Origin of the sequence: Streptomyces sp. NBRC 109706, assembly GCF_000974485.1 — a bacterium.
GTDB lineage: Bacteria > Actinomycetota > Actinomycetes > Streptomycetales > Streptomycetaceae > Streptomyces.
The window spans coordinates 1-111,189 of sequence record NZ_BBOM01000007.1 but is presented as its reverse complement, the minus strand read 5'-3'; the positions used below and the strand labels follow the sequence as shown (position 1 = coordinate 111,189).

109 protein-coding genes and 1 rRNA gene are annotated in these 111,189 nt (G+C 71.9%); 70 read left to right on the top strand and 40 right to left on the bottom strand.

Annotated elements, in window-relative coordinates; all coding sequences use genetic code 11:
* Positions 1-92: 92 nt before the first annotated feature.
* The 5 genes from AOM46_RS14705 to AOM46_RS14685 all read left to right on the top strand — a co-directional run bounded on the left by AOM46_RS14705 (position 93) and on the right by AOM46_RS14685 (position 3,687).
* The gene (locus AOM46_RS14705; protein ID WP_078856914.1) at positions 93-431 is read left to right on the top strand and encodes a multidrug efflux SMR transporter; all 339 of its coding nucleotides are present in this window, start codon (positions 93-95) and stop codon (positions 429-431) included.
* A complete protein-coding gene (locus AOM46_RS14700) occupies positions 431-1,006 on the top strand; it encodes a TetR/AcrR family transcriptional regulator (protein WP_062211184.1) in 576 nt (191 codons plus the stop codon). Before AOM46_RS14705 ends, AOM46_RS14700 begins: the two co-directional genes overlap by 1 nt.
* Positions 1,007-1,016: 10 nt before the next feature.
* Positions 1,017-2,006, top strand: coding sequence for a 2,3,4,5-tetrahydropyridine-2,6-dicarboxylate N-succinyltransferase (dapD, locus tag AOM46_RS14695; RefSeq protein WP_062211181.1), 990 nt, complete (start codon positions 1,017-1,019; stop codon positions 2,004-2,006).
* 92 nt (positions 2,007-2,098) lie between these two features.
* On the top strand, positions 2,099-3,199 hold the full coding sequence (locus AOM46_RS14690; protein ID WP_062211178.1) for a MerR family transcriptional regulator: 1,101 nt from the start codon (positions 2,099-2,101) through the stop codon (positions 3,197-3,199).
* Between the two features lie 83 nt (positions 3,200-3,282).
* A complete protein-coding gene (locus tag AOM46_RS14685; RefSeq protein WP_062211175.1) occupies positions 3,283-3,687 on the top strand; it encodes a pyridoxamine 5'-phosphate oxidase family protein in 405 nt (134 codons plus the stop codon).
* 10 nt (positions 3,688-3,697) lie between these two features.
* Here the strand turns inward: AOM46_RS14685 and dapA are convergent, their stop codons facing one another.
* On the bottom strand, positions 3,698-4,594 hold the full coding sequence (gene dapA, locus AOM46_RS14680) for a 4-hydroxy-tetrahydrodipicolinate synthase (protein WP_078856831.1): 897 nt from the start codon (positions 4,592-4,594) through the stop codon (positions 3,698-3,700).
* 81 nt (positions 4,595-4,675) lie between these two features.
* A complete protein-coding gene (locus tag AOM46_RS14675; protein WP_062211172.1) occupies positions 4,676-6,547 on the bottom strand; it encodes an endonuclease/exonuclease/phosphatase family protein in 1,872 nt (623 codons plus the stop codon).
* A gap of 314 nt (positions 6,548-6,861) precedes the next feature.
* On the opposite strand from AOM46_RS14675, the gene AOM46_RS14670 reads away from it, so the two are divergent.
* Positions 6,862-8,445, top strand: coding sequence for a hypothetical protein (locus AOM46_RS14670; RefSeq protein WP_062211169.1), 1,584 nt, complete (start codon positions 6,862-6,864; stop codon positions 8,443-8,445).
* Between the two features lie 85 nt (positions 8,446-8,530).
* Here AOM46_RS14670 and AOM46_RS14665 read toward each other — a convergent pair whose 3' ends face one another.
* Positions 8,531-9,151: a TetR/AcrR family transcriptional regulator gene (locus tag AOM46_RS14665; protein ID WP_062211166.1), complete on the bottom strand. Its 621-nt coding sequence runs from the start codon at positions 9,149-9,151 to the stop codon at positions 8,531-8,533.
* A gap of 81 nt (positions 9,152-9,232) precedes the next feature.
* On the opposite strand from AOM46_RS14665, the gene AOM46_RS34040 reads away from it, so the two are divergent.
* The 4 genes from AOM46_RS34040 (at position 9,233) to AOM46_RS14650 (ending at position 11,889) form a co-directional block, all read left to right on the top strand.
* Positions 9,233-9,427, top strand: a complete 195-nt coding sequence (locus AOM46_RS34040; RefSeq protein WP_158920436.1) for a hypothetical protein — start codon at positions 9,233-9,235, stop codon at positions 9,425-9,427.
* A gap of 246 nt (positions 9,428-9,673) precedes the next feature.
* On the top strand, positions 9,674-10,318 hold the full coding sequence (locus AOM46_RS14660) for an SRPBCC domain-containing protein (protein ID WP_062211164.1): 645 nt from the start codon (positions 9,674-9,676) through the stop codon (positions 10,316-10,318).
* A 147-nt stretch (positions 10,319-10,465) separates the two neighbouring features.
* Positions 10,466-11,383: an aminoglycoside phosphotransferase family protein gene (locus AOM46_RS14655; RefSeq protein WP_234313785.1), complete on the top strand. Its 918-nt coding sequence runs from the start codon at positions 10,466-10,468 to the stop codon at positions 11,381-11,383.
* 170 nt (positions 11,384-11,553) lie between these two features.
* Complete coding sequence (locus AOM46_RS14650; RefSeq protein ID WP_062211158.1) at positions 11,554-11,889, top strand: hypothetical protein; 336 nt, start codon at positions 11,554-11,556, stop codon at positions 11,887-11,889.
* 103 nt (positions 11,890-11,992) lie between these two features.
* On the opposite strand, the gene AOM46_RS14645 is transcribed toward AOM46_RS14650, so the two are convergent.
* Positions 11,993-12,187, bottom strand: coding sequence for a DUF397 domain-containing protein (locus AOM46_RS14645; protein ID WP_062211155.1), 195 nt, complete (start codon positions 12,185-12,187; stop codon positions 11,993-11,995).
* Positions 12,184-13,011: a helix-turn-helix transcriptional regulator gene (locus tag AOM46_RS14640; protein ID WP_062211152.1), complete on the bottom strand. Its 828-nt coding sequence runs from the start codon at positions 13,009-13,011 to the stop codon at positions 12,184-12,186. The genes AOM46_RS14645 and AOM46_RS14640 overlap by 4 nt, the downstream gene beginning before the upstream one ends.
* A 419-nt stretch (positions 13,012-13,430) precedes the next feature.
* Between AOM46_RS14640 and AOM46_RS34035 the strand changes: the two genes are divergently transcribed.
* From AOM46_RS34035 to AOM46_RS14590, 11 genes are all read left to right on the top strand, one after another.
* Positions 13,431-13,607: a hypothetical protein gene (locus AOM46_RS34035; protein WP_158920434.1), complete on the top strand. Its 177-nt coding sequence runs from the start codon at positions 13,431-13,433 to the stop codon at positions 13,605-13,607.
* A 698-nt stretch (positions 13,608-14,305) separates the two neighbouring features.
* Complete coding sequence (locus AOM46_RS14635; RefSeq protein ID WP_062211149.1) at positions 14,306-15,517, top strand: hypothetical protein; 1,212 nt, start codon at positions 14,306-14,308, stop codon at positions 15,515-15,517.
* Between the two features lie 258 nt (positions 15,518-15,775).
* On the top strand, positions 15,776-16,576 hold the full coding sequence (locus AOM46_RS14630) for a GntR family transcriptional regulator (RefSeq protein ID WP_078856830.1): 801 nt from the start codon (positions 15,776-15,778) through the stop codon (positions 16,574-16,576).
* Entirely contained in the window at positions 16,573-17,490 is a 918-nt protein-coding gene (locus tag AOM46_RS14625) for a dihydrodipicolinate synthase family protein (protein WP_062211146.1), read from the top strand. The genes AOM46_RS14630 and AOM46_RS14625 overlap by 4 nt, the downstream gene beginning before the upstream one ends.
* Positions 17,487-19,268: an L-arabinonate dehydratase gene (araD, locus tag AOM46_RS14620; RefSeq protein WP_062211143.1), complete on the top strand. Its 1,782-nt coding sequence runs from the start codon at positions 17,487-17,489 to the stop codon at positions 19,266-19,268. Before AOM46_RS14625 ends, araD begins: the two co-directional genes overlap by 4 nt.
* A 110-nt stretch (positions 19,269-19,378) precedes the next feature.
* A complete protein-coding gene (locus AOM46_RS14615) occupies positions 19,379-20,305 on the top strand; it encodes a carbohydrate ABC transporter permease (protein WP_062211140.1) in 927 nt (308 codons plus the stop codon).
* Complete coding sequence (locus AOM46_RS14610; protein ID WP_062211138.1) at positions 20,302-21,195, top strand: carbohydrate ABC transporter permease; 894 nt, start codon at positions 20,302-20,304, stop codon at positions 21,193-21,195. The genes AOM46_RS14615 and AOM46_RS14610 overlap by 4 nt, the downstream gene beginning before the upstream one ends.
* Positions 21,192-22,349: a Gfo/Idh/MocA family protein gene (locus AOM46_RS14605; RefSeq protein ID WP_062211135.1), complete on the top strand. Its 1,158-nt coding sequence runs from the start codon at positions 21,192-21,194 to the stop codon at positions 22,347-22,349. Before AOM46_RS14610 ends, AOM46_RS14605 begins: the two co-directional genes overlap by 4 nt.
* 64 nt (positions 22,350-22,413) lie before the next feature.
* Complete coding sequence (locus AOM46_RS14600; RefSeq protein ID WP_062211132.1) at positions 22,414-23,739, top strand: sugar ABC transporter substrate-binding protein; 1,326 nt, start codon at positions 22,414-22,416, stop codon at positions 23,737-23,739.
* 162 nt (positions 23,740-23,901) lie between these two features.
* Positions 23,902-25,350: a polysaccharide lyase family 1 protein gene (locus AOM46_RS14595; RefSeq protein ID WP_078856829.1), complete on the top strand. Its 1,449-nt coding sequence runs from the start codon at positions 23,902-23,904 to the stop codon at positions 25,348-25,350.
* 3 nt (positions 25,351-25,353) lie between these two features.
* Entirely contained in the window at positions 25,354-26,490 is a 1,137-nt protein-coding gene (locus AOM46_RS14590; protein WP_062211129.1) for a serine hydrolase domain-containing protein, read from the top strand.
* Positions 26,491-26,564: 74 nt separating this feature from the next.
* Here AOM46_RS14590 and AOM46_RS14585 read toward each other — a convergent pair whose 3' ends face one another.
* The 3 genes from AOM46_RS14585 to AOM46_RS14575 form a co-directional block, all read right to left on the bottom strand.
* Positions 26,565-27,920, bottom strand: a complete 1,356-nt coding sequence (locus AOM46_RS14585; protein ID WP_062211126.1) for an NtaA/DmoA family FMN-dependent monooxygenase — start codon at positions 27,918-27,920, stop codon at positions 26,565-26,567.
* Between the two features lie 39 nt (positions 27,921-27,959).
* Positions 27,960-29,198, bottom strand: coding sequence for an LLM class flavin-dependent oxidoreductase (locus AOM46_RS14580; RefSeq protein WP_234313784.1), 1,239 nt, complete (start codon positions 29,196-29,198; stop codon positions 27,960-27,962).
* Between the two features lie 479 nt (positions 29,199-29,677).
* Positions 29,678-30,526: an NAD(P)-dependent oxidoreductase gene (locus tag AOM46_RS14575; RefSeq protein WP_062211121.1), complete on the bottom strand. Its 849-nt coding sequence runs from the start codon at positions 30,524-30,526 to the stop codon at positions 29,678-29,680.
* A gap of 173 nt (positions 30,527-30,699) precedes the next feature.
* Here AOM46_RS14575 and AOM46_RS14570 point away from each other — a divergent pair, with 173 nt between their 5' ends.
* From AOM46_RS14570 to AOM46_RS34590, 5 genes are all read left to right on the top strand, one after another.
* Positions 30,700-31,629 (top strand): 5-dehydro-4-deoxyglucarate dehydratase, encoded by a 930-nt coding sequence (locus AOM46_RS14570; RefSeq protein WP_062211118.1) that lies wholly within the window; start codon positions 30,700-30,702, stop codon positions 31,627-31,629.
* Entirely contained in the window at positions 31,629-32,852 is a 1,224-nt protein-coding gene (locus AOM46_RS14565; protein WP_062211116.1) for a hypothetical protein, read from the top strand. Before AOM46_RS14570 ends, AOM46_RS14565 begins: the two co-directional genes overlap by 1 nt.
* Before the next feature lie 163 nt (positions 32,853-33,015).
* Positions 33,016-34,425, top strand: a complete 1,410-nt coding sequence (locus AOM46_RS14560; RefSeq protein ID WP_062211109.1) for an NCS2 family permease — start codon at positions 33,016-33,018, stop codon at positions 34,423-34,425.
* An 88-nt stretch (positions 34,426-34,513) separates the two neighbouring features.
* Positions 34,514-34,990: an NUDIX hydrolase gene (locus AOM46_RS14555; protein ID WP_199823975.1), complete on the top strand. Its 477-nt coding sequence runs from the start codon at positions 34,514-34,516 to the stop codon at positions 34,988-34,990.
* Positions 34,991-35,097: 107 nt separating this feature from the next.
* Positions 35,098-37,083, top strand: coding sequence for a serine/threonine-protein kinase (locus AOM46_RS34590; protein ID WP_062211103.1), 1,986 nt, complete (start codon positions 35,098-35,100; stop codon positions 37,081-37,083).
* Positions 37,084-37,113: 30 nt separating this feature from the next.
* Here the strand turns inward: AOM46_RS34590 and AOM46_RS14545 are convergent, their stop codons facing one another.
* The gene (locus AOM46_RS14545) at positions 37,114-37,884 is read right to left on the bottom strand and encodes an IclR family transcriptional regulator (RefSeq protein ID WP_062211101.1); all 771 of its coding nucleotides are present in this window, start codon (positions 37,882-37,884) and stop codon (positions 37,114-37,116) included.
* Positions 37,885-38,022: 138 nt separating this feature from the next.
* Here AOM46_RS14545 and AOM46_RS14540 point away from each other — a divergent pair, with 138 nt between their 5' ends.
* Together AOM46_RS14540 and AOM46_RS14535 are read left to right on the top strand one after the other, a co-directional pair.
* Positions 38,023-39,552, top strand: coding sequence for an aldehyde dehydrogenase (NADP(+)) (locus AOM46_RS14540; RefSeq protein WP_062211098.1), 1,530 nt, complete (start codon positions 38,023-38,025; stop codon positions 39,550-39,552).
* 218 nt (positions 39,553-39,770) lie between these two features.
* Positions 39,771-41,732, top strand: a complete 1,962-nt coding sequence (locus AOM46_RS14535) for a PhoX family phosphatase (protein ID WP_078856828.1) — start codon at positions 39,771-39,773, stop codon at positions 41,730-41,732.
* Positions 41,733-41,839: 107 nt separating this feature from the next.
* Here AOM46_RS14535 and AOM46_RS14530 read toward each other — a convergent pair whose 3' ends face one another.
* Genes AOM46_RS14530 through AOM46_RS14520 form a run of 3 tightly spaced genes read right to left on the bottom strand, consistent with a single transcriptional unit; the run spans position 41,840 to position 44,437 of the window.
* A complete protein-coding gene (locus tag AOM46_RS14530; RefSeq protein WP_062211096.1) occupies positions 41,840-42,832 on the bottom strand; it encodes a zinc-binding dehydrogenase in 993 nt (330 codons plus the stop codon).
* 36 nt (positions 42,833-42,868) lie between these two features.
* On the bottom strand, positions 42,869-43,216 hold the full coding sequence (locus AOM46_RS14525; RefSeq protein ID WP_107080077.1) for a MerR family transcriptional regulator: 348 nt from the start codon (positions 43,214-43,216) through the stop codon (positions 42,869-42,871).
* Positions 43,217-43,222: 6 nt separating this feature from the next.
* A complete protein-coding gene (locus tag AOM46_RS14520) occupies positions 43,223-44,437 on the bottom strand; it encodes a hypothetical protein (RefSeq protein ID WP_078856827.1) in 1,215 nt (404 codons plus the stop codon).
* Positions 44,438-44,751: 314 nt separating this feature from the next.
* Between AOM46_RS14520 and AOM46_RS14515 the strand changes: the two genes are divergently transcribed.
* The gene (locus AOM46_RS14515) at positions 44,752-46,107 is read left to right on the top strand and encodes a serine/threonine-protein kinase (RefSeq protein WP_062211093.1); all 1,356 of its coding nucleotides are present in this window, start codon (positions 44,752-44,754) and stop codon (positions 46,105-46,107) included.
* Positions 46,108-46,281: 174 nt separating this feature from the next.
* Here the strand turns inward: AOM46_RS14515 and AOM46_RS14510 are convergent, their stop codons facing one another.
* The 5 genes from AOM46_RS14510 to AOM46_RS14490 all read right to left on the bottom strand — a co-directional run bounded on the left by AOM46_RS14510 (position 46,282) and on the right by AOM46_RS14490 (position 50,989).
* Positions 46,282-46,698, bottom strand: a complete 417-nt coding sequence (locus AOM46_RS14510; RefSeq protein ID WP_062211090.1) for a PPOX class F420-dependent oxidoreductase — start codon at positions 46,696-46,698, stop codon at positions 46,282-46,284.
* A gap of 99 nt (positions 46,699-46,797) precedes the next feature.
* Positions 46,798-47,829 carry a LacI family DNA-binding transcriptional regulator gene (locus tag AOM46_RS14505; RefSeq protein ID WP_062211088.1) on the bottom strand — a complete coding sequence of 344 codons (1,032 nt, stop codon included), beginning with the start codon at positions 47,827-47,829 and terminating at the stop codon, positions 46,798-46,800.
* Between the two features lie 51 nt (positions 47,830-47,880).
* The gene (locus tag AOM46_RS14500) at positions 47,881-48,768 is read right to left on the bottom strand and encodes a carbohydrate ABC transporter permease (RefSeq protein WP_062211085.1); all 888 of its coding nucleotides are present in this window, start codon (positions 48,766-48,768) and stop codon (positions 47,881-47,883) included.
* Positions 48,765-49,712 carry a carbohydrate ABC transporter permease gene (locus AOM46_RS14495; RefSeq protein WP_062211083.1) on the bottom strand — a complete coding sequence of 316 codons (948 nt, stop codon included), beginning with the start codon at positions 49,710-49,712 and terminating at the stop codon, positions 48,765-48,767. Before AOM46_RS14495 ends, AOM46_RS14500 begins: the two co-directional genes overlap by 4 nt.
* Positions 49,709-50,989: an ABC transporter substrate-binding protein gene (locus AOM46_RS14490; RefSeq protein WP_062211080.1), complete on the bottom strand. Its 1,281-nt coding sequence runs from the start codon at positions 50,987-50,989 to the stop codon at positions 49,709-49,711. Before AOM46_RS14490 ends, AOM46_RS14495 begins: the two co-directional genes overlap by 4 nt.
* Positions 50,990-51,130: 141 nt before the next feature.
* Between AOM46_RS14490 and AOM46_RS14485 the strand changes: the two genes are divergently transcribed.
* Both AOM46_RS14485 and AOM46_RS14480 read left to right on the top strand, forming a co-directional pair.
* Positions 51,131-53,152 (top strand): beta-galactosidase, encoded by a 2,022-nt coding sequence (locus AOM46_RS14485; protein ID WP_062211076.1) that lies wholly within the window; start codon positions 51,131-51,133, stop codon positions 53,150-53,152.
* A 108-nt stretch (positions 53,153-53,260) separates the two neighbouring features.
* Entirely contained in the window at positions 53,261-54,394 is a 1,134-nt protein-coding gene (locus tag AOM46_RS14480) for an arabinogalactan endo-beta-1,4-galactanase (protein ID WP_370592709.1), read from the top strand.
* Between the two features lie 56 nt (positions 54,395-54,450).
* Here AOM46_RS14480 and AOM46_RS14475 read toward each other — a convergent pair whose 3' ends face one another.
* Both AOM46_RS14475 and AOM46_RS14470 read right to left on the bottom strand, forming a co-directional pair.
* The gene (locus tag AOM46_RS14475) at positions 54,451-55,485 is read right to left on the bottom strand and encodes a DUF6745 domain-containing protein (protein ID WP_062212560.1); all 1,035 of its coding nucleotides are present in this window, start codon (positions 55,483-55,485) and stop codon (positions 54,451-54,453) included.
* A 211-nt stretch (positions 55,486-55,696) separates the two neighbouring features.
* On the bottom strand, positions 55,697-56,023 hold the full coding sequence (locus AOM46_RS14470; protein ID WP_062211072.1) for a hypothetical protein: 327 nt from the start codon (positions 56,021-56,023) through the stop codon (positions 55,697-55,699).
* Positions 56,024-56,193: 170 nt separating this feature from the next.
* On the opposite strand from AOM46_RS14470, the gene AOM46_RS14465 reads away from it, so the two are divergent.
* The 9 genes from AOM46_RS14465 to AOM46_RS14425 all read left to right on the top strand — a co-directional run bounded on the left by AOM46_RS14465 (position 56,194) and on the right by AOM46_RS14425 (position 64,218).
* Positions 56,194-57,165, top strand: a complete 972-nt coding sequence (locus AOM46_RS14465; protein WP_062211069.1) for an STM4015 family protein — start codon at positions 56,194-56,196, stop codon at positions 57,163-57,165.
* A complete protein-coding gene (locus AOM46_RS14460; protein ID WP_062211067.1) occupies positions 57,158-58,267 on the top strand; it encodes an STM4014 family protein in 1,110 nt (369 codons plus the stop codon). The genes AOM46_RS14465 and AOM46_RS14460 overlap by 8 nt, the downstream gene beginning before the upstream one ends.
* Before the next feature lie 53 nt (positions 58,268-58,320).
* Positions 58,321-59,127: an STM4013/SEN3800 family hydrolase gene (locus AOM46_RS14455; protein ID WP_062212557.1), complete on the top strand. Its 807-nt coding sequence runs from the start codon at positions 58,321-58,323 to the stop codon at positions 59,125-59,127.
* Positions 59,124-60,494 (top strand): STM4012 family radical SAM protein, encoded by a 1,371-nt coding sequence (locus tag AOM46_RS14450; protein WP_062211064.1) that lies wholly within the window; start codon positions 59,124-59,126, stop codon positions 60,492-60,494. The genes AOM46_RS14455 and AOM46_RS14450 overlap by 4 nt, the downstream gene beginning before the upstream one ends.
* Before the next feature lie 4 nt (positions 60,495-60,498).
* Positions 60,499-61,398 (top strand): STM4011 family radical SAM protein, encoded by a 900-nt coding sequence (locus AOM46_RS14445; RefSeq protein WP_062211061.1) that lies wholly within the window; start codon positions 60,499-60,501, stop codon positions 61,396-61,398.
* 5 nt (positions 61,399-61,403) lie between these two features.
* The gene (locus tag AOM46_RS36070; RefSeq protein WP_062211058.1) at positions 61,404-62,114 is read left to right on the top strand and encodes a RibD family protein; all 711 of its coding nucleotides are present in this window, start codon (positions 61,404-61,406) and stop codon (positions 62,112-62,114) included.
* 2 nt (positions 62,115-62,116) lie between these two features.
* Positions 62,117-62,587, top strand: coding sequence for a deaminase (locus AOM46_RS36065; protein WP_370592707.1), 471 nt, complete (start codon positions 62,117-62,119; stop codon positions 62,585-62,587).
* Positions 62,588-62,597: 10 nt separating this feature from the next.
* Entirely contained in the window at positions 62,598-63,506 is a 909-nt protein-coding gene (locus AOM46_RS14430) for a DUF6153 family protein (protein ID WP_158920432.1), read from the top strand.
* A gap of 73 nt (positions 63,507-63,579) precedes the next feature.
* Positions 63,580-64,218, top strand: a complete 639-nt coding sequence (locus AOM46_RS14425) for a DUF305 domain-containing protein (RefSeq protein WP_062211049.1) — start codon at positions 63,580-63,582, stop codon at positions 64,216-64,218.
* An 80-nt stretch (positions 64,219-64,298) separates the two neighbouring features.
* Here AOM46_RS14425 and thpD read toward each other — a convergent pair whose 3' ends face one another.
* From thpD to AOM46_RS14395, 6 genes are all read right to left on the bottom strand, one after another.
* A complete protein-coding gene (thpD, locus tag AOM46_RS14420; RefSeq protein ID WP_062211046.1) occupies positions 64,299-65,198 on the bottom strand; it encodes an ectoine hydroxylase in 900 nt (299 codons plus the stop codon).
* A gap of 19 nt (positions 65,199-65,217) precedes the next feature.
* Positions 65,218-65,613, bottom strand: a complete 396-nt coding sequence (locus AOM46_RS14415) for an ectoine synthase (RefSeq protein WP_062212554.1) — start codon at positions 65,611-65,613, stop codon at positions 65,218-65,220.
* Between the two features lie 110 nt (positions 65,614-65,723).
* Complete coding sequence (gene ectB / locus AOM46_RS14410) at positions 65,724-66,992, bottom strand: diaminobutyrate--2-oxoglutarate transaminase (protein WP_062211043.1); 1,269 nt, start codon at positions 66,990-66,992, stop codon at positions 65,724-65,726.
* 37 nt (positions 66,993-67,029) lie between these two features.
* Positions 67,030-67,626 carry a diaminobutyrate acetyltransferase gene (gene ectA, locus AOM46_RS14405; RefSeq protein ID WP_078856824.1) on the bottom strand — a complete coding sequence of 199 codons (597 nt, stop codon included), beginning with the start codon at positions 67,624-67,626 and terminating at the stop codon, positions 67,030-67,032.
* Positions 67,627-68,045: 419 nt separating this feature from the next.
* Positions 68,046-68,684 carry a hypothetical protein gene (locus tag AOM46_RS14400; RefSeq protein WP_062211038.1) on the bottom strand — a complete coding sequence of 213 codons (639 nt, stop codon included), beginning with the start codon at positions 68,682-68,684 and terminating at the stop codon, positions 68,046-68,048.
* A gap of 79 nt (positions 68,685-68,763) precedes the next feature.
* Complete coding sequence (locus AOM46_RS14395) at positions 68,764-69,342, bottom strand: SigE family RNA polymerase sigma factor (protein ID WP_078856823.1); 579 nt, start codon at positions 69,340-69,342, stop codon at positions 68,764-68,766.
* A gap of 165 nt (positions 69,343-69,507) precedes the next feature.
* On the opposite strand from AOM46_RS14395, the gene AOM46_RS14390 reads away from it, so the two are divergent.
* Together AOM46_RS14390 and AOM46_RS14385 are read left to right on the top strand one after the other, a co-directional pair.
* Positions 69,508-70,617 carry an amidohydrolase family protein gene (locus AOM46_RS14390; protein ID WP_062211035.1) on the top strand — a complete coding sequence of 370 codons (1,110 nt, stop codon included), beginning with the start codon at positions 69,508-69,510 and terminating at the stop codon, positions 70,615-70,617.
* Between the two features lie 194 nt (positions 70,618-70,811).
* Positions 70,812-71,747 (top strand): SCO1860 family LAETG-anchored protein, encoded by a 936-nt coding sequence (locus AOM46_RS14385; protein ID WP_062211032.1) that lies wholly within the window; start codon positions 70,812-70,814, stop codon positions 71,745-71,747.
* A 112-nt stretch (positions 71,748-71,859) separates the two neighbouring features.
* Here AOM46_RS14385 and AOM46_RS14380 read toward each other — a convergent pair whose 3' ends face one another.
* Together AOM46_RS14380 and AOM46_RS14375 are read right to left on the bottom strand one after the other, a co-directional pair.
* The gene (locus tag AOM46_RS14380; RefSeq protein WP_062211029.1) at positions 71,860-72,054 is read right to left on the bottom strand and encodes a hypothetical protein; all 195 of its coding nucleotides are present in this window, start codon (positions 72,052-72,054) and stop codon (positions 71,860-71,862) included.
* Positions 72,055-72,081: 27 nt separating this feature from the next.
* On the bottom strand, positions 72,082-73,440 hold the full coding sequence (locus AOM46_RS14375) for an inorganic phosphate transporter (RefSeq protein ID WP_062211026.1): 1,359 nt from the start codon (positions 73,438-73,440) through the stop codon (positions 72,082-72,084).
* 69 nt (positions 73,441-73,509) lie between these two features.
* On the opposite strand from AOM46_RS14375, the gene AOM46_RS14370 reads away from it, so the two are divergent.
* The 6 genes from AOM46_RS14370 (at position 73,510) to AOM46_RS14345 (ending at position 80,093) form a co-directional block, all read left to right on the top strand.
* Positions 73,510-74,247: a class II aldolase/adducin family protein gene (locus tag AOM46_RS14370; RefSeq protein WP_062211023.1), complete on the top strand. Its 738-nt coding sequence runs from the start codon at positions 73,510-73,512 to the stop codon at positions 74,245-74,247.
* A 62-nt stretch (positions 74,248-74,309) separates the two neighbouring features.
* Positions 74,310-75,446, top strand: a complete 1,137-nt coding sequence (locus tag AOM46_RS14365) for an alpha/beta hydrolase (RefSeq protein ID WP_062212551.1) — start codon at positions 74,310-74,312, stop codon at positions 75,444-75,446.
* Between the two features lie 100 nt (positions 75,447-75,546).
* Positions 75,547-76,947 carry a hypothetical protein gene (locus tag AOM46_RS14360; protein WP_078856822.1) on the top strand — a complete coding sequence of 467 codons (1,401 nt, stop codon included), beginning with the start codon at positions 75,547-75,549 and terminating at the stop codon, positions 76,945-76,947.
* A gap of 148 nt (positions 76,948-77,095) precedes the next feature.
* Positions 77,096-78,694 carry an ABC-F family ATP-binding cassette domain-containing protein gene (locus AOM46_RS14355; protein ID WP_062211017.1) on the top strand — a complete coding sequence of 533 codons (1,599 nt, stop codon included), beginning with the start codon at positions 77,096-77,098 and terminating at the stop codon, positions 78,692-78,694.
* 312 nt (positions 78,695-79,006) lie between these two features.
* Entirely contained in the window at positions 79,007-79,228 is a 222-nt protein-coding gene (locus AOM46_RS14350) for a helix-turn-helix domain-containing protein (RefSeq protein ID WP_062211015.1), read from the top strand.
* An 88-nt stretch (positions 79,229-79,316) separates the two neighbouring features.
* Positions 79,317-80,093, top strand: a complete 777-nt coding sequence (locus AOM46_RS14345) for an enoyl-CoA hydratase/isomerase family protein (RefSeq protein WP_062211012.1) — start codon at positions 79,317-79,319, stop codon at positions 80,091-80,093.
* A 17-nt stretch (positions 80,094-80,110) separates the two neighbouring features.
* Here the strand turns inward: AOM46_RS14345 and AOM46_RS14340 are convergent, their stop codons facing one another.
* Positions 80,111-80,878: a hypothetical protein gene (locus AOM46_RS14340; RefSeq protein WP_062211009.1), complete on the bottom strand. Its 768-nt coding sequence runs from the start codon at positions 80,876-80,878 to the stop codon at positions 80,111-80,113.
* Between the two features lie 197 nt (positions 80,879-81,075).
* On the opposite strand from AOM46_RS14340, the gene AOM46_RS14335 reads away from it, so the two are divergent.
* The 5 genes from AOM46_RS14335 (at position 81,076) to amaP (ending at position 83,609) form a co-directional block, all read left to right on the top strand.
* Positions 81,076-81,552, top strand: coding sequence for an Asp23/Gls24 family envelope stress response protein (locus tag AOM46_RS14335; protein ID WP_062211006.1), 477 nt, complete (start codon positions 81,076-81,078; stop codon positions 81,550-81,552).
* A 47-nt stretch (positions 81,553-81,599) separates the two neighbouring features.
* On the top strand, positions 81,600-81,794 hold the full coding sequence (locus AOM46_RS14330; protein WP_062211003.1) for a hypothetical protein: 195 nt from the start codon (positions 81,600-81,602) through the stop codon (positions 81,792-81,794).
* Between the two features lie 35 nt (positions 81,795-81,829).
* The gene (locus AOM46_RS14325; RefSeq protein WP_370592706.1) at positions 81,830-82,183 is read left to right on the top strand and encodes a hypothetical protein; all 354 of its coding nucleotides are present in this window, start codon (positions 81,830-81,832) and stop codon (positions 82,181-82,183) included.
* A gap of 212 nt (positions 82,184-82,395) precedes the next feature.
* Positions 82,396-82,989 carry a DUF6286 domain-containing protein gene (locus tag AOM46_RS14320; RefSeq protein ID WP_234313820.1) on the top strand — a complete coding sequence of 198 codons (594 nt, stop codon included), beginning with the start codon at positions 82,396-82,398 and terminating at the stop codon, positions 82,987-82,989.
* Positions 82,990-83,012: 23 nt separating this feature from the next.
* Positions 83,013-83,609 (top strand): alkaline shock response membrane anchor protein AmaP, encoded by a 597-nt coding sequence (gene amaP, locus AOM46_RS14315; protein WP_062210998.1) that lies wholly within the window; start codon positions 83,013-83,015, stop codon positions 83,607-83,609.
* 24 nt (positions 83,610-83,633) lie between these two features.
* On the opposite strand, the gene AOM46_RS14310 is transcribed toward amaP, so the two are convergent.
* A complete protein-coding gene (locus AOM46_RS14310) occupies positions 83,634-84,488 on the bottom strand; it encodes an SURF1 family protein (RefSeq protein WP_370592705.1) in 855 nt (284 codons plus the stop codon).
* Between the two features lie 19 nt (positions 84,489-84,507).
* On the bottom strand, positions 84,508-85,524 hold the full coding sequence (locus AOM46_RS14305) for a DEDDh family exonuclease (protein ID WP_078856820.1): 1,017 nt from the start codon (positions 85,522-85,524) through the stop codon (positions 84,508-84,510).
* A 155-nt stretch (positions 85,525-85,679) separates the two neighbouring features.
* Here AOM46_RS14305 and moaA point away from each other — a divergent pair, with 155 nt between their 5' ends.
* The gene (moaA, locus tag AOM46_RS14300) at positions 85,680-86,666 is read left to right on the top strand and encodes a GTP 3',8-cyclase MoaA (protein ID WP_062210990.1); all 987 of its coding nucleotides are present in this window, start codon (positions 85,680-85,682) and stop codon (positions 86,664-86,666) included.
* Between the two features lie 578 nt (positions 86,667-87,244).
* Here moaA and AOM46_RS14295 read toward each other — a convergent pair.
* From AOM46_RS14295 to AOM46_RS14275, 5 genes are all read right to left on the bottom strand, one after another.
* Positions 87,245-87,475 (bottom strand): hypothetical protein, encoded by a 231-nt coding sequence (locus AOM46_RS14295; protein ID WP_062210987.1) that lies wholly within the window; start codon positions 87,473-87,475, stop codon positions 87,245-87,247.
* Between the two features lie 253 nt (positions 87,476-87,728).
* Positions 87,729-88,064 carry a DUF3099 domain-containing protein gene (locus tag AOM46_RS14290; protein ID WP_062210984.1) on the bottom strand — a complete coding sequence of 112 codons (336 nt, stop codon included), beginning with the start codon at positions 88,062-88,064 and terminating at the stop codon, positions 87,729-87,731.
* Between the two features lie 49 nt (positions 88,065-88,113).
* A complete protein-coding gene (gene tyrS, locus AOM46_RS14285; protein WP_062210981.1) occupies positions 88,114-89,526 on the bottom strand; it encodes a tyrosine--tRNA ligase in 1,413 nt (470 codons plus the stop codon).
* 52 nt (positions 89,527-89,578) lie between these two features.
* Positions 89,579-90,979: a metallopeptidase TldD-related protein gene (locus AOM46_RS14280; protein ID WP_062210978.1), complete on the bottom strand. Its 1,401-nt coding sequence runs from the start codon at positions 90,977-90,979 to the stop codon at positions 89,579-89,581.
* On the bottom strand, positions 90,976-92,499 hold the full coding sequence (locus AOM46_RS14275) for a TldD/PmbA family protein (RefSeq protein WP_062210975.1): 1,524 nt from the start codon (positions 92,497-92,499) through the stop codon (positions 90,976-90,978). Before AOM46_RS14275 ends, AOM46_RS14280 begins: the two co-directional genes overlap by 4 nt.
* A gap of 317 nt (positions 92,500-92,816) precedes the next feature.
* Here AOM46_RS14275 and fabG point away from each other — a divergent pair, with 317 nt between their 5' ends.
* Together fabG and fabI are read left to right on the top strand one after the other, a co-directional pair.
* Positions 92,817-93,536: a 3-oxoacyl-[acyl-carrier-protein] reductase gene (gene fabG, locus AOM46_RS14270; protein WP_062210972.1), complete on the top strand. Its 720-nt coding sequence runs from the start codon at positions 92,817-92,819 to the stop codon at positions 93,534-93,536.
* 2 nt (positions 93,537-93,538) lie between these two features.
* Positions 93,539-94,318, top strand: a complete 780-nt coding sequence (fabI, locus tag AOM46_RS14265) for an enoyl-ACP reductase FabI (protein WP_062210968.1) — start codon at positions 93,539-93,541, stop codon at positions 94,316-94,318.
* Between the two features lie 711 nt (positions 94,319-95,029).
* Here the strand turns inward: fabI and AOM46_RS14260 are convergent.
* The gene (locus tag AOM46_RS14260) at positions 95,030-95,695 is read right to left on the bottom strand and encodes a FadR/GntR family transcriptional regulator (protein ID WP_062210965.1); all 666 of its coding nucleotides are present in this window, start codon (positions 95,693-95,695) and stop codon (positions 95,030-95,032) included.
* 75 nt (positions 95,696-95,770) lie between these two features.
* Between AOM46_RS14260 and AOM46_RS14255 the strand changes: the two genes are divergently transcribed.
* The 4 genes from AOM46_RS14255 to AOM46_RS14245 all read left to right on the top strand — a co-directional run bounded on the left by AOM46_RS14255 (position 95,771) and on the right by AOM46_RS14245 (position 98,150).
* On the top strand, positions 95,771-97,054 hold the full coding sequence (locus tag AOM46_RS14255; protein ID WP_062212548.1) for an MFS transporter: 1,284 nt from the start codon (positions 95,771-95,773) through the stop codon (positions 97,052-97,054).
* Positions 97,055-97,070: 16 nt separating this feature from the next.
* Complete coding sequence (locus AOM46_RS35845; protein ID WP_267887803.1) at positions 97,071-97,187, top strand: SGM_5486 family transporter-associated protein; 117 nt, start codon at positions 97,071-97,073, stop codon at positions 97,185-97,187.
* A 175-nt stretch (positions 97,188-97,362) separates the two neighbouring features.
* A complete protein-coding gene (locus AOM46_RS14250) occupies positions 97,363-97,545 on the top strand; it encodes a hypothetical protein (RefSeq protein WP_062210962.1) in 183 nt (60 codons plus the stop codon).
* Between the two features lie 86 nt (positions 97,546-97,631).
* On the top strand, positions 97,632-98,150 hold the full coding sequence (locus tag AOM46_RS14245; protein WP_062210959.1) for a histidine phosphatase family protein: 519 nt from the start codon (positions 97,632-97,634) through the stop codon (positions 98,148-98,150).
* 22 nt (positions 98,151-98,172) lie between these two features.
* Here the strand turns inward: AOM46_RS14245 and serB are convergent, their stop codons facing one another.
* Complete coding sequence (serB, locus tag AOM46_RS14240; RefSeq protein WP_062210956.1) at positions 98,173-99,381, bottom strand: phosphoserine phosphatase SerB; 1,209 nt, start codon at positions 99,379-99,381, stop codon at positions 98,173-98,175.
* Between the two features lie 272 nt (positions 99,382-99,653).
* Between serB and AOM46_RS14235 the strand changes: the two genes are divergently transcribed.
* The 5 genes from AOM46_RS14235 to AOM46_RS14215 all read left to right on the top strand — a co-directional run bounded on the left by AOM46_RS14235 (position 99,654) and on the right by AOM46_RS14215 (position 104,886).
* Complete coding sequence (locus AOM46_RS14235) at positions 99,654-102,128, top strand: FHA domain-containing protein (RefSeq protein WP_078856819.1); 2,475 nt, start codon at positions 99,654-99,656, stop codon at positions 102,126-102,128.
* Between the two features lie 173 nt (positions 102,129-102,301).
* Positions 102,302-103,450 carry a GAF domain-containing sensor histidine kinase gene (locus tag AOM46_RS14230; protein ID WP_062210951.1) on the top strand — a complete coding sequence of 383 codons (1,149 nt, stop codon included), beginning with the start codon at positions 102,302-102,304 and terminating at the stop codon, positions 103,448-103,450.
* Positions 103,443-104,075, top strand: coding sequence for a response regulator transcription factor (locus tag AOM46_RS14225; protein ID WP_062210948.1), 633 nt, complete (start codon positions 103,443-103,445; stop codon positions 104,073-104,075). Before AOM46_RS14230 ends, AOM46_RS14225 begins: the two co-directional genes overlap by 8 nt.
* A 175-nt stretch (positions 104,076-104,250) precedes the next feature.
* A complete protein-coding gene (locus tag AOM46_RS14220; RefSeq protein WP_062210946.1) occupies positions 104,251-104,490 on the top strand; it encodes a chaplin in 240 nt (79 codons plus the stop codon).
* A gap of 156 nt (positions 104,491-104,646) precedes the next feature.
* Positions 104,647-104,886, top strand: a complete 240-nt coding sequence (locus AOM46_RS14215; protein ID WP_062210943.1) for a chaplin — start codon at positions 104,647-104,649, stop codon at positions 104,884-104,886.
* 58 nt (positions 104,887-104,944) lie between these two features.
* Here AOM46_RS14215 and AOM46_RS14210 read toward each other — a convergent pair whose 3' ends face one another.
* A complete protein-coding gene (locus AOM46_RS14210; RefSeq protein WP_062210940.1) occupies positions 104,945-105,736 on the bottom strand; it encodes a hypothetical protein in 792 nt (263 codons plus the stop codon).
* 132 nt (positions 105,737-105,868) lie between these two features.
* Here AOM46_RS14210 and AOM46_RS14205 point away from each other — a divergent pair, with 132 nt between their 5' ends.
* The 3 genes from AOM46_RS14205 (at position 105,869) to AOM46_RS14195 (ending at position 108,214) form a co-directional block, all read left to right on the top strand.
* Positions 105,869-106,660, top strand: coding sequence for an ABC transporter ATP-binding protein (locus AOM46_RS14205; RefSeq protein WP_062210937.1), 792 nt, complete (start codon positions 105,869-105,871; stop codon positions 106,658-106,660).
* A gap of 91 nt (positions 106,661-106,751) precedes the next feature.
* Positions 106,752-107,174 carry an NfeD family protein gene (locus AOM46_RS14200; protein WP_062210934.1) on the top strand — a complete coding sequence of 141 codons (423 nt, stop codon included), beginning with the start codon at positions 106,752-106,754 and terminating at the stop codon, positions 107,172-107,174.
* 68 nt (positions 107,175-107,242) lie between these two features.
* Positions 107,243-108,214, top strand: coding sequence for an SPFH domain-containing protein (locus tag AOM46_RS14195; protein WP_062210931.1), 972 nt, complete (start codon positions 107,243-107,245; stop codon positions 108,212-108,214).
* A gap of 70 nt (positions 108,215-108,284) precedes the next feature.
* On the opposite strand, the gene AOM46_RS14190 is transcribed toward AOM46_RS14195, so the two are convergent.
* Both AOM46_RS14190 and AOM46_RS14185 read right to left on the bottom strand, forming a co-directional pair.
* Positions 108,285-108,812 (bottom strand): HNH endonuclease, encoded by a 528-nt coding sequence (locus tag AOM46_RS14190; RefSeq protein ID WP_062212545.1) that lies wholly within the window; start codon positions 108,810-108,812, stop codon positions 108,285-108,287.
* Between the two features lie 164 nt (positions 108,813-108,976).
* The gene (locus AOM46_RS14185; RefSeq protein ID WP_062210928.1) at positions 108,977-109,516 is read right to left on the bottom strand and encodes a YbhB/YbcL family Raf kinase inhibitor-like protein; all 540 of its coding nucleotides are present in this window, start codon (positions 109,514-109,516) and stop codon (positions 108,977-108,979) included.
* An 84-nt stretch (positions 109,517-109,600) separates the two neighbouring features.
* On the opposite strand from AOM46_RS14185, the gene AOM46_RS14180 reads away from it, so the two are divergent.
* Together AOM46_RS14180 and AOM46_RS14175 are read left to right on the top strand one after the other, a co-directional pair.
* Positions 109,601-110,272 carry a DNA-3-methyladenine glycosylase gene (locus tag AOM46_RS14180; RefSeq protein WP_062210925.1) on the top strand — a complete coding sequence of 224 codons (672 nt, stop codon included), beginning with the start codon at positions 109,601-109,603 and terminating at the stop codon, positions 110,270-110,272.
* 340 nt (positions 110,273-110,612) lie between these two features.
* Positions 110,613-111,189: ribosomal RNA gene (locus tag AOM46_RS14175) — 16S ribosomal RNA — on the top strand; the annotation flags it as partial.

Below are 111,189 nucleotides of genomic sequence, written 5' to 3'. Positions count from 1 at the left end.
GTCGGGCGGGAAGGCCCGACGCCTCCCCGTGAGCCGTGGCGCGGCTCACCCGGCCGGCGGAGCACCGGCGTTGTGGACGCGTGTCCACAGCGATAAGTACTCTCGTCCGCATGGCCTATCTGACGCTGTCCGCCGCCATCCTGCTGGAGATCACCGCGACCACCCTGATGAAACACAGCGACGGTTTCAGCAGGCTCTGGCCCACCGTCGGCTCGTTGACCGGCTACGCGCTGGCCTTCGTCCTGCTCGCGCAGACCCTCAAGACGATGGACATGGGGATGGCCTACACCCTCTGGGCCGGCGTCGGCACCGCCCTGATCGCCGCCATCGGGATGCTCTTCCTCAACGAGCCCGCGACGACCGCCAAGTTCCTGGGTGTCGGCCTGGTGATCGCCGGCGTCGTGGTGCTCAACCTCGGCGGGGCGCACTGATGACCCCGCGCCGACACGATCCCGACCGCAGGGAGCGGATCCTGGCCGCCGCCGTCCGGGTGGTGGAGAGCAGGGGCGTCGACGGGCTCACGCACCGCGCGGTCGCCGCCGAGGCCGATGTGCCGCTCGGCTCCACCACGTACCACTTCGACAGTGGGGACGCGCTGCTGGTGGCCGCGCTCGAACGACTCAACGACGGCTGGCTGCGCTCCTTCGGCGACTGGCTCGCCGTGGCCGACGAGGCGCCGTCGCTCACCGAGCATCTGGTGCGGTTCGTCGACATCTCGCTCGGGCCGCACCGCGCGTCGACCGAATCCGTCTACGCGGTGTACTTCGCCGGCCTCAACCGCCCGGTGGTGCGGCCGACCGCCGCGCGCTGCCTGGACGAGATGGTGCGGCTGCTCCGCCCCCTGGTGGCGGACGAGGGCACCGCGCGGGCGGTGGTGTCGCTGTTGGACGGTCTGACCATCCAACTGCTGCTCACCGGCCGTCCGCACCGCCCCGAGGAGACCAGGCGGTGGCTCGGCCGACTGCTCCCCGAGACCGGTTCGCGGCCGACGCCTCCCACCGGTTAGCGTCGAGCCCATGACCGACGAGACCACCCGCACCACCACCGGCGCCGTCGCCGCCGGCCTCGCCACCCTGGCCGCCGACGGCACCGTGCTCGACAGCTGGTTCCCCGCCCCCGAGTTGACCGAGGAGGCGGGGCCCGCCGGCACCGAACGCCTCACCGCCGAGCGCGCCGCCGTGCTCCTCGGCCCCGACGCCCCCGACGCGCTGGGCCCCGACCCGCGCCGGGGCGTGGAGGTGATCGCGGTCCGCACGGTCATCTCCTCCATCGACGACAAGCCGTTGGACGCCCATGACGTCTATCTGCGGCTGCATCTGCTCAGCCACCGGCTGGTCAGGCCGCACGGCCTCAGCCTGGAGGGGATCTTCGCGCTGCTGGCCAATGTCGCCTGGACCAGCATCGGCCCGGTGCCCGTCGACGGGGTGGAGCGGGCCAGGCTCGCCGCCCGGGCCGCCGGGCTGTCGTTCTCGGTGAGCAGCGTCGACAAGTTCCCCCGGATGTCGGACTATGTGGTGCCCTCCGGCGTCCGGATCGGCGACGCCGACCGGGTCCGGCTGGGCGCGCACCTCGCCGCCGGCACCACGGTGATGCACGAGGGCTTCTGCAACTTCAACGCCGGCACCCTGGGCACCTCCATGGTCGAGGGCCGGATCAGCGCGGGCGTGGTGATCGGCGACGGCTCCGACGTCGGCGGCGGCGCGTCCATCATGGGCACGCTCTCCGGCGGCGGGACGCAGGTCATCTCGGTCGGCGAACGCTGCCTGCTGGGCGCCCAGTCGGGCCTGGGCATCCCGCTGGGCAACGACTGCGTGGTGGAGGCCGGCCTCTATCTCACCGCCGGCACCCGGGTCACCCTGCCGGACGGCTCGGTGGTCAAGGCGCTGGAGCTGGCCGGCGCCGACAACCTGCTCTTCCGGCGCCACTCCAGCACCGGAACGGTGCAGGCGCTGGTCCGCTCGGGCAGCTGGGGCGGCCTCAACTCGGTGCTGCACAGCCACAACTGAGCCGGCCGGCCCGCCGCTCGCCCACCCCGGTCGGGCGAGCGGCGGGCCCGCCGGTTGACTCTCGACCTGGTCGAGGTCCCAGGGTGAGGCATGTGGAGAGCGAACGACTCGGCATCGGTGAGCTGGCCAGGGCCAGCGGGCTGGCCGCCGGAACCCTGCGGTACTACGACGGGGCCGGCGTGCTGGTGCCCGCCTGGGTGGACCCGGGCACCGGATACCGCTGGTACGACCCCGAACAGGTGGACGAGGCCCGGCTGTTGGCCCGGCTCCGGCTGGCCGGCATGCCGCTGGCCGATATCCGGCTGGCCCTCGCCGGCTGGTCGGGGACGGACCCGGGCCTGGCGCCCCGGCTGCTGGGCGCGCATCTGCGCCGCCTCGAACGGGATGTGGCCACCGCGCGTCGACAACTCTCCGAGGTTCAGACACTGATCTCGCACCGGGAGAATCCCATGACCACACCATCCGACGCCCCCGTCACCCTGACCCTGACCGGCGGCGAACTCGCCCAGGCCCTGGACGCGGTCCGCTTCGCCGTCGGCTCCGACCCGGAACTCCCTTCGCTCCACGGTGTGTTGCTGGACCACGAGGGGGACGAACTGCGGCTGGTCGCGACCGACCGCTACCGGCTGGCCGTCGCCACCGTCCCCGCCGCCGAGGGGGCGGAGGAGCGCCGGGTCCGGGCGCTGGTGCCCACGCCCCTGGTGGACGCCATGCGCGCGCTGCTCACGGAGGACGAGTCGGCCACCCTCACGCTCAGCAGCGACGAGGTGTCGCTGAACGTGGGCGGGCGGCTGGCCTCGGGTGCCGCCCTGGAGCACGAGTATCCGGACTACCGCCGGCTGATCAGGCTGCCCGCCGGGCGCCGATGCCATGTGCACGCACCCTCGCTCGCCGCCGCGATCGCCTCGGGCCCGGTGCGGGACGAGCCGGGGGGCCAGGACGGCGCCCGCACCGCTGTCACCGTGCTCGCCGTCACCGACGAGGGCGTGGTCCGCGTCGCGGACGAGACCGCCGGTGAACGCGAACGGGTCGCCGTCAACCGGGAGTTCCTGACCCAGGCGCTGGCCGCCGCCGGGCGCGAGCAGGTGGTGCTTGAGGTGTCGGGGGCCACCGCGCCGCTGGCCGTCCGCCTCCCGAGGAGCGAGGCGCGCCTCTCGCTGCTGATGCCGGTCCGGCTGTCCGATCCCGTCTGACCTGCGGCGTAGGTCCCGAGCCCCAGGGGATCCCGACCGACCGACGGAGGCGAAGGCGCCCCGGAGTGCGGTGGGATGGTGTCATGACCGCACCCCGCTTCCCGAGCGAGCCCGCCGTCCTGGACCGACTGGCCGGGGACCGTAACGTCTGGCTGTGCACCACCCGTCCCGACGGCTCGCCCCATGTCACCCCGGTGTGGTTCGTGCTGATCGGCGGGAGCTGGTGGATCGGCGTGGACGCCGCCTCCGTCAAGGCGCGGAACCTCGCGCACGCGCCCACGGTCTCGTTGGCGTTGGAGGACGGCGCCCGCCCCGTGGTCGCGGAGGGGGAGGCCCGGCTGCACCGCGCCCCCTTCGCGACCGAGGTCGTCGACGCCTTCGCGGCCAAGTACGCCTGGGACGTCACCGTGCCGTACCGGCCGGGCAGCGACCGGCTGCTGATCGAAGTGCCGGTGCGGCGCTGGCTGTTCGTCGGCTCGGCCGACTGACCGCCGCCGGTTAACGCTCGGCCACGGCCAGACGCAGCGCCGTCGTCAGCCGGGCGGTCAGCTCCTCGTCGGCCGGCAGCAACGGTGGGCGCACCGGGCCGCCGGGCAGTCCGGCGGCGGCGAAGAGCGCCTTGACGCTCACCGTGCCCGGTGCGTGCCCGGTGAGCGCGGACACCAGGGGCAGCAGCGCGCGGTGACGTCGTGCGGCCGTCTCCAGCTCGCCGGCCGCGAAGGCGTCGAGCACCGCCCGCACCTGCGGGCCCACCACATTGGCCGCCGTGCTGACCACCCCGCTGGCGCCGATGGCCAACAGCGGCAGGTTCAGCTCGTCGCTGCCCGAGTAGTAGGCCAGCTCGGTATCGGCCAGCACCGTCCCGGCCTTCAGCAGGTCGAACGAACAGTCCTTGACCGCGACGATCCGGGGGTGCTCGGCGAGCCGGCGCAACGAGTCGGCCGTCAACGCGGTGCCCTCGCCGGTACGGGTCGGGATGTCGTAGAGCATCACCGGCAGCTCGGTCGCGTCGGCGACGGTCAGCAGATGCCGGACGATCGCCTCCTGGGTGGGCCTGGAGTAGTAGGGCGTCACCACCAACAGGCCGTCGGCGCCGGCGGCCCGGGCGGCCCGCGCCAGTTCCACCGAGTGCCGGGTGTCGGCCGTGCCGACGCCGGTGACCACCTTCGCCCGGCCGCCGACCGCGCCGGCCACCGCCCTGGTCAGGGCCGCCTTCTCGGCGTCGCTCGTGGTCGGCGACTCGCCCGTGGTGCCGTTGACCACCAGGGCGTCGCAGCCGCCCCGGCCCACCAGATGGGCGGCCAGCCGCTCGGCGCCTGCCGGGTCGAGGGTGCCGTCCTCGGTGAAGGGCGTGATCATGGCGGCCGCGCAGCGGCCAAAGGGTCCCAGTCGCATGGCACGGAGTCTGGGCCCCTTTGGCCCTTCAGGTCCACTTAGAAGTACTGCGCCCGATCGTTCAGCAGCGCTACGCGGCCGTCAGGGGCGGAACCGCAGCACCTGTGGGTCGTGGTCGCTGGCCTGGTCGGCGAACTCGGCGTTGATATGCACGATGTCCAGCTCGGGGCGGCGGATCGCGGGGGAGACCAGCGTCTGGTCGAGCACCTGTGAGTTGCCCTCGTAGACATAGGTATAGCGCTCGCGGGGCGGCAGCGTGCCCAGTGCGTTCACCAACAGCCCGTCGGCGGTCAGCTCGCGCGCGGTCGTGGAGAACTCGAAGTCGTTGAGATCGCCCAACACCACGACCTTCGCGGGCCGTTGGGTATCGGCCTCGCCGATTTCCCGAACGAACTCCCGCACCGCGCTCGCCTGGGCGTGCCGCTGGACCTCCGAACTCCGGTTCGGCGGCTGGAAGCGGCCGTGCAGCGGCTGGTCGCCGCCCTTGGAGGCGAAGTGGTTCGCGATCACCAGCACCGTCTCGCCCCGGAACCTGAACTCGCCGGCCAGCGGCTTGCGGCTGTCCGTCCAGGCCTCGTCCGCCGGCGCGATCCGACCGGGCGAATGGCTCAGCGTGGCCACTCCACCCCTGGTCACCACCTCCGTCGCGGTGGTCGCGTCGCCGCCGGGCCGGTCCACGAAGGACACCCGCTCCGGGTTGAACAGCAGCACCGTGCGGATGTTGCCGCCCGGCTGCCCGCCGTCCTCGCCGTCCGTCGGGTCGACGCCCCGCCAGGCATAGCTCGGGCCGCCGGCGGCAACGATCGCTTCCGTGAACAGCCGCAGTGTCTCCGTCGCGGTCACCGTGCCGTCGTCGGTCGGTCCGCTGTCGTCCTGGATCTCCTCGACGGCCAGGATGTCGGGCGACGCCAGGTTGGTCACCACGGCCTCAGCCAACCGCTCGAACTTCTCCTCGGCATCGCCCGGGTTGAGGTTCTCCACGTTGTAGGCGGCGATCGCCAACTCACCGCGCCGCTGCGGTCTGGTGCGCTCCGGCGTCAGACCGCCGTCGACCACGGTGCCCAACTCCCGGGCCGCCAGGGTGTACCCGCCGAACTCGTCATAGTCCAGCGGGCCGACCGTCGCACCCGCGAGCCGGTCCCCGACGTTCGCTTCGGGGAACGGCCGTTCGGCGAACGGGATCAGCGACTCCACCTTGAGCCGCCCCGGATTCGACGCCGCGTACGAGGCGTAACGGGTCCCGCCGCGCGCCGTGGGACGGTCGCCGGGGCGGAGCGTCACCCACAGCTCGCCGTACTCCGTGCTCGGGCCGACCACCGGCGCGTCCGTGATATGCACCACCATGCCCTCCCACGCCTCATAGGCGTCCAGCGCATAGCGATCAGGGCGCAGTCGGTGACCCTCGATGCTGCCATCCGCCGCAGGATCGCCCTCGGGGGCATAGCGTCCGGGGATCGCGGCGGCGTCCAACTCCACCGGCGGCGGAAGCGCGTTCCCCGACGAGAGCACCGTCACCTCGGGCCCGGTGAGCTGGGTCACCGACTGGCCGCCCCGCTCCTCGCCGCCCGGGTAGTACTCGCCGACGGTGCCGGAGACCAGCACCTCGTCGCCCACCGAAACCGTGGGCGCGTCGCCCGTGTAGACGAAGATGCCCTCGCTGGTGGCCGGATCCCCGTCCGCGTTCGGTTCCTGCACCCAGAAGCCACGCGAACCGAAGGCGCGCACCGCCGTCACCACCCCGGGGACGTCCTCGACCGACTGCCCCAGCAGCGGTGAGACCCGGGTGTCGCCCTGGATATGGTGCACCCGCACCGGCTCCCGCCCGGCCGCCGAGGTCGGCTGCGCCAGCAGCGGCACACAGAGCCCGCCGGCCACCAGACCCACCAACACGGCCGCGCCACGCGGTCGTTGGGGCCTTGAGCGGCTGCCGGCGGTTGGTTCAGTCGATCTCACGGGGCCCTCCGGGTGGGGGAGACAACAGTGGGGGAGGCCACGCTACGCGGGTAAAGCCGTGCCCGGCAGGTGCGTTGCCACTCGTCAACCAGTTGTTAACCGGAGGCTGAGCGCACCGCTTCCGTGTTGACATCCACCGGTCGCCGCCACCCGGAGCGGCGTCGGGTCCCCGCCCGGACACGCGACGTCCAGGTGAAGCGTGACGGAACCGCCAGGGAGGCGGGACGCTCGGTGGACAATCCCGTCTACGCTGGGGCTCGCCCGACCACCCCAACCGCCGGCGGGGTCAACCCCTGCCCGAGGAGTTCGCCTTCATGTCGCTCGCCCCCGGGGACGACCGTCCCGCCATGCCGCCCGTACGGCTGCCGTCCGAGGCCGAGTTGGCCAGGGAGGCGCTTGCCGCTCCGCTGCTCTCCCGAGCCGTATGGCTGGCCAGGTGGGTCGGCGAGGGCACTCCGGTGGGCGCCGGAGGCGAGTTGCTTGCCCCGGCGCTCAGCGAGGCCGTTCATGAACTGGGCCTCACCGGTACGCCCGATGGCGAGGCGGAGGTGGTCGAGGCATGGAACTTCGCCGTGGACACCGGCCTGGTCTCCATCACCGAGACCGGCGACCTCCCGGCGGGCGGAACCGGCCAGGCCAGGTCCCTGGTCGAGCACGAGGACCATCCGGCCGTCGGCGTCGCCACGGCGGACGAGGAGCTGGCCCGGCTCGTCGACGGCGCCCCCGAGGACATCCTCGACCTGTGGGCCGACGGTCTGGACGCGGTGCTCTCCGATGTCGCCACCCCTTCGTTCGAGGAGCTGCTGGGCGAAGTCGAGGGGCTGGAGGGCCTGTTCGGCGAGGACGGCCAACTCGCCCCGGACGCCATCGATCTGGACGCCCTCGACTGGGATCCGGAGGCCGAGGCCGGGCTGCTGGACAGCGTGTTGGGCAACCTCTACGTCTTCGGCGTCACCGACCAGGACGGCCAGGCCGCCTCCCTGCTGCCGCTGCCCATGATCGCCGCCGCCACGCTCCTCCCGGAGGAGATGGAGGAGTTGACCGACGAGGCGTTCGAGGATGTGTCGGCCCTGGTGGTGCGGCTGGACGAGCAGTTCCGCGTGCTGGCGGACACCGGACTGCTGGAGTACCACCCGATGGACGATTCGGTGGTCGGCGGTGACGAGGAGAACGACGAGGACGACGAGTCCGCCGAGGGGCTGCAGGACATCGGCGACGAGGATCTGGACGATCCGAGCCGCTACGGCCAGGTGCGGCTGACCCCGCTCGGCTTCTACGGCGTGCGCCGGCGGATGCGGGAGGTGGGGCTCGATGTGCCGCTGGTCGGGGAGTTGGCCGACGCGCCGGCCGGCGCACTCCTGGACGCCCTCACCGAACGTCCGCCGTCGGCGGTGACGGAGGAGGCCGAACTGTGGCTCGCCGGTCGTGAACCGGTCGCCGCCGCCGAGGAGTTGCTGGCCGCGGCGCGTGGCGCCGACCCGGCGGGCCCCGGCCGGCGGCTGGGCTGCCAGCTGACCCTCGCGCTGCTGGACGCGAGCGCCGAGCCGGCCCTGCGCGCGGTGCTGGACGACGCCGAACTCGGCGGCCTGGCCCGCGTCTGGCTGGCCGAGCGCGGCGCCGCCGATGTGCCGCCGCCGTCGGAGGAGCTGGTCTTCTGGCTGACCATCGACACCCTGGCGGCCCAGCTGGGCACCGGGGCCGAGGAGGATGACCTTCCCGAGCTGCGCGAGCTGGTGACCGGCCTGGTGGATCAGCACAGCGAGTTCTTCGACCGGGCCTGGCGCACCGACCACCCGGCCACGGCCGATGTCCTGGAGGCCGTCGGCCGGATGCACCCGGACCGCCAGCTCGCCAAGCAGGCGCGCAAGGCTGCGTTCAAGGCCCGGTCCCGAGGCTGAGCCGGCCCCGGGGCTGAGCCGGTCCCGGGGCTGATCCGTTGGCGGGGCTGAGCCTGCACGAGGGCGCCTCGGGGTGCGCCGCCCTTCAGGGCGCGTGGTCGGTGCTCCCCGCGAGCGCCGCCCCGACCAGGGTCTCCGCCGCGTCGAGGGTCGCCCGGGCGGCATCGTCGGCGTCCGCGAGCGCGGTGGCGACGATGGCGCCCTCGTGCAGGCTCAGCAACTGCACGGCCAGGGTGTCGGCAGGCGAGGGCCGCACGCCGGCCTCGATCAGCCGATCACGGAAGAACGCCCGTAGCCATTTCTTCTCATCGCTGATCACCTTCCGCCCAGGATGATCAGGATCCGGAAGTTCGGCGAAGGCGTTCACAAAGCTGCACCCTCGATCCGATTCGGCCAGCCAGGTGGGCAGCACCGCGAACGGGACCAGCATCCGGCGGACGGCGTCCTCTCCCTCTGCCGCCAGCCCGGCCTCGATGAGATCACGCCAGCGGCGGTCCCTGGTCTCCAGGTAGGCGGTCAGCAGGTTGTCCTTGGAGCCGAACCTGTTGTACAGCGTGCGCTTGGTGACCCCCGATTCGGCCGCGATGGTGTCCACCCCCACGGCGTGGATGCCCCGCCGGTAGAACAGCTCCGACGCGACATCGAGAATGCGCCGGGCACCCGGCGTGAGGCTTGTGACGTCCATACCCGACGAGTCACTGGGCATGGTGCGTATCCCCCCTTGCGTTTACAGATCTGTCTACTACGATTTCAAGTAGCTTTACAGATCAGTATATGAGGAGCTGAGATGAGGCGGACGTCCCTGCCTTTGGGCGCCTTTGTGCGCGAGTTCTTCCGTGGTGTGCACACCGGTCACGCCATCCGACACGGTGTCCTCGGCGGCGCAGGCGGCCGGCCGCCAAGCGCCCGGAAGATGCCGCCGGCCGCCGGCGTCGCCGACGGTGGACGGGGCGAGACCGCCGGCGGGGCCCTCGACGCCTGACCGGGCACCACTTTGCCGGGGCGACCCCGACCGAGGTGGGCGGGGGAAGCGCCGCCGCGCCGACCGCCCGGTGCTGGCCCGGCCCACCGGGGATCACTACCGTGGCCGCCGTGCACGCACGCGAGGTACCGGGCCCAGCCGCCCGCCGACGGACCCCGGAGCCCCCCGCCACCGGCCGCCGAAGCGCCGTCCCCCCGGGCTCCGGGCCCGCCCCCGAGCGCCCCGTGCGAGGAAGGGCGCCGCACGATGGCCGCTCTCGTTGACGCCGTCCTCGCCGTTCGGCGTGAGGCCCGGCACCGTACCGATCCCGCCGGCGACGCCGTCACCATCGCGCTCCGCCGCTCCCTGGACGCCACCCAGGAGAACGTCTGGCACGCCTGTGTCACCCCCGAACGCCTCGTCCACTGGCTGGGCCCGGTGACCGGGGACATCCGCGAGGACGGCGCCTTCCAACTGGAGGGCGGTGCCCGGGGCAAGGTCCTGCGCTGTGCCCGACCGGGGCTGCTCCAGGTCAGCTGGGTCGACGACGAACAGCTGCGGGCGCTCGACGCCGACGACAGCTCCGAGGTCACCCTGCGGCTGAGCGCCGCCGGCTATGGCGCCACCCTCCTGGAGCTGGAGCACACCATCCACGCGCCCGCCGGCTGGGACCGCTATGGCCCCGGGGTCGCCGGTATCCGCTGGGACCTCGGCCTGCTGGGCCTCGCCCGCCATCTGGCCGGGCGTGAACTCGCCGATATCGCCGCCTTTCCGAGCAGCCCCGAGGGCCGCACCTTTGTCACCGACACCAGTCAGCGCTGGCGCGCCGTCCACGCGGCCTCCGGCGCCCCCGCCGTGCGGGCGCGCGAGGCGGCGGCCAGATCCGCCGCGTTCTTCCTGCCGGAGGCATAGCTCCCCGACGCCGTGCCGGGCGTCACCGCTCTAGGCTGCCGCCATGGCCCTCCTCGTCAACGCCGCCGTGTCCGGTCGCCGATGAGCGACACGCCAATTCCCGGTCCCACCCCGGGCGTTACCGAGCCGGCGCCGGAGGCCGGCCCCGTGCCCGAGCGCTTCCCGGCGGACGAGGACCTGGTGCGTCGGCTGGTGGCGACGCAGTTCCCCCAGTGGGACGGGCTGCCGATCCGGCGGGTGGCGAACGAGGGGTGGGACAACCGGACGTTCCACCTCGGCGACGCCCTGTCGGTCCGCCTGCCGAGCGCGGCGCCCTATGCCCTGGCGGTGGAGAAGGAGCACCGCTGGCTGCCGGTGTTCGCGTCGAGCCTGCCACTGCCCGTCCCCGTGCCGCTGGCGAAGGGCGTGCCCGGGGAGGGCTATCCCCATGTCTGGTCCGTCTACCGGTGGTTGGACGGCGAGCCGGCGAGCGCGGCGGGGATCGCCGATCCCCTCTCGTTCGCCGTGGATCTCGCGGCGTTTCTGGCCGTGCTGCGCGGCCTCGACGCCTCGGACGGGCCGCCCCCGGGACAGCACAACTGGTTCAGGGGCGGGCCGTTGCGCACCTATGACGGCGAGACCCGCCGCGCCCTGGCCGCGCTGGACGGCCACGCGGACACCGAACCCCTGCGTGGCGTCTGGGAGACGGCGCTGCGGGCCGAATGGGACGGGCGGCCGGTCTGGTTCCACGGGGATGTGGCCATGGGCAACCTCCTGGTGCGGAACGGGGCGCTCGCCGGAGTGATCGACTTCGGAACGTGCGGTGTCGGCGATCCGGCCTGCGATCTGCCCATCGCCTGGACGCTGTTTTCCGGCCAGAGCCGCGCGGCCTTCCGCGAGCGTCTCGCCGTCGACGCGGGAACCTGGGCGCGGGGGCGGGGCTGGGCCCTGTGGAAGTCCCTTGTCGCCTGGGCCGGTTCGCTGCCGACCGGCGGGGGAGACGATCCCGCGCGGGGGCCGGAGGCACGGGGGCGGGAGGCGCGGCGGATCGTCGACGAGATCGTCGCCGACCACTACCGCCCCTGACACCTGCCGGGAGGGACCTCTCCGCATCTCTGTCGCGAAGCCCCCGACTCTTTTTCCAACCACTCTCGCTTTTCTCCCAACTTTTCTCCGCTGTGGGCTTCCCCAGACTACCCCAAAACTGTTACTCTCAGTTACGAGAGGTGACTCAAGGGAGCTCGGTGGGGGGAAAGATGGTCGAGTTGGGATCCATGGCGGTGGCCGCCATGGTGTGGATCTTCCGCAGTGTCGGTGGTCGGTCCGAGGCCGCGCCGGATCAGGCGTTGGAGGCGGCCCTGGGGCGTCTGCGGGCCACGGTCCAGGCGCAGTTGGGGTCGGATCCGGCGCTGGTCCGTCTGGAGACGGAGGCGGTCGAGGGGGCCCCGGCGCCCAGCGAGCAGACGCGGCGGCGGGTGGTGGGAGCCCTGGAGGCGGCGGGCAGCCGAGATGCCGCCTTCGCCGCGAAGTTACGACGCGCCGTGCTGGAGGTCCAGCAGACGGCGGCGAGCCAACGGCGCCTGACGGTATAGCAGTTGGTTGACACCGAGAGCGCACGGTCGAGCGCCGAGGCCGCCGACGCTGGCGCAACTCGGCCTGTGCGTGGGCGGCTCGGGGCCTGTCGGGAGTCGTGGGTCAGCGTTTGGTCAGATCGACGAAGGCGGACCAGCTTGCGGTGGGGAAGGCGAGTGTGGGGCCGTGGGGGTTCTTGCTGTCGCGCACGGGGACCTCTTCCGGTACGCCATCCGCGACCTCCAGGCATTCACCACCGTTGGGGCCGCTGTAGCTGCTGCGGCGCCAGGCATGTGTCAGGGGATGACTGTTGGTCATGAAGCATATTCCTTGAGTGTGGAGCCCAGCAGGCTCACCGAGTCGTCGGGCGAGAGCGCAACCGCCTTGAGCAGATCGTATGCCCAGTTGCTCGCCTTCACATCGTCTGGCTCGGCCAACAAATGGCCACGTGGGAAGGCGTCCACGTGGACCACGTCGCCACTGTCCTGGAAGCCGAGAATGACGAACGGTCCACCCGAGCCAGCGTGCACCGTAACCTCGCGAGGGATGATCTGGATGACATGAGCGGGATTCTCGGCGAAGGTGAGCAACCTTTCCAACTGGCCCCGCATGATGCTGGGTCCGCCCACCTCGCGATGGATCACCCCCTCTTCGAGGATCACCCACACCTCGGGCGCATTGGCCCGTTCCAGGATGCGCTGGCGGTCCATCCGAGCGTCCACCAGGTCGTCCAGTATCCGGGGGCGGCCCGCCCGTAGTACGGCTCGCGCGTAGTCCTCGGTCTGAAGGAGTCCGGGGACCAAGTAGGGGTGGGACAGCCGAACGGAGTTGGCGCGCATTTCCAACTCGACGTAGGGCCGGAACCACGCGGGGAACGCGTACTTGATGACCAGGGGCCACAGGCGTGTGAACCGACCATGGGCGTCGAAGAGGCGATCGCAGGTCTCCGCGAACCGGAACGAGGGAACCCGCTTGGCGGTCTCGATCTTCTGAACGAGTGTGTGGTGGCAGGGGACTTCGGCAGCCAAGTCCATCTGGGTCACCTGGTGGCGCTCGCGCTCCAGGCGGACTTCCATGCCGAAGTGCGCCAGGGTCGAGGCGTTGGGGTCGGTCGGATCATCGCCGTCATGTTCGGCTGGCATATGCGTTTCCTTAAGACGAATCAACTTGTCTAACGACAGCGCCAGTTGTCTGCCTGAATGGTATGGCAACGGCCACCCCCGTTCGGCAAGGTATTGGAAAGTGGGCGAACCAGCCCGGGGTGAGACGAACGTGCGAATCCTCGGGTCGGGTATCCCGATGCGGGAAACAAGCCTCATGGGCCCGAAAACCAAGGAGACAGGCGTGTGATCACCTACCTACGTCGCGACCAGATTGATCTGGAGTATGGCCAGGACGAACCCCTTCGGCGTGTTTCCGGAGCGGAAGAGCCTGTTCGCCGGCACGGGATCGGCGTGACCGGAGAGCAGCCTGAGAGGCCGGCCCAGACCCCCGATACGCTGCCAGTTCACGAGGAAGCGGGCCGACAGGGCGCTTCCCGCTGCCGCGAGGGGGACTCCTCGTGCTGATCTATCTCCACGACACCGATCTGGACTACGCCTACGACGAGACTGATCCCGAGGGGCTGGTCGCCGAGTTCCAGGAGATTGCTGATAGTCGCGGCATCAAGGTTGTCAGTACCGGTCTGAGTATGAGCTTTGTGGAAGTCCTCAGTCGAATCCACTTGAAGGTGGAGTGAGTCGACCGCCGTGACCGGGAGACCCCCTGCCAACGTTCCTTCGGTGGGGGGTCTCCCGTTGCGAGTGAATAGCCCCGGCCCGCGCCCTTCGCGGATTTCGATTCGGCGCCGGCGCGTTGCGAATGTGTCGCATGGCTGGTTCAACTGTGTTGCCCCCGGGGTCGGTGCGGGGCGTCAGTGGTTCCCGAGAGGCGGTCCGTTGCCGCCCCACCCCCCCGCCGACACCGGCCAGACGTCCGCCCGCCCGGCCGGCGACGGTGGGCCGGTTCCGGGTCGCGCGCCCCGAACACTCCGCCCGCTTGCCGTTGTTATTGACGTGCCCCGGGGGTAGCGGCATACTCGCCGCCAGTCAGCAAGCGCTTACCCCCAGTCGAGCCCACGGCTTCGTCGGCATGGCGCCCGCGATGCCCCGACTCCCCGGTGTGGCCCGCGAGTTCGAATCCCCGACCTCGTGTGCCGTGTTTCTGAACCGGCGAGTCACCGCACCACCGCCGGCAACACCAGCACCACCGTCGAATCACCGAGATGCAGGTCCCTGGACGAGGACGGTCTCAGCATGAATCGATTCACGCAACGCCCTGGCGCTGGCCGGTCCCCTGGCGTCCGCCGGCCCCGGGCGTTACTCGGCGCTCCCGGTCGGTGTGGGCCCGGCCCGGTGGCGAGGCGTTTGCTCCCCAACCCCCCACGAGGAGTCAACGATGGGAACCAGAGCCGCTTCTATTGGTAACCGACGCAAACTCACCCTGTTCGCATCCGCCCTGCTCGCGCTGGTGACCGGCGCCGCGACGCTGACCGGTTCGGCGCATGCCACCCCTGCCGCCCCCGCCGCCCCCGCCGTCAGCCCCGCCCCCGCCGCCGACCCCGGCACGTTGGCCTGTGGCGACGGCAGTTACCAGGCCGAGGCCGTACGGAACGGCAACACCTGGACCGCGCCCGGCTATTCGGGAACGGACATGCTGTCCGCGATGCGGGCGGCCGTCAACAGCCTCGATCCGGGTCGCACCAGCAAACAGGCGGTGGTGGTGCGCGGTTCGGGTTCGGTTCCGGGCAACCAGTCGCTCGACCTGCCCAGTCATACGGTGCTGGATGTGTGCGGCAGCATCGATGTGACCGGGTCCGTCGGCGCCAACCACGCGCCGGTGCGGATCAGGAACGCCAGCTCCGTCGAGGTGCGCCATCTCCAGGTCACCGGCGCCCCGTACTTCGGTGTCTTTGTCCGGAACGGCACGGATATCGCCCTGGGGCAGATCGATATGCGTCTCTCCGGCGGGCTCGGCATCCGGATCGACAACCACGACAACCGTAATGTCCGCACCCGCAATGTTCGCATCGACAATGTCTTCGTCTCCGGCAGCGGCAGCCATGCCGTGGAGACCTACGGGGTGGACGGGCTGACCATCGGCACGGTCACCGCCAGGAACACCGGCGAGTCCGGTCTGCTGCTCAACGACACCATCAATGCCACCGTCGACCTGGTGGACGGCGAGGGCACCGGCGCCGGAACCGGCTACGCCGCGTTCCGGATGGCCAACCGCAACGGACGAATCGGCGACAGCTACCCGGTCAACATCCGGGTCGGCGAGGTCCTCGCCAGGGGCGGTGGACGTGGGATCTTCTGCGTCTCGGAGAGCGGCGGAGCGGAGATCGGTCGGATCACCATCGCCAACACCGGCAGCAACGCCATCCTGATCGAGAACTGCTACAACGTGAACCTCGCGACCAACGGGGGGACGGTCCAGGGGCCGGGCGACATCCGCATCGCGGCCCGGACGGAGTTCGCCAACACCCGTGACATCACGCTTCAGAACCTCACGATCACCAACTCGGCCCTCAACGAGAACCCCTGTGGCAGCAACATCACCTATCGGAACCTGACGTTCAACAACTCGCCGCGCAACACCTGCAGTTGATCCGGACGGGTCGGTAGGGCCGCGTCGGCGGCCCACCGTCCTGCCCCGTCGAGCGGGCGCCTCGCCGAGGCGCCCGCTCCGACGTGTGCCCGGGCGGGGTGCCTCCGCAAACGGCGGCGTCGGCGGCGAGTTTTGTCAGAAGTGTTGACGCCGGCCGGGCACGGTCCTAACTTCATCGGGCCGCACGTCGTACGCCATATGTCATATACGAGATGCCATATGCGAGCACTGAGACCCGAGAACCGAGGGCCATCCCGCATGAACGCACCCCTGTCCGGCGCCGCCCCGGTGCCCATCCCCTCCCGGACGCAGTTCGTCCTGGAGCACCTGACGCACGCCATCCTCACCGGAGGGTTGGCGCCCGGGACCGCTCTGGTGGAGACCGAACTCGCGGCCCAGTTCGGGGTCTCCAAGACCCCGGTGCGGGAGGCGCTCAAGACCCTGGCGGGTCGGGGTCTTGTGGTGATGAGCGAGTACAAGGGGGCCGCCGTCCGCACCGTGGACGCGGACATGGCCAGGGCGATCTACGACGTCAGACTGCTGCTGGAGCCGGAGGCCATGCGCCGGGCGGTGAACCGGTCGGCCGCGTTGGCCGCCGCGCACGCCGCGCTGACCCGGGCCGACTCCGCCGTCGACAGCGCCGAACGTTCGCTGGCCAACCGGGACTTCCACCGCGCGCTCTATCTGCCGTGCGGGAATCCGCTGCTGGTGCGGATGTTGGACGATCTGCGCGATCAGGCCGCGCTGGTCTCGTCGTTCGTCTGGCAGACCGTTCCCACCTGGGAGCGGGAGGCGGAGGAGCATCGCGCGATTCTGGCCGCCGCCGAGGCCGGGGACGCCGACCGGGCGGGCGAGTTGCTGAGCGAGCACATCAGGGGCTTTGTCAACCGTGCGTTCCCGGGCCAGGCGGACACCGAGGCCGCCGACACCGAGACAACCCGGACAGAAGCCCCGGCGCGAGGCCCGGCAGCCGCGGGGACGACGGACGGGGCGAGGGGCGGGAGGACGGCCGAGCGTGCGCGAACCGCGCGGGCCGTGGAACGAGAGGGGCGGTCATGACCGATTTCGCACGCCAACGCGAGGCGTTGGCCGATGTGGTGGCGATTCCCGTCACCCCGTTTACCGAGAACGACCAGTTCGATCAGGAGAGTTATCGCATTCTGCTGCGGCGTCTTCTGACGTCCGGCGTGCAAGCGCTTACCCCCAACGGCAACACGAGCGAGTTCTACTCCCTCACCGCCGAGGAGCGTCGCAGCGAGGTCGAGCTGACGGTGACCGAGGTCGTCGCGGCCGGTACCGGGGCGCAGATCCTGGTCGGGGTGGGGCAGGACATGGGCACGGCCGTGTCCGCCTCGTTGGAGGCGCGCGCGGCGGGCGCGCAGATGGTGATGGTGCACCAGCCGGTTCATCCCTATGTCTCCCAGGAGGGTTGGCTGGCCTATCACCGGGGCATCGCGGAGGCCGTCCCCGAGCTGGGCGTTGTGCCCTATATCCGCAATCCGGCCATCGAGGGCGCGACGATCGCCCGGCTCGGTGCCGACTGCCCCAATGTGATCGGGGTGAAGTACGCGGTGCCCGATCCGGTGCGCTTCGCCTCGGTCGCGCGGGACGCGGGGCTGGAACGTTTCGTCTGGGTGGCCGGTCTGGCCGAACTCTCCGCGCCCTCCTACTTCGCCTCGGGCGCCACCGGCTTCACCTCGGGCCTGGTCAATGTGGCCCCCGCCGTCTCGCTCGCCATGCGGGACGCGTTGCGCGCCGGGGACTATCCGGCCGCGATGCGGGTCTGGGAGCTGATCCGGCCCTTCGAGGAGCTGCGCGCGCGGGGGCAGTCGGCGAACAACGTGACGGTGGTGAAGGAGGCGCTTGCCGCGCTCGACCTCTGCCGTCGCGAGGTCCGTCCGCCCAGTTCGACGTTGGCCCCCGAGGAGCGGGCCGATGTCGTGGCGATGTTGGAAGGGTGGGAGCTGCCATGAGCGCCGATTCGGAGGCGAAGCGGTCCCCGGACGAAACGGGCGGCGCCGGTCAACGGCGGTTGACCAGCGAGGAGTTGCGCAGCCACCAGTGGTACGGCACCGACGGGCTCCGCTCGTTCAGCCACCGGGCGCGCACCAGACAGCTCGGCTATCTGCCCGAGGAGCACCTCGGCAAGCCAGTGATCGCGATCGTGAACACCTGGTCGGATATCAATCCCTGCCACCAGCATCTGCGGGAGCGGGCCGAGGCCGTGAAACGGGGGGTGTGGCAGGCCGGCGGATTCCCGCTGGAGTTCCCGGTCGCGACGCTGTCGGAAACGTTCCAGAAGCCGACCCCGATGCTCTATCGCAACCTGCTCTCGCTGGAGACGGAGGAGCTGCTGCGCTCCTATCCGGTGGACGGCGCGGTGCTGTTGGGGGGCTGCGACAAGACGACACCCGCGCTGTTGATGGGCGCGGCCAGTGTCGATCTGCCGACCGTCTTCGTGCCGGCCGGGCCGATGCTGCGCGGGCACTGGCGTGGCGAGACGCTGGGCTCGGGCACCGACATGTGGAAGTACTGGGACGAGAAGCGGGCCGGGCGGATCGGTGACCGGGAGCTGTCCGAGCTGGAATGCGGACTGGCGCGCTCGCCCGGCACCTGTATGACCATGGGCACCGCCTCCACCATGGCCTCGGCCGCCGAGGCACTTGGGGTGACGATGCCGGGGGCCGCTGCCATTCCGGCGGTCGACTCCGCGCACAGCAGGATGGCCGCGTCGGCGGGGCGGCGGATCGTCGAGCTGGTCTGGACGGACGCCCGGCTCTCCCGTTTCCTCACGGCCGAGGCGTACGAGGACGCGGTGGCCACCGTGATGGCGCTGGGCGGTTCGACCAATGCCGTGATCCATCTGATCGCGATGGCCGGCCGCTCTCATGTCCCGTTGGATCTGGCCGACTTCGACCGGATCGCCCGCCGGGTGCCGGTGCTGGCCGATCTCCGGCCCGGTGGCCGTTTCCTGATGGAGGACTTCTACTACGCCGGCGGGCTGCCCACGCTGCTCGCCCGGCTGGGCGAGGAACAGCTGCATCTGGATCGGCCGACCGTGGCCCATGACTCGATGCGGGAGCAGCTGGCGACCGCCGCCACGCACGATGCCGAGGTGATCCGCTTCCAGGACGCACCCCTCGCCGAGCAGGGCGGACTGGCGGTGCTGCATGGCAATCTCGCCCCCGACGGCGCGGTGATCAAGCACATCTCCGCCGATCCCGAGCTCCACCGACACACGGGCCCCGCCGTGGTGTTCGACGACTACCGCACCATGCAGGCCACCATCAACGAACCGGCCCTCGGCATCACCCCGGACAGCGTCCTGGTGCTGCGCGGTTCGGGCCCCTTGGGCGGCCCGGGGATGCCCGAGTACGGAATGTTGCCCATCCCCGACTATCTGCTGAAACAGGGCGTCACCGACATGGTGCGCCTCTCCGACGCCCGGATGAGCGGCACCAGCTATGGCGCCTGCGTGCTGCACATAGCGCCCGAATCGCATGTGGGCGGGCCGCTTGCCCTGGTCCAGGACGGCGATCTGATCACCCTCGACGTGGCCGCGCGCACCTTGCGCCTCGAAGTGGACGACGCCGAACTGGACCGCCGCCGGGCCGAGTGGACCCCGCCGGCTCCCCGCTACGGCCGGGGGTTCGGGGCGCTCTATCAGGAACACATCACCCAGGCCGACACCGGCTGTGATTTCGCCTTCCTCTCCCGGGAGGGAGAGGTCCCCGGGCCCTACGCGGGCTAGCCCGGCGGATCGGATCCGATCCGCCCCGTCCACAACCGACCCGGGGTTCGCCACCCCCTCGCGGGAGCGCTTCCACGCGCTTGCCGCCCGTCGAGAACGGAGAAGCGGTCATGGCCGACGCCGTAAGGGAACGGACCCGGCCGCGGCGCCGCCGTGCCGGACGTTCCCCACGTTCGCTGCCCTACCTGCTGCTCGCGCCCGCCGGCCTTCTGATGCTGGGCTTTATCGCCTACCCGATCATCAGCGTCATCTATTACAGCCTGCAGAACTACAACGTCACCAAGCCCTGGCGAAACGGGTTCGCCGGTCTTGACAACTTCCGGGAGATCTTCACCGACGACCCGTTCTTCTGGGAAACCCTGGCCTTCAGCGCCCGGTGGGTTCTCGTGGAGGTCTCGCTCCAGCTGGTGTTCGGTCTGGCACTGGCCCTGATCATCAACCAGACCTTTGTCGGCCGAGGGGTCGCCCGGGCGCTGGTCTTCTCTCCCTGGGCGGTGTCCGGGGTGTTGACCAGCACCATCTGGATTCTTCTGTACAACCCCTCGACCGGGCTGAGCCGCTATCTGGCGGATGCCGGGATCGGGGAGTACGGAACGTCGGTCCTGGCCAATCCGGGAACGGCCTTCTGGGGGGCGGTGATCGCCGAACTCTGGCGCGGTGTACCGTTCTTCGCCATTCTGATCCTGGCCGATCTGCAGTCGGTCTCCAAGGACCTCTACGAGGCGGCCTCGGTGGACGGGGCGAGCCGTATCCGGCAGTTCTTCCATATCACTCTGCCGCATCTGCGGGACGCCATCGTGCTGTCCACGCTGCTCCGCGCGGTCTGGGAGTTCAACAATGTCGACCTGCTCTACACCCTGACCAACGGGGGGCCGGCGGGATCGACCACGACGCTGCCTCTCTATGTCGCCCAGACCGGAATCCACGGTAACGAGTTCGGCTATGCGGCGGCATTGACCACGGTGGCCTTTGTGATCCTTCTGTTCTGTTCGATCGTCTATCTGCGCCTGAGCAAGTTCGGAGGCGACGACAAGTGACCGCCGCACTCACGGAGTCGAAGGAAGCCGCCGCCGCGCCCGTGCCCCCGCCCCCCTCCGGGCGTCGGCGGCGCAGGTCGCTGGACGAGCCACCGCGCTGGCAGATCTATGTTCCGCTCGGGGTCTATCTGCTGTTCACGCTGATCCCGTTCTACTGGATGCTGTTGTTCGCGCTGCGCGAGCCTGGCTCGGACTCGTTGGTGCCCTGGCCCATCACCGGGGAACACTTCGCCAAGGTGTGGAACGAGCGTGGCTTCGACACCTATTTCGTCAACAGCATGTATGTCGGTATCGCGTCGATGCTGATGACCCTGCTGGTGGCTCTCTCCGGTGGCTATGCGCTGGCCAGGTTCAAGTTCCGGATGCGGATGCCCTTCATGCTGGCGCTGCTCTGCTCGCAGTTCATTCCGGGCGCGCTGATGCTGGTGCCGCTCTTCGAGATCTTCCGCGAACTCCAGCTGCTGAACTCCCTGTGGAGCGTGATCCTCGCCGAGACGGTGTTCCAGCTGCCGCTCTCGATGATTCTGATCAGTGGCTTCATCCGGAATGTGCCACCCAGTCTTGAGGAGGCCGCCTGGGTCGACGGGTGCAGCCGCCTCCGCGCCTTTCTCGCCGTGGTGTTGCCACTGCTGCGCCCCGGATTGATCGCGGTCGGTTCCTTCGCCTTCGTGCACAGCTGGAACCACTTCCTGTTCGCGCTGATGTTCCTCAACTCGCAGGACAAGCAGACCATTCCCGTCGGGCTGAACTCCCTGCTCGGTTCGGACAGTGTCGATCTGGGCGCTCTGGCGGCCGGTGGCGTGGTGGCCGCCGTGCCGGTGGTGATCGTGTTCGCCTTTATCCAGCGCTGGTTGATCACCGGCTTCAGCGCGGGGGCGGTCAAGGGATGAGCGCGCCCGTCACGCTGGTGTTGGCCGGTGCCCGCGGGCACGGTCACTGGCACCTGTCCAATATCCGCCGGTTGACCGCCGCCGGACTGGTGCGGCTGGTCGGCGTCTGCGAGTTGACGCCGCTGGCGCCGGAGGAGCTGGAAGGTCTCGGCAGCCCGGAGCAGTCCGATGATCTGGCCACGCTGCTGGACCGTACCGGCGCCGAGATCGCGATCGTCTGCACCCCCATCCACACCCATGCCGAGCTGGGGCTGATCGCCGCCGCACGGGGCGTGCACCTGCTGCTGGAGAAGCCGCCCACGCCCTCGCTGGACGCCTTCCACCAGCTGCGGCGGGGCCTTGAGGAGGCCGGCACCGCCTGTCAGATCGGCTTCCAGTCGCTGGGCTCCGGCGCGATCGACCACATCAGGGGCCTGATCGCGAAGGGCGCCGTCGGCCGGGTCACCGGACTTGGCGCGGCCGGCGCCTGGGTGCGCGAGGAGGCGTACTGGCGGCGCGCGCCCTGGGGCGGACTGCGCCGCCTGGACGGGAGGGACGTGGTGGACGGGGTGTTGACCAACCCGCTCGCCCACGCCGTGGCCACCGCGCTGCGGATCGCCGACGCCGACCGGGCCGACGATCTGGCCGGGATCGAGCTGGAGCTGTACCGGATCAACGACATCGCGGCCGACGACACCTCCTGCGCCAGGCTCACCACCACCTCCGGCGGCCGGATCGTCACGGCGGTGACGCTCTGCGCCGAACGCCCGGGGGAGCCGTCCGTGGTGGTGCACGGCGACGAGGGCCGGATCACGTTCTGGTACAAGGCCGACCGGGTGCTGCTGGAGCGGCCGGGCCGGCCGCCGGTGACCACCGAGCATCCGCGTACCGACCTGCTGGCCAACCTGGTCGCCCATCTGCGGGAGGGCGCACCGCTGTTGGTGCCGCCGGAACGGACCGGCGGCTTCATGCGGCTGGTCGAGGCGGTCCGCACCGCGCCCGATCCGGTGCGGCTGGCGCCGGAGCACTGGCAGGTGCTGCCCGGCGAACACGGGCCGCGCCGGGTGCTGCCCGGCATCGACCAGCTGACGGCGGACGGCGCCGACCGACTGGCCCTCTACTCCGAGTTGGGCGCCCCCTGGGCGTCCCCGGAACATGTAACGCATCGTGACTGAACTGACAACTATAGGTAACCGCAGCTAGCGATCCGCGATATACCGCAGCACAGGGAGAAGTCGTATGAGAGCAAAGTGGACCCGTGGCGCCACTGTCGTCGCCACCGGGCTGGTCCTCGCCGTCACCGCCACCGCCTGTAGCGACTCCGGCGACGACGGCGGTGCCGAGGGGGAGGGCGCAGGCAAGATCGTTTTCTGGGACAACAACGGCGGTGCCCGCACCGACATCTGGAACGAGATCATCGACGCGTTCGAGGACGAACACCCCGATATCGAGGTGGAGTACGTCGGGGTGCCGATCGCCGATGTGCAGTCCAAGTACGACGCCGCGATCCAGGGCGGCAGCGGCCTGCCCGACGTGGGCGGCGTCTCCACGTCCTATCTCGCCAATCTCGTCGCCCAGGGCGCGCTCGACCCGCTGGACGAGCGGCTTGCCGAGAGCAGCCTCGCCGACGAGCTGGCGCCCAACATGCTGCAGAGCGTCCGCTCCACCGTGGGCGGGGGTGACGAGCTGTTCTCCGTGCCCACCTCGGCCAACCAGGGGGTGCTCTGGTACCGCACGGACCTCTTCGCGGAGGCCGGGCTTGAGCCGCCCACCACCTGGGACAACTTCTTCACCGCCGCCGAGGCGCTGACCGACCGTGGCAACAACGCGTTCGGCTTCACCCTCAGGGGCGGTGAGGGCTCCATCGCGCAAGCCCTGGACATGATGTACGCGCAGTCCGGCATCGACAGCTTCTGGAACGGCGACGAGACCACGGTCAACGACCCGGCGAACGTCGAGGCGTTGGAGCGGTATGTCGGGCTCTATGGCGCGGCCACCCCGGAGGCCGACCTCAACAGCGACTTCACCAACATGGTCGCCACCTTCACCGGTGGTTCGGTCGGCATGCTGCAGCACAACCTCGGCTCCTACGGGGACCACACGGCCGCCTTCGGCGAGGGCGTGGTGGACGGGCTGCCGATGCCCACAGACGAGGAGGGCGGCAACCACACCTTTGTGTCCAACCCGGTGGACGGCCTCGGCCTCTTCCGGTCCAGCGACAACAAGGCCGCCGCCTGGGAGTTCATCGAGTTCGCGGCCTCGCACGCCATGAACAGCCGCTGGAACGAGTCGGCCGGCCAGATACCGGCCAACACCGAGGTGATGAACGATCCGTGGATCGCCCAGGCGCCGCCCACCCAGGCCGCCGTCGAAGCGCTCTACGACGAGAACACCACCATCGTCCAGCTGCCCTACTACCTGCCCGACTGGAACGACATCACCAAGGCCGGCACCGAGCCGAACTTCCAGCGGCTGCTGCTGGGCGAGATAACCGCCCAGGAGTTCGCCGACGACCTGGCGGAGCAGCTCAACGAGGCCCAGGCGGAGTGGCTGGAACAGCGCTGACCGCCCCCGGGGCCGGCCTCGGCGGGACGACGATGCCCGGCCGGCCCCACCGCTCCACCCGCGCCTTCTTCCGAAGTCCGCTGTGTTTTCCGGGGCTTCCCGGGGTTTCCCGGGGCTCCCGGAGTTGTCCACCATCCCTGTTCCCCTCTCATGGGAGTCGCCATGTCCGAAGAGAGAACCCAAGACACCAGAACCAACGGCAGATCCCACGGCCGAGCCGGTGCCCGATCCGCCGGCAGGTCCCGGCTGCTGCCCGTGGTCGCCACGGCCGGCTGCGCCGCGCTCGCGCTGGTCGCCCTGCCGCCGCAGGCCAACGCGTCGTCCGACGCGGCCGATGAGACGTCGTTCGACGAGGTGTCCGCCGCGTCGTTCGGGGTCTGGCCCGGCTCCGGTCACCGCCTGGAGCAGGGCGTGCTGCCGGCACGCGACGGCTGGGGCTCGGCCGAGGGCGGGGTCACCGGCGGATCCGGAGCGCCGCGCGAGCGGGTCTTCACCGTCACCGACCGCGCCGAGTTGGCCGACGCTCTCGCCGCGCCGGGCGAGGGGCCCCGGATCATCCGCGTCCAGGGCGCCATCGACGCCAACACCGACGCCGACGGCAATGCGTTGAGCTGCGAGGACTACGCCACCGACGGATACAGCCTGGATGCCTATCTGGCCGCCTACGACCCGGAGACCTGGGGTCGCGACGAGGAGCCCAGCGGTCCGCAGGAAGAGGCCCGCCTCGCCTCCGCCGCGCTGCAGAAGGAACGCGTGGTGCTCTCCGTCCCCTCCCACACCACCATCGTGGGCGCCGGATCGGACGCCAGGCTGCTGGGCGCCACCCTGGACATCAGGGGCGTCGAGAACGTCATCGTCCGCAACCTGACCTTCGAGGACACCTTCGACTGCTTCCCCCAGTGGGACCCCACCGACGGCGAGTTCGGCGAGTGGAACTCCGAGTACGACAGCGCCGTGGTGTACGGCTCCCGCCATGTCTGGGTGGACCACAACACCTTCACCGACGGCCGCCGCCCGGACGCCGACCAACCGCGTTACTTCGGGCGGCTGTTTCAGCAGCACGACGGTCAACTCGACATCGTGCGCGGGGCGGACCTGGTGACGGTCAGCTGGAATGTCTTCACCGACCATGACAAGACGATCCTGCTCGGCAACTCCGACGGCGCCGCCGCCGACGACCGGGGCAAGCTGCGCACCACCTTCCACCACAACCTCTTCCACAACGTCAACGAGCGTGCGCCGCGCGTCCGTTACGGCCAGGTGGACGTCTACAACAACCACTACCGGCAGGACGCCGGCGTCCCCTACGGCTACAGCTGGGGCATAGGCATCGAGTCGGCCCTGGTCGCCGAGTACAACGCCTTCACGCTGCCGGCGGAGATCACTCCGGACCGCGCGATACACCAGTGGACCGCGAACACCGGGATGACCGAGCACGGCAACCGCGTCAACGGGCGCTCCGTCGATCTGCTGGGCGCCTTCCAGGCGGCCAACCCGGAGCACACCCTGGGCGACGACGCGGGCTGGCGTCCGGAGTTGCGGCGCTCGGTGCACCATCCGCTGCTGCTGCCCCTGCTGCTTGACATCCACGCCGGAGCCGGCCGACTGTGACGCATGGCAACTGAGACACCCGAGGTGAGCGGCGCCGCGACCGCCGCGTTCGAGCCGTTGCGCGCGGAGTTCGCGGCGCTGCTGGACGCGGATCCCGGGCACGCGGCGCAGCTCGCCGTCCATTTCCACGGCCGACAGGTGGTGGATCTGTGGGGCGGTCCCGATATCGAGGGGGACAGCCTGACCGGGGTCTTCTCCTCGACCAAGGGCATCGCCTTCCTGGTGGCCGCGCTGCTGGTGCGGCGCGGCCAGCTGGATGTGCGGCGCGAGGTCCGCAGCTACTGGCCGGAGTTCGCCGCCGGCGGCAAGGGCGGGATCAGCGTGCACGATCTGCTGGCCCACCGCGCCGGCGCGATCGGCACGAAGGACGGCTTCACCCCGGAGGAGCTGGCCGACGACGCGGCGCTGGCCGACCGGCTGGCCGGGCACCGCCCCTACTGGCATCCGGGCCGGGCCCACGGCTACCACTCCCTGACGGTGGGCGCGCTCACCGGCGAGATCGTCCGCCGGGTCTCCGGCCGCTCGTTGCGGGAGCTGTACGACGAGGAGATACGTGGGCCGCTGGGCATCGACTTCCACCTCGGCCTGCCCGAGGCCGAGGAGCCCAGGGTCCGCGGCATCCTCCCGGCCCCGCCGGGGGAGCCGGGAGCGGCCGAGCCGGCCGAGGCCCCGGACAGCCTCGGCGGCATCGCTGCCAACCGGCACCACCGTGGCGCGCCGACCGTGCTCCAGGAGCTGCCCAACTCCCGGCTCTTCCGGGCGGGTGGTCAGTCCTCGGCCGGTGGCGTCGCCTCCGCCCGGGGCCTGTCCCGCCTCTACGCGGCGGCGGTGCGGGGCGTCGAGGGCGCCAAGCCGCTGCTGGACGAGTCCACGGTGCGGCTCTGCGGGCTGCCGTACTCGGTCGGCCACGATCTGGTGCTCGACATGCACCGGGCCTACGGGCTGGGCTTCATGGTCGGCTTCCCCCACCTGCCGGCCGGCACCTTCGGTCATGACGGCGCGGGCGGTTCGGTCGCCTTCGCCTCGCCGAGCACGGGCCTGGCCTTCGGCTACACCCGCCGTGTCTTCGCCGGCGGCTCGGCCCCCGAGGCGGATCGGCTGGCAGCCGTGGCCCACGCCTGCGCCCTGCGCGCCGGCTGAGTACCCGCCCCGCGCCGAGCCGCCCGGGGTCGGTGGGGCGGGGCCACCGCCGCACCGACCCCGGGCGGGGGTCCTCAGCCGGGCGGCAGGCCGAGGTGGTCGCGCAGGGTGGTGCCGGTGTACTCGGTGCGCACCGAGCCCCGCTCCTGGAGCAGCGGGATCACCCGGTCGACGAACTCGTCGAGGCCGGTGGGGGTGAGGTGCGAGCCCAGGATGAAGCCGTCGGAGCCGTCGTTCTGGACGAAGGAGTCGAGCCGGTCGGCCACCTGCTCGGGCGTCCCGACGAACTCGGTGCGGGAGTAGAGGTGGATGGCCAGTTCGCGCAGCGAGTAGCCCTTCGCCTCGGCCAACTCCCGCCATTCCGCGACGGTCTGCCGCGCGTCCTGGTGGATGGTGGCGCGCCCCTGGATGACCTTGGGCCCGTTCACCTCCGGTTCCACGTCGGGCAGTGGCCCGTCCGGGTCGTAGCCGGAGAGGTCGCGGTTCCAGACCGACTCCAGCAGGATCTGCGCCGTCCGCCCGGTGACCTGCGTTCGGGCGATCTCCCGCTGTCGTTCGACGGCCTCCGCCTCGGTGTCGCCGAGCACAAAGGTCGCCGAGGGCAGCAGCTTCACCGCCCCGGGCGGCCGGCCCGCGGCGGCGGCGCGCCGGTGGATGTCCCGGTAGAAGTCCCGCGCCTCGTCCAGCCGGTGGTACGGCGAGAAGATGGCGTCGGCCCTGGCGGCCGCGAAGTCCCGGCCGTGGGGGGAGACACCGGCCTGGAGCACGACCGGCCTGCCCTGGGGCGAGCGCGGCGTGGTGAACCGCCCGGATATCTCGAACTGCTTGCCGCTGAACGCGAACCGGCCCGCCTCGGCGTGCTCGGCTCGCAGGAACCGGCCGCTCTCCTTGTCCGCCACGATGGCGTCCTCGGGCCAGGAGTCCCAGAGCTGACGCGCCACATGGATGAACTCGTCGGCCCGCACATAGCGGTCGTTCCGGTCCAGGAAGCCGCCCCGGCGGAAGTTCTGCCCGGTGAAGGCGTCGAACGAGGTGACCACGTTCCAGCCGGCGCGTCCGCCGGAGAGATGGTCGAGGCTGCTGAGCTGGCGGGCCAGTTCGTACGGTTCGTTGAAGGTCGCGTTGATGGTGCCGACCAGGCCGAGGTGTTCCGTCACGCCGGCCAGCGCGGCCAGCACGGGGAGGGTGTCGGGGCGGCCTACGACGTCCTGGTCGAAGAACTGCCCGAGCCGTTCACGGATGGCAAGCCCCTCGGCCAGGAAGAAGAAGTCGAACTTGCCGCGCTCGGCGGTCTGGGCCAGGTGTTGGAAGGAGGAGAACGCGATCTGGCTGCCGGCCTCCGGGGCCGACCAGACCGTGTGGTGGTTGACGCCGCTGAGGAAGGCGCCCAGGATGATCCGCTTGCGCGGCTGCCGGGATGGCTGGGGCATATCGCTGTCCAATCTCACGATCGCGCGGGGCGGATGGTCTCAACCGGCGGCGGTGGCATAGCGGTTGGCCGGGCGCGGCAGCCCGAGACGGGAGCGCAGCGTCTCCTCGCCGTAGGCGCTGCGGAAGGCGCCGCGTCGTTGCAGCTCCGGCACCAGCCGGTCGGCCACCGTGTCCAGGTCGTCGGGCAGCACCGCGGGCCGCAGCCGGTAGCCGGTCAGCCCGGCGCCCCGCCACTCCAGCAGGGTGTCCGCCAACTCCTCGGCGGTGCCGGTGAAGACGAGCGCGTCGCTGGCGAGCGAGGCGCCGGCCCGTTCGTCCAACCGGGCGAGCCGGTCCCGGGCCGCGGCGGCGGTGTCGGCGAGGACGACCAGCAGGTCGGCGAAGACATGGACGGTGTCCCGTTCGCGTCCGGCGGCGGCCTGTTCGGCGCGGATCTCCGCGACGATGGCGCGCGCCTGGTCCGCGTCGTGCGGCGTCACAAAGACCACGTCCGCCTGTCGGGCGCCCAGCCGGTAGGGGACGGTCGCGTGCGCCAGCACCGCCACCGGCGGCTGTCCCTGCGGTGGGCGGGGCACGATGGAGGGGCCGCGCACGCTGAACCAGCGGCCGTGGAAGTCGACGGTGTGCAGCTTGGCCCGGTCGATGAAGCGGCCGGTGGCGGCGTCCCTGATCTCGGCGTCGTCCTCCCAGCTGTCCCAGAGCCGCCGCACCACCTCGATGAAGTCCTCGGCCTCGGCGAAGTTGTCGCCGACAAAGGCGCGTACCGCCGGAGTGCCGGGGTCGGCGAGGCTGACCTCGCCCAGCTCCTTGCGTCCGAAGTGCGCGTTCTCCGCCGGGCGGGAGACCTGGGCCCGCCAGCCGGCGCGGCCGAGGCCGACATGGTCCAGGGTCGCGATGGCCTTGGAGACATGGAAGGGCTCGGTGTGGGTGGTGGTCGCGGTGGGGATCAGCCCGATGTGCCGGGTCAGCGGCGCGACCCTGGAGGCGATCAGCACCGCGTCCAGCCGGCCGCGCACCTGGTCGAGCCGGTTGTCGGGGCCGTCCGGCACGGTGGACTGGAGGGCGAGGGCGTCCTCGATGGTGACGAGGTCGAGCAGGCCCGCCTCGGCGGTGCGGACCAGATCGGCCCAGTAGCCGGCGGATGTCAACTCATCGGGGCGCGCCCGGGATTCACGCCAGGCGGCGGGGTGCCAGCCGGCGCCGTCCAGGGCGACGGCCAGGTGCAGGGGGGCGGAGCCGTTCGGGGGTGTGTGCGAAGACGTCAAAGCGGACCTCACAGGCCGACGGTTTCAACGGAAGCCGGACGAGCCGGCAGGGAAACGCGCGCTGTTGGCAGCGCGGAGCTGCCCCGAAGCGCCCGCACCGGAGCGCGCGGTGCGGTGCGGGGTGAAGTGGGAAGAGGAAAAGAAGAGGAAAAGGGCCTCGGCGGCCCTGGGCGTCGCTCAGCTACAGAGAGAGCTGGCGGAGCGGCACAGATCGATGGGCAGCTGTCGGGTCAGCCGACGGGACACGGCGGTCAACCGCGGTGCTCCCATGGTCGGTTCCCTTCGCCGGAGCCTGTGCGGACGGGGCCCGTACCGGCGGGGCCCGCCCATCGACATGTGGTGCTTTTCATGTGCTGCTCTTCGAGGCGCGCGGGCCGGGGAACAGCCCGTCAGAACCCACACGCCGAAAAAACGGTAACGCGGCGACGGGCCGGCTGTCCATGTGGCATCGGTCGCTGACGGGGCCGGTGCGGCCCCGGCCGCCGGCGGGGTCAGTGCGGCCAGATGGGCGGGTCGGTGACAAACGCCCCGCCGAGGTGGGCCTGGTCGGGCTTGCCGGTGTCCAACTCGCCGTGCGCGGCGATCACTTCGGCGGCGAACACCTCGGAGTCGTCCTCGGAGACATAGCCGAGCGCCTCGGCCGGCGCCAGGTCCCAGACCCTGCGGGTGTTGTCCGAGGAGCCGTAGACCACGGTGTGGCCGACGTCGGGCGCGCTGATCGCCGCGTGGAAGAGCCGGGCTCCGTCGGCGGGGCTGAGCCAGACCGACAACATCCGGGCGGAGGTGATCTTCGGGAAACAGGAACCGATCCGGATGGAGACCGTTTCCAAGCCGTACTTGTCCCAGTAGAGCTGCGCCAGATCCTCGCCGAAGCACTTGGAGAGGCCGTAGAACGTGTCGGGCCGATGCGGGATGTCGACCGGGATCGGGGCGTCGCCGGGCCGGGGCCACGGGGTGAGGCCCACGGCATGATTGCTGGAGGCGAAGACGATCCGGCGCACGCCCTCCTCGCGGGCCGCCTCGTAGAGGTTGTAGGTCCCCTCGATGTTGGCGCGCAGGATCTTCTCGAAGGACGACTCCAGGGAGATACCGGCCAGATGCAGAATCGCGTCGGCGCCGCGCACCGCCTCGCGCAGCGCGGCCCGGTCGGCGAGATCGGCCACGATCGCGTCCGGATCGCCGGGTGTCGGGACCATGTCGAGCGAGCGGATCCGGTAGCCGTGCGGGGGAAGCAGCTCCCGCATCAGCGTGCCGACGATGCCCGAGGCGCCGGTGAGCAGAACGGTGGACGGGGTGTCCGTCTGTTCGGCATCTCGTTCAACGGGCTGATCTGCCGGCATGAGTTCCCCATCTCCGTGGCACCGCCGAATGGCTCCGCTTTGTTGGCCCACGCTATGCGTTGACCTCGGGCTCGTCAACGGTTGGGTTGACCGGCCAAACCAGGCTCATCTAGCGTTAGTTGTTCAGGAGTATGGACAGTGGTCATCATCATGCACGGTCGGAGAGAGGCACTATGACCGAAGGCACCCTGGCTCAGCGGTTGGACGGCCTGTTGTTCTTCCCCGTGACGGCCTACGGCCCCGATGGCTCGCTCAACCTTCCCGCCTTCCGCGCGCACCTCAGGGCCGGCGTCGACGCGGGCGCGGGCGCGGTCTTCGTCTGCTGTGGCACCGGGGAGTTCCACGCCCTCACCCCGACGGAGTTCGCCGAGTGCGTGGCGACGGCCGTCGACGAGGTCGCGGGCGCGGTGCCCGTGGTGGCCGGCGCCGGCTATGGCACCGCGCTGGCGGTCGAGTACGCCCGGCTGGCCGAACAGGCCGGCGCCGAGGGCCTGTTGGCGATGCCCCCGTATCTGGTGGTCGCCGACCAGCGCGGCCTGGTGGCGCACTTCGCGCGACTGGCCGCCGCCACCTCGCTTGAGGTGATCGTCTACCAGCGCGACAACGTCGTGCTGACGCCCGCCGCCGCCGTCGAACTGGCCGCCACCCCCGGCATCGTCGGGCTCAAGGACGGGCTCGGCGATCTGGACCTGCTGCAGCGGATCATCTCCGCCGTGCGCACCGCCCACCCCGACCGCCCGTTCCGCTACTTCAACGGACTGCCGACGGCCGAGCTGACCAGCCTCGCCTACCAGGGCCTCGGCGTGCGGCTCTACTCGTCCGCCGCCTTCGCCTTCGTGCCCGAGGTCGCGCTCGCCTTCCACCGCGCGCTGCACGAGGGCGACGAGGAGACGGTGCGCCGGCTGCTCGACGGCTTCTACCGCCCGCTGGTCGAACTGCGCGACCGGGGCCGGGGCTATGCCGTCTCCCTGGTCAAGGCCGGGGTGCGGATGCGCGGCCTGGACGTGGGGGAGGTGCGGTCGCCGCTCTCCGAGCCGCTGCCCGAGCATCTCGACGAACTGGCCGGGCTGATCGACCACGGCCTCGGGCTGGTGAACGGCTGATGCGCGCCGGCACCTTCGTCTACCCCTGGGACATCGTCGGGGACCCGGCGGCCGCCGAGCGGATCGCCGCGCTCGGCGTGCGGCAGGTCACCCTGGCCGCCGCCTACCACTCCACCCGCGCGCTGACCCCGCGCCATCCCGCGCACCGGATCGTCACCGCACGCCACTCCGCCGTCTACTACCCCTGGGACCGGGCGCGCTGGGCGGAACACCGGCTGCGCCCCTACGACCAGGGCTGGATCGCGGACGAGGACGCCTACGGCCGGGCCGCGTCGGCGCTCGCCGAGGCCGGTCTTGAGGTGCACTCCTGGGTGATCCTGGCGCACAACTCCCGGCTGGGGGAGGAGCATCCCGAGAGCACGGTGGTCAACGCGGTGGGCGACCGTTACCCCTGGGCGCCCTGTGTGGCCAGGCCCGAGGTGCGCGCCTATGCCGAGGAGTTGGCCGCCGAGGCCGCGGTGCGGCCCGGCACGGCCGGCGTCGAGCTGGAGTCCTGCGGCTGGTACGGCCTCGACCATCTGCACGCGCACGACAAGATCGGCGGCGCCGCGCTCGGCGGCGTCGGCGGGTTTCTGCTGTCGCTCTGCTTCTGCGCGTTCTGCGCGGCCGGCTATGCGGCGGCCGGCGCCGATCCCGAGCGGTTGCGGGCGTCGGTCCGCGCCGCCCTGGCGCCCTACTGGGCGGGCGTTGCCGGGCCGGCGCCCGCCGGGCGGGACGCCGAATGGGCCGGGGTGGTCGCGGCGCTGGGCGCCGAGCAGGCCGAGGCGGTGGCCGACTGGCGGCTGCGGACCGCCGACGCGTTCCAGCGGGCGACGGTCGCGGCGGTGCGGGCCGAGGCGGCCCGCCTCGGCGCCGGCGACTTCCGGGTGCTGTTGCACGCCGATCCGGCGCCGCACCGCTGCGGCGCCAACGTCGGGGTGCTGCCGGGTGGCGTGTTGGCGCACGCGGACGGCGTGGTGGTGCCGTGCGCGGGGGGCGCGGCGGCGCGGGACGCGGCGCTCACGCCGTTTGTCACGGAGCGTGGTGGCGAAGACGCGCCCCGTCGGGTGATCGCGGCGAACTTCCCCGTGGTCGCGGGGATGGGCGGCTCGCCCGGCACCCTGGCCGCCGACGCGGCGCACGCCGCTGAGCTGGGCGCCGACGAACTTCGGCTCTATCACGCGGGGTTGGCCACGGAGGAGGATCTGCGGGCGGTGCGCGCGGCGCTCGAAGCACTGGGCTGAGCCGCGGGCAAGATCATCGGGGCCGGGAGACCTCGGCGGAGTTCCCCCAGGAGGACGCAATTCCGTAACGGTGTTGCCCATTGTTAGACGCACCAAACCCAGAAACCCCACTGAGCGGGCAGAATCCCTGAGTCCCCAAACTCGCTCAGTCAAGGATTCAACAATGCCGGTAGATCGGCTGACAAAACTGGACAGCTTCTTCCAGATCTCGGAACGCGGGAGCACCCTCGGTCGTGAGGTGCGCGGCGGCTTCGCCACGTTCTTCACCATGGCCTACATCCTGGTGCTGAACCCGATCATCCTCAGCAGCGCCACCGATGTGCACGGTAACCAGCTCTCCCTGGAGCAGGTTCTGACCGTGACGGCCCTGGTGGCCGGCATCATGACCGTGCTGATGGGGATCACCGCCAACCTGCCGCTGGCGTTGGCCGCCGGTCTCGGGATCAACGCGATGGTCGCCTTCCAGATCGCGCCCCGGATGAGCTGGCCGGACGCCATGGGCCTGGTGGTGCTGGAGGGGTTGCTGCTCTGCGTGATCTCCTTGACCGGCTTCCGTGAGGCCGTGATGAACGCCATTCCGATGGCGCTCAAGCAGGCGATCGGCGTGGGCATCGGCCTCTTCATCGCGCTGATCGGCTTTGTCAACGCCGGCTTCACCGTGGGACACGAGGGCTCCCCGCCGCTCACCCTGGGCGGCGACGGCGAGTTGGCCGGCTGGCCGGTGCTGGTCTTCTGCCTGGGTCTGCTGCTGACGCTGGCGCTGCTGGCCCGCAAGGTCAAGGGCGCGATCCTGATCAGCATCGTGGCGATGACCGTCTTCGCGATGGTCGTCCACGGCATCGCCGATATCGACGACGGTGCCTGGGGTCTCACGGCGCCCAGCTGGCCGGATGCCCTGGTCGCGGCGCCCGACTTCAACCTGGTGGGCGAGTTCAGCCTGTTCGGCGCCTTCGGCGAGGTCAGCGCCATCACCGTGGTGCTGATCATCTTCACGCTGTTCCTGACCGACTTCTTCGACACCATGGGCACCGCCGTCGGCGTCACCAGCGAGGCGGGTCTGTTGGACGAGAAGGGCCGGGTGCCGCGTCTTGGCCGGCTGCTCTTCGTCGACGGTCTGGCCGCCGCCGCCGGTGGCGCCGCCTCCGCCTCCTCCAACACCTCCTATGTGGAATCGGCCGCCGGCGTGGGCGAGGGTGCCAGGACCGGCTTCGCCAACCTGGTCACCGGAGTGCTCTTCGCCGCCGCGCTGTTCTTCTCGCCGCTGGCCACCGTCGTCCCGGCCCAGGCCGCCGCGCCCGCCCTGGTCGCGGTCGGCTTCCTGATGATGGTGCAGGTCGCGAAGATCGACTGGGCGGACCACACCCTGGCCATCCCGGCCTTTGTCACCATCGCCGTGATGCCCTTCACCTTCTCCATCACCAACGGTATCGGCGCCGGCTTTGTCGCCTATGTGGTGCTCAAGTGTGTCACCGGCCGTGTGCGCGAGGTCAACTGGCTGCTGTGGATCACCGCCGGGCTGTTCCTGATCTACTTCGCGATCGACCCGGTCCAGCAGGTGCTCGGCGTCAACTGACGCGCGCCGACGCACCCTTTGTCCCTACCCTGATGCTCCTGGCCGACCCGGGCCAGGAGCATCGGCGGGTAGGGAAGGGACAGGTGCCGTGCGCGCTTCGGGACGGGTGCTGCTGGTGGACGGACGGGAGCGGCTGCTGCTCTTCCGCTCCACCGACGAGACGGGCGCCGACCCGCACTGGATGACGCCGGGCGGGGGAAGGCGCCGCCGGGAGAGCCTGGCCGCCACCGCCGCCCGGGAGCTGTGGGAGGAGACGGGACTGCGGGTGCCGCCCGCGGAGTTGGGCCCCCGCGTCGCCTGGACCGGCGGGTTCGCCGATCTCGGCTGGCGGGCCGGCCACTTCGAGGACCACTTCTTCTTCCTCCGGGTCGACCGCCACGAGGTGGACACCCGGCATGCGGAGAAGCACGAGCGCACCAGCCTGGCCGAGCACCGCTGGTGGCCGGTGGACGCGCTGGCGACCGGCGTGGAGCCCGTCGTGCCGTCCGGAGTGGCGCCGCTGGTCGGCGAGTTGCTGGCCGGCCGCATCCCGGCCGAGCCGATCCGGCTCCCCTGGCACCACTGATCCGTTCCCCCCCCCCGCCCTCGCGTTCACCCCCGCTTCACCCCCCTTACGCTGGCGTCGGGTTCGCGCCGCGCCGCACAGCGCGGCAGGGGAGGGGAAACAGGCACATGAAGCCGTTGACGGCGGGGGATCCACGCCGGCTGGGGGACTACCAACTGCTCGGCCGGCTCGGCGAAGGGGGCATGGGGGCGGTCTGTCTCGCCAGGTCGAGCCGGGGCAGAACGGTCGCGGTCAAGCTGGTGCGCGGCGATCTGGCCAGCGATCCGGACTTCCGCGAGCGGTTCGCCCGCGAGGTCGAGGCCACCCGGAGGGCCGGCGGCCAGTGGACGGCCGAGGTCCTCGACGCGGAGACCGGCACCGACACCCCCTGGGTGGCCACCGACTACATACCGGGACCCTCGTTGCACGAGGTGGTGGCCGAGACCCATGGCCCCCTGCCGGAGCGGAGCGTCTGGCTGTTGGCCGACGGACTGGCCCGAGCGCTGCGGGACATCCACCGGGTCGGTCTGGTCCACCGCGACCTCAAACCGTCCAATGTGATGATCACGATGGAACGGCCGCGGGTGATCGACTTCGGCATCGCCCGCGCCGTCGAATCGGCCGGCGGCACGCTCACCCGCACCGGAATGCTGGTCGGATCGCCCGGCTTCATGTCCCCCGAGCAGTGCCGTGCCGAGGCCGTCACCGCCGCCAGCGACATCTTCACGCTGGGCGCGGTGTTGGCCTTCGCCGCCACCGGCCGCTCGCCCTTCGGCTCCCGCGACACCTCGCCCCATGTGCTGCTGCTCCGCATCGTGCAGGGCGAGTTCGACCTCACGGGCCTGCCGGACGAACTGCGCGCGGTGATCGCGTGGTGCCTCGCCGCCCGGCCGGCGGACCGGCCCACGGCCGACGCCGTCATCGAGCGCACCGCACCGCACCACGACGGTGAGCCCTGGCTTCCCGGCACCCTGCTGGCCGCCCTCGGACAGCGGGCCGTCCAACTGCTCACCGCCGAGACCCCGGACGCGGCCCCCGGTCCCGAGGAGCCCCTGCCCGTCCCGCCCCCGCCCCCGTCGATCCCACCGGCCGCGCCGCAGGCCCCCGTCCGTCGGCGCGCGCGATGGCTGGTGCCTACGGCCGTCGCCGTGGCGCTGGCGCTGGGCGCCGCGTTGGCGGTCAGCCTCTCCGGCGGCGACGACCGGGACGGCGACCCCGTCGCCTCCGACACCGGCTCCGCCGAGGAACCCGGGGCGCCGGAGGACGCCGTGGACAACGGGATCCCCGAGGAGGAGCTGCGGTCCGACTTCGGCTACACCTATGTCGACGAGGGAGCCGCCTATCTCGGCACCTGGGAGGGCGTCTGGACCAGCGAGACCCGCTCGGACGTCGGGGTCTTCGGCCGGTTGGTGGTCGAGGAGATGGACCAGGGCGTGGGCAGCGGCACCCTCCGGCTGGCCAGGGCCGAGACCGGCACCTACTGCGAGCTGCGCTGGACCTCCGAGCGCAGCACCCGCCCCGACGAATGGGCCGTCGTCCGCGACACCGAGGTCGAGGTGGTGCGCACCGTCCCCGCGTACCAGGAGGAGCACTGCTGGCCCGAGGGGCAGGCCCTGGTGCTCAAGCAGTACGACGGGGAGCCGGAGCCCGAGCTGGCCTGGTGGGTGCCGAGCAGCGGCCAGTCCATCGACATGGTGCGGGTCCCGGAGGACGACGAGCTGGGCTTCCCGCCGGTGACCGGCAACTGGTCGATCGCACCGGCGAGTCTGGCCGCCCTGGGGGTCCCGGCCGGCGGGGACGATCCCTACCGGGTCACCCTGCGCTCCGCCGCGCCGGGCCGGACGGCCCTGGAGATCCGCCCGCCCGCCTCGCTGGACAGCGCCTGCGTCTGGGACGCGCTGCTGGTCACCTCCCAGGACGAAGGGGAGACCGTCCTGTTGACGGCGCCGGTGCCGACCTCCCGGGTGGACGTCGAGTACGACCCCGAGGTCTGCGCGGTGGCCGACGATGTGGTGCCGATGCTGCTGTCGAGCGAGGACTCCTTCGCGACCGTGATGCTGCGTGCCATCGACCGCGATCCGGACCGGATCGTCACCCTCACCAGGGAGGAGTGACCGGGTCGGGCCCCTGGCGGCCCGGCCCGCTCAGAGGTGCCGGGTGGCCAGGCTCAGCCGGTCGCGGGCGTCGAAGAGCGCTTCCTTGATCAACTGCTCGTGCCCCGGGGTGAGTCGGGCCACCGGCACCGAACAGCTGATCGCGTCCCTGGCCGGGGCGCGGTAGGGGATGGCGATGCCGAAGCAGCGCAGCCCCAGGGTGTTCTCCTCGCGGTCGATGGCGTAGCCGCGCTCCCTGACCTGCGCCAACTCCGCTATCAGCGCCTCCCGGTCGGTGATGGTGTGCTCGGTCAGCCGCTCCAGCGTCGCCGGCAGCATCGCCCGGACCCGCTCGTCCGGGTACGTGGCGAGCAGCGCCTTCCCCAACGAGGTGGAGTGCGCGGGGAGTCGACGGCCGACCCGGGTGAACGGGCGCAGGTAGTGCTCGGACTGCCGGGTGGCGAGATAGACGACGTTGATGCCGTCCAGGCGCGCCAGGTGGATGGTCTCGCTGGTGTCCTCGGCGATCCGGTCCAGCGTGGGGCGGGCCGCGGCCACCGCCTCGTCGCCGTCGATATAGGAGGTGCCGACGAGCAGCGCCCGCACGCCGATGCCGTAGCGGGTGCCGGTGGCATCGGTCTCCACCCAGCCCAACTCGACGAGGGTGCGCAGCAGCATGTAGAGGGAGGACTTGGGGTACCCGACGGCTGTCTGGACGTCGGCGAGCGAGTGCATCCCGGGACGACCGGCGAAGAACTCCAGCAGTTCCACCGTGCGAACCGCTGACTTGACCTGGGCACCGCCCGTCTCACCGGCTGACATCGACCTTGACCCCTTTGTTCGCAACGCTATAGAGTCCCAAGGAATTCACATATCGGGACGATGTTCAGTATCTCGAACGGTACGCACTATAGCGAACCTCGTCCCTCCCGGAGCAGCCGTTCAGGAGGATCGATTCCGGTGGCAGTACCAGTGTGGAGCGTGGACCCCCGATCCGGAAACCAGCGTGAGCAAGTGGCCTTCGAGGCCACCGCCGGTGAGGTGGACGCCGCGGTCCGTGCCGCCCACGCGGCGCGGGGCGCACTCGCCGACCGGGACGTCCGGATCGCCCTGTTGCGCGCCGCCGCGGAGGAGTTGACGGCCGACGGCGAGCGGATCAGGGCGACGGCCGACGCCGAGACGGCCCTGGGCCAGGTCCGGCTCACCGGCGAACTCGGCCGCACCACCGGCCAGTTGCTCTCCTTCGCGGACGAGATCGAGGACGGCGGCTACCTCGACGTGATCATCGACCACGCCGACGACTCCCTCGCCCCGCCCCGCCCCGACCTGCGCCGTTACAAGATCCCGGTGGGCGTGGTCGCGGTCTATGCCGCCTCCAACTTCCCGTTGGCGTTCTCCGTGCCCGGCGGGGACACCGCCAGCGCGCTGGCCGCCGGCTGCCCGGTGGTCGTCAAGGCGCACCCCGACCATCCGGCCACCTCCGAGCTGGCCGGGGCCGCGCTGCGCCGGGCCGCCGTCCGGGTCGGCCTGCCGGCCGAGGTGGTCACCGTGCTGCACGGTTTCGAGGCCGGCGTCGAGCTGGTCAAGCATCCGCTGGTCTCGGCCGCCGGGTTCACCGGCTCGGTGCGTGGCGGGCGCGCGCTCTTCGACGCGGCCGCGGCGCGGCCGACCCCGATCCCGTTCCACGGCGAGCTGGGCAGCCTCAACCCGGTGGTGGTCACCGAACGCGCCGCCGCCGAACGGGCCGACGAGATCGGCGCCGGCCTGGCCGGCTCGATGACGTTGGGCGTCGGCCAGTTCTGCACCAAGCCGGGCCTGGTCCTGGTGCCGGCCGGCGAGCCGGGCGACGCGCTGGTCGCCGCCCTGGCCAAGGCCGTCGCCGATGTCGCCCCCGGGGTGCTGCTGGACGGACGGATGCGGGACGCCTTTGTGGCCGGCGTCGCCGCCCGGGCGGAACTCGACGGCGTCCAGGCCCCCGTCGCCGCCGGCGGCGACGAGGAGCGCAAGGTCGCCCCCGGCTTCCTGACCGTGGACGGCGAGCGGTTGACCTCGGCCGGGGACCACGATCTGTTGCTGGAGGAGTGCTTCGGCCCGCTGACGGTGGTCGTCCGCTACGCCGACGCCGAGCAGTTGACCGTCCTCCTCGGCCGCTTCCCCGGCAACCTCACCGCCACCCTGCACCTGGGCGCCGACGAGGCCGGGGACCCGGCCGGCCAGGGCGCCCAACTGCTGGCCGCGCTCACCCCGTTGGCCGGCCGGGTGCTGGTCAACGGCTGGCCGACCGGCGTCGCCGTCACCCCCGCCCAGCAGCACGGCGGCCCCTACCCGGCGTCGACCTCGGGATCCACCTCGGTCGGTGCCACCGCCATCGAGCGCTGGCTGCGGCCCGTCAGTTACCAGAGCGCCCCGGCCGCGCTGCTCCCCCCGGAGCTGCGCGACGACAACCCGCTGGGCGTCCCCCGCCGGGTGAACGGCACCCGGCAGGTCTGAACGCGGGCTTGAACCCGGGCCTGTACCCGGGCTTGACCGCAGGTCCGAACGCGTCCCCCGGCCACCGCCGGTACGCGCGGTTGAGTGAACCGGCACGGTGAATCAGCCGTATGTGCGGCGGTGGCCGCGCGTTCACCTTGGTGGTCAGTTTGCGCCATTGTTGACTCCTAGCCTCACCGGAACATCTGTTCCGCCACATCAGCACGTGAGGACTCGCGATGTCAGCACAGCACCCGGTCACCCCGGTGACCGATCCGGATGACGTCAGCTCCAACAGCTCCGACAACCCGTCCTTCGGCGAGGTGGTCCAGCGCCGGATCTCCCGGCGCGACACGCTGCTGGGCGGCACGGCCGCGGCTGCCGCCTTCCTGATCGGGCCGGCCGTCGGCGGCGCCGCCGCGGCGACGCCCGCCGCCGCGCCGGCCCGTCCGGGCGGCGGGCGTGGCCGCCCCGGCGGCCGGCCGCTGTTGGGCTTCACCCCGGTGTCCACCAGTGACGCCGACGCGTTCGTGGTGCCGGACGGCTACCGGGCCCAGGTGCTGATTCCCTGGGGCACCCCCGTCCGCCCGGACGGCCCCGCCTGGCGCAAGGACGCCGGCAACACGGCGGAGGAGCAGGCCCAGCAGGTCGGCATGAACCACGACGGGATGCACTTCTTCCCGCTCGGGCACGGCCGGGAGGGCAACCGGCGCGGGCTGCTGGTGCTCAACCACGAGTACATCGACCAGGAGTTGCTCTTCCCCGACGGGCCCGCCGAGATGACCCGGGAGAAGGTGGCCAAGGCGCTGGCCGCGCACGGCGTCTCGGTGGTCGAGATCGAACGACGCGCGGACGGCAGCTGGGAGACGGTCAACTCGCGGCTGGCCCGCCGGGTCACCGGCGACACCCCGGTGAAGTTCTCAGGACCGGTCCGCGCCGACCACCCCGAGCTGCGCGCCGAGGGCCAGCCGCGCGGCACCCTCAACAACTGTTCGCACGGCGTGACTCCCTGGGGCACCTACCTCGCCTGCGAGGAGAACTGGAACAGCTACTTCGGCACCGAGGACGAGAGCTGGGAGCCGACGCCGGCCCAGGCCCGCTACGGCGTCGCCGCCGCCGGCGGTGGCTACGACTGGCATCTGGCCGACCCGCGTTTCGACCTCGCCGCCAACCCCGGCGAGATCAACCGCTTCGGCTGGATCGTGGAGATCGACCCGAAGAAGCCCGACTCCACGCCGGTCAAGCGCACCGCGCTCGGCCGCTTCAAGCACGAGGGCTGCACCGTCACCGAGTCCAGGGGCCGCGTCGTCGCCTACAGCGGTGACGACCAGGACGGCGACTACATCTACAAGTTCGTCGGCAGCGGCAACTGGCGCCTCCAGCGCGCCCTCGGCCGCAGCCCGCTGGACCACGGCACCCTCTATGTCGCCAGCTTCAAGGACGACGGCAAGGGCGAGTGGCTGCCGCTGACCCACGGCCGGGGCCCCCTGACCCGCGCCAACGGCTGGCGGGACCAGGCCGATGTGCTGCTGCGCACCCGCGAGGCGGCCGACGCGGTCGGCGCCACCAAGATGGACCGCCCCGAGTGGATCACCATCAACCCCAGGAACAACGACGTCTACTGCACGCTGACCAACGGCAGCGGCTGGGACGCGGCCGTCAACCCGCGCAACCCCAACCCGTACGGTCATATCGTCCGTTGGACGGAGAAGCGGCGCGACCACACGTCGACCACGTTCACCTGGGACATCTTCGTCCTGGCCGGTGACCCTGCCTACGACGACCAGGTCGACCTGGACGAGACCAATATCTTCGGCTCGCCCGACGGCGTCTGGTTCGACAACGACGGCCGGCTGTGGATCCAGACCGATATCTCCAACTCCTCCCAGCATCTGGCCGACAAGGGCTACGACAACATCGGCAACAACCAGATGCTGGCCGCCGATCCGGAGACCGGCGAGATCCGCCGCTTCCTGACCGGCCCCCGGGGTTCCGAGATCACCGGTGCCACCGCCAGCCCCGACCAGCGCACCCTCTTCGTCAACGTCCAGCACCCGGGCGAGGCCACCGTGCACTGGGGCGAGCCGAGCCCGGAGAACCCCAGGGCCGTCAGCAACTGGCCGGACTTCGACCCCGAGGGCCGCCCCCGCTCCGCCACCGTCGCCATCACCCGCGTCGACGGCGGCGTCATCGGCGCGTAGCGCTCCCGCGCCGGGCCCGGCGGCGCACCACGGCGCGGTCCCCGGCGGCGACATGCACCCGGGGACCGCGCCGGCGCGCACGCCGGCGCGGCCTCTTTCGGTCGGTGTCAGGGGACAAGGGCGTGTTTGCCCTCGGTGCGGCCGCCGGCCAACTCGGCCAGCACGGTGGGGCCCGCGGCGAGGGGGTGGAGGGTGGGCGTGCCGGGTGGGTAGACGCCCTGCTCGACAAGGGCGCGGAGTTCGGTCAGGAGGGAGCGGTACAGCGCCGGGGCCAGCTCGGCCAACGCGCCGATATGCAGGCCCTTGAGCTGCGCCCGGTGGCGGAAGACCAGGTCGTGGGTGGTGAGTTGGGCGTCGCCCGAGGCCGCGCCGAAGACCACCACCCGGCCGAGGAACGGCTTGGCGACGGCGAGGCTGGCCGCGAACGTGGTCCGGCCGACGGACTCCAGGACCAGGTCGACGCCGCCCGTCAGATCGGTGATCGCCTCGGCCAGGTCGGGCCGCGCCGCGTCGAGGACCGCGTCGGCGCCCAGCGCGCGAACGGTGGCGTGCTTGGCCGGTGAGGCCGTCGCGACCACCCGCGCACCGTAGTGGCGGGCGAGCCGGACCGCGGCCTGGCCTACTCCGCCCGCCGCCGCGTGCACCAGCACCGTCTCGCCCGGCGCGACACCGCCCAGCGGCCGGAGCGCGGCCAGCGCCGTCGCCCAGTTCAGCACCAGGCCGAGGGCCTGGGCGTCCGTCCACCCGTCGGGAACGGGCAGTGCCCCGGCCGCCGGCATCGTCAGATACTCGGCGAAGGCACCGGCGCCGGCCCCCACGACCACCGTGCCGACCGGCAACGGGGCGGGGACGTCGGCCCCGACGGCCACGATCTCGCCGGCCGCCTCGAAGCCCGCGACATAGGGCGGCCGAGGGCCGTCTCCGTAGGCGCCCCGGCTCTGCGTCACATCGGCGAAGTTGACGCCGGCGGCGCCGACCCGGACCAGGTACTCGCCCGGCCCCGGATCGGGGCGGGGACGGTCGTGGACGAGGACCAGATCCTCCGGGCCGGCGGTGGAGCGTTGGACCAGGGCGCGCATCGTGGTGCTGCTGTTCTCCATGCGCGGCACCGTAGAAGCCTCACGCCTGCGTCAGGGTCAAGCCCCGGAGTCGCGGAGGAAGGCGTCGAGCGCGGCCTGGCGCGCCTGGAGTTCGGCGATCCGGGCGGCGAGCCGATCCCGGTAGCCGGCGACCTCGGCCAGGAACTCGGCCTCCGACACGGCGCGCCCGCCGTCGTCGACGGCCGGCAGTGCCTCCCTGACCAGCCGCACCGGCAGCCCCGACGCCAACAGCGCGCGGACGGTGCGGACCCGGTCGATGGTCGGCCGGCAGTAGTCGCGGTATCCATTGCTGTGCCGCCCCGGGACGATCAACCCCTCGTCCTCGTAGTAGCGCAACGCCCGCACGCTTACGCCGCTGACCCGGGCGGCCTCCCCGATCCGCATCGTTCGCTAGCGGGCTTCGCCGGAGCCGGCGACCGGCGTGAACGGGTTGGGCGGCTCGCCGCTCCAGCGGTGGAGATGCACCTCGCCCTCCTGACCGGCGTCGGGCACCGCGCGCCCCCGGGCGCCGTAGTAGTAGCCGTCGCCGAGGGATTCCAGCCCGTAGGAGGCGTCGAAGTCCCAGCCCCAGACATCGGTGGCCTCGTCGTGCAGGCCACGCGGCAGCAGACTCAGCAACGTGCCCTCCTCGTACTCCGGTTGGCCCACGATCTCGCCGCGCTCCGGCCGCTCGGCGCCCTCCACCATGAAGAGCGGGTAGTTGGGGAACTCCTCCTTGACACCCGGGTAGACGGCCAGCAGCCAATGGCCCGTGTGCTGATCATATTCGAGGTTCTGCACGCCATAGGTGGTGTTGCCGGTGTGCAGGAAGTACTTCTCCTCCACCGAGCGGGGCCCGCTGCGGTGCGGGTCCACCTGGCTCAACGGCCGCTCGTAGCGCCGCCAGTCACGCGTGTCGTACTCCAGGATCACCTGGTGGTCGTTGTCCGTCCGCTCCGTGTTGGAGTACACCCCGTAGGCGACCATCAGCTTCTGCCGCCCGCCCCAGCGGTCCCCGAAGGACGGCCCGAACGAGACGCCGTCGATGCCGCTGCAGCCGTACCGGTGGTCGGCCGTGTCACCGGTGTCCCCGTCGAAGACGCCGTCACCGTCCATGTCGGCGGTGAAGTCCTCGACCACCTCCGCCAGATGGACGGTGGTGAGGACGCCGTCCGTCTCGGCGTCCATGCCGATCCGGTCGATCGCGGCCACGTCGAAGACGGCGATATAGAAGGCCTCCTCGGCCTTGTACTCCAGGGAGCCGTAGACCCGGCCGTCGCGGCGGTTGAGGTCGATGTCGCCGAGATGGCCGGTCAGGCCCTCGACGGTGCCGATGACGTTCCCCGCGAGGTCGGTCTTGACGAACATCTGGGTAAAAGACCAGTAGACCAGCTCGTTCTCGGTGTCCACCACCACGCCTTGGACATGGCTGGTGGGCCAGGTCCCGCCGTTGATGTACTCGGGCCAGCGGGGCTCGGGCGGGAGATGGGCGGCGGCCGGTGTCTCCTCGACCACCGGTGGGGCGCTGGGGGCGGGCTGCGGGGCGGCCCCCGCGGTGGGCGTCGTCGCGATGGCCAACCCGGCGGCGGCGAGGGCGGCGACAAGGATCAACCTGGCCTGAGACACGCGCTTCTCCCATGGTGTGACGGCATGACGAGCCAAGGGAACGGTAGGAAGCACGCGTTATCGGCTTCCCCGCCCCGGGCGACCAGCGGATAACGACGTCGTGAACACGCGAACGGCGAAGCGGCCCCGGGCCGGCCCGGCTCGCCGAACTGCGCCTTACCGTAACCGATTCGTTGTAGAACTGGAACCGTTTCCGGGGGCGGCGGCGGTGGCGGCGACGGGGCGGCGACAGGGCGGGGACGAGCAACCGCTTGTGTGGGCCGCCGAGTTGGGCCAATCTGAACCCCCGTCTGATACCCGGGGGGTTGCGGTAGATGCGCGGAACGTTGCTGGACGGCCGATACCGGATCACCGACCGCATAGGCGCCGGCGGGATGGGCACCGTCTGGGAGGCGTGGGACGAACGCCTGGGCCGCTCCGTCGCGGTCAAGACGCTCACCGGTCTGCCGGACGAGGTCGGCGAGGAGCTGCGCGCGCGGTTCGAGCGGGAGGCGCGGCTGGCCGCCGGGCTGGCCAGCCGTCAGGTGGTGACCATCCATGACTTCGGGCGCACCCGGGTCGACGACCGACAGGTGCTCTATCTGGTGATGGAACGCCTCCATGGCCGGCCGATGTCCGTCGGCGCGCCGTCGCCCGGTCTGGACGACATCGTCCGCTGGGGCGGTGACGTGTGCCGGGCGCTGGAGGCCGCCCACCGCGCCGGGGTGGTGCATCGGGACCTCAAACCGTCGAACGTCCTGGTCGACGCGGAGGGACGGGCGGTGGTCCTCGACTTCGGCGTCGCCCGTTTCCTCGGCGACGCCACCGAGTTGACCCGGCTGACCCGCACCGGCGCGGCCGTGGGCACGCCCGCCTATATGTCGCCCGAGCAGTGCCTCGGCGCCGAGCGTATCGACGCGCGGTCCGATCTGTACTCGCTCGGCTGTCTGCTCTACGAACTGCTCACCGGCCGCCCGCCGTTCGTCAACGGCCTGGTGCATGTGGTGCTGCGGATGCATATCGACGACGCGCCCGTGCCGCCGAGCGTCCTGCGGCCGGGACTGCCCGCGGCCTGGGACGCGTTGGTGCTGGGGCTGCTCGCCAAGCGGCCCCAGGACCGGCCGGCCGACGCCGCCACCGTCCGCGCGCGACTGTCCGCGCTGCCCACGGCGACGGCCACCGCGTCGGCCCGGACGGTCACCACCCATATTCCGCCGCCACCGACCCTGCGCCCCGGCCTTCCGACGGTTCCGCCCCCGCCACCGGAACGCGCCACCCCTGGCCGGGGGTTGGTGATCACGGCCGCCGTGGTGGGGTTCCTGCTGCCGAGCATGTGGTGGGGGTACATGGGGAGCGGTTGGGGCAACGGTCCCAGGCAGGAGGCTCTGCTCGCCCTGCTGGTGGGCGGCGCCCTCGCCCTCGCGGCCTACCGGGCGCGGCCCGAACTGGCCGGGGGACGGATCGCGCTCGCCACCTTCCTCGCCCTGGCGCTCGGGTTCGCGGCCGGCGGCCTGGTCCACTCGTTCGACGACGGGTCCAGGATGGGGCACTTTCTGGCGTGGCTGCTGGTGGCGGCCGTCGTCTCGCTCGCCCTCCAGCACTTCCTGGCGCCCCGCGCGCGGCATCCGCTGCCGCCGGGGCGTCTGGGCACCGCCCTGCGGCTCAACCAGGGTCGGCCGGCGGACTGCTGACGGGCGTCGGGCCCTGGGCCCCGTATCTCTGGAGCTGGTGGAACGTGGGGGACCGGTCCTATCTGCTGCGGTTCTACCTCCTGCTGGTGATCGTCCTCGTCCTGCACGCGGCGCTCTCCGCCCGGCTGATCCGCCGCTGGGCACCGCGCTGACGGCCCGTTCCCGTCCGGGTCCTCACCCGGCGTCGCCGGTCTCCGGGGAGTCGGGGGTGTCGAAGTGGACCGCCACCGCGATGCCGCGCCGGGTGATCCTCGGCACCACCCGGGCGAGCAGGCTGCCCAGGCGCATCATCCGGTACCGGCGGGACAGCACGGCGCGCGCCGCCCTGCTCTCCTCCGCGTCCAGGACCCGCGCGGTCGCGCGGTGTTCGGGGGTGCCGGGGCGCACCCGGCCCCGGATATCGCAGACGGTCACGGTGACGTCGGCGGTATGCCGCAGACGCTTCACCTTGCCGCTGTCGTTGTTGGTCCAGAGCACCATCCGCTCGCCGTCCGGGGCGAGCCACACGGGGGTGGCGACCGGGACACCGGTGCGGCGGAAGGTGGTGAGGTTGACGTAGCGGGCGGCGGCCACGTCCTCGGGAATGCTCACGGCGAACTCCGTCAGTTGTCGGGCGGCCAGGGCGCCCCCCGCGACGCCGGGGCGGCCCGTGGAAGATCACGGAATCCTACGGGAGTTGACCGAGGGACGTCATGCCGAGTCGCGGACCACCAGCTCGGTGGGGAGGATCACCGCCGAGGTGTCCTCGCCGGCGATCCGCGCCAACAGCACCCGGACCATCTCCTGGCTGATCCGGTCCCAGGGCTGGCGGACCGTCGTCAGCGCCGGCCGGCCGGCCAGCGCGGCGGACGAGTCGTCGAAGCCGCCGACCGCCACATCCCCCGGCACCCGGCGCCCGGCGCGGTCCAGGGCGTCCAGCGCGCCGCGCGCCATCAGATCGGAGGCCACGAACAGCGCGTCCAGATCCGGGTGTCGGGCGAGCAGCTGCTCGGCGGCGACGGCGCCGCTCTCCCGCCCGTAGTCCCCCGTGGCCACCAGCGTCTCCTCGAACGGGAGGCCGGCTTCGTCCAGCACCTCCCGATAGCCGGCCAGCCGCTGCACCCCGCCGGGGGTGTCCAGCGGCCCCGTCACCGTGCCGATCCGGCGCCGGCCGTGGGCCACCAGATGGCGCACCATCAGCCGGGCACCGTCCCGGTCGTCGGCCGCCACATGCGCCAGCCGGCCGGCGCGCGGATCCATCGGCTGGCCCGAGGCGACCACCGGGATCCCGGCACGGGTGAGCTGGGCGGCCACCGGATCCCCCGTGTGGCTGGAGACCAGCAGCACCCCGTCCACATGGCCGGCCGTGACATAGCGGGTGATCCGCCGCTGCTCGTCCCGCGAGCCGGCGATCATCAGCAGCAGCGGGATGTCGTGTGCCGCCAGCGCCTGGGTGCAGCCGCGCAGCAGCACATTGAAGTTGGGGTCCTCGAAGAACCGCTCCTGCGGCTCGGTGAGCAGAAACGCCACCGACCCCGACCGGCCGGTGATCAGGCTGCGGGCGGCCCGGTTGACCACATAGCCCGTCCTGCGGATCGCCGCGTTGACCGCCTCCGTGGCCGCCGGGCTGACATGGTGGCCGCCGTTGAGCACCCGCGAGACCGTCCCGCGCGAGACGCCCGCCTCGCGCGCCACATCGTGGATCGTCGGCCGCTGACGTCTCACCGGATTGCCCATGGTCACGACTCTACGGCGACCGACTGACAGCCGTCGTCCCAGGTCCGCCGGGTGCGGTCAGGACTTCACCGCGCCGGAGAGGAGGTCCAGGCTCCAGAACCGTTGGACGACGAGGAAGAGCAGGATCAGCGGCAGCACCGCCAGCAGGGCGCCGGTGATCACCAGGGTGTAGAGCGCCGGCGTCGTCGAGCCCTGGTTGAGGAGGGTGAACAGGCCCAGCGTGATGGGGAACTTCTCGTCGTCGCTGAGCATGATGTACGGCAGCAGGAAGTTGTTCCAGATGGCGACGAACTGGAACAGGAAGATGGTCACAAGACCCGGCACCATCATCGGCAGGGCGACCGCGCGGAAGATCCGCCACTCGCCCGACCCGTCCATCCGGGCCGCCTCGACGACATCCTGCGGGATGGCGGCGGCCGCGTAGATCCGGGCCAGATAGATGCCGTAGGGGGAGAGCAGCACCGGCAGCAACACGGCCGCCCGGCTGTCGGTCAGATGGACCTCGGCCAGCAGCAGGTACTGCGGCACCGCGAGGATCACCGGCGGCATCAGCACCCCGGCCAGCAGCACGTTGAAGACGGTCTCCCGACCGGGGAAGCGGTACAGCGCCAGCGCGTAGCCGCCCAGCGCGGAGACCGCGCAGGACAGCAGCGCGCCGAGGCCCGCGTAGAGTGCGGAGTTGGCCATCCAGCGCCAGTAGATCCCGTCCCGGTAGCCGTTGAGGTCCGAGACGTTGTCCAGCAGTCCGCCGCCGGGCGCGAAGGTGAAGGTCGAGAACAGCTCGTTGCCCGCCTTGGTGGCGGCGATCACGACCCACGCCACCGGCAGCAGGCAGTAGAGGGCGCCCAACAGCAGCGCGGCCGTGGGCAGCAACGCGATCCGGCGCGGACGGCGGACGTCCGCCGACGCGGTCCTGGCGGTCACCGAGGTGGTCGGGGCGCTCATCGGGCGTTCTCCTCGCGGCGGTTGCGGGCGGTGGCCAGCCGCAGAAAGCCGAACGACAGGGCCAGGGTCACCAGGGCGATCACCACGGCCGTCGCCGCGGCGGCATGGATGTCACCGCCGGTGAAGGCGTCCTGGTAGACCTTCATCAGCGGCGACCAGGTGGTGGACAGGTTGTTGGTCAACGGGCGCAGGGTCGTCGGCTCGTTGAAGACCTGGAGCGTGGCGATGATCGAGAAGAAGAAGGTGAGCACCAGCGACGGCAGCACCATCGGGATCTTGATCCGCAGCGCCGTCTGCCACGGGGTGCAGCCGTCCAGCCGCGCCGCCTCGTGGACCTCGGCCGGGATGGCGCGCAGCGCGGTGTAGATCACGATCATGTTGAACCCGGTGCCGCCCCAGATCGCGATGTTGGCCAGCGCCCCGTAGAGCGGGGCGCCCTGGAGCAGATCGGGGGCCGGCAGCCCCACCGCCTCCAACGCGTCGGTCAGCGGGCTGACCGAGGGGAGATAGAGAAAGCCCCAGAGCAGCGCCGCGATCACACCCGGCACGGCATACGGCAGAAAGATCGTCAACCGGCCGAAGCGGCGCCCGCGCACCCGCTCGTCGTCCAACAGCAGCGCGAAGAGCAGCGCCAGACCCATCATCACCGGCACCACGATCATGCCGTAGCCCAGCACCCGCAGCGCGCCGTCCAGCAGCTCGGAATCGGTCAGCGCCCGCCGGTAGTTGGCCAGCCCAGCCCACACCTCGGCGCGCCCGTCGGGGCCCAGGCCCAGGCCCCTGATCTCGACCTTCCGCACGCTGAGATAGAGCGCGTAGCCGATCGGCAGCGCGAAGAAGAGGAGGAACAGGACGGCGGTCGGGGCGAGGAAGCCGTAGGGGGCCGCCCTGGCCGACGTGCTCCGCCCGCGACGGGCGCCCGTCCCGGCGCCGCGCGCGCTCACTGGACGACCTCGAAGCCGAGCCGGTCCATGTCCTCGAACGTGGTCTGTTGCATGACGGCCAGGGCCTCCTCGAACCCGGCGCGGCGGCCGGCCGCCGCGCCGAAGGCGTTGTTGAACGCGCTGTAGGCGACGGTGACGTTGGGCCCCCAGGCGGCGGGGGCCGAGCCCTCGGCGACCTCGGCGACCGTGTCGTAGAAGTCGGGCTGGTTGGCGAAGAACGGGGGCGGCTCGGCCAGGGCGCCGCCGGACCGGGCATCGGTTGCGGCCGGATAGATGCCGCAGACCTGCACCAGGGCGGTCAGCGCGGCGGGATCGGTGTTGAGCCAGACGGCGAACTCGGCCGCCTCGGCGCGGTGGTCGGAGTCCGTGGTGACGGCGGTGGTGGAGCCGCCCCAACTGCCGGTGACGTTCTCGCCGGCCTCCCACTGCGGCAGCGGCGCCGCCGCCCAGGAGCCCTCGGTGTCGGGGGCCGCCGTGGCCAGGGTGCCGGGCGCCCACACGCCGCTGATCCAGGCGATCTGGTCGCCCTCGTTGAGCGCCTGGTTCCAGGCGGGCGTGTACATGGGCTGGTTGTCGACCAGTTCCTCGGCGACCAGCCGCTCCCAGAAGGCGCTCACCCGGCGGCCGGCTTCGTCGTCGATGGCCACCCGCCAGCGGTCCGTCTCGGTGGTCCACCACTGGGCGCCGGCCTGCTGGGTCAGCCCGGCGAAGAGCCCGGCGTCATTGGCGGAGAACGTGGTCAGCCGGCGGTCCGGATCGATCTCGCGCAGTTCGCGGGCGGTCCGCTCGAACTCGTCCCAGGTCTCGGGCACGGTCAGGCCGAACTCGTCGAAGAGGTCGGCCCGGTAGAAGAACAGCAGCGGGCCGGAGTCCTGGGGGAGCGCGTAGACCGCGTCGGTGCCGAGGGTGACCTGCTGCCAGACGGCGGGGGTGAACGCGTCCTCGGCGTCGGCCACCTCCTCGGAGATGTCGGCGGTGACATTGTTGCTGGCCAGCGTCGGCAGCGCCTGGTACTCGGCCTGGACGAGGTCGGGCGCGGTGCCGGCCTGGGCGGCGGTCACCGTCTTGGTGACCAACTCGTCGCCGCTGGCCTGCTTCTTGACCGTGACCTGAATGTCCGGGTTGGCCTCGTTCCAGAGCTCGACGACCTCCTCCATGCCGGGCGCCCAGGCCCAGTAGGTGAGGCGGACGGTGCCGTCGTCGGACGCGCCGCAGCCGGCGAGCGCCGTGGCCGCCAGCAGCGTCGCGGTGACGGCGGCGATCGCTCGGTGACGCATGTTCCCTCCCGGGCTATGACTGTGAACGTGCACAGTGAAGAAATGTTTCAGCCACTTGTCAACCGTTGGGTCTCTGTTGTTTCGTGGTGGAGCACGGTGGATTCATTCTGTGCACGTTCACATGGATCTGGAGAGAAGCTGATGCCGCACGCCACCCCCAGGGGTCCCCGCCGGCTCGCCTTCGGCGGCGACTACAACCCGGAGCAGTGGTCCGAGGAGGTGTGGGCCGAGGATGTCGCGCTGATGCGCGAGGCGGGGGTGAACCTGGTCAGCCTCGGCATCTTCAGCTGGGCCCGCCTTGAGCCGCGCGAGGGCGAGTACGACTTCGGCTGGCTGGACCGGGTGATCGAGCTGCTGCACGAGGGCGGCATCCGTATCGACCTGGCCACCCCGACCGTCGTCCCGCCGGCCTGGTTCTACCGGGCGCATCCGGAGGCGCTGCCCGTCAGTCGGGACGGCACCCGCTGGGCCTTCGGCTCGCGCGGCGCCATCTGCCACAGCTCGCCCGCCTATCAGGAAGCCGCCGCGCGGATCACCCGCGCGCTCGGCGAACGCTACGGTGAGCACCCGGCGGTGGTCATGTGGCATGTGCACAATGAGTACGGAGTGCCGGTGCTGGAGTGCTACTGCGATATCTCCGCCGCCGACTTCCGCCGCTGGCTGGCCGAGCGCTACGGCACCGTCGACGCGCTCAACTCCGCCTGGGGAACGGCCTTCTGGGGCCAGCTCTACGGCGACTGGGAGGAGATCCAGCCGCCCCGACTCACCCCGACCGTGGCCAACCCGGCGCAGCGCCTGGACTTCGCCAGGTTCGCCAGCGACAGCGCGCTGGCCAACTTCGGGCGCGAACGCGACCTGCTTCGGGAACTCTCCCCGAACGCGCCCGTGACCACCAACTTCATGGTCTCGCCCACCCAGTGCGACACCATCGACTACTGGGCCTGGGGCCGCGAGGTGGACCTGGTCACCAACGACCACTATCTGGTGGCCGAGGAGCCGCGCAACCACATCAACCTCTCGATGGCCGCCGACCTCAGCCGCTCCGTCGGCGGCGGGCGGCCCTGGCTGCTGCTGGAGCACTCCACCAGCGGCGTCAACTGGCAGCGGCGCGGGATCGCGAAGCGGCCGGGTGAGATGGCCCGCAACACGCTGGCCCATGTGGCGCGCGGCTCCGAGGGCGGGATGTTCTTCCAGTGGCGCGCCTCCCGCGCGGGCGCGGAGAAGTTCCACTCGGCGATGCTGCCGCACGCCGGCACCGACAGCCGGATCTGGCGCGAGGTGGTGCGCCTCGGCGCCGATCTCGACCGGCTGGCCGAGGTGTGGGGGAGCCGCACGGTGGCGGACGCCGCCGTGGTCTGGGACTGGCAGTCCTGGTGGGCGCAGAAGCTGGAATGGCGGCCCAGCGAGGAGTTGGACACCAGGGAACGCGCCGAGGCGTACTACGCGGCGCTCTTCGACCGGCACCTCACCGTCGACTTCGTGCCGCCCGAGGGCGAGTTGGCGGCGTATCCACTGGTGGTGGTGCCCGCGCTCTACCTCGCGACGGCGGCGGCCGGCGAGAACCTGCGCCGCTATGTGGCGGGCGGCGGCACCCTGGTCGTCTCCTACTTCTCCGGCATCGTGGACGAACACGACGCCGTGCATCCCGGGGCGCATCCGGGCGCGCTGCGCGAGGTGCTGGGGCTGACCGTGGAGGAGTTCCAGCCGCTGCACGCCGGCCGCAGCGTGCGGCTCACCGGGCCCGACCGGGCCGAACTCACCGCCGAACGCTGGGCGGAGACGGTGCTGCTCGACGGTGCCGAACCCGCGTGGCGCTACGCGGACGGGCCGGCCGCCGGCGGGCCCGCCGTCACCAGGCACCAGCTGGGCGAGGGCACCGCCTGGTATGTCTCGGCCCACCTCGGGCGGGACGATCTGGACGCGGTGCTCGCCGCCGCCTCGGCGGACGCGGGGCTGCCGGAGCACGACCCGCTGCCGCGCGACCTTGAGGTGGTGCGCCGCCGGGGCGAGCGGGGCGACTACCTGTTCGCCATCAACCACGCCGACGCGGAGGCCGCGCTGGAGCTGACCGCGCCGGGCGAGGAACTGCTCACGGGGGAGCGCGTGACGGGGAAGCTCGCCGTGCCCGCCGGGGAGGTGCGCGTGGTGCGCGTCGACCGCTGACCTCCGGCGCGGGCGGCCGCCGGGGCGGCCCGGGCGGCCGGGCCAGCCTCCTGGATCTTCCATCACCAGATGTATCGACCAACTCGGTATCGGACAGAGGAGTTCGAGATGAGCACCAGCAGGCGAACCGTCCTTCGCGCATCGGGCGCCGCGCTCGCGGCACCGCTGGCCTGGCCGCTGCTCCGGGGCGGGGCCGCGCACGCCGCCCCGGCCGCCCCCGCGGCCGACGCCCCGATCAGGGGCGTGGACGTCTCCTCGCTGCCCAAGGGCGAGGACCTGGGCGCGGTCTTCCGGCACGCGGACGGAACGGCCGACGACGCACTGCGCATCCTCCAGGGGAACGGCGCCAACTGGGTGCGGCTGAAGGTGTGGGTGAACTCCCCGGACGGCTATCACGACACCGCGCGGGTCGCCGGCCTGGCCGCCCGGGCCCACGCCCTGGGGATGCGGACGCTGGTCGACTTCCACTACTCCGACAGCTGGGCCGACCCCGGGCAGCAGCACAAGCCGGCGGCCTGGGCCGGACTGGACGCGGCCGGGCTCGACCAGGCCGTCCGCGACCACACCCGCGCCGTGCTGGGCGCGCTGGCCGACCAGGGCACCCCGGCCGACATGGCCCAGATCGGCAACGAGATCAACGCCGGGATGCTCTGGCCCGACGGCTCCAGCGACAACTTCGACCGGCTCGCCGAACTGCTCACCGTCGGCGCCGAGGCGGCCAGGGAGGTGTCCCCCCACACCGCCCTGGCGCTGCACCTGGCCGAGGGCGGCGACAACGGCGGCACCCGCTGGTGGTTCGACAACGCCGTGGCCAGGGACGTGCCGTTCGACGTGGTCGCGCTCTCCTTCTACGGCTACTGGCACGGCACCCTGGCCGAGTTGGACCACAACCTCCGCGATGTGGTGGCCCGTTACGACCGGGATGTGCTGGTGGCCGAGACCGCCTACCCGTTCCGGTTGGGCAGCCACGACGGCCACGCGGACATCATCGGCGAGGAGTCCCAACTGGTCGCCGGCTATCCCGCCACCCCCGAGGGACAGCAGCGCTGGCTGCGCGACATCTGCGCGGTGGTCGCCGGCGTGCCCGACGGACGGGGCCTCGGCGTCTTCTACTGGGAGCCGGCCTGGACCGCCGTCGCCGGCAACGGCTGGGACCCGGCCGACCCGTCCTCCGGCAACGCCTGGGAGAACCAGGCCGTCTTCGACTACGACGGCCGGGTGCTGCCCGCCGCCGGCTGGTAGACCACCGGCCCCGGGTGGGTTCGCGCTCCCGCGGGCCCACCCGGCGGCGCCTCGGCTCAGGTCTGCCGCTGTGGTGCGTAGGCATCCGCCTCCAGCCCGAACGTCCAGGCCACCCCCTCCCTGGCCGTCCTGGTCGACGGCGGTACCCGCAGCCAGTAGGTGCGGTTGGTGCCGTCCGGCTCCGGCGTGGAGTTGACCACCTCCACCATCACCACGTCCTCGTCGCCCGGCAGCGCTATGCGCCAGAGCACCCCCGTCTGGTCGCGGTGGATCGGCTCGGCGCCCGACTCCGTCAGATAGCGGTCATAGCCGTAGTGTTCGAGCATCACCCGGCGAAGCTCCGCGTTCTCCTCGTCCCTGATCAGCGCGGGCGTCAGGGTGTCCAGCCGGTCGAGGAACTCGCCCGGCACGGGCAGCCCGCGCCAGGCGTGCAGCGCGAACCCGTCCGGATAGGCCAGCGCGGGCCCGTCCGAGCGGTCCAGCCGGCCGGCCTCGTCCCGCCACAGCTCGGTGGGCCGCTCGCTGAGCACCACCACCTTCTCGTAGGGCCACCACCAGCCCGCCGAGTTGGCCACCACGGCCAGCCCGTCGAGCCCGGAACCGGGGCCAGGATCCAACGCGCTCAGCCAGGCCGCCTCGTGCTGACCGAGCACCGCGTCCAACAGCAGGACCCGGATCGCCGGCTCGTCCTTGGGCCCGCGCGCCGAAGCGGCGACCACCGCCGACCTGATCCGCTCCACCAGCGGGGCCGTCGTCTCCCACAGATCGGCGCCCGTCGCGCGCCAGTGGGTGCTCCAGCCGGTCGGGCCCAACCGGTCGTGCAGCAGCTCGCGTTGGGCCGCCAACGGCTTGTCGCGCAGGGCATGCCGCACGCTGGCGCCCAGCCGACCCGCCTCCTTGCGCAGCAGCCGGATCGCGGCCAGTGGCGACGCCACCCACACCACCCGCTCCGGCTCCGCCAGACCGGCCCGCCGATAGGCGAGCCTGACCCCCGCCTCGGCGGCGTCCCTGGCCCCGGGCCCGGTGGCCGTCGCCACCGACCGCCAGCCGGTCGGCTCGCCCCCGCCACCCGGGCCCTGCAGGCGCCGCATCGTCTCCCCGTCGTGCGTTTCCCCGTGTCGCATGACCGCGTGTCCCATTCGCCCCGTGCCTCCGTGTCCCCGAAATCCCGTGTCGATGTGCTGAGTTGCCGTGTTGCCGTGTTGCCGTGTTGCCGTGTTGCTGAGTTGCGCCGCGCCGTGCCGTGATGCCGTGCCGTGACGCCGTGCTCTGCCGTGGTGTTGCGCTCCGCCGTGGTGCCGGTCAGTCCGCGACCACCCGGACCGAGCCCGGCATGTACTCGCGCTGCCGCACCACGCGGTACCAGCCGCGGGGCAGCGGGATGACCGCGTGCTCCTCGTGCACCACCCGGGCGCCGTCCGGCACATGGAGCAGCGCGGGACCGAAGGCGCCGGCCTCCCGGATCAACCGCCCCGGGCCGACCACCGCATGCGCGTGGCCCGTGACCTCGCCGAGGGCGAGCACCAGCCGGCCGCGCCCGTCCCTCGGCTCCGACTCCGCCTCCAGCGCGTTGGCCGGCACCGCCTCCGCCGCCAACGGCACGATCAGCACATCTCCCTGTCGGTACATGGATCTCTCCCTCCCCGTGGCACCCGATGTGCCACGCCTCGGACAGTAGGCGGAGGCACTGACAATCGACGGTCACCGACCGCCGGACACGGGGTCACCGACCGTACTGTCAGTGGCTCTTGGTACAACTCCCGTACTGACATCGACCCACGACGAGGAACGGGCGCAGCATGACCATCGGGGACCACCTGCAGGAGTTTCACGGCCTGCCCTCCTTCGAATTCCCGGCCGAACCCCGGGAGCCGAAGGACGCTGTTCAACTGCCCGCCGCCGACGCGGTGGCCTGGCGGATCGCCGCCGATCCTTATGGCGACGACCTGGAGGAGTGGAAGGCCAGATTCGACAGGTTCGCCGCCACCGTCGACCTCAGCCGGGTGCGGGCGCTGATCATCGGCCTCTGGGGCGAGGCGTACGAGAACACCTCGGAGGCCGTGATCGAGGCCGTGGTCGCGGTGCGGGACCGGCTCACCGCGCTGCGCGCCGTGTTCGTCGGCGACATCGTGGCGGAGGAGGCCGAGATCTCCTGGATCTACCAGAGCCGGGTCTCGGATCTGCTGGAAGCCTTCCCCGCGCTGGAGGAGCTGGGCGTGCGCGGCGGCACCTCGCTCTCGTTCTCCCCGGTCCGGCACGAGTCGCTTCGTCGACTCGTCGTCGAGACGGGTGGGATGCCGGCCGAGGCGGTGCGCGGCATCGCGGCCAGCGATTTCCCGGCCCTGGTCCATCTCGACCTGTGGCTCGGCACCCCGGACTACGGCGGCGACGCCGAGATCGGGGATCTGGAGCCGTTCTTCTCCGGCGTCCGGCTGCCCGCGCTGAAGCATCTGAGCCTGTGCAACAGCGTGTTGCAGGACGAGATCTGCGCCGGCATCGCCGCCGCGCCCGTGGTGGCCCGCCTCGAATCGCTGGACCTGTCGATGGGCGTGCTCACCGACGAGGGGGCGTCCGCGCTGCTCACCGGCCAGCCGTTGACCCATCTCACATCGCTCGACCTGACGCACCACTACATCAGCGAGCCGCTTCTCACCCGGCTGCGCGAGACGCTGGAGCCGGCGGGCGTCGAGCTCGCCCTCGACCACGGGGGCGCCGAATTCGACGAGGACGCCGAAGGCAACCAGTGGCGCTTCGTCTCGGTGGGTGAGTAGCGCCCCGTCGGCGCCCGCACCGCGCGCGTGGGCGGTCGTCGGCAACTCGGAGAACCGGCGGGTCACGCGGTTCCTGGCGGCGGCCGGCGCCGCCGGGGCCGCGCCGCCCCGCGTCGTCCCCTGGTCGGACGTGCTGCGCGACGGCGGCCACGCCTTCGCCGACCACGAGACCGTCCGGCTGGACTCGCCGGGGGAGAACGCCGAGGTCGACCGCGCGCTGCGCGGCGTCGACGACCCGACCCGAGTGGAGGGTTCGGCGATCTGGTACGCCCGCTTCCTGGCCGCCGTCCGCTCACTGCGCGGCGGGCGGCGGCTGGACGATCCGGACGAGCTGGCCGTCCTGTTCGACAAGCGGCGCTGCCATGCCCGGCTGGCGGCGGCCGGCGTGCCGGTCCCGCCGTCCCCCACCTCGGGGTTGGCCCGGCCGGTGCGCGGCTGGGACGACATCAGGGCGATCACCGGGGAGCCCGGTTTCGCCCGGGTCTTCGTCAAGCCGGCGCACGGCTCGTCCGGATCCGGCGTGCTGGCCGTCGAGACCGGGCCCGCCGGCCGGGTCAGGGCCACCACACCGGTCGAGGTCACCCCCGAGGGGCGGCTCCACAACTCGCTGCGGATGCGCAGACTCGTCGACGAGCGGACGATCGCCGGCATCGTCGACGCCCTGGCGCCCGAGGGGCTGCATGTCGAGCGCTGGCTGCCGAAGGCCGCCCTCCGGGGCGGCGCGGCCGATCTGCGCGTGGTGGTGATCGCCGGCCGGGCCACCCACGCGGTGGTGCGCACCAGCCGGCACCCGCTCACCAACCTTCATCTGGGCGGCTCCCGGGGGGACTTGGCGGAGGTCGTCGCGCTGGCCGGCCCCGCCTGGGCGGAGGCCCTGGAGATCTGCGAGCGAGCCGCCGCCCGCTTTCCCGGCACGCTCTGCGTCGGCGTCGATCTGCTGCCGGCCGTCGGCTGGCGGCGGTTCGCCGTCGGCGAGGTCAACGCCTTCGGCGATCTGCTGCCCGGGCTGACGGGACTGCCCGGCAGCGGCGCGGAGACGATGGACACCTATGCCGCCCAGATCGACGCCGTCCACCGGGGCGTTCGGGGCCAGGACCGATGAAAGGAACCACCATGCGGCCCGCCGACCCCGCCGACGACCTGGACATGCCCGACATGAACGAGGTGGTCGGCCGGGACGATCTGCTGCTGCTCACCCTCGACACGCTCCGGTACGACGTGGCCAGGGAGCTGACCGCCGCAGGGCGCCTCCCCCACCTGACCGCCCAACTGCCGGGCGGCGTCTGGGAGGAGAGGCACGCCCCAGGCAACTTCACCTACGCCTCCCACCAGGCCATCTTCGCCGGTTTCCTCCCCACACCCGCCGCCCCAGGGCGCCATCCGCGCCTCTTCGCCGGCCGGTTCGGCGGCAGCGAGACCACCGCGAGCCACACCTTTGTCTTCGACGCCCCCGATCTGGTGACGGCACTCGCCGACCGGGGCTACCACACCGTCTGCGTCGGAGGCGTCGGCTTCTTCAACAAGCAGGGCGCCCTCGGCCGGGTACTGCCCGGCCTGTTCCAGGAGAGCCACTGGGAGCCGGAGTTCTCCGTCACATCCCCCACCTCCTTCGAGGCCCAGATCGCCCGCGTCGAGCAGGTCGTCGCCGAACTGCCCGCCGAGCGGCGGCTGTTCCTCTTCCTCAATGTCTCGGCGCTGCACCAGCCCAACTGGTTCCACCTGCCGGGGGCCACCAGGGACGCGGGCGACAGCCTGGCCAGCCACGCGGCCGCGCTGGAGTATGTGGACCGCCAGGTGGGCCGGCTCTTCGACGCGATGCGCTCCCGCCGCCGCTGCTTCGCCATCGTCTGCTCCGACCACGGCACCACCTACGGGGACGACGGATACACCGGGCACCGCCTCGGCCACCCCGCGGTGTGGACCGTCCCCTACCGCCACTTCTTCCTGGAGCCACCCGCATGACCGTCGCCGCCGCGCCCACCCGCCCCGACCAGCGCCCCCAGCAACGCCCCTATCAGCACTATGTGTACGCCTACCCGCACAAGACCGCCTACCGGGCGCTGCCCGACCGGCCCCGGCTCGCCGACCTATGGGCCGGCGAGTCCCGGCAGGCCCTCTCGCTGTACGCGCACATACCGTTCTGCGAGGTGCGCTGCGGCTTCTGCAACCTGTTCACCCGGGTCGGCGCGCCCGAGGGGCTGACCGGCCGCTATCTCGACGCCCTGGAACGCCAGGCCGTCGCGGTGCGCGAGGCGCTGGGCGAAGCCGAGCCGCCCAGGTTCGCCAACGCCGCGTTCGGCGGCGGCACCCCCACCTTCCTGACGGCCGACGAACTGTCCCGGCTCTGCGATATCGCCGAACAGCGCATGGGCGCCGACCTCGGCGCCATCCCGCTGTCCGTCGAGGCGTCCCCGGCCACCGCGACCGCCGACCGGCTCGCCGTCCTCGCCGAACGCGGCGCCACCCGGCTCAGCCTCGGCGTGCAGAGCTTTGTCGACACCGAGGCGCGGGCCGCCGTCCGCCCCCAGCGGCGCGCCGATGTCGAATCCGCCATCGCTCGCGTCCGCGACGCCCGCATCCCCGTCCTCAACATCGACTTGATCTACGGCATCGACGGCCAGACGGCGGCCAGTTGGCGCCACTCCCTGGACGCCGCCCTGGACTGGCGGCCCGAGGAGATCTATCTCTATCCGCTCTATGTCCGCCCGTTGACCGGCCTCGGCCGCCACCCCGACCGGCTCGCCGCCGATCTCGCCTGGGACGAGACGCGGCTGCGCCGCTACCGCGAGGGCCGGGACCATCTGCTGGCCCACGGCTACCACCAGGCGTCGATGCGGATGTTCCGCCGCTCCGACGCGCCGGCCCAGGGCCCCGACGACTACGCCTGCCAGACCGACGGCATGATCGGCCTCGGCTGCGGCGCCCGCTCCTACACCTCCTCGCTGCACTACTCCTTCGACTACGCGGTGGACATGCGGGAGATCCGCGGCATCATCGACGACTACGTCGCCACCACCACCGACGACTTCGGTCGCGTCGTGCACGGCCGCGCCGTCGACGCCGGCGAGGCCAGACGCCGCCATCTCCTGCAGTCCCTGCTCCAGGCCCAGGGGCTCGCCCTCGACGACTACCGCGCCCGGTTCGGCTCCGACCCGCACCAGGACTTCCCCACCGAACTGGCGACGGTCACCGCCCTGGGCTGGCTGGCCGACGACACCCCGGGCCTGCTGCGCCTCTCGCCCGAGGGGCTGGCCCACTCGGACGCCGTCGGACCGCTGTTCTTCTCGCCCGAAGTGCGTGCGGCGATGGCTGCCCACGAACCGAGGTGACGCCATGCACCTGACCATCCTCTACCGAGGCCCGCTCGCCTCCTGCGATCTGGACTGCCCCTACTGCCCGTTCGCCAAGCGGCGGGACAGCGCCGAGCAGCTCCGCGCCGACCGGGCCGCCCTGGAGCGGTTCACCGGCTGGGTCGCCGGCGGTCCCGAGGAGCGCCTTTCGCTCCTCTTCACCCCCTGGGGCGAGGGCCTGACCCGCTCCTGGTACCGCCGCGCCCTGGTCGAGCTCTCGCACCAGCCACATGTCGCGCGGGTCGCCATCCAGACCAACCTCAGCTGCCGCACCGACTGGTTGGCCGAAGCCGATCCGGACACCCTCGCCCTGTGGTGCACCTACCACCCGGGCCAGACGCCCTACGACCGCTTCGTCGCCAAGACCCGCCGGCTGGCCGAGCTGGGCATCCGGTTCAGCGTCGGCGTCGTCGGCCTCCCCGAACACCTCGCGCCCGCGCGCCGGTTGCGCGCCGAGCTGCCGTCCCCGGTCTACCTCTGGGTGAACGCCGCCGAGGGCCACCGCTACACCGACGCCGAGGCCGACCAGTGGACGGCGCTCGACCCGCTGTTCCCGTTCAGCCGCGATCCGCACCGCTCCGCCGGCCGTGCCTGCCGTACCGGCGACACCGTCATCTCCGTGGACGGCGCCGGCACGGTCCGCCGCTGCCATTTCGTCCCCGCCGAGTTGGGCAACCTCTACGACGGCTCCTACCGCGCCGCCCTTGCCCCCCGGCCCTGCCCGCTCGCCGTCTGCGACTGCCATATCGGCTATGTGCACCTGGAGACGCTGCCGCTGTACGACGCCTTCGCCGGCGGCGTGCTGGAACGCGTCCCCACGCCGGCCGCCCGCGCCGCGCCGCCGCCCGTCCCCGCCCCGCTCGCGATCCGGCGACTACCGTGAGTGCGATGGAACGCCCAGACCCGCACGAGGCGGGACCGCCCCGGCCCTGGGTGCTGCTCTCCTGCGCGGCATCCCTCGACGGATTCATCGACGACGCCACCGACCGGCGGCTGATCCTCTCGCATGCCGCCGATCTGGACCGGGTGGACGCCGAACGCGCCGCGTCCGACGCGATCCTGGTCGGCGCCGGCACGGTCCGGGCCGACAACCCCCGGCTGCTGGTGCGGGCCGAGGAACGCCGCGCCGTCCGCGTCGCCGCAGGGCGACCGGCCGACCCGATCCGCGTCGTCCTCACCACCGGCGGTCAACTTGACCCCGCCGCCCGCATCTTCACCGAGGGCGAACGCTCCCCGCTGGTGTACTGCCCGGCCGCCCACGCCGCCGCCACGGCGGCCCGGCTCGGCTCGGCGGCCACGGTGATCGCCGCCGGGGAGCCGCGGGCGGTGCTCGACGACCTGGCGCGACGCGGGGTGCGCCGGCTCATGGTGGAGGGCGGCGGCACGATCCACGGCGCCTTTCTGGCCGCCGATCTGGTCGACGAACTCCATCTGGTCGTCGCCCCGTTCCTGCTGGGCACGGCGGGCGCCGCCCGTTTCCCCAGGCCCGCCGTCTTCCCCCAGGGCCCGGACCGGCCGATGCGGTTGGCCGAGGCCAGGCCCATGGGGGACCATGTTCTGCTGCGCTATCTGCTGACCGGATCGGACCGGAGGGAATGAGCATGCCGGAACTCCCCGATGCCGCCGAACGGTCGCGCTGGCTGCGGGAGACCATCGCGCTGGCCGGCCGCTGCCCGCCCAGCGACACGGCCTTCGCCGTCGGTGCGGTGATCGTCGACGCCGACGGGCAACCGCTGGCCACCGGCTACTCCCGGGAGGCCGATCCCGTCGAGCACGCCGAGGAGGCCGCCCTGCGCAAGCTGCCGCCGGCCGACCCCCGACTGCGCACCGCCACGCTCTACAGCTCGCTCGAACCCTGCGGGGAACGCGCCTCCCGCCCCCTGACCTGCGCCGAGCTGATCATCGCCGCCGGCATCCCCCGGGTGGTGTACGCCTGGCGCGAGCCGCCGCTCTTCGTGGAGCGCGCGGGCGCGGCGCGGCTGACCGCCGCCGGTGTACACGTCGTCGAACACCCCGAACTCGCCGCGCCCGCCCGGGAGATCAACCGCGATCTGCTGGACGGTCGCTCGTAGGATGGGCGACATGACCCGGCGTCCCCCACCACCCCACCCGAGCGCCCACGGCGGTCGGCGCCGGGGCGCCGCGTTGTTGGTGGGGCTGCTGCTGTCCGGCCTCCTCGCCATGCACGGCCTCAACACGGGGTCCTCGCCGGACGGGCAGGCCACGACCGACGCGCGGCCAGCGGGGGCCGCGTCCGCGGAGGGCGGGCGGGAGGCGATGGCGCCGGGCGGTCATCGTGCCGACGCCGACGCCGACGCCGACGCCGACGCCGACGCCGACGCCGACGCCGACGCCGACGCCGACGCCGACGCCGACGCCGACGCCGACGCCGACGCCGACGCCGACGCCGACGCGGCGTCCGGGTACGGGTCCGCCATGCGTGCCGACACGAACGGGTCGGCCGCGCCGGCCGCGCCCGCCGGGAACGGGCAGGCCGCGTCGGCCGTGTCGGCGCTTGGTGGTCACCGTGCCATGGCGGTTGTGGATTCCGATGGTGTTTCGGCCATGGCTGGGCCGGTTGCCGACGGCGCCCCGGCTGTGCGGGATGTACCGGTCGCGGCGCCGGGGCATGGCGGGGCTGGCGCCACCGTCGGTGCGCTGCCGGTGCCCGGGCATGATGGGGCTGGTGCCTCAGCCGGGCGGGACGGGTACGCGGCGTCTGCCGGGTGGCATGGGCACGGTAGGGGTGCGTCGGCTGGTGGGTCCGACGGGGCCTGTGGGCATGCGGCCGGTGGGTCGGGTTCGCATGTGGAGCATGCCGATCCGGACTGTGTGGCCGGGGCGGTCGGTGGGGGGCCTTCGGCGCCGGAGCCCGGTGTGGGGTCGGCCGGTTTCGGGGGTGCGGCGGAGACGGTCGCCGGTCAGGCGCCGCCGGCGGCTGCCGGGCGTGGGCCGCCCGGCCCGAACGCGCCGCGAGTGCTGCGGATATAGGCGCCCCGCGCGGTAGCGACCGCGCCCGGCGTCCCCTTCCCTTCCCCTCACTCGCGGAAAGCAGTGAACACCCATGTCCATCAACCGAACCCGAACCCGAACCGGTCTTCCCGCGCTCGCCGTCGCCCTCGGCCTCGCCCTCACCGCCTGCGGCGGAGGCGACGGGGGTGACGGGGCCGACACCACCCGGCGTTCCGGCCCCGAGTCGGTGGCGGCCGCCGACCCCGCCGGGCCGAACGCCGCCGATGTCGCGTTCGCGCAGCTGATGATCCCGCACCACCAACAGGCCCTGGACATGGCCGGCCTGGCGGCCGACCGGGCCGCCGATCCGGAGGTGCTGGCGCTGGCCGAGCGGATCGGCGAGGCCCAGGGCCCGGAGATCGCCACCCTCGACGGGTGGTTGACCGAGTGGAACCAGGGCCATCCCGCCGACGGCGGCCAACTCGGCGACCACGGCCCCCAGCACGATCACGGGGAGATGAGCGGCATGCTCACCGATGACGAGTTGACGGCCCTCGCCCGGGCCGAGGGGCCCGCGTTCGACACCGCCTTCCTCACCCTGATGATCGAACACCACGAGGGTGCCCTGGAGATGGCGGAGCGCCAGCTGGCGGAGGGCGCGTACCAGCCGGCCCTGGAGCTGGCCGAGGAGATCGTCGCCGGTCAGCGCGCCGAGATCGAGCTGATGACCGAACTGCTCGGCGCCGACTGAGCCCTGACGGGCGAACGCCCCGGTGCGGCATCCGAGACGGGTGCCGCACCGGGGCGGGGTGGTGCTCGCCGGGTCGGGGGCTACGACACCGGGGTGAAGTCCCTGGCGCCGATGAACTCCGGCCGGGGCACGGGGGCCGCGAACGGCTCGACCGCCGTGTTCTCCACGCTGTTGAACACGATGAACACGTTGCTGCGCGGATACGGGGTGATGTTGTCGCCCGAGCCGTGCATGCAGTTGCAGTCGAACCAGGTGGCCGAACCGGCCCTGCCGGTGAACAGCCTGATGCCGTGCCGATCGGCGAAGCCGGTCAGGGCCTCGTCCGACGGGGTGCCGGCGTCCTGCATCTGGAGGGACTTCTTGTAGTTGTCCCTGGGCGTCTCGCCCGCGCAGCCCAGGAACGTCAGATGCGAACCCGGCATGATCATCAACCCACCGTTGGTGTCCAGGTTCTCGGTGAGTGCGATGGAGACCGAGACCGTCCGCATCCGGGGCAGTCCGTCCTCCGCGTGCCAGGTCTCGAAGTCCGAGTGCCAGTAGAACCCGGTGGCTCCGAAGCCCGGCTTGACGTTGATCCGGCTCTGGTGGACATAGACGTCCGAGCCGAGGATCTGTCGGGCGCGGCCCACCACCCGCGGATCGCGGACCAGTTCGGCGAAGACCGGGCTGATCTTGTGCACCTCGAACACCGACCTGGTCTCACCGGAAGCCGGCTCCACGATGGAGCGCTCGTCGGCGCGCACCTGCGGGTCCGTGACCAGCCGATCCAGCTCGGCCCGGTAGCGGGTGACCTCGTCGTCGGAGATCAACTGGTCGATGGTGGCGAAGCCGTCCCGTTCGAAACCGGTCAGTTCCTCGCCGGTGAACGGGCCCGCCGTGCCCGGCTCGGACCACACCACCGGGTCCTGCCGGGGGGTGGCCACCTCGGTGGCGCCACGGGTGGGGTAGAGGTCGGCGGTGCGTTCGGGTGCGGTGGTCATTTTGCTCCCTTCTTCTCGGTCACGCCTCGGTCAGCAGCGGGTAGACGCCGTTCTCGTCGTGGTCCTCCCGCCCCGTGACCGGAGGGTTGAAGACGCACATCACGCGAAAGTCCGTCTTGGGACGCACGGTGTGCTTCTCGTGGCCGTCCAACAGGTACATCGTTCCGGGCTTGATCAGGTGTTTCTCGCCGGTCTCGTCGTTGGTGAGTTCGGCCTCACCCTCGACGCAGAACACCGCCTCGATGTGGTTGGCGTACCACATCGAGGTCTCCGTACCGGCGTAGAGCACGGTCTCGTGCAACGAGAAGCCGACGCCTTCCTTGGCCAGCACGATGCGCTTGCTGCGCCAGGTGCCGGAGGCTGACTCCACGTCCCGGTCAGTTCCCTCGATGTCGCTGAGCGATCGGACGATCACGTCGGTGTGTTTCCCTTCCATGCGTACGCCTGGGCGCACTTCGCTGTCTACTGTTCTGCCGACTCATCTTCTGTTGTCGGACCGAAGGGACGGCTCGGCTGTGCTGTGCCTCAGTCGGTCTCCCGGACGGCCCGGGTCAGTACCCGCAGCCCCTCGTCCAGCTCCTCGGGGGTGGCGGTCAGCGCGGGAAGCAGCTTGACGACCTCGCTCTGCGGACCCGAGGTCTCCACCAACATGCCCAGTTCGAAGGCGCGTTGGCAGACCCGGCGGGCGCGGTCGGCCTCGTCGAAGGTCAGGCCCCAGACCAGGCCCCGGCCCCGGTAGCTGGCGCCGGCGTGGGCGTGTTCGACGGTCAGCGCCCGCAGCGCGGTCTCGATCTGCTCGCCCCGGCTGAGGGTCTGCTTCTCCATCTGCCCGTCCGCCCAGTAGGTGTTGAGCGTGGCGGAGGCGGTGACGAAGGCGGGGTTGTTGCCGCGGAAGGTCCCGTTGTGCTCGCCCGGCTCCCACACGTCCAGCTCGGGCCGGAACAGGGTGAGGGAGAGCGGCAGTCCGTAGCCGCTGATGGACTTGGAGACCGTGATGATGTCCGGGGTGATCCCGGAGTCCTCGAAGGAGAAGAACGCGCCGGTCCGGCCGCAGCCCATCTGGATGTCGTCGACGATCAGCAGCATGTCGTGCCGCTTGCACAGGTCGGCCAGGCCGCGCAGCCATTCGGGCCTGGCCACGTTGACGCCGCCCTCGCCCTGGACGGTCTCGACGATCACGGCGGCCGGCTGGTTGAGTCCCGAGCCGGCGTCCTGAAGCAGCCGCTCGAACCAGATGAAGTCCGGCGTCTGGCCGTCCAGGTAGTCGTCGAACGGCATCGGCGTGCCGTGCACCAGCGGGATGCCGGCGCCGGCCCGCTTGAACGCGTTGCCGGTGACGGCCAGCGCGCCGAGCGACATGCCGTGGAATCCGTTGGTGAACGAGACGATCGACTCGCGGCCCTTGACCTTGCGGGCCAGCTTGAGGGCGGCCTCGACCGCGTTGGCGCCGGTCGGCCCGGGGAACATCACCTTGTGGTCCATGTCCCTGGGCACCAGCACCACATCGCGGAACGTCTCCAGGAACGCCCGCTTGGCGGTGGTGGACATGTCCAGACCGTGGGTGATGCCGTCGCGCTCCAGGTAGTCGATCAGGGCGCGTTTCAGTACCGGGTTGTTGTGCCCGTAGTTGAGGGAGCCGGCGCCCATGAAGAAGTCGAGGTAGGTGTGGCCGTCCTCGTCGTAGAGGTAGCTGCCCCGGGAGCGGTCGAAGATCGTCGGCCAGTTGCGGCAGTAGCTGCGCACCTCGGACTCCAGGGTCTCGAAGATGCTCAGGTCGGGCTGGGTGATGGTCACAGCGGATCTCCAGGTTTCGCGAAGAGAGGTCGTCGGGTCAGCGCGCGGTGGCGGCGACTTCGGGGACGGCGGGAAGGGCGATGGGGCCGATCCGGTACAGCACTTCGGGCTGGTGGCCGCTCTCGGGGAACGCCTCGGTGTCGAAGAGCACCTCGCGGCGCACCTCGGCGCCGTGTCGCGCGGCGAACGCGGCGAACAGCCGGTTGGAGGCGGTGTTGTCCGGTGTGACGGTGGTCTCGATGGTGGTCACCCCCAGCTCCTCGCCCGTCCGGTGGACGAGGGCGTTCAGCATCGCGGCGGCGAGGCCGCGTCCGCGCTGTGCGTGGTCGACGGCGACCTGCCAGATCAGCAGCGTCGTCGGCGCGTCAGGGCGGAGATACCCCGTGATGAAACCGACCGGCTCGCCCGACGTGTCTCTGGCCACGATAGAGGTGCTTGCGTAGTCGCGACACCACAGTAGGTAACTGTACGAAGAGTTCAGGTCAAGTGCGCGGGAGTCCTTCGCGATCCGCCAGAGGGATCCGCCGTCGGACAGTCGCGGAGTGTCGAGTCCGAGCCCTTCCGGTACTTCCACTGTTCCAGGTATTTCCACGTTATCGACGGCACGTGCATGGTCTGCTTGTGCGGGGGTCATGCGAATCGAATTTACCCAGCATGAGTTGAAATTGCATCGCCGGAAGGGCTTAACAGCGGCCATCGGGGTGTGTTATCGCGCGCGCGTGGGCCTGCGCGTTGGACGGCGGCGAAAGGTGGGGGTTTGTCCGTTAGTTACCGGACAAAATGGGCACGATCATGACCTTGGTCACATGTTAGTAACGACGATGTGACCCGGCTGACCCGGTGGTGTGACCTTGCCGCGACTGCGGCATGAAGCGGTTTAGGCTCCGGAAAAGCGGGCAGAAGCGGCCTGTGTTCCCACTCCGATAAAGCTTCGGATTCGTCACCCGGAATTCTCGTCCAGTATTCCGGAACGTATGTGGCGCGAGTGCGCGGAGAGAATCGGAAAAGAATTATCCGAGCCGTTGTCCCGGTGCACCAGCCGGGCTGCTCCGGTCAGCTGAACCCACCACGCGCGGTCACCGGACCGGCCGGTCCCTCGCCCGTCACGCGGTAGCGGTCAAGCGCCGGATCCCGGGGCCCCTCGTCGTGGTCGTACTGCCCGGCGAAGACATGCCGCCCCGGCGGCACTTCGGCCCCGGGCCGCAGCTCCCAACGGAACACCAGGTCACCGCCCTCGTTGGCGGCGGAGAGGGTGAAATCCTCCCCCGGCAGCGTGCGCCACCCCCCGGTGGGCCGCATCCCCTCCTCGGCCACCACCCGCAGCTCCACCGTCAACGAGGTCAGCGGGTGGCTGGTTTCCACCGTGACATTGCTCTGCGACCAGTAAGGGTTGCTGCCCGGGTCCACCTCGCCCGACGAGGAGAGCGCCGGCCGGCCCGCGCCCGCCGGATCCGAACTCCGCCCGTCGTCGCGCAGCCAACCCGCCGTCAACAGCGCCAGACCGAGCACACACCCCAGCGCCAGCACGGCGCCGGCCACCCGCAGCCGGGGACGTCGCGACGGCCGATGCGGCTCGCCCGCCGGGTGGGCGGCCATCCCGTGCCGCACGCGCGCCAGCATCCGCTCCCGGTCGGGACGGTGCTCGGCGGAGGCGGCGCGCAGCAGCTCCCTGGTGTCGGGGCGGTCGGCCATCGGAGTCCTCTTCGTGGTCGGGCTTCCCGGCGGTCCGCGCGCCGCGTCGAGGTCGCGTGCGGGCGCCGGCGGGCTTCGTTCACCAGCCGCGGCGCTCGGGCGGACCGTTGGACAGCGCGCGCAGCATCTCCCCGGTGCCCCCGTCGGCGCGGGCCTGGGTCTCGCTCAGCAGCCGGTGCAACTCGGCCAGCCCGCGCGAGGTCTGGCTCTTCACGGTACCGACCGAGATCGCCAGGGTCCGCGCGGTCTCCCGCTCGGAGAGGTCGAAGGCGTGCCGCAGCACCACACAGGCGCGCTTGCGGTAGGGCAGTCTGGCGAGCGCGGCCCGCACATCGAGCACCGCCGGCACATCGGGTCCCTGGGTGGTGCCGGTCTCCGCCGCGCGGGCCCAGAACAGCGCCACCCGCCGCCGTTCCCGCACCCGCGAGCGGATCTGGGACCTGGCCAGATTGGCCACCACCCCACGGGCGTAGGCCAGTGGCCGGTCGGCGGAGGCGACCCGGTCCCAGCGGTGCCAGATCGCCAGCAGCGCGTCGGCCGCCAGATCGTCGGCGCCCTCGCTGCCGCCGTCGCCGCCGAGCAACAGATAGGCCAGTCGGGACAGTTCGGCATGGTGGCGCTCGAAGAAGGCGTGGAAGTCTTCGCTGGGGCTGGCCACGCCGGCCTCCTCGGGTTGTGGCTCTCCTGGAGTGGCTGTCGACCATCTTGTTCGACAGGTCGTGCGATGTTCGTATCCACGTTCAGCCCCGGCGGTTGGGAGCGTAGCAGGCGATCGGTAGGCTGCCGAGGCTCACGAACCGACCGGCTGCGGGAGTTTGCCACCATGACCGAGAGCCAGGTGATCCATGTGGCCGGCCGGGTGCTGGCCGGCCGGGGAGCGGCCCGGGACGAGGGCGAGGTCCTGGACGAGATCTGGGTGATCGACGGGCGGATCAGCCTCACCCCGCCCGCCTCGGGACGGGCCGTCACCACCGTGCGCGGCTACGCCCTGCCGGGACTGGTGGACGCCCACTGCCATGTCGGCCTCGGCCCCGAGGGCGCCGTGGACGACGCCACCTCCGAGGCGCAGGCCGCCACCGAACGCGACGCCGGCGTGCTGCTGTTGCGCGACGCGGGCTCGCCCGCCGACACCCGCTGGATCGACGACCGCGACGATCTGCCCCGGATCATCAGGGCCGGCCGCCATATCGCCCGCACCCGCCGCTATATCCGCAACTACGCGCACGAGGTCGAGCCCGACCAACTCGCCGCGTATGTCCGGCGGGAGGCCAGGCGCGGCGACGGCTGGGTGAAGCTGGTCGGCGACTGGATCGACCGCGAACGCGGCGATCTGGCGGCCTGCTGGCCGGCCGAGGCGCTGCGCGCCGCCATCGCCGCCGCGCACCGGGAGGGCGCCCGGGTGACCGCCCACTGCTTCGCCGAGGAATCGCTGCGCGATCTCGTCGAGGCCGGCATCGACTGCGTCGAGCACGCCACCGGACTCACCGAGGACACCATCCCGCTCTTCGCCGAGCGGGGCGTCGCCATCGTGCCCACGCTGGTCAACATCGACACCTTCCCCGAACTCGCGGCCGGCGGGGAGCGGCGTTACCCGGACTGGGCCGCGCATATGCGCCGGTTGCACCGGCGCCGCTACGCCACGGTCGGTGCCGCCTGGGACGCCGGCATCCCGGTGTTCGCCGGCACGGACGCCGGCGGCTCGCTGCCGCACGGGCTGATCGCGCGCGAGGTGGTCGAGCTGACCCGGGCGGGACTGCCGCCGTCGGCCGCGCTCTCGGCCGCCACCTGGGCGGCCAGGGAATGGCTCGGCCGGCCGGCACTGACCGAGGGCGCCCCCGCCGACCTGGTCGTCTACGCCGCCGACCCGCGCGCCGACCTCACCGAACTGGCCCGCCCCCGGGCGGTGTTGCTGCGCGGACGCCCGGTGGCCTGAAGCGCTCGCGCCCCGGCCGGCCGTCCGCGCGTTGAACGCCCGTGCGGGCCCGCTTCCCCCGTATGGGTGAAGCGACGCGTGATCACCCCCGGGCACCCGTTTCAGCACCAAAGATGGCGTGGTCCCGGTCGCCGCCGTGCCGATGTCCCTTCCGCACGGCGGCGGCGTTCACCATCTCGTGGGGGTTCTCACCCGTGTACAACTCTGCCTTCCGGCGGCCCGTCTCCGCTGCCCTGGCCATCGCCGGCAGCGCCCTGCTGGCCGCCGCCGGCACCGTGCCTGCCAGCGCCGACGAGGGCGCTGACCAGGAACGATCGGGCTCGGCGAGCGCCACGGTGCTGCGTACGGCACTGGAGGTCTCGCTGCTGAACGGAGGCGTCTCGCTGCCGCTGACCGTGGTGCTCAACGAGGTCGACGCCACCACCGACGGCGAGCACGCCGACGAGACGCTGCTCACCGCGACCCTCGACGGGGTCGACGACGGCCAGCCGTTCGAGGTGCTGCGCGCCGAGGTCGCCGGCTCCACGGCCGAGGTCGCTGACACCGCGGCGCACGCCGAGTCCTCGCTCACCGACGCCGCCGTCCAACTCCCGGGGCTGAGCGCCCTGCCGCTGGTCGAGCTGGACGTGATCAGCGCCCGGGCGCACTGCGCCGTGGGGGAGGAGCCGGTCGCCGAGACCACCATGCCGGCGGCCGTCAGCGTCCTGGGCCAGGAGGTGGCCCTGACCTCCGAGGGGCGGACCGAGGTCGATGTGCCCGGCGTCGGCCAGGTCACCCTCACCCTTTCGGAGCGCCGCACGGACGCCACCTCGGCGGCGGCCACCGCGCTCGATCTGAACGTCGAGGTCAACCCGTTGGACCTCAACGTGGCCACCGTCACCGGCCAGGTGACCCTGGCCGAGGCCGCGTGTGTCACGCCGGTGGCCGAGGAGACCGCCGAGGAGCCGGCGCCCGAGGGGCCGGAGCCGCAGAGCTGGGACGAGCGGGACGAGCCCACCACCGACCTGGCGCAGACCGGCGGCGGCTCGCACACGCCCTATGTGATCGGCGGCGCGGCCGTGCTGCTGGCCCTGGGCGCCGGCACCGTGCTGGTCGCCCGCCGCCGGACGGCAGCCGGCCGGAACGCCTGACCGACCCGGCGGACCTGGTACGGCGCGCCCGTCGAAACGGCGGGCCCCGGACTCCTCCCACACGAGTCCGGGGCCCGCCGTCTGCCGCGTGCGCGGCGCTTTCGGTCCTCGCTCAGACCGCGATGATCCAGATGCCGTAGCCGACCGCGGCGGCGCAGAGGGCGAAGGACAGATAGCCGGCGGGCCGGGAGGAACGTGTCCTGGCACCGCCCGCCCGGATGCCCAGCGAGAACAGGCCGACCAACGCCAGGGTCAGCAGCACCGAGACCACGATGACCTGGCCCAGCACATCCCATTCGATGTTCATCGGATTCGGATTCCTCTGCTCGCTCGGCTAGGAGACGGTCGGGGTGGACCGGTCGGGGGCTGGGGTCGCGGCGGGAGCGGCTGTCGCCGACGGCTCGGCCGGCGGATCGCCCTCGGCCGGAGCGCCGGACGCCGGCGACGGGGCCGATGCCGGGGTGCGGACGGAGATGATCACCGGCTCCGGCTCCCCGTTCGTTCCCGTGCCGTTCACGTCGTTCACGCTGTTCATACCGGTCCCGGCGGCGACCGGCTCCGGGGCGGCGGAGGCGTTGTCGGAGGGGGTGTCGTCGGCGTTCACGTTGGAGTGGTCGACCGGCTTGCGGCGCGACAGCATCCAGATCACCAGGCTGGACGCCACCAGCAGCACCGCCACCACGGCCACGCCCCAGTCGCCGCGTTCCGCGATCACCGCGCTCAACGCACCGACCAGACCGGCGGCCGGCAGCGTCAGCAGCCAGGCGGCCACCATCCGGGAGACCGTGTTCCAGCGCACCACGCCGCCGCGCCGGCCGAGGCCCGAGCCGGTCACCGCGCCCGAGCAGACCTGGGTGGTGGAGAGCGCGAAGCCCATGTGGGAGGAGGCCAGAATGGTGGTCGCCGCGCTGGTCTGGGCGGCGAAGCCCTGCGGCGGCCGGATGTCGGTGAGGCCCTTGCCCATGGTGCGGATGATCCGCCAGCCGCCCAGGTAGGTGCCGAGCGCGATCGCCACACCGGCCGAGGTGATCACCCACAGCGGCGGATCGGAGTTGGGGGCCAGCGAACCGCCGGCGATCAGCGCCAGGGTCATCACGCCCATGGTCTTCTGCGCGTCGTTGGTGCCGTGCGCCAGCGAGACCAGGGCGGCGGAGGCGATCTGCCCCGTCCGGTACCCCTTGGACGTCGCCTTCTCGTCGGCGCCCCGGGTGATGCGATAGGTCAGCCTGGTGGCCATCATCGCGGCGAAGCCGGCCACCAGGGGGGCGGCCACCGCGGGTATGACCACCTTGGTGATGACCGCGTCCCCGTTGATCCCGCCGAAGCCGACCGAGGCGGCGGTGGCCCCGATCAGGCCGCCGAAGAGCGCGTGGGACGAGCTGGAGGGGAGACCGGCGAGCCAGGTGAGCAGGTTCCACACGATGGCGCCGACCAGGCCGGCGAAGATCACTTCGGGCTTGATGCCCGCCTCCTCGTCGATGATGCCGCCGGAGATGGTTCTCGCCACCTCTACGGACAGAAAGGCACCGACGAGGTTCAGTGTCGCCGACATCGCCACCGCGGGCTTGGGTTTCATCGCCCCGGTCGAGATGGTGGTGGCCATCGCGTTGGCCGTGTCGTGGAAGCCGTTGGTGAAGTCGAACGCCAAAGCCGTGACGATCACGATTGCGATCAACAGCGTGAAGTGTTCCATGTACCGGACAATCGTTCGGCGGGGTGGGGATCAAGCGACGTTAACGTAGGGTGAATAGGTGAACGGAAGATGAATGAACGGCGGCGTAACGCTGTTGCTTCGCTCCTTTTTTGGACAGGTCGCTCCGCGGGTCGTTCGGCGGAAGCCGTCCGTCCCCCCGCGTCCTGGCGCACCGCCTGGCGCGACCTGACCGCCGCGGCCCGGCAGACGGTGGACGACGGCCTGGTCGTCGGCACCTCGGGCAACCTCTCCGTCCGCGTCGGGGACGCGATCCTCGTCACACCGAGCGGAGTGCCCTACGACCAACTCCGACCGGCCGATCTGCTGGCCGTCGACCTCCGGGGCCGCCGGCTGGCCGGCACCCTCAAACCCACCAGCGAACTGCCGCTCCACCTCGCGGTCTACCGCGAGACCCGGGCGCGCGCCGTGGTGCACACCCACGCGACCCACGCCACCGCCGTCTCCACGCTGGTGGACGAGGTGCCGCTGATCCACTACATGGCCGCCGCCATGGGCGGCCCGATCCGGGTCGCCGACTACGCCACCTATGGCTCGCCCGAGCTGGCCGAGGCGGCGACGGCCGCACTCGCGGGCCGCGACGCCTGCCTGCTGCGCAACCACGGCACCCTGGCCCACGGCCGCGACCTGCGGCAGGCGATGGACCACACGGCGCAGCTGGAGTGGATGTGCCGGGTCTGGCTGGCCGCCGCCGCCATACCCGGGCGCGAGCCGACCCTGCTCACCCGGGACCAACTGGCCGAGGTGGCCGAACGCCTCCGCGACTACGGCAACCCCGAGCGGAGGTAGCGGCGACCCGTTCCGGCGCGGTGCGGTGGCCGTCCGCCGCTTCCGCGCCCATGCTGGGGGACATGCGGCGGCGGATCACGGCGGCAGTGGCCGCCAGCACGGTGTTGGCGGCCGGCACGGGCCTGGCCACGGCCCTGGCGGGGCGATGGGCCAGCGGCACGGCGCTGGGCGCGGCCGGCGGCGGGCGGCCGGCCGGCTTCGCCGGCATCCGGTTCACGGTGCACGGGAGCACCGCCGACACCCTCACCCTCACCCGCTCCACCCACGCGCTGCGCCCCGGCACCTACCGGCTCACCGGCCGCTCCGGCAGCGCCGTGGTCGGCTCCCCGCTGGACGTGGCCGGCAGCCCCGACACCGTGGTGCGGCAGCTGATCGGCGTCGGGCCCGGGCGGCTCCCGACCGGCAGCTCCGTCGGGCTCACCCCACAGCTGTACACCGGCACGCCGCGCTCGGCGCTGGGCATCGAGCACACCGATGTCGAACTGCCGCACGGCTCGGTCCGGCTGCCGGCCTGGCTGGTGCCGGGGCCCCGCGACACCTGGATCATCGCCCTGCACGGCCTGGGCGCCACCCGTGAACTGCCGCTGAACGTTTTGCCGTTCCTCCAGCGGCTCCGCTTTCCCGTGCTGCTGCCCGCCTTCCGGGGCGACCCCGGCGCGCCCCGGCGCGCGGAACGGGCGTACCGGCTGGGCGCGGGGGAGTGGCGGGACGCCGAGGCCGCGCTGCGCTTCGCGGTGCGCGCCGGCGCACGCCGGGTGGTGCTCTTCGGCTGGTCGACCGGGGCGACCATGGCGCTGCACACCGCCACCCACTCCCCGCTGCACCGCCAGGTGGCGGGCCTGGTGCTGGACTCCCCGGTGCTGTGGCCCACCGCCACGCTGCGCGCCATGGCCGTGCGGCGCGGCGTGCCCGCCGTGCTGCGGCCCTGGGCCGTGGCCGCCGCCCAGCGCGGCGGCGCCCCCGCCGACCCGCCGCCCGTGCCGCCCCCCGGCGAACGGGGCGCGCCACCGCCGATGTTGCTGGTCCACGGCCCCGACGACACCATCGCGCCGTTCGCCGCCTCCCGCGAACTCGCCGGCCGGCACGAGCGCAACGTCGTCCTGCACACCGTCGCCCAGGCGCAGCACGCCGCGATGTGGAACGCCGACCCGGACGGCTACGAGGAGGCGCTGCGGCGCTTTCTCACGCCCCTGATGTGAGACGCCACCACCCCCGCGCGCGCCCCGCCGGCGCCCGGCTCATCTACGCCTCTGTACGCGGGGTTTGGGCTTTGACGGTCCGAGCGGAGAAACTGCTCGGGTGACGTCCCGAACTCCGCGTGAGCCCCGGTTGCGACTCGTCCCGCAGACTCCCGCGCAACGAACGCAGGTTCAGCGCCGCACGGCCGAGCGCAGACGTAACCCCAGACCGCCCAAAGGCGTGCTGCCACCCGACCAGCTGGCCCGCCAGGCGAGGAGCCTGCTCGCCGACGCGGTCCGGGTGGCGCACTGGGCGCGACGCGCCGGCGTCTCGCCCGAACAGGCCGGCGCCCCGGCCGCCGACGAACTGGGCATGAGCCGCGCCGAGCTGCGCGAGAACTGGAGCCGGGCGCGACTGGCCGGCCTGCTGGAGATCGACGGCGACGGGGACGGCCGCCCCGGCACCGTCCGCTCCGGTTGGCGGCTGCGCGCCTGGGAGCGCGACGACACCGCCGCGCTGCGCGGCTGGGTCGCGCTCTTCGACGCCTGGTGCCTGGCCAGGCCGGCCCCTTCGGACGCCGACCCCTCCCTGGTCACCGACGTGGTCGCGGCCATGCCCCAACTCCTGTCCGTGATGCGGCTCTCCGAGGGTCCGGTCACCGCCGCCGGCCTCATCGACCTGATGCGCCGCCGGGTGGCCGAGCTGCGCTCCGAGGGCCAGGAAGGCGCCCAGGCCGAGGCGCCGGTGCCGGACGAGGACCCGGCGACCACGGCGGAACGGGTGCGGCTGCTGGGCTGGGCGCTGGACGCGCTCGCCGCGGTCGGCGCGCTCACCCTGCACGCCAAGGGCGACCGCCCGGCCCGCGCCCGGCTCACCGATCTGGGCAGCTGGGCGATGTGGACCAAGCTGGAACAGATCTGCGTCGCCGCGCAGAGCCCGGCCGGCAACATCGAACAGTCCGCCGTCGCCATGCTGCGCGGCTGCGCCAATCTGACGCCGGGACCGGCCAGGGCCGAGTACCGCGCCTGGCTGGCCGTGCGCCCCACCGCGCCGGCCGTCGACGAACTGCTGGCCGCCGCCCGGGGGGAGGACGCGCTGATCCGGGGGCTCGCCTTCCAGGCGCTCCGGGTGGTGGGCGCCCCCGCGCTGGACGCGGTGCGTGCGGTGGTCGACGAGCCGGGTCTGCGCCCCTACGCGCTGCTCTGGCTCGCCGACCACGAGGGGGGCGACCCCAGGGACGCCGCCGAGTCGCCGCTCGGCGTGCTCACCCGCGCCGAGGCCACCTGGCTCTGGGTGGACACCGCGTCGGCCGCCCAGGAACACGGCGCCGAACGGCTGTTGCTCGACCATCTGGACACCGCTCCGCAGCCGACCGTCGGCGAACTGGTGGACGAGATCCGAACGTGTGGCCATCCCCGCACGGTGCAGGTGCTGCTGGCGCTCTCGGCGGTCCACCCGGACCAGACGGTGGCCAAACGGGTGCGGCGCGCCGCCTTCCAGGTGCACACGGGAGGGGCGTGACGGCGGCCCCCGGCCCCGCTCGACCGGACGAGGACCCGTTGTCGCGCGCGGCTAGAATGGCCCGCATGGACATTCTGCTCCTCGTGCATTAGCGGGCGTAAGCGCTGATCCGACCCCTGCCCACACATTCCGCACCTGGAGTCTGTCCATGATCACCGCCACCGGCATCGAGTTGCGCGCCGGAGCCCGCGTCCTCATCGAACACGCCTCGTTCCGCATCGCCCAGGGCGACCGCATCGGCCTGGTGGGCCGCAACGGCGCCGGCAAGACCACCCTCACCAAATGCCTGGCGGGCGAGGGCACCCCGGCCGGGGGCACCATCACCCGCTCCGGCGAGGTCGGCTATCTGCCCCAGGATCCGCGCACCGGCGATCTGGACGTGCTGGCCCGCGACCGCATCCTCTCCGCGCGCGGCCTGGACAGCGTCCTGCGCGGCATGCGGGAGAACGAGAACCGCATGGCCGGCGGGCAGGGCGCCACCCGCGAGAAGGCGATGCGCAAGTACGAGCGGCTGGAGACGGAGTTCCTCACCAAGGGCGGCTACGCGGCGGAGGCCGAGGCCGCCACCATCGCGGCCAGCCTCGGCCTCCCCGACCGGGTGCTCGGCCAGCCCCTGCACACCCTCTCCGGCGGCCAACGACGCCGGGTCGAGCTGGCCCGCATCCTCTTCTCCGACGCCGACGTGCTGCTCCTCGACGAGCCGACCAACCACCTCGACGCCGACTCGGTCGGCTGGCTGCGGGACTTCCTGAAGACCTACCGGGGCGGCCTGGTGGTCATCTCCCACGACATCGAGCTGGTCGAGACCGTCGTCAACAAGGTCTTCTACCTCGACGCCAACCGCGCCCTGATCGACATCTACAACATGGGCTGGAAGCGGTACCAGGTGCAGCGCGAGGCCGACGAGAAGCGGCGCAAGCGGGAGCGGGCCAACGCCGAGAAGAAGGCCGCAGCGCTCAACTCCCAGGCCGACAAGATGCGCGCCAAGGCCACCAAGGCCGTCGCCGCGCAGAACATGGCCCGCCGCGCCGAGCGTCTGCTCGCCGGCCTCGAGGAGCAGCGGCAGGACGACAAGGTCGCCAAGCTCCGCTTCCCCGATCCGGCGCCCTGCGGCAAGACCCCGCTCACCGCCGAGGGCCTGTCCAAGTCCTATGGCTCGCTGGAGATCTTCACCGATGTCTCGCTGGCCATCGACAAGGGCTCCCGGGTGGTGATCCTGGGCCTCAACGGCGCCGGCAAGACCACGCTGCTGCGGCTGCTCTCCGGAATCGAGAAGCCCGACACCGGCCAGGTCACCCCGGGGCATGGGCTCAAGCTGGGCTACTACGCCCAGGAGCACGAGACGCTCGACCCGAGCCGCAGCGTGCTGGAGAACATGCGCAGCGCGGCGCCCGATCTCGATCTGGTGCAGGTGCGCAAGACGCTGGGCTCGTTCCTCTTCTCCGGCGATGACGTGGACAAGCCGGCCGGGGTGCTCTCCGGCGGCGAGAAGACCCGGCTGGCGCTGGCCACCCTCGTGGTGTCGTCGGCCAATGTGCTGCTCCTCGACGAGCCCACCAACAACCTCGACCCGGCCAGCCGCGAGGAGATCCTGGGCGCGCTGCGCAACTTCACCGGGGCGGTGGTGCTGGTCACCCACGACGAGGGCGCGGTCGACGCGCTCCAGCCGGAGCGGATCATCCTGCTGCCGGACGGCGTCGAGGACCTGTGGAGCGCCGACTACGCGGATCTGGTGGCGCTCGCCTGAGCCCTGCGCATCCGCCGAAAGTGATCACCCCCGGTGGATCATTCGGCCCATGGTTGATCATTCATCTGAGTGAGTGCGGTCGTAGCCCGGCGTGTCGAAGCGCCGGGCCCACCCATCCCGCCACCGCTCTCGCCGGCCCCGCCGCAACCCCCGCTGACCTGCGCCTTCCTCGTCCGGGCCCGCCCGCGCCGCGCCGCACCCCGGAAAGCCCGCCGATCCGTTTGTCGTACGGACCGCTACGAATGGGTGGCCAGGAAGCCCGATAGGGGTGATCATGAGAGTCCAGAGCGCACTTCGCATGAGGAGGCACGAGTGGCCGAGACTCTGAAGAAGGGCAGCCGGGTGACCGGCACCGCGCGCGAGAAGCTCGCGGCAGACCTGAAGCGGAAGTACGAGTCGGGTGCCAGCATCCGGGCGCTGGCCGAGGAGACCGGCAGGTCGTACGGCTTTGTGCATCGGATGCTGAGCGAGGCGGACGTCACCCTGCGCGGTCGTGGCGGCGCCACCAGAGGCAAGAAGTCCACCACAGCCTGACCACCACACCCCACCCGCGCGGTCGGGTAGCCGGGTCGGTCGTTACTCTGCGAGGCGTAACTACTGCCGAGTAACGAGCGGAGGCCCGATGAGCCTGCTCGACCGGGACGGTGTGCGTGTCACCGTCCACAACGCCGTGGCAACCGTCACGCTCACCAACGCCGAACGTCGCAACGCACAGACCCCCGCGATGTGGCACGCCCTCGCCGAAACCGGGCGGCGGCTGACCGGCGACATCAGGGTCGTGGTGCTGCGCGCCGAGGGAGTCTCCTTCTCCGCCGGTCTCGACCGGCGGGCCCTCACCCCCGAGGGCATCGAGGGCCAGCTCTCCCTCTTCGACCTGGCCCGCTACCCCGAGGCCGAACTCGACGCCGCCATCGCCGGCTACCAGGAGGCGTTCACCTGGTGGCGTCGTCCCGATCTGCTCTCCATCGCCGAGGTGCGGGGCCATGCCATCGGCGCCGGCTTCCAACTGGCCCTCGCCTGCGATCTGCGCGTCTGCGCCGAGGACGCGCAGTTCGCCATGCGTGAGACCAGCCTCGGCCTGGTCCCCGATCTGACCGGCACCCATCCGCTGGTCGAACTCGTCGGCTACGCCAGGGCGCTGGAGATCTGCGCCACCGGGCGCGCCGTGCGGGCCGCCGAGGCGGAACGCATCGGCCTCGCCAACCTGGTCGTGCCCGGCGAGGAGCTGGCGGCGGCCACCGACGATCTGGCGGCCGCCCTGCTGGCCGCGCCCCGGGACGCGGTCATCGAGACCAAGGCCCTGCTCCGCGCCGCCACCCGCAACGACTACGACACCCAGCGCGCCGCCGAACGCGCCGCGCAGGGCCGCCGGCTGGCCGATCTGGTCGCCGACAACTGACCGGCCCCGGCCGCCGGTCAGCCGATCCCGGTGACCAGCACCGCCACCCGCACCGGCCCCGGCGGCGGCCCGCCCGAGGACGCCGCCGCCCCGGCCGCCGCGTCCCCGACCTCGGCCAACACCGCCGGCAACGCCCGTTCCCCGTCCCCTTCGAGCACCAGTTGCAGCCGCACCAGCCTGGACGGCGGGTCGGCCTCGTCGCTCACCCGCACCGCGCCCGGCCAGCCGTCCAGGGCCGAGGACAACTCCCGCACCCCCGGCACCCCCACCACCGCGTCGGTCACCGTGTCGGCGCCCGGGCCGCCCGGGCCGCCCGAGCCGAACGCGTCCGGCGGCGACGGCGGTTCGGGGCCGGCGGTCGCCGGCTCGGGCTCGGCGCCCAGCAGCTCGGTGACCGTCACATCCACGGCCACCACATCGAGCCCCAACCGTTCCCGCGCCACCTCGGCGAGGGCGGCGCGCAGCCGGCGGACCAGCTCGGGCAGCGGAAGCGCCGGATAGGCCGCCAGGGCGACGGTCATCCGCAGCGGCCCCGGCGGCACCGCGCCGGGCGGCCCCGGCACCGCGTCCCCCTCCTCGGGCAGGGACGCGGCGGGGTCGGCGGGCGCCAGCCGGAGCTCGTCGAGCCGCGCCATCGGCAGCGCGACGGCCACCGCGCCGCGCAGGGCCGCCCGCGCCGCCCGCTCCGTCAGCCAGTAGCCCCGCAGGGCCCCGCCGCCCAGCGGCAGCAGCCTGCCCAGTGCCAGCTGCCGCCGCACCGCCGCCAACACCCCGTCGCCGCCCATGCGTTCCCGCCTTCCGTCTACCCTGTCCGTACTCAACCGGCCCTGGGTGGGTACAGCATCTCCTAGGAACCGGCGTCGGCCGGCCGAGGCGTGCCACCCGTTCGGGGGGTCGCGCGAGGGGGCCGGAGGGCCGGCCGAGCATAGTGTGGCGAAGGAGCGGCGGGCGCGACTGCGGCTCGGAAAGGGGCGAAGGCACAGTGACCGACACCACCGCGGAGCACGGCACCGAGCAGGGCACCGAGACACCGGAGAGGACGCTCGGCACCCGTCGGGGCACCGGGGACCCCGCCACCAGAGGACGTACCACCATCGCCGACGGGGTGGTCGCCAAGATCGCCGGCATGGCCACCCGCGATGTCGTCGGCGTGCACGCCATGGGCAGCGGCCTGGCCCGCACCTTCGGCGCCGTCAGGGACCGTGTGCCGGGCGGCGGCAAGTCCGTCACCCGGGGCGTCAAGGCCGAGGTCGGCGAGGTACAGACCGCGTTGGACCTGGAGATCGTGGTCGAGTACGGCGTCTCCATCGCCGACGTATCCCGTACCGTACGGGAGAACGTCATCGTCGCCGTCGAGCGGATGACCGGCCTGGAGGTCGTCGAGGTCAACATCAACGTCGTCGACGTGAAGTTGCCCGACGACGAGGAAGACGACGACGAACGGCCCCCGTTGCAGTAGGCACGGGCGGCCGGCGTCGCCAGGCCGCCGAGGCGAAGGAGTACGAGATGAGCATGGCCATGATCGGCATGATCGCCGGGATGGCCCTGGGCTTCGCCGGATATTTCGGCGGGTTCGCGGCCTTTCTGCTGGTGGCGGCGCTGGGCGCGATCGGGTTTGTCGCCGGCCGCTTCCTGGACGGCGACCTGGAGCCCGGGGATCTCTTCCGGGTCCGCGAGCGCGGCGGCGACCGGCGGCGATGACGGTGGATCAGGTGGTTCCCGCCGGGGAACGCGGCGTGACCAGGATCGCCGAGCGGGTGGTGGCCAAGCTGGCCACCCAGGCCGCCAGGGAGGCCCTGCGTGCCGAGCCCGCCGGCCGGCCGCCGCGCGGCAGGAGCACCGGGCCGCACGCCTCGGCCGTGGTGCGGCGCCCGTCGGAGGGCGACGGCGTCGTCGGCATCGCCAGCGTCCGGGTCGCCGTCGAGCTGGTCTACCCCTCGGACATCGGCGCCCAGTGCGGCGCGGTACGCCGTCAGGTGGCCCGCCGCGTCGAGGAGTTGGCGAGCATGGAGGTCAGGGACGTGTCGGTGGCCGTCGAGCGGCTGCACACCACCGCCCTTGAGGGCGCGGCCCCGGGGAGGCTGCAGTGAGCCGGCACGCCGACCGCCGCCCCAGGAGCGAACGGAAGGCCGCCCTGGCGAGCGACCCGGAGCCGGAGCCGGTCGACGAACGGCGCCCCGCCCTTGCCAAGCCGTCCCCGAAGCCCTACGAGCAGCCGGAGCCGTACGAGCAGCCCGAGCCGTACGAGCCGCGACCCGCTGAGCTCGACCCGCCGGAGGCGGAGGACGACGAGTCCGGCGGGATGCGGCAGTCCGCCTCCACCGCGCGCTACGAGCCGAGCGCCGACGAGGACGGCCCGGCCAGCCGCTTCTGGTCGGAACGGCGGCTGCCGGCCGCGCTGGTCGCCGCCGCCCTGCTGGCCGGCGCCGGGCTGCTGCTCTACGACATCGCCTCGGTGCGCGCCGACCGCCCCGCCGCCGGCTGGCGGCGGGAGCTGGCCGACCAGCTGGCCACCAGGCCGCTGGACGACGCCTGGATCGTGGCGGGTGCCGTCGCGGCGCTGCTGCTGGGCGTCTGGCTGGTGGTGCTCGCGGTCACCCCGGGGCTGCGCCGGCTGCTGCCGATGCGCCAGGACGGCCCGGAGATGCGCGCCGGCATCGAACGCGCCGCCGCCGCCATGGTGCTGCGCGACCGGGCGCTGAACGTCTCCGGCGTACGCACCGTCCGGGTGGTCGTCGGCCGCCGCAGGGTCAGGGTCTGGGCGCAGGCGCACTTCCGCGAACTGGACGTGGTCAGGGCCGATCTGGACGCGGTACTGGACGACGGCATAAGGGAGCTGGGGCTGGCCCGCCGCCCCGGCCTCGCCGTCTTCGTCCGCCGTCCCACCAAACGCTGAGTCGACGCCGAGATGGGGCAGTGATGTTGCGCATCGTCAATCGGGTGCTGCTGGCGGTCAGCGGCGGCACGCTGTTCTGCCTCGGCCTCGCGGTGCTCGTGGGCACCCTGGACCTGCCGAGCCGCTGGGGCTTCACCCCGCCCTCCTGGTGGACCTGGCGCGGCCCGCAGGACGTGCTGCTCAGCGCGTCGGACCGGGTGCGGCACCGGGAGGCCGGCTGGTGGTGGCCGGTGGTGATCGGCGGACTGGCGCTGCTGGTCCTGCTGGCGCTGTGGTGGCTGCTCGCGCAGCTGCGGCGGCAGCGGCTCTCCGAGGTGCTGGTCGACAGCGGCGACGGCGTCGGCGCGCTGCTGCGCGGGCGGGCGCTGGAGGAGGTGGTGGCCGCCGAGGCGGAGGCCCTGCCGGGGGTGGACCGGGCCAGGGTGACCCTGGTCGGCCGCCGCGACCAGCCGCGCGCCGAGGTGGGTCTCTCCCTCGCGCCGCAGGCCAGGCCCGACGAGGCCGTGCGCCGGCTGCGGGCCGAGGCGGTCGAGCACGCCCGCGTCTCGTCCGGGCTCTCGGCGCTGCCGGCGGAGGCGCGGCTGCGGGCCGCCAAGCACGGGCCCGAACGCGTCAGTTGACGGTCACCGGCCACCGGCCGCCGCTCAGGCGGAGGTGGGCACGTTGTCCCTGGCGGCCGTGGGCCGCTCCGCCGCCGACCGCTCGGGGCCGGCGGCGGCCACGGCCTCCTTGGCGGCCTGCTCGGCGGCGTCCTTGCGGTCGCGCCTGAGCAGCAGGAACCAGCCGACGGGAACGCCGGCGGTGAACAGCCACCACTGGACGGCATAGGCGAAGTGCGCGCCGATGCCGGTGTGGTCCGGCTCCGGGAGCGGAGCGAGCGGGGGATCGGCCTCGTCCGGCGGGGCGGTCTCCGTCAGCTCCAGATAGCCGCCCAGCATCGGCCGGCCGAGGTCGGCCTCCCGCTGGTCGCTGTTGATCAGCATCACCATGCCGTCCGGCAGCCCCGACTTGTCCTTGACGCCCGTGTTGCCGGTGGTCTCGTCGGCCATCAGCCGGCCCGTCACGGTGACCTGCCCGCTCGGCGGCTCCGGCACCGGAGGGGCCTGCGTGGGATCGCCACCGGCCGGCAGCCAGCCCCGGTTCACCAGCACCGCCGGGGCGTCCTCCTGGAGCAGCGGGGTCAGCACGTAGTACCCCATGGCACCGTCGGCGTTGGTGCGCTGCCGCACCAGCACCTGGTGCGCCGGATCGTAGGAGCCGGTGGCCGTGACCCGGCGGTAGCGGTCGTCCGCCCCTGGGCCGGCGTCCACCGTGGTCAGCTCCGCCATGGGCACCGGCTCGGCCGACAGACTGGCGGAGATCAGCTCGTTGCGCGCCACCCGCTGGTCATGGCGATCCATCTGCCAGAACCCGAGCCGGATCATGGTCGGGATCAGCAGCAGCGCGATCAGGGTGAGGACCACCCACTGCCGGGACAGCAGAAACCGGTACACAGCCACTGACGCTACCCGAAGGCGGTCACTCCTCCGCCGCCGGGGCCACATCCCGCAGCAGGTGGGTGAACGCCGCCTCGTCCAGGATCGGTGTGCCATGGGTGCGGGCCCTGACCACCTTGCTGGTCATGACCTCAGGGGTGTTGGTGACCAGCAGACTGGTGAGCCGGGAGACGCTGGTCGCCACATGCAGACCCGCCTCCTGCGCCTGGTCCTCCAGCAGCTCCCGATCCACCGAGGTGTCCCCGGAGAACGCCACCCGCATCCCCTGCCGCAGCCGGCCACCCGGCTCGTACCGGCCCGGATTGGGATAGGGACAGGCCGGCCGCTTGCGGCTGGGCCGCCAGCCCCCACGCCAGGCGTCGCCCGAGCGGACGGCACCGGAACGGGACGACGGCTGGCCGGTGGCCCATTCGGTGATCGGCCGGCACACATGCAGCGGCAGCGGCAGGCCCAGCCGGGCGGCCTGCCGGAGACTCGGCCGGAACGCCTCCGCCAACACCCGGGCGTCGTCCAGCGCGTGGTGCGCCCGGCGCTGCGTCACCCCGTAGTACCCGACCAGCGTCTCCAACTTGTGGTTGGGCAGCGGCAGGGCCAGCTCCTTCGCCAACCGGATCGTGCACAGCCGCTGCCGGACCGGCGGTGTCCGCTCCACCCGGGCGAACTCCCTGGCCAGCATCGCCCAGTCGAAGACCGCGTTGTGCGCCACCAGCACCCGGCCGGCCAGCCGCTCGGCCAACTCCTCCACGACCTCCCCGAAGAGCGGCGCGTCGGCCAGCATCTCGGAGGTCAGCCCATGGATCCAGGTGGGCCCGGGATCGCGCTGCGGATTGACCGGGCTGTACCAGCTGTCCTCCACCTCGCCCCTGGCGGTCAGTCGGTAGACGGCGGCGGACACGATCCGGTCGTGGCTGGCAAGACCCGTGGTCTCGACGTCCACCACGGCATACCCCGACGGGTAGCCCTCCGGCCATGACCCCTCGTCCGGGGTCCTGGGGAGGGGGAGGTCGACCATGGGCGCCTGGTGGTGGTCTTCGAGCATGGTCCCAGAGGATACGGGCCGGCACCGACAGTGCCCCTCGCCCGCCCCGGAGTTGGGACGTTCGATCGGGTCTCCGGACCGCTCACGCCACCCCGCTGTCACAGGCGTGACGTACGCTGCCTGACATCTGCTCCCCACCAGGCGGAGGCGCCGCGATGTTGCTCGACACCCATGGCCGAGTGGCCACCGATCTACGGGTCTCGCTCACCGATCGGTGCAATCTGCGGTGTACCTACTGCATGCCGGAGGAGGGCCTTGCCTGGCTGCCCAAGCCGGAGTTGCTCACCGACGACGAGATCGTCCGGCTGGTGGGCGTCGCGGTGCGGGAGTTGGGCGTCACGGAGGTCAGATTCACCGGCGGGGAGCCGCTGCTGCGGCCCGGTCTCGTCTCCGTGGTGGAGCGCTGCGCCGCGTTGACGCCCCGGCCCCGGCTCTCCCTCACCACCAACGGCATCGGCCTGGAGCGGACGGCAGAGGCGCTGCGCGCCGCCGGGCTCGATCGGGTCAACGTCTCCCTGGACACGCTGAGTTCGGAGGTCTTCCACCGGATCACCCGCCGCCGGCGGCACGACGACGTGCTGCGCGGCCTCGCCGCGGCCAAGGCCGCCGGCCTCACCCCGGTCAAGGTGAACAGCGTGCTGCTGCCCGGCGTCAACGACACCGAGGCGCCCGAGCTGCTGGCCTGGGCCCTTGAGCACGAGTACGAGCTGCGCTTCATCGAGCAGATGCCGCTGGACGCCCAACACGGCTGGCAGCGGGCCAGGATGATCACGGCAGAGGAGGTGCTGGCCTCGCTGCGCACCCGGTTCACGCTCACCCCCGAGGACGGCCGGGGCTCGGCGCCGGCCGAGCGGTGGCTGGTCGACGGCGGGCCCGGGCGGGTCGGCGTGATCGGGTCCGTCACCCGGCCGTTCTGCTCGGCCTGCGACCGCACCCGGCTGACCGCCGACGGCCAGGTGCGCAACTGCCTGTTCGCGCACGAGGAGTCCGATCTGCGCGGGCCGCTGCGCGCGGGCGCGGACGACGCGGAGCTGGCGGAGCTGTGGCGCCGCGCGATGTGGGGCAAGAAGGCGGGCTCGGGGCTGGACGCTCCCACGAGCTTCGCCCAACCCGCCCGCCCGATGTCCGCGATCGGCGGCTGACCGCTGGCTTTCCCCACCCACCCGCCCTTGCCTTACCCACCCGGGGGCCGGCGCTGCGCGCGGCTTTTCCCCACCCAACCGCCCCTTTTGCGCCTGCGGCGCGTGGCGCTGCGCGGGCGCCTGCCTCGTCGCGCCCCGGGCCGCGCTGCGCGGCTTGTTCCCGCCCGCCCACCCCTTTTGCGCCTCCGGCGCCGCGCGCTGCCGCCAGCGTTGCGCTGCGCGCGGCTTGTCCCCACCCACCCACCCTTTTTACGCCTGCGGCGCGTTGGGGCCGGCGTTGCGCTGCACGCTGTTTCTCCCTGCCCGCCTGCCCCTCTCGCGCCTGCGGCGCTTGGGGCCGCGCTGAGCGCGGTTGCCTGCCGGCCCGTTGCGGCTTGTCCCGCTACCGGGGTCGTCGTCTTTGGGGCGTCTACGGGGCGGGCGCTGCGCCTGGTTGTCTGTCCCCTTTTGCGTTCCCGGGGCCCCGGCCCGCGTAGCACATGGCCGCCCCCCCCGGGCGCCCCCCGCGCGACGCCGCCCGTCCGGTCCGCGCTCCGCGCGGACCGGACGGGCGGCAAGCGCGCCGCGAGGCCAAGCGGTCAGCGTTCCGCTTCTTGGGCGCGCCAGTCCGGTAGGGGGACGACGTCCTTGAGGAAGTCGCGCAGGCTGAGGAAGCGGGAGAGGTATTCGCGGTGTTCGTCGCAGGCGAGCCAGGTCTTGCGGCGGTCAGGGGTGTGGAGTTTGGGGTTGTTCCACGCGAGGACCCAGACGGCCGGCGTCCGGCACCCCTTGGCCGAGCAGATCAGCTCGGCTTCGGCCGGTTCGTTCATCTCGTTCGTCAAGGAATCCACCCAGGTCCTTCGAGTCCTTCGGATGCCGCGACGCCACCCATACGACCAAGACGCTGACTGGGGTCGGAACATGATCGACGCCGGGCAGCCACGGGGGGAGCCGCCCGGCGTCGTTCTGTCGCTCCGACGGGGGATACGGAGCGCCCTTGAAGTATGACACGCGTGCGGGTGGTCATTGCAGGGGAATGACCCAATTGATGTGAGCCGTCTTCCAGATCGCCGCCCGGAAGCGTCAACTCCGCTTCTGCGCTTCCTGTTGTGCGGGCGGCAGCGCCCGCGTCGCGGAGGGGGCGGCGAGGGCCGAGGGCAGCGACGGCACGTTCTCCCGGCCCGCGTTGGCGATCACCACGGCGACATAGGGCAGGGCGACGCCCAGCGCCAGGGTGACGACCGCCAGCGGCAGGCTGACGTTCCACAGCAGCGCGGTCAGCAGCACCGCGACGGTGCGGATCACCATCGCCACGATGTAGCGACGCTGTCGCCCTCTGACATCGTCGTCCAGGCTCTGCCGGGCACCGGTGATCCGGTAGACCGTGGAGTCCTTCTCGTCCTCGCGCCAGCGCGCCATCTCACATCACCCCGCCCCAAAGTACGCCACCGCCGCGCCGGGGGCCGAGTCACCCCAGCAGCTGGGCGAGCTTCCGTCCGGCCTTGAGGTAGACGCCGGTGGGCTGCCCGGCCGGCGCGTCTCCGGTTCGTTCCGCGACCACCTCGGCCAGCGGGCGCAGCGCGTCCGCCTCGGGAAGCACCTCGGTCCGCTGCCCGTCCGCCCCCTCCAGCACCAGGCGCAGCCCGTTCTGCTTCGCCAGCCGACGGGCGGCCGACGCGCTCGGGGTGAATTCCAACACCTTGGTGAGGACGGTGGCGACCGTCTCGGCGCCGTGCTCGGCGAGCGACAGCTCGGGCAGGCTCGCCACGTCGGCGAAGCTCCTGCGGGAGAACTGCGCGGTGAACGCCTCGCGCGCCGCCATCGCCGCCTCCACCCCGTGGAGCGCGGCGACCACCTCTGCGGCCAGCAGCTTCTTCAGATCCATCGGGTGCAGCGTCGAATCCGCCAACCGGCCGTTGACCAGGGCGAGTTCGGCGTCCGTCCACTCCGTCCAGGCCCGCAGGTAGGGTTCCATCAGCCGGTCGGGAATGGACATGATCTTGCCGAAGACCTCGCCGGGCGCGGCGTTCAGGCCCACGTAGTTGTCCTTGGACTTCGACATCTTGGCGCCCGAGCCGTCGGTGCCCTCGATCAGCGGCATGCCGACGATCAGCTGCGGCGCGAGGCCGTGGATCTCCATCAGCCGGCGGCCCATCTGCATGTTGAGCAGCTGGTCCACGCCGCCCAGCTCGACGTCCGCCTCGATCTCGACCGAGTCCGTCGCCATCGCCACGGGGTAGATCAGCTCCGACATGGTCAGCCCGTGGCCGCCCTCAAGACGGGTCCTGAAGTCGTCGCGCTGGAGCAGCGAGGACACCGGCACCTGGGCCAGCACCCCGATCAGCGCGGGGAGCGTGATGCCCGCCAGCCACTCGCTGTTGTGCCGCAGCCGCACCTCGTCGAAGTTGAAGAACGGGCGCACCTGGTCGCCGTAGCTGGCCAGGTTGCGCGCGATGTCCTCGTCGGTCAGCGGGGGGCGCTCGGCCGAACGGCCCGACGGGTCGCCGATCTTGGCGGTGGTGTCGCCGATGATCAACGTCACCTCGTGGCCCATCCGCTGGAAGCGGCTGAGCACCGTCATCGGCACCGCGTGGCCCAGGTGCACGTCGGCGCCCGTCGGGTCGATGCCCAGCTTGACGCGCAGCCCGCGCCCCGCGGCCCGGGCGGCCTCGATCCGCTCCGTCAGCGCCTCCGCCGACGGCAGGACCTCGACCGCGCGGGCCGCGATCAGCTCCGCCTGTTCCCGGGGCGACAGATCGGACAGGTCCAGATAACGCCGCGTCCCCGCCTCCTCCAGCAACTGCCGGACGGTGGTGTCGGAGGAGAGGTCCTGAGCCAGCAGCGCACTGGCGCGCTGCACGGATTCGCCGAGGCGTGTCACTTTGTGGTCCTGCCGGTCGTGTCGTGTGGGGCGAGAGCCGATTCTACGAGGGTCAGACTCCCGGGCTCACGGAGCTCATATGGAACTCGGGCACCCGCAGCGCCGGCGTGGCCACGCGCGGGAAGTAGTCGCCCCACTCGCGCGAGGTGGTCCGCTCGGTGCGGCCGGCCTCGGTGGCCCGGGCCAGGACCTCGACGGGCGACTCGTTGAAGCGGAAGTTGTTCACCTGCCCGACCACCTCGCCCTTCTCGATCAGCAGCACACCGTCCCTGGTCAGCCCGGTGAGCAGCAGGTTCTTCGGATCCACCTCGCGGATGTACCAGAGCGAGGTGACCAGCAGCCCCCGTTCGGTGTCGGCGACCAGCTCCGGCAGCGTGCGGGTGCCGCCGGCGTCCAGCGTCAGGTTGTCGATCACCGGGGCCAGCGGGAGCCCCGTCAGCTCGGCGGTGTGCCGGGTGGTGGGCAGCGCCCTCAGCACCCCGTCGGCGATCCAGTCGGTGCGCGCCAGCGGCAGCCCGTTGTCGAAGACCGAGTTGCCCGCGAAGAACGAGGCCGTGGACGAACGGGAGAGGACGAACGGCGTGGCCGTCAGTCCGTCGGCCGTCGGGTCGCTGGAGAGGGTGAACGGCAGCTCGGTCAGCCGCTCCCCGACCCGGGTGCCGCCGCCGGGACGGCTGAAGACGGAGCGCCCCTCGTGGCTGCGGCGCGCCTCCGTGGTCATGTGCTGGTAGATCGTGAGGTCCGCCACCGAGGTGGGCGGCAGCAGCGTCTCGTACCGGCCGGGCGGCAGGTCGACGGTGCGCTCGGCCCAGGCGAGCCGCTGCGCCAGCGCGGCGTCCAGGGCGGCGATGTCGACATCGGAGAAGTCGCGGGTCGGCGCGTTGCCGTAGGAGGAACGCCGGCGTCCGTCGGACTTGGCGTTCAGCTCCAGATGCCCCGTCGGCTGGTCGTACCGCAGCCGCAGCCCCGTCGAGCTGCCCAGATAGCTGGAGACCACCTGGTGTTCGGCGAAGCCGAACAGCTCCCGGCCCTCGCTCGCGGCCCGGGCGAAGGTCTCGCCCAGCGCGGGGGCGAACTCCCGGAAGACATCGGACGAGGTCTCGGCCGGCGGCGCCGCGAAGTCCGGGCTCGGCTCGCCGCCCTCGACCAGCGGACGGGCGTCCTCGGCCGGCGGGGACTGGCGGGCCGCGTCCTCGGCGGCCCGCACCAGCTCCTCCAGCTCGTCGTCCCTGACCGCCGAACGCGACAGCACCCCGGCGGCCACCCCGGTCGCGCCGCGCACGGTGGCGATCACCGTCAGCTGACTGCCCCGGGTGACCCCGTTGGTGGTGAGCGTGTTGCCGGCCCACCGCAGATTGGTCGAGCTGTGCTCGTCGGCGATCACCACCATGCCGTCCGTCTCGGACAGCGCCAGCGCGCGCTCGACGATCTCCTGCGGTCTGCTGACGGTCATCGGCCGGCCTCCTGAGTGGTGTTGAGAACGTTGACGGAACGGAACAGCGCCGAGGGGCAGCCGTGCGAGACGGCCGCGGTCTGGCCGGGCTGGGCCTTGCCGCACATGAAGGAGCCGCCCAGCAGATAGGTCTCGGGGCCGCCGACGGCCTCCATCGAACCCCAGAAGTCCGTGGTGGTGGCCTGGTAGGCGACGTCCCGCAGCTGCCCTGCCAGCCGCCCGTTCGAGATACGGAAGAAGCGTTGCCCGGTGAACTGGAAGTTGTAGCGCTGCATATCGATGGACCACGAGCCGTCGCCCACCACATAGACGCCCTCGTCCACCCGGGAGATCAGCTCCTCGGTGCCGGGCCCCGCCGGATCGGGCTGGAGTGAGACGTTCGCCATACGTTGCAACGGCACATGCGCGGAGGATTCGGCGAACGCGCAGCCGGTGGAGCGGTCGGCGCCGGTGAGCGCGGCGGTGCGGCGGTCCGTCTGGTAGCCGACCAGCACGCCGTCCCGCACCAGGTCCCACGACTGGGCGGCGACCCCCTCGTCGTCGAACCCCGTGGTCGCCAGGCCGTGTTCGACCGTGCGGTCGCCGGTGACCCGCATCACCTCGGAGCCGTAGCGCAGCGTGTTCAGCTGGTCGGGGGTGGCGAACGAGGTGCCGGCGTAGGCCGCCTCGTAGCCCAGCGCGCGGTCCAGCTCGGTGGCGTGGCCGATCGACTCGTGGATGGTGAGCCACAGATTGGTCGGATCGATCACCAGGTCCAGCGGCCCCGGGGTCACCGAGGGCGCGGCCATCTTCTCCGCCAACAGCCCGGGCATGGTGGCGAGTTCGTCGTCCCAGTCCCAGCCGGTGCCCGTCAGGTACTCCCAGCCGCGGCCGACCGGCGGCGCCAGCGTCGACATGGTGTCGAACCGGCCCGTCGACCCGTCCACCGAGGTGGCCGTGAGCCCGGGGTTGAGGCGCACCCGCTGCTGGGTGGTGACCGTGCCGGCGGTGTCCGCGTAGAACTTGTTCTCCTGGACGGCCCACAGCTGGGCGTCCACATGGCTGATGCCGTCCCCGGCCAGCAGCCGCGCGCTGAAGTCCGCGAGCAGTTCGATCTTCTCGGCGTCCGGCACGTCGAACGGGTTGATCTCGTAGGAGGAGATCCAGGTCTGCTCGCCGTGCGACGGCTCGGGGGCCAGCTCCACCCGCTCGGCGGACCCGGCCGCCGCCGTGACCCGCGCGGACAGCTTCGCCATCGCGACGGCCTGCGCCGCGACCCGGGCGGCGCCGTCCATGGTCATGTCCACCCCGGCGGCGAACCCCCAACTCCCGCCGTGCACCACGCGCACCGCGAACCCGATGGTCGTGGTGGACGCCGCGCCGGACGGGCGGGCGTCCCGCAGCGACCAACGGCCGCTGCGCACCGACTCCAGGCGGAAGTCGGCGTGCTCGGCGCCCAGGGCCCGCGCCCTGGCCAGGGCGGCGTCGGCCAACGGGCGTAGCGGTAGCGCGAGAAACGCTGGATCGATGGTTCTGGTCACGGTGTCTCCTGTCCTGGGCCGTCACCGGGCCCGTCCGGCCGGCCTCGTCGGCCCGCCCGCGTCGAGGGGGTCACCCCCGAGCCCTACCCGGCGTGTTGGTGCGCGGACGCAGCAACAGGGTGATCATCGTCGCCAACAGCGCCCGGGCCAAGGCGTTTCGACCGCCGGCGAGGCGCCAGGACGCGTCCGTGGGCGGCGCGCGGGCTGTGGAGACCCCACAGTCGGACGGGGTGCCGGCTGTCATGCCTCGGTTATCGCGCGAGAGAGCCGAGGGACTAGCGTTGTCGGAAGCACACGAACACGAAAGAGGTGGTCCCTTGAGCCGCTCGGTATTGGTGACCGGAGGCAACCGCGGGCTTGGCCTGGCCATCGCGCGCGCTCTGGCCGAGGCGGGTGACAAGGTCGCGATCACCTACCGCTCCGGCGAACCGCCGCAGGAGCTGGTGGAGTTGGGCTGCCTGCCGGTGAGGTGCGACATCACCGAGCCGGAACAGGTGGAGCAGGCCTACAAAGAGGTGGAGACCGCGCACGGCAAGGTCGAGGTGCTGGTCGCCAACGCCGGTGTCAACCGCGACCAACTGCTGCTGCGGATGTCCGAGGAGGACTTCACCTCCGTCCTGGACACCAACCTCACCGGAACGTTCCGGGTGGTGAAGCACGCGGCCAGAGGAATGCTGCGGGCCCGTTCCGGCCGCATCGTGCTGATCTCGTCCGTCGTCGGCCTGTTGGGCTCGGCCGGGCAGGCCAACTACGCCGCCTCCAAGGCCGGCCTGGTCGGCTTCGGCCGCTCCCTGGCCAGGGAGCTGGGCTCGCGCAACATCACCTGCAACGTGATCGCGCCCGGGTTCATCGACACGGACATGACGAGGGAGCTCACCGAGGGCCAGCGCGACGCCATCATCGGCAAGATCCCGCTGGCCCGCTACGGCGCGGCCGAGGAGATCGCCGCCACCGTGCGTTTCCTGGCGTCGGACGAGGCCGCGTACATCACTGGAGCCGTCATTCCCGTTGACGGCGGATTGGGCATGGGGCACTGAGCATGAGTGGACTTCTCGCGGGCAAGCGGATCCTGGTCACCGGCGTTCTCACCGAGTCCTCGATCGCCTTCCACACCGCCAGGCTGGCCCAGGAGGAGGGCGCCGAGGTGGTGCTCACCGGCTTCGGCCGGCTCTCCCTGGTGCAGCGGATCGCCAGGCGGCTCCCCAAGCCGGCGCCGGTGATCGAGCTCGACGTCCAGAACAAGGAGCATCTCGCCGGGCTCGCCGACCAGGTCCGCGAACACCTCGGCGCGGGCGTCGGCCTGGACGGCGTGGTGCACTCCATCGCCTTCGCCCCGCAGGACGCGCTCGGCGGCAACTTCCTCAACACCGAGTGGGAGTCGGTCGCCACGGCCGTCGAGGTCTCCGCCTACTCCCTGAAGTCGCTGACGATCGCGCTGCTGCCGCTGCTGGAACAGCGCGGCGGGTCGGTCGTGGGCATGGACTTCGACGCCCAGGTCGCCTGGCCCAAGTACGACTGGATGGGCGTCTCCAAGGCCGCCCTTGAGGCCACCTGCCGCTATCTGGCACGGGACCTGGGAGACCGGAACGTCCGGGTCAACCTGGTCTCCGCCGGCCCGATCAAGTCGATGGCGGCCAAGTCCATCCCCGGCTTCGAGGAACTGGCCGACGTGTGGAACAGCCGCGCCCCCATCGGCTGGGACCTCGCCGACCCGGAGCCGGCCGCGCGCGGCGTCGCCGCCCTGCTGTCGGACTGGTTCCCCAAGACCACGGGCGAGATCGTCCACGTCGACGGCGGCGTCCACATGATGGGAGCGTGACGCCACCCGCGTGCCCGCGCACCCGGCCTGACCGCCACCACCCCCGGGCCGGGGGTTCTCCTTGCCCTCCGGCCCGGCCAGGGCTGGGGCTTTTCCCCGGCCCCGGCCAGGCCAGGGCCGCTGTTTGACGTTCGACGCCCACCCCGGCCGGGCAACCGGACCCACCGGGTGCGGCCTGCGGCCTGTGTTCGCCTGATGTCTGTTCCGGCCCGGGTTGGGCCGGTGTTGGCTTGGTCTTCAGTCTGGTTGGTTCGCCGGGGGCGTTGGGAGCGTGCGGTCGGTGTCCCCTTCCGGCCGTGTTGCCGGGGGCGGCTGGTTCCCTCGGCTCAACGGGCGCGGCCGGCGGTCGGGTTGGTTGGCCCGCTCGGGCCGTGGGGGGCGTTCGCGCGGGCTCCGGTCCGGTCGGTTTGCCGGTGGTCGCCTGACGTCTGTTCCGCCCGGTTTGGGCCAGTGTCGGCTCGGACTTCAGTCCGGTTGGTTCGCCGGGGGCGTTGGGAGCGTGCGGTCGGCGTTCGCTTGGCTCGTTCGGGCCGCCGGACGGGGCCGACGTTCGACCCGGTCGGTCCGCCGGGGGCGATGGTGCGGCCGGTGGTCGTTTCCGTTCAACGGAGGGATCGGACCGCATGGTTGGCGGCACGCCCTGCCCCTGGCAGGGGCAGGCGGGACCCGCCCGGCCGGCGCGGCCAGCGCACCGGGTGGCCAGTGCAACGATCAGCGGTGGCAGACGAGTGCGTAGGAGCCCGCTTCGGCGGCAGCCGTCTCCGCGTCGGCGGCGCGGATGGCGGTGAGGAGGCGGCCGTGGTCGACATGGTCGGCGGGGCGCAGTTCGTCGCCCACATCATGGCGCAAAAACGTCCTGACCACGGCGCCGAGATCGGCGTAGAGCGCCGTCAGCACCTCGTTGTGCGAGGTCTGCACCACGGCCATGTGGAAGGTGGCGTCCGCCTCGACGAAGCGCTCGACGTCGCCGGTGGCCCAGGCCGCCTCCCTGCGGGCCAGCAGGGTCTCCAACTGCCGTAGCTCGCGCGGCGTTCGGCGCCGCGCCGCCAGCCGGGCGGCGGACGCCTCCAGCGTGCTGCGCACCTCGGCGACGTCCCTGGCCTGTGCCCCGGCGAACCTCCGGTGCATCACGCCGGCCAGTTCGCTGGTCGCCGCCACATAGGTGCCCGAGCCCTGCCGGATGTCCAGCAGCCCGTTGTGTGCCAGCGCCCTGATCGCCTCGCGCACCGTGTTCCTGGCCACACCGAGCTGTTCCACCAGCTCGGGCTCCGTCGGAATGCGTGATCCGACGGGCCATTCGCCCGAGGTGATCTGCAGGCGCAGTTGGCTGATCACCTGGTCCGCCAACGCTGCGCGACGCGGCGCGGTCAGTGACATGACTCTCCCCGATGCCGACGTCCACGGGCCCAGCCCGTGAACGTGGATTCATCCCATGATTCTATGATGAGGTTCATGGGACCCACGCGGACTGACCGTACTCTGCGCCGAGCCGCCGCGGTCGTCGAACGAGCACAGCCCGGCCATCCCGTCGCCCCGGCGACCGCCGGCCGTTGGCTGATCGCTCTCGCACTGGTGCTCACCGCCATCAACCTCCGACCCGCCATCTCCGGGCTCGGCCCCGTCCTCGCCGAGGTCCGCGCCGACCTGGGGATGAACGCCACCGTCGCCGGCCTGCTCACCTCCGTGCCCGCGCTCTGCTTCGCTGTCTTCGGGTTCGCCGCGCCCCGGCTCGCCGGCCGCTTCGGGCCGGTGCGGATCGTGGTGCTCGGGCTCTGCACGATCAGCGTGGGCCTCGGACTGCGCGCCCTGGCCGGCAACACCGTCGTCTTCCTGGCCACCAGCGCGCTGGCGCTGGGCGGCATCGCGGTCGGCAACGTGCTGATGCCGGTGCTGGTCAAACGCTTCTTCCCGGACCGGATCGGGCCGGTCACCGGCCTCTACTCCATGGGTCTGGCCGTCGGCACCTCGGCGGCGGCCGCCTGCACTATCCCGCTCGCCCGCGCGGTCGGCGGCAACTGGCGTGCCGGCCTTGCCGGTTGGGCCGTGCTGGCGGCGCTCGCGCTCATCCCCTGGGCCGTGCTGCTGCGACGGGCCAGGAGCCGCGCCGCCCGCCGGGACCCCCTCCCCGGCAGGGCCACGGTGGCCACCGCGCCGCCGCCCCGGATGCGGCGTTCCCGGACCGCCTGGGCGCTGGCCGTGTTCTTCGGCCTGCAGGCCACCGCCGCCTACATCACCATGGGCTGGCTTCCCCAGATCTACCGCGACGCCGGGGTCTCCGCCGGCACCGCCGGGCTGTTGCTGGCCCTCGTCATGGGGCTGAGCGCGCCGCTGAGCTTTCTGATTCCCGCGATCGCGACCCGGATGCGCAGCCAGGGCCCGCTGGTGATCGCCATCGGCCTGTGCTCGCTGGCCGGTTATCTGGGCCTCTGGCTCGCGCCGGCCGGCGGCGCCTGGCTGTGGGCGGTGCTGCTCGGCGTCGGCAACGCCGCCTTCACGGTGGCGCTGGTGATGATCGGCCTCCGTTCCCGCTCCGGCCCCGGGGTGATCCGGCTCTCCGCGTTCGCGCAGAGCGTCGGCTATCTGCTGTCCGTGCCGGGCCCGCTGTTGGTCGGCGCGCTCAACGAGGCCACCGGCGGTTGGGACGCGCCGCTGCTGCTGATGACCTGTCTGCTGCTGGCCCAGATCACCTGTGGGGTGCTCGCCGGTCGGGACCGCTGTGTGGAGGACGGTCACTGAGTGCGAGACTGGTGTCATGCCAGTGCTTGATCCGAACCCCCGCAACGGCCAACGTTCCCTGCTGCTGATCCTGGGAGCCATGCTCGCCGTCACCGTGGTGATCGGTGTGATCGCCACCCTCGCCTCGCCCTGACCCGTCGGGGTGGGGCCAGCCCCACCATCCCCTAGGGGGCTGGGTTCAGGGACGACTGGGTGGCTCACCGGATGGGCCGCGGCCGTCGGGGTCCGTAGATTCGTGGTCATCGCGCAGGCCCCGCAACCGGCGGATTCGTGCCGCACCCGCGCCCCCCACGGATGGAGACCGCGTCATGACCGCTCGCGCCCAGTCCGCCGACCAGGAGATCCGCCTGCGCTGGTGGGCGGTCGCCCTGCCGGTCGCCGTCTTTGTCGCCCTGCTCGCGCTGCTCACCGCCGGCGGCCAGAGCGAGAGCGCCACCGGTCTTGAGCCGGCCACCAGGTTCCTTGAGCACCTGCACTCCGCCCTGCTCTGACCCGCCGACAGATCACGCCCGAGCGCGGCGGCGCGGATGCCCAACGCCCCGCGCCCACCGGTGCGTTTCGTGCGAAGCTGGGGCACATGAGCGTCAAAGCTGCCCGCAGGATCGTTCTTCTCCGACACGCCAAAGCCGACTGGCCCGAGGTCGCCGACCACGACCGACCGCTCGCCGAGCGGGGCCGGCACGACGCCCGCACCGCCGGACTGTGGCTGGCGGACGCCGGGATCACCCCCGACCTGACTCTCTGCTCCACCGCCGTGCGCGCCCGCGAGACCTGGAAGCTCTTCGCCTCCGAGCTGACCAGCCGCCCCAGGACCGCCTATGACGACCGGCTCTACGAGGCGTCCCCCGGCGAGGTGATCGCCGTGCTCAACGAGGTGGACGACGCGGTCGGGGATCTGCTGGTGGTCGGCCACAACCCGACCACCCACGCCCTCGCCGACCTGCTCGCCGGCACCGCCGAAGGGGACACCCGCGCCCGGATGCACGCCAGCGGCTACCCCACCTCCGCCCAGGCCGTGTTGACGCTGACCGGGCCGTGGAAGTCCGTGGAGCCGGGCGTGGCCCGGCTGACCGCCTTCTGGACGCCGCACGACTGAGCCGGCCGCCCGGGCCGACCGTTCAGCCCTGCGCGTCGGCCGCCTCCACCTCTTCCCTGGTGATGCCCAGCAGATAGAGCACGGTGTCCAGAAACGGCACCGTGACGGCCGTGTGCGCGGCCTCGCGGACCAGTGGCTTGGCGTTGAACGCCACCCCGAGGCCCGCCGCGTTCAGCATGTCCAGATCGTTGGCGCCGTCCCCGATGGCCACCGTCCGGGAGAGCGGCACCCCCGCCTCGGCGGCGAACCGGCGCAGCAGCGTGGCCTTCCCCGGGCGGTCCACCACCTCACCGGTGACCCGTCCGGTGAGCTTCCCGTCCACCACCTCAAGAGTGTTGGCGGCCGCGAAGTCAAGACCCAGGTGCTCCCGCAGCGCGTCGGTGACCTGGGTGAACCCGCCGGAGACCACGCCCACCTGGCAGCCGAGCCGCTTCAGCGTGCGGATCAGGGTCCTGGCGCCCGGGGTGAGCCGGACCTCGGCCCTGACCTTGTCGACCACCGACTCGTCGAGCCCCGCCAGCAACGCCACCCGCTGGTGCAGCGACTGCTCGAAGTCCAACTCGCCGCGCATCGCGGCGGCCGTCACCTCGGCGACCTGCTCCTCGCAGCCCGCGTGGGCGGCGAACAGCTCGATCACCTCGTCCTGGATCAGCGTGGAGTCCACGTCCATCACCACCAGCCGTGGCGCCCGGCGCTGCAGCCCGGAGGACACCACGGCGATATCGACCCCGCTGGCCGCCGCCTCCTTGGCCAACGCGGTGCGCAGCGCCTCGGTCGGCACCCCGGACACGTCGAACTCCACGGCGGTGACCGGGTACTTGGCCAGCCGGTAGATCCGGTCGATATTGCCGCCGGTGGCCGCTATCCGGGCGGCCACCGCGGCCGTCGTCGAGGCCGTCAACGGATTGCCCAGCACCGTCACATGGCTGCGCCCGGTGCCGCGCGAGGGGTTGTCGCCCGTGCCGGAGATGATCTCGGCGGCCAGCCCGGCGCCCTCGGCCCAGGCGTGCACGGTGGCCCGCAGCCCGCCCTCGCCGCTCCCGGCCGGCTGGCGGATGAGGACGCAGAGCGTGATCCGTCCCCTGGTGACCACCTGCTCGATGTCGATCACATCCACCTGGAAGGTGGCCAACGTGCGGAAGAGACCAGCTGTCAACCCCGGGCGGTCCCTGCCGAAGATCTTCACCAGCAGCGTGGGGGTTTCCTGGTCAGCCGTGTGTACGGAGGTCATGGTGAGGCCAACGTTAGCGGCTCGCGAGGAGCCGGCGGCGGCACGGTCCGGCTGCCGGACACCCCCGGTCCGGCCAGCGCGAACACCTTCCGGGAACCCGCCGCGACGGCGTCCAACGTCACGGTGCAGCCCACGCTTCGCGACAGCTTGGTGACTTTCGGGGGGCGACTTCCCGTTTCGCGCCGGAGCCTGGAATAGTTCCCCAACGATGTTCAACCATCCCTAGACTTCCGGCCGGAGGTCACTCGGGGGACAACTTTGTGGGGCATGGAGTGCCGGAACTCGTACTCGAATTGAACGGTCAAATCTGGACATTGGACCCTACCAGGTCATACAGCCTCGGTAGAGATCCCCAGGGCGACTTCGTCCTTCAGGACGCTCGCGTGTCCTGGCGTCACGCGACCGTGCGGTGGGGTGGTCAGGGCTGGGTGGTGGAGGACCACGGCAGCACCAACGGGACCTACGCGCAGGGCCAGCGCGTGCAGCAACAGGCATTGGCGCCGGGCTCCGTCATACATCTGGGGAACGCCACCGACGGGCCCCGCCTGGCGTTCTCCCTGGGCGGCGCGGCGCCCTACCAGTCGCAGCAGGCCCCCGCGATGCCCTACCAGCAGGGTCCGGACCCGGTCGCCGCCGCGGGCGGGCCGCCGCCCCAGCACCAGCCGCCGTTCCAGCCGCCCGGCGGCCCGCCCGCACAGCAGCCCTCCGGCGGTCCCGGCGACCAGCAGCGGGGCGGCAGCCACGGCGCGACCAGCCTGCACCGGCTCAACGTGGGGCAGGTCACCCGCATCGGTCGTGCGCTGGAGAACGAACTGGTGGTCTCCGACCTCCAGGTCTCCCGGCTGCACGCCGAGTTCCTGGCCCATCCCGACGGCAGCTTCGAGATCCACGACCTGGGCAGCCACAACGGCACCTATGTCAACGGTCAGCAGCTGCCCAAGAACGGCCGGGTCAGCCTCGGGCCCAACGACACCGTCGGTATCGGCCACTCCACCTTCCGGCTGGTGGGCAACCAGCTGCAGGAGTTCGTCGACACCGGTGAGGTCTCCTTCTCCGCCCGCCATCTGACCGTGCAGGTCAACAACGGGCAGACGACCATCCTCAACGACGTCTCCTTCGGCGTCCCGGAGAAGTCGCTGATCGGCGTGATCGGCCCGTCCGGATCCGGCAAGTCCACACTGCTGCGCGCGCTCACCGGCTACCGTCCGGCGACCTACGGCGAGGTGCTCTACGACCACCGGAACCTCTACACCCACTTCGCCGAGCTGCGCCACCGCATCGGACTGGTCCCGCAGGACGACATCCTGCACACCGCGCTGCCCATCCGGCAGGCGCTCCGGCTCGCCGCCCAGCTGCGGTTCCCCGGCGACGTCGCGGTCGCCGAGCGCGACAACCGGGTCGAGGAGGTGCTGGCCGAGCTGAAGCTCGTGCCACACGCCGACAAGCGGATCTCCTCCCTCTCCGGCGGCCAGCGCAAGCGGGTCTCGGTCGCCCTCGAACTGCTGACCAAGCCCTCGCTGATCTTCCTCGACGAGCCCACCTCGGGCCTCGACCCCGGCATGGACCGGGACGTGATGAAGCTGCTGCGCGGGCTCGCCGACGACGGCCGCACCGTGCTGGTCGTCACCCACTCCGTGGCCGAACTCGGCCTCTGCGACCGGGTCCTGGTGATGGCCCCCGGCGGCGGCGTCGCCTACTTCGGCCCGCCCGACGAGGCGCTCAACTTCTTCGGCTACGACAGCTGGGCGGACGTCTTCTCGGCCTTCGAGAACTACCGCGACTACGACTGGATGGGCCGCTGGCGCGGCTCCCAGCACTACCAGATGTACGCGGCCGACCTGGACGCCGTGCAGCCGCAGGCCGCGTTCCATCCCATGGGCGCCATGCAGCAGAAGGCGCAGACCTGGGGCTCCCAGGTGCTGACCCTGATGCGCCGCTACTCCGCCGTGATCCTCGCCGACAAGGGGTTCCTCGGCCTGACCATCGCGCTGCCCGTCATCCTGGGCCTGGTCAGCCTCGCCATCCCGGCCGACTCGGGGCTCGGCTACGGCCCCGTGGAGAACGGGCTGCGCAACGGCGACGCCAGCATCGTGCTGCTGGTGCTGGTGGTCGGCATGTGCTTCTCCGGAGCGGCCAACGCCGTCCGGGAACTGATCAAGGAACGGGTGATCTACGAGCGAGAGCGGGCCGTCGGCCTCTCCCGCTCCGCCTACCTGATGTCCAAGGTCTTCGTTCTCGGCATCGTCACCGTGCTCCAGGGCTCGATCCTCTGCGTCATCGGCCTCGCCCCGCGCGAGATGCCCGAGGAGGGCGTGCTCTTCACCAGCTCGCCGGCCATCGAGATGAGCCTGGTGATCATGACCCTGGGCTGCACCTCGATGATGATCGGCCTGGTCATCTCCGCGCTGGTCCGCACCTCCGAGATGACCATGCCGCTGTTGGTCATGATCTCCGTGGTCCAACTGGTCTTCACCGGCGCCCTCTTCCAGGTGCACGGCACCCTCGGCGTCGAACAGCTGGCCTGGCTGATGCCGTCCCGTTGGGCCCTCGCCGGCACCGGCACCACCGTCGACCTCAACACGTTGACGGCGTCGCCGACCGACGCACCCGATCCCGACCCGCTCTGGAAGCACGAGGCCGGGTACTGGCTGCTCGACGTCAGCGCCCTGCTGGTGCTGGCCGTCATCTGCGGTCTGCTGGTGATGAAGTTCCTCCGTCGGCACGAGCCCGAGGTCATGCGCGCCTGAGGCTCCCGCCGCACCCGACGGGCGGTGGCCCCCCCCACGACGGGGGGCCACCGCCCGTTCCCGTTCCCGTTCCCGCCGTTCCCGTTCCGTCCCGGGACCTAGGCCGAGCGCCGCACCCCGGCCGGGCCCGGGCCCGATCCGGTCGCGCCGACGGGCGCGCTACCGTTTCGGACATGGGCCCACGCACGGGGCTCGCCGCGGTCAGCGCGGCGCTGCTCGCCATGAACCGCACCCTCGCGGTGCACGACGTCCTCCAGACGATCGTGCGCTCCGCCAGGGAACTGCTCGACGCGCGCTATGCCGCGCTCGGCATCCCCGACGGCAACGGCGGCTTCGCCCAGTTCTTCGTGGACGGCATCAACGACCGCCAGTGGCGGGCCATCGGCCCCCTGCCCCGGCAGCACGGCATCCTCGCCGCCATGCTCTCCTCGGCCACCCCCGTCCGGCTGGCCGACGTCCGCCTCGACCCCCGCTTCGAGGGCTGGCCGGCCGCGCACCCCGAGATGAGCGACTTCCTCGGCATGCCCATCGCCGACGGCGAGGCCGTGCTCGGCGCGATCTTCCTCGCCAACAAACGCTGCCCGCCCGGCGGGCCGCAACCCGACGGCTGCGCCTTCACCGGCGAGGACGAGGAACTGCTCAGCCTGCTCGCCGAACACGCCGCCATCGCCCTCGGCAACGCCCGCCTCTACGAACGCGGCCGCGAGCTGACCATCGCCGACGAACGGGCCAGACTCGCCCACGAACTGCACGACGCCGTCGCCCAGAAACTGTTCTCGCTCCGGCTGACCGCCCAGGCCGCCAGCACCCTCCTCGACCGCGACCCCGAACGCGCCAGGGAAGAGCTGCGCCAGGTCACCGACCTCGCCGCCGAGGCGGCCGAGGAACTGCGCGCCGCCGTGATCGAACTGCGCCCGGCCGCCCTGGAGGAGGACGGCCTGGTCGCCACCCTCCGCGCCCAGACCCAGGTGCTCGACCGCGCCCACCCGGCCGCCGTCAGCTGCGACTGCCGCGATATCAGGGCGCTGCCGGCCGCCCAGGAGGCCGCGCTGCTCCGGGTCGCCCAGGAGGCGCTGCACAACGCCCTGCGCCACGCGGCGCCGAAGGCCGTGGACGTTCTCCTGACCCGAAGGGGCGGCGCCACCCTGCTGCGGATCAGCGACGACGGCGTCGGCTTCGACCCCGACGCGATGCGCGCCGCCGGGCGCCATCTCGGCCTGGTCTCCATGCGCGACCGCGCCGCGTCCGTCGGCGGCCGGCTCACCGTACGATCGGCGCCCGGCAAGGGCACCGTCATCGAGATGGAGGTGCCCGGTGGCTGACGCCATTCGCGTACTGATCGTGGACGACCACCAGGTGGTGCGGCGCGGACTGCGCACCTTCCTTGAGGTCCAGGACGATATCGAGGTGGTCGGCGAGGCGGCCGACGGCGCCGCGGGCGTCGCCAGTGCCCAGGAACTGCGCCCCGACGTCATCCTGATGGACGTCAAGATGCCCGGCACCGACGGCGTCGAGGCGCTTCGTCAGCTGAGCGAACACGGCAACCCGGCCCGGGTGCTGATCGTCACCAGCTTCACCGAACGGCGCACCGTGGTGCCCGCGCTGCGCGCGGGGGCCGCCGGCTATGTGCACAAGGACATCGACCCCAGCGCACTCGCCGGCGCCATCCGTTCCGTGCACGCCGGCCATGTGCTGCTCCAACCCGAGGTCGCCGGCGCGCTGTTGGCCCAGGAGAGCGGGGGCGGACGCCCCGGGGCGCTCACCGACCGGGAGCGCGAGGTGCTGGCGCTGATCGCCAGGGGCCGCGCCAACCGCGAGATCGCCCGCGCCCTGGTGCTCTCCGAGAAGACGGTCAAGACCCATGTCTCCAACATCCTGATGAAGCTGGACCTCGCCGACCGCACCCAGGCCGCCCTCTGGGCGGTCCGGCACGGAATCTCCGACTAGCACCCTTCGGGCCCCGCCCCGCGACCGTCCGACAACCGTCAACTCGGCTCTTCATACCATCGGGTGACCCTCGCACGAATGGCGTATCCACCGTCGGTCCCCGCCGTTCTTGATGGCGTGCCCTGGCAACCCCGCCACGGGCATGCCCATCACCAAGAACACAGAAGGACCCACTGTGAACAACCTCAAGAAGGCCGGCGCCGTCGCTCTCCTCGTCGGCGGGATCGCCGCCACCGGCGCCGGGGTCGCCCAGGCGGACAGCGCCGCCGGCGGCGCCGCCTTCGGTTCGCCCGGCGTAGTGTCCGGCAACAACGTGCAGGCCCCGGTCCACGTTCCGGTCAACGTCAGCGGCAACACCGTCAGCGTGATCGGTCTGCTCAACCCGGCGTTCGGCAACCTCGCCGTCAACAACTGACCCCGACGCGCGGCACCGTCACCGCCCGCGCGCGTTGATCCGAACGGGCGTATCGGGCCAAGGGCCCGTGCCGCCGCAGCGGTCGGCGCGTTGTGCAGCGCGCGACTCCGTCGGACGGGGTCGCGGCTCAGCATTCGTCCAGGAGGAACGCAACTCATGAACACCGCGAAGAAGGCCGCCCTGGTCCTGGCCGCCACCGGTGCGGCCGTCGGCGCCGCCGCCGGAACCGCATCGGCCGACTCCGGCGCCGCCGGTGCCGCCATCGGCTCGCCCGGCGTCGTCTCCGGCAACGTGATCCAGCTTCCGGTCCACGTCCCGGTCAACGTCAACGGGAACACCATCAACGTGGTCGGTCTGCTCAACCCCACCTTCGGCAACGCCGCCGTCAACAACTGACCCGGCCAGCCACCGAACGGCCCCCGGAACCCCTGGTTCCGGGGGCCGTTCCACGTCGCTACTCGGCGCGCTGCCGCTCCAAGTCCTCCGCGTAGGCGTTGTACGATGCCACCCGGGCCCGCCGCGCCGCCCGCTCCACCGGGCGCAGCAGCGCGTCCCGGCGCGCGATCTCCGCCGCGCTGACCGCGCCGACCGGCTCGCTCACCTCCGCGATCCCGACCAGCGCCGCCACCCGGTCCGCCAGCTCCAACACCCGCATGGCGCGCGGCGGATACCCCGGCGCCAACACCTGCCGCCCGCGCTCCATCCGCGCCCGATAGGCGGCCAGCGCGGCCTCCGCCACCGGCCCCGAGCCCGCCACGTCCAGCAGCGTCAACGCCTCCGTCGCGTCCCGCAGCGCCTGCCCCAGCTCCCGCTCCGCCTCACCCAACGACGGCACATCGGCCGGCGGCCCCTGGCGCACCTCGAAGACCCGCCACACCACCTCCGTCAGCACATCGCCCGGCGGCCCCACCTCCGACACCTCGGGCACCAACCCGAGCGCGGGCCCCACCACGACCACCGCCTCCCCGGCCACCAGCGCGGCCTCGTTGAACGCCGGCGGCCCCGAAAGCCCCAACGGATGCCCCGGCGCCGGCAGCGCGATCCGCAGCCCGACGGCACCCAGCGCGCGCAACCGGCCCAGCGCCAGGGTCAGTCCCACCGGGCCCGACTCGCCCGGCACGCCCACCACCCGGTGCGCCGCGTCGTCGTCCACCGCTCCCGTCACCGCGTCATCGGGTGACACCAGTCCGGCCAAGAGTGCGTTTCCCCAGGCGGCCAGCCGCCCCACACGAGGTTCCTCCCACATGCCATCTACCTTAGGGAAGAAACCGGAACAACCCGCCTGGCGCTCGATGACGAGGACGGGTGGCGTAGGTTTTGTTCCGGGGAAGTGCCCACAGGCACCGAAACGGCGATTGCAAGGGGAGAGACCGCGCGCATGAGCGATGTACTGGAGCTGGTGGACGTATCCGTGGTCCGCGAAGGCCGGGCTCTGGTGGACAAGGTCTCCTGGTCGATCGCCGAGGGCGAGCGCTGGGTGATCCTGGGCCCCAACGGAGCCGGCAAGACGACGCTGTTGAACGTCGCGTCCAGCTATCTGTTCCCCACCACGGGCACCGTCCAGATCCTCGGCGAGAAGCTCGGCGGGGTCGACGTCTTCGAACTCCGCCCCCGCATCGGCATGGCCAGCAGCGCCCTCGCCGACAAGCTCTCCCGCCGGCAGACCGTCCTCCAGACCGTGCTCACCGCCGCCTACGGCATGACCGCCGGCTGGCAGGAGAGCTACGACGAGATGGACGAGCGACGGGCCCGCGCCTTCCTCGACCGCCTCGGCATGAACGACCTGCTCGACCGCCGCTTCGGCACCCTCTCCGAGGGCGAACGCAAGCGCACCCAGATCGCCCGCGCCCTGATGACCGACCCCGAGCTGCTGCTCCTCGACGAGCCCGCCGCCGGCCTCGACCTCGGCGGCCGCGAGGATCTGGTGCGCCGGCTCGGCCGGCTGGCCCGCGACCCCTACGCCCCCTCGATGGTGATGGTCACCCACCATGTCGAGGAGATCGCCCCCGGCTTCACCCATGTCCTGCTCATCCGGGGCGGCCAGGTGCTGGCGGCCGGCCCGCTGGACACCACGCTGACATCGGCCCAACTCTCCCGCTGCTTCGGCCTGCCCCTGGTGGTCGAACGCCAGGGCGACCGCTGGACGGCCCGGGGCCTCCCGCTGTCCTGATCGGTCAGCCCTGCTCGGCCGGTCCTGACCGATCAGCCCTGACCGGTTAGCGACCTATCCCCGACCCCCACCGGCGAATTACCATGGCCGGGTGGACTTCTGGGTGTGGTGGCTGATCGCCGCCGGAGGGTTCGGCATCGCGCTGGTGCTCACCACGATGCCCGAGCTGGGCATGCTCGGCGTGGGAGCACTCGCCGCCGCGGGCGTCGCCGGAGTCACGGACAGCCTGGCGATCCAGGTGGTCGTCTTCGCCGTGGTGTCCACCGCGCTGATCCTCGCGGTCCGCCCCATCGCCCGCCGCTCCCGCCACCAGCCACCCGAGCTGAGCAGCGGGATAGACGCCCTGCGCGGCCGGTCCGCCCTGGTGCTGGAGCGGGTGGACGCCACCAGCGGCAGGATCAAGCTCGCCGGCGAGGAGTGGTCGGCCAGGTCGCTGGGCGACGAGGACTCCTACGAGCCAGGCAGTCAGGTCAGCGTCGTCGAGATCGACGGCGCCACCGCCGTCGTGATGTGATGGCTGTCCGCGACACGCAGCTGTCCCGACAATCGTCCCAACTCAACTAGCAGCAGGGGGAGTACACGATGGACGCCATCATCATCGTGCTGATCATCCTGGTGGTGCTTGTCGTCATCGCGCTCGTCCAGACCATCCAGGTGATCCAGCAGGCCAGCGCGGCCATCGTCGAGCGCTTCGGCCGCTACACCCGCACCCTGAACGCCGGCCTCAACATCGTCGTTCCCTTCATCGACCGCATCCGCAACCGCATCGACCTCAGGGAACAGGTCGTTCCCTTCCCGCCCCAGCCGGTGATCACCCAGGACAACCTGGTGGTCAACATCGACACGGTCATCTACTACCAGGTGACGGACGCCAGGGCGGCGACCTACGAGGTCTCCAACTACATCCAGGCCATCGAACAGCTCACCGTCACCACCCTGCGGAACATCATCGGTGGCATGGACCTGGAGCGGACGTTGACCTCCCGCGAGGAGATCAACGCGGCGCTGCGCGGGGTGCTCGACGAGGCCACCGGCAAATGGGGCATCCGCGTCAACCGCGTCGAGCTGAAGGCGATCGAGCCGCCGACCTCCATCCAGGACTCGATGGAGAAGCAGATGCGCGCCGACCGCGACAAGCGGGCCGCGATCCTCCAGGCCGAGGGTGTGCGACAGTCCGAGATCCTTCAGGCCGAGGGCGCCAAGCAGTCGGAGATCCTGCGCGCCGAGGGTGACGCCAGGGCGGCGGCGCTGCGCTCCGAGGGTGAGGCCCAGGCGATCCGCACCGTCTTCGAGGCGATCCACGCCGGCGACGCCGACCAGAAGCTGCTCTCCTACCAGTACGTCCAGATGCTGCCCAAGATCGCCCAGGGCGAGTCCAACAAGCTCTGGATCGTGCCCAGCGAGATCGGCGAGGCGCTGAAGGGCCTCGGCGGCAACCTCAGCCGCTTCGCCGGCACGGGGGACAACGACAACGGCGGTGGCGGCGAGCCCGGCAACGGCGGCTCCACCCTGGACAAGCCCCCGGCCCCGCGCGAACGCCCGCGCATCGAATAGCCGGTCGGGACAGTCGACGAGGGTGCGGCCCGGGAGACAACTCTCCCGGGCCGCACCCTCGTTCACATTCTCAGGCCGCCACCTGCGGAGCCCCGACCCGCACCGTCAACCAGTGCGGCAGCGACGCGCCTTCCGTCCAACTGTCCACGGCCAGGACCAGGGCGTCCGCCGGAGTGGGCTGGAACGGCTCGGCCAGCAGCCGCATCCCCGCCTCGGCCGGCGTCCGGTTCGCCTTACGCCGGTTGTCCTCGGCACACGCGGCGACGGTATTCAGCCACGTGTCGCCACCACCCCGCGAACGGGGCACCACATGGTCGATCGTGGCGGCCCGCCGCCCGCAGTAGGCACAACGGTGACGGTCCCGCACCAGCACACCCCGGCGTGACCAGGGCGCCTGTTGTCGGAACGGCACCTTCACGAAACGCCGCAACCTGATCACCTGGGGCACCGGCAGATCGACCGCGGCCCCCCGCAGCCGCAGCCCGGGCAGCGCGTGCTCCACCACCGCCTTGTGCTGCAACACCAGCACCACGGCCCGCCGCGTGGACACCGTCGACAACGGCTCATAACTCGCGTTCAACACCAGGGTCCGCCGCACCCCGACCACCTCCCCGTTCCCGCACCGCCCGTTGGCGGGCCGACACCCACTGTGCCGTCGCCCCCCTGACCGAACAACGCAATTTCCCGGGGTGCTTTCCCCGGGTACAAGGGCAGGGGTCCGGGGGAGTCGGCGCGGGAACGGAGGGCCGGTGGACCGAGCGGTCAGCCGGCCGCCGGCACCTCGTACTCGGCGATCAGCTGGGCACGGCCCACCGCGTGGAACCGCAGCATGAACCCGACCTGGGCGGGCGTCGCGTTCTCGTCCGGGCCCAGCTTCTCGGAGTCCACCGCGTAGACGGTGAACACATAGCGGTGCGGCCCGTCCCCGGGCGGCGGCGCCGCACCGCCGAAGTCCCGGGTCCCGTAGTCGTTCCGCACCCGCACCGCGCCCGCCGGCAGACCGGCCCCGTCGGCCCCGCCGGCGCCGGCCGGCAGCTCGGTCACGGAGGCCGGGATGTCGAACAGCACCCAGTGCCAGAACCCGCTCCCGGTGGGCGCGTCCGGGTCGTAGCAGGTCACGGCGAAGCTGGCGGTCCCCTCGGGGAAGCCGGACCAGCTCAGCTCCGGCGAGCGGTTGCCCCCCGCGTGCACCTGCGCCTCCGGCAACGCCCCGCCGTCCTGGAAGTCCGGACTGGTCACGGAGAACGAGGCGACCGGCGGATGGAAGTCATGCGGCAGAGGGCGACGACGCAACTCGGACATAGGACTGGAAACCTCCACGTCGAACGGTTCGCTGGCGCCGTTAGCCTAGTCAGCCAGACCGTTCCACCGACCCGATTGAGCAACGTGCCGAACCCACCCGCCGACCAGCCCCTGCCCCGCGCCTTCTTCGACCGCCCCGTGCTGGAGGTGGCGCCCGACCTCCTGGGCCGCACCCTGGTCCGGACCACGGAACAGGGTGTGATCACCCTGCGGATCACCGAGGTCGAGGCGTACGCGGGCGAGATCGACCCCGGTTCGCACGCCTTCCGCGGGCGCACCCGCCGCAATGCCTCGATGTACGGCGAGCCGGGACACGCCTATGTCTACTTCACCTATGGCATGTGGCACTGCCTCAACCTGGTCTGCGGCCCCGAGGGCCATGCCAGCGGGGTGCTGCTCCGGGCCGGCGAGATCCTTACCGGCACGGAGCTGGCCCGCGCCCGGCGGGCGACCGCGCGCAAGGACGCCGAGCTGGCCAAGGGCCCGGCCCGGCTGGCGACCGCCCTCGGGGTGGACCGGGTCCTGGACGGCACGGACATCTGTGGCGACGACCCGGCGGCCCCCCTCGGCGTGCGGGTGGGCACCCCGGTGCCCGCCCGTCGCATCAACTCGGGCCCCCGCACGGGGATATCGGGCCCGGGCGCGGTCCATCCCTGGCGCTACTGGGTGGCCGACGACCCCACGGTCAGCCCCTACCGGGCCCACCAGCCACGACGCCGCACGGCCAAACTTGACGCCGGGGCCACCGGGTCGTAATGTGGATCGAGTCGCCTGAAGCAGGTCCTCCAGGGAGCGTGTCGCAAGACCCTCCGGAGATGCTTCAGGGGCGGTCTACTACCTTCAGCAACAAATTTCCCTCCCGGGGGTTCTTTCGGTACGCCGAAAACAGCCCCCAAGGAACCGGATTAGGCGCTGGCCGGGAAATCGGTTAACGTAGTGGACACACCGAAGGGAAAGCCCGGAGGGCCTTGGAAGAGGTTCGAAGGAAGCGTCCGTTCCTTGAGAACTCAACAGCGTGCCAAAAGTCAATGCCAGATTTTTGTTGTATTTTTGCGAGGATGTTCGAACATCCTTCGTGAGATGCCTTTTGTAGACATTCACGGAGAGTTTGATCCTGGCTCAGGACGAACGCTGGCGGCGTGCTTAACACATGCAAGTCGAACGATGAACCGGTTTCGGCCGGGGATTAGTGGCGAACGGGTGAGTAACACGTGGGCAATCTGCCCTGCACTTTGGGATAAGCCCGGGAAACTGGGTCTAATACCGGATATGACCAACTGTCGCATGGTGGTTGGTGGAAAGCTTTTGCGGTGCAGGATGGGCCCGCGGCCTATCAGCTTGTTGGTGGGGTGATGGCCTACCAAGGCGACGACGGGTAGCCGGCCTGAGAGGGTGACCGGCCACACTGGGACTGAGACACGGCCCAGACTCCTACGGGAGGCAGCAGTGGGGAATATTGCACAATGGGCGCAAGCCTGATGCAGCGACGCCGCGTGAGGGATGACGGCCTTCGGGTTGTAAACCTCTTTCAGCAGGGAAGAAGCCTTGCCTTTTTGGGTGGGTGACGGTACTTGCAGAAGAAGCACCGGCTAACTACGTGCCAGCAGCCGCGGTAATACGTAGGGTGCAAGCGTTGTCCGGATTTATTGGGCGTAAAGAGCTCGTAGGCGGCG

Excerpts from the sequence above, each read along its gene's own strand:
- AOM46_RS14665 (WP_062211166.1), bottom strand. The coding sequence starts at position 9,151 with ATGCCCAGTGACTCGTCGGGTATGGACGTCACAAGCCTCACGCCGGGT.
- AOM46_RS14305 (WP_078856820.1), bottom strand. The coding sequence starts at position 85,524 with ATGCTCGAAGACCACCACCAGGCGCCCATGGTCGACCTCCCCCTCCCC.
- AOM46_RS14590 (WP_062211129.1), top strand. The coding sequence starts at position 25,354 with ATGGCAACTGAGACACCCGAGGTGAGCGGCGCCGCGACCGCCGCGTTC.
- AOM46_RS14535 (WP_078856828.1), top strand. The coding sequence starts at position 39,771 with ATGTCAGCACAGCACCCGGTCACCCCGGTGACCGATCCGGATGACGTC.
- AOM46_RS14500 (WP_062211085.1), bottom strand. The coding sequence starts at position 48,768 with ATGAGCGCCCCGACCACCTCGGTGACCGCCAGGACCGCGTCGGCGGAC.
- AOM46_RS14565 (WP_062211116.1), top strand. The coding sequence starts at position 31,629 with ATGCGCGCCGGCACCTTCGTCTACCCCTGGGACATCGTCGGGGACCCG.
- AOM46_RS14425 (WP_062211049.1), top strand. The coding sequence starts at position 63,580 with ATGTCCATCAACCGAACCCGAACCCGAACCGGTCTTCCCGCGCTCGCC.
- AOM46_RS14465 (WP_062211069.1), top strand. The coding sequence starts at position 56,194 with ATGACCATCGGGGACCACCTGCAGGAGTTTCACGGCCTGCCCTCCTTC.
- AOM46_RS14530 (WP_062211096.1), bottom strand. The coding sequence starts at position 42,832 with ATGGAGAACAGCAGCACCACGATGCGCGCCCTGGTCCAACGCTCCACC.
- AOM46_RS14340 (WP_062211009.1), bottom strand. The coding sequence starts at position 80,878 with ATGGGCGGCGACGGGGTGTTGGCGGCGGTGCGGCGGCAGCTGGCACTG.
- AOM46_RS14280 (WP_062210978.1), bottom strand. The coding sequence starts at position 90,979 with ATGACCGTCAGCAGACCGCAGGAGATCGTCGAGCGCGCGCTGGCGCTG.
- AOM46_RS14290 (WP_062210984.1), bottom strand. The coding sequence starts at position 88,064 with ATGGCGCGCTGGCGCGAGGACGAGAAGGACTCCACGGTCTACCGGATC.
- amaP (WP_062210998.1), top strand. The coding sequence starts at position 83,013 with ATGTTGCGCATCGTCAATCGGGTGCTGCTGGCGGTCAGCGGCGGCACG.
- AOM46_RS14595 (WP_078856829.1), top strand. The coding sequence starts at position 23,902 with ATGTCCGAAGAGAGAACCCAAGACACCAGAACCAACGGCAGATCCCAC.
- AOM46_RS14605 (WP_062211135.1), top strand. The coding sequence starts at position 21,192 with ATGAGCGCGCCCGTCACGCTGGTGTTGGCCGGTGCCCGCGGGCACGGT.
- dapA (WP_078856831.1), bottom strand. The coding sequence starts at position 4,594 with ATGCGACTGGGACCCTTTGGCCGCTGCGCGGCCGCCATGATCACGCCC.
- moaA (WP_062210990.1), top strand. The coding sequence starts at position 85,680 with ATGTTGCTCGACACCCATGGCCGAGTGGCCACCGATCTACGGGTCTCG.
- AOM46_RS14250 (WP_062210962.1), top strand. The coding sequence starts at position 97,363 with ATGACCGCTCGCGCCCAGTCCGCCGACCAGGAGATCCGCCTGCGCTGG.
- AOM46_RS14625 (WP_062211146.1), top strand. The coding sequence starts at position 16,573 with ATGACCGATTTCGCACGCCAACGCGAGGCGTTGGCCGATGTGGTGGCG.
- AOM46_RS14480 (WP_370592709.1), top strand. The coding sequence starts at position 53,261 with ATGAGCACCAGCAGGCGAACCGTCCTTCGCGCATCGGGCGCCGCGCTC.
- AOM46_RS14445 (WP_062211061.1), top strand. The coding sequence starts at position 60,499 with ATGCACCTGACCATCCTCTACCGAGGCCCGCTCGCCTCCTGCGATCTG.
- AOM46_RS35845 (WP_267887803.1), top strand. The coding sequence starts at position 97,071 with ATGCCAGTGCTTGATCCGAACCCCCGCAACGGCCAACGTTCCCTGCTG.
- AOM46_RS14525 (WP_107080077.1), bottom strand. The coding sequence starts at position 43,216 with ATGCGGATCGGGGAGGCCGCCCGGGTCAGCGGCGTAAGCGTGCGGGCG.
- AOM46_RS14660 (WP_062211164.1), top strand. The coding sequence starts at position 9,674 with ATGGCCGCTCTCGTTGACGCCGTCCTCGCCGTTCGGCGTGAGGCCCGG.
- AOM46_RS34040 (WP_158920436.1), top strand. The coding sequence starts at position 9,233 with ATGAGGCGGACGTCCCTGCCTTTGGGCGCCTTTGTGCGCGAGTTCTTC.
- AOM46_RS14455 (WP_062212557.1), top strand. The coding sequence starts at position 58,321 with ATGAACGAGGTGGTCGGCCGGGACGATCTGCTGCTGCTCACCCTCGAC.
- AOM46_RS14195 (WP_062210931.1), top strand. The coding sequence starts at position 107,243 with ATGGACGCCATCATCATCGTGCTGATCATCCTGGTGGTGCTTGTCGTC.
- AOM46_RS14390 (WP_062211035.1), top strand. The coding sequence starts at position 69,508 with ATGACCGAGAGCCAGGTGATCCATGTGGCCGGCCGGGTGCTGGCCGGC.
- fabI (WP_062210968.1), top strand. The coding sequence starts at position 93,539 with ATGAGTGGACTTCTCGCGGGCAAGCGGATCCTGGTCACCGGCGTTCTC.
- AOM46_RS14295 (WP_062210987.1), bottom strand. The coding sequence starts at position 87,475 with ATGAACGAACCGGCCGAAGCCGAGCTGATCTGCTCGGCCAAGGGGTGC.
- AOM46_RS14230 (WP_062210951.1), top strand. The coding sequence starts at position 102,302 with ATGGGCCCACGCACGGGGCTCGCCGCGGTCAGCGCGGCGCTGCTCGCC.
- serB (WP_062210956.1), bottom strand. The coding sequence starts at position 99,381 with ATGACCTCCGTACACACGGCTGACCAGGAAACCCCCACGCTGCTGGTG.
- AOM46_RS14570 (WP_062211118.1), top strand. The coding sequence starts at position 30,700 with ATGACCGAAGGCACCCTGGCTCAGCGGTTGGACGGCCTGTTGTTCTTC.
- dapD (WP_062211181.1), top strand. The coding sequence starts at position 1,017 with ATGACCGACGAGACCACCCGCACCACCACCGGCGCCGTCGCCGCCGGC.
- AOM46_RS14635 (WP_062211149.1), top strand. The coding sequence starts at position 14,306 with ATGGGAACCAGAGCCGCTTCTATTGGTAACCGACGCAAACTCACCCTG.
- AOM46_RS14365 (WP_062212551.1), top strand. The coding sequence starts at position 74,310 with ATGCGGCGGCGGATCACGGCGGCAGTGGCCGCCAGCACGGTGTTGGCG.
- AOM46_RS14485 (WP_062211076.1), top strand. The coding sequence starts at position 51,131 with ATGCCGCACGCCACCCCCAGGGGTCCCCGCCGGCTCGCCTTCGGCGGC.
- thpD (WP_062211046.1), bottom strand. The coding sequence starts at position 65,198 with ATGACCACCGCACCCGAACGCACCGCCGACCTCTACCCCACCCGTGGC.
- AOM46_RS14645 (WP_062211155.1), bottom strand. The coding sequence starts at position 12,187 with ATGACCAACAGTCATCCCCTGACACATGCCTGGCGCCGCAGCAGCTAC.
- AOM46_RS14470 (WP_062211072.1), bottom strand. The coding sequence starts at position 56,023 with ATGTACCGACAGGGAGATGTGCTGATCGTGCCGTTGGCGGCGGAGGCG.
- ectA (WP_078856824.1), bottom strand. The coding sequence starts at position 67,626 with ATGACCCCCGCACAAGCAGACCATGCACGTGCCGTCGATAACGTGGAA.
- AOM46_RS14700 (WP_062211184.1), top strand. The coding sequence starts at position 431 with ATGACCCCGCGCCGACACGATCCCGACCGCAGGGAGCGGATCCTGGCC.
- AOM46_RS14475 (WP_062212560.1), bottom strand. The coding sequence starts at position 55,485 with ATGCGGCGCCTGCAGGGCCCGGGTGGCGGGGGCGAGCCGACCGGCTGG.
- AOM46_RS14640 (WP_062211152.1), bottom strand. The coding sequence starts at position 13,011 with ATGCCAGCCGAACATGACGGCGATGATCCGACCGACCCCAACGCCTCG.
- AOM46_RS14210 (WP_062210940.1), bottom strand. The coding sequence starts at position 105,736 with ATGTGGGAGGAACCTCGTGTGGGGCGGCTGGCCGCCTGGGGAAACGCA.
- AOM46_RS36065 (WP_370592707.1), top strand. The coding sequence starts at position 62,117 with ATGCCGGAACTCCCCGATGCCGCCGAACGGTCGCGCTGGCTGCGGGAG.
- AOM46_RS14320 (WP_234313820.1), top strand. The coding sequence starts at position 82,396 with ATGCGGCAGTCCGCCTCCACCGCGCGCTACGAGCCGAGCGCCGACGAG.
- AOM46_RS14560 (WP_062211109.1), top strand. The coding sequence starts at position 33,016 with ATGCCGGTAGATCGGCTGACAAAACTGGACAGCTTCTTCCAGATCTCG.
- AOM46_RS14600 (WP_062211132.1), top strand. The coding sequence starts at position 22,414 with ATGAGAGCAAAGTGGACCCGTGGCGCCACTGTCGTCGCCACCGGGCTG.
- AOM46_RS14450 (WP_062211064.1), top strand. The coding sequence starts at position 59,124 with ATGACCGTCGCCGCCGCGCCCACCCGCCCCGACCAGCGCCCCCAGCAA.
- AOM46_RS14375 (WP_062211026.1), bottom strand. The coding sequence starts at position 73,440 with ATGGAACACTTCACGCTGTTGATCGCAATCGTGATCGTCACGGCTTTG.
- AOM46_RS14650 (WP_062211158.1), top strand. The coding sequence starts at position 11,554 with ATGGTCGAGTTGGGATCCATGGCGGTGGCCGCCATGGTGTGGATCTTC.
- AOM46_RS36070 (WP_062211058.1), top strand. The coding sequence starts at position 61,404 with ATGGAACGCCCAGACCCGCACGAGGCGGGACCGCCCCGGCCCTGGGTG.
- AOM46_RS14575 (WP_062211121.1), bottom strand. The coding sequence starts at position 30,526 with ATGCCGGCAGATCAGCCCGTTGAACGAGATGCCGAACAGACGGACACC.
- AOM46_RS14515 (WP_062211093.1), top strand. The coding sequence starts at position 44,752 with ATGCGCGGAACGTTGCTGGACGGCCGATACCGGATCACCGACCGCATA.
- AOM46_RS14215 (WP_062210943.1), top strand. The coding sequence starts at position 104,647 with ATGAACACCGCGAAGAAGGCCGCCCTGGTCCTGGCCGCCACCGGTGCG.
- AOM46_RS14345 (WP_062211012.1), top strand. The coding sequence starts at position 79,317 with ATGAGCCTGCTCGACCGGGACGGTGTGCGTGTCACCGTCCACAACGCC.
- AOM46_RS14380 (WP_062211029.1), bottom strand. The coding sequence starts at position 72,054 with ATGAACATCGAATGGGATGTGCTGGGCCAGGTCATCGTGGTCTCGGTG.
- AOM46_RS14585 (WP_062211126.1), bottom strand. The coding sequence starts at position 27,920 with ATGCCCCAGCCATCCCGGCAGCCGCGCAAGCGGATCATCCTGGGCGCC.
- AOM46_RS14670 (WP_062211169.1), top strand. The coding sequence starts at position 6,862 with ATGTCGCTCGCCCCCGGGGACGACCGTCCCGCCATGCCGCCCGTACGG.
- AOM46_RS14370 (WP_062211023.1), top strand. The coding sequence starts at position 73,510 with ATGAATGAACGGCGGCGTAACGCTGTTGCTTCGCTCCTTTTTTGGACA.
- AOM46_RS14400 (WP_062211038.1), bottom strand. The coding sequence starts at position 68,684 with ATGGCCGACCGCCCCGACACCAGGGAGCTGCTGCGCGCCGCCTCCGCC.
- AOM46_RS14685 (WP_062211175.1), top strand. The coding sequence starts at position 3,283 with ATGACCGCACCCCGCTTCCCGAGCGAGCCCGCCGTCCTGGACCGACTG.
- AOM46_RS14255 (WP_062212548.1), top strand. The coding sequence starts at position 95,771 with ATGGGACCCACGCGGACTGACCGTACTCTGCGCCGAGCCGCCGCGGTC.
- AOM46_RS14185 (WP_062210928.1), bottom strand. The coding sequence starts at position 109,516 with ATGTCCGAGTTGCGTCGTCGCCCTCTGCCGCATGACTTCCATCCGCCG.
- AOM46_RS14330 (WP_062211003.1), top strand. The coding sequence starts at position 81,600 with ATGAGCATGGCCATGATCGGCATGATCGCCGGGATGGCCCTGGGCTTC.
- AOM46_RS14355 (WP_062211017.1), top strand. The coding sequence starts at position 77,096 with ATGATCACCGCCACCGGCATCGAGTTGCGCGCCGGAGCCCGCGTCCTC.
- AOM46_RS34590 (WP_062211103.1), top strand. The coding sequence starts at position 35,098 with ATGAAGCCGTTGACGGCGGGGGATCCACGCCGGCTGGGGGACTACCAA.
- AOM46_RS14245 (WP_062210959.1), top strand. The coding sequence starts at position 97,632 with ATGAGCGTCAAAGCTGCCCGCAGGATCGTTCTTCTCCGACACGCCAAA.
- AOM46_RS14260 (WP_062210965.1), bottom strand. The coding sequence starts at position 95,695 with ATGTCACTGACCGCGCCGCGTCGCGCAGCGTTGGCGGACCAGGTGATC.
- AOM46_RS14615 (WP_062211140.1), top strand. The coding sequence starts at position 19,379 with ATGGCCGACGCCGTAAGGGAACGGACCCGGCCGCGGCGCCGCCGTGCC.
- araD (WP_062211143.1), top strand. The coding sequence starts at position 17,487 with ATGAGCGCCGATTCGGAGGCGAAGCGGTCCCCGGACGAAACGGGCGGC.
- AOM46_RS14545 (WP_062211101.1), bottom strand. The coding sequence starts at position 37,884 with ATGTCAGCCGGTGAGACGGGCGGTGCCCAGGTCAAGTCAGCGGTTCGC.
- AOM46_RS14205 (WP_062210937.1), top strand. The coding sequence starts at position 105,869 with ATGAGCGATGTACTGGAGCTGGTGGACGTATCCGTGGTCCGCGAAGGC.
- AOM46_RS14430 (WP_158920432.1), top strand. The coding sequence starts at position 62,598 with ATGACCCGGCGTCCCCCACCACCCCACCCGAGCGCCCACGGCGGTCGG.
- AOM46_RS14490 (WP_062211080.1), bottom strand. The coding sequence starts at position 50,989 with ATGCGTCACCGAGCGATCGCCGCCGTCACCGCGACGCTGCTGGCGGCC.
- AOM46_RS14630 (WP_078856830.1), top strand. The coding sequence starts at position 15,776 with ATGAACGCACCCCTGTCCGGCGCCGCCCCGGTGCCCATCCCCTCCCGG.